We start from the raw sequence: 112,040 nt of genomic DNA, 5'->3' as shown, positions 1-112,040 counted from the left end.
CCTGGAGGACCGCGGCGAGAAGGTCGAGAAGCCGCTCGTCGTCCGCCTCGACGGCAACAACGCCGAACTGGGCCGGAAGATCCTCACCGACGCCAACCACCCGCTGGTGCAGCGCGTCGACACCATGGACGGCGCGGCCGACAAGGCCGCCGAGCTGGCCCACGCCGCCAAGTAAGCACTCAGGACGAGGACACAACACACCATGGCTATCTGGCTCAACAAGGACAGCAAGGTCATCGTCCAGGGCATGACCGGCGCCACGGGCATGAAGCACACCAAGCTCATGCTCGGTGACGGCACCAGCGTCGTGGGCGGCGTCAACCCGCGCAAGGCCGGTCAGAAGGTCGACTTCGACGGCACCGAGGTACCGGTCTTCGGCACCGTCAAGGAGGCCATCGAGGCCACCGGCGCCAACGTCTCCGTCATCTTCGTGCCGGAGAAGTTCACCAAGGACGCGGTCGTCGAGGCCATCGACGCCGAGATCCCGCTGGCCGTCGTGATCACCGAGGGCATCGCCGTGCACGACACGGCGTCCTTCTGGGCGTACGCCGGCAAGAAGGGCAACAAGACCCGCATCATCGGCCCGAACTGCCCCGGCATCATCACCCCGGGTCAGTCGAACGTCGGCATCATCCCGGGCGACATCACCAAGCCGGGCCGTATCGGCCTGGTCTCGAAGTCCGGCACGCTGACGTACCAGATGATGTACGAGCTGCGCGACATCGGTTTCTCCACCGCTGTCGGTATCGGTGGCGACCCGATCATCGGCACCACGCACATCGACGCCCTGGCCGCCTTCCAGGACGACCCCGACACCGACCTGATCGTCATGATCGGTGAGATCGGCGGCGACGCCGAGGAGCGGGCCGCGGCCTTCATCAAGGAGAACGTGACCAAGCCGGTCGTCGGCTACGTCGCGGGCTTCACCGCGCCCGAGGGCAAGACCATGGGTCACGCGGGCGCCATCGTCTCCGGCTCCTCCGGCACCGCACAGGCCAAGAAGGAAGCCCTGGAGGCCGCCGGCGTCAAGGTCGGCAAGACCCCGACCGAGACGGCGAAGCTGGCCCGGGAGATCCTGAGCGCCTGATCGTCCCGACCGGTTTCGGTAGGCCCGTCCCGTTTCACGGGGCGGGCCTACCGACGTTTTCGCTCGCCTAGCCGGGAGCGGCTACGGCTCCCGTCCGGTCGCGGCAATGGTGGTGACGGTGGCGGTCGGCCGAGGGGTCACCGGGTCTCCGGTGCCAGGCGTAGCGGCCCGTCCCGGGTCTCCCGCCGCAGCTTCGCCCGCAGTGCCTGCTGCTCCTGGGACAGCGGACCCAGCGCGGGGGGTGGGGGGACACCGCGTACGGCCTGGGGTGGGGCCAGGGGTGCCTCGTAGTGGGTGGGGGCTGTTCTCAGCGTGAGCGTCGTCGCGCCGACGATCGTCACCGTGAAGGCGATGGCCGCCCGGGTCCAGAAGACGTTCCGGCGTTCGCAGCCGGTGCGTACGGTCGTCGGCCGGGCCGAGACCAGCCGCTCGGCGGAGGCCAGTACGAGCAGGCGGCGGTGCAGCTCGGCGGGGTCGGAGAGTTCCGGCAGCCGTGCGGCCACCACCTCGCGCGCGTGGGTCAGCCGGTTGGCGGCGGCCGGGGTGCTCGCCTCCGTCTCCGCCGCCGTCTCCGGCAGATCGAGGCCCACACCGTCGTACAGGACGAGCGTGCGCCGGTAGGAGGGCGGCAGATCGAGCAGCACGTCCAGCAGTGCCCGGTCGGCGGGGTCGGTGGGCGGGGGTTCGGGGGACCGGTGGCGGCGGCGGAGGCGGTGCCAGGGCGAGAGCGCGCAGTCGTACGCCACCGCCCGCACCCAGCCGCCCGGATCCCGGTCCCGGGCCACCTCGGGCCAGCGCTGCCAGGCCAGCTGGAAGGCCTGCTCCACCGCCTCCCGGGCCAGCTCCCGGCGCCCGGTCAGCAGATAGGTCTGGCGGACGAGGGCGGGGGCACAGAAGGCGTAGAGCGCGTCGAAAGCCTGATCGGGTGTCAGGGGCCGGGGGAGGTCCGTCGCGACGAGCGGGCCGGACGAGCCGGATGCGCCGGACGAGCTGGGCGTGCCCGGCGAGCTGGAGGTGCCGGGCGAGCTGGAGGTGCCGGGCGGGCTGGGCGGGACGGATGTGCCGGGCGAACCGGCCGGCTGCTCCGGATCCCCCTCTTCGGTGCTCGGGCCCACCTTCCCCGTCGCCGTCTGAGCCGACGTCAGCGAGCGGGACCTGCGCGGACGTCGGCGTTCGGGCGGCGAGGGCGGCGGGGCGGCAGGGTTCTTCATCGTCACCATGCACCCTTTCGTACGAAAAAGAACATAAACACATATTGGGCGACACGTCCTGAGTTCGCCTGTTACGCCGTGAAAGCGCGTGTCGTTGGGAGCATGGCGTGCGTGATGCAGATGACCGCTCGCCGTTCGTCGTTGTCGCCTCTGCTCTCCCGGATGCGCGACCGCTCACCGGGACTCGCCGCGAGCCTGCTGGGCGGCGCCGTCGCGGCCGGACTGGGCCTCGGCTCGTCCGCCGTGCTGGTGATGATGCTGTGGGTCAGCTCGCCGTACCCGGACAGCGGACCGGGCGGGGCGCTGCATGTCGCCGCCGACCTGTGGCTGCTGGCGCACGGCGTGGAACTGGCCCGTACCGACACACTTTCCGGCGCGGCCATGCCCGTCGGTGTCACCCCGCTGCTGCTGCTCGCCCTGCCGGTGTGGCTGGTGTACCGGGCGGCGCGGGACGCCACCGACGCCTCCGCCGATCCGGACGGACCGCCGCCGGTCCCGGCGCGTACGGCGTGGACGGGCGTGGTCCTCGGCTATCTGGGGGTCGGTGTCGCCGCGGCGCTGTACTGCTCCGGCGGCGAACTGCGCCCGCAGTGGCCGTGGGTGACGCTGTGTCTGCCGGGTGTCGCGGCGGCCGCGGCCGGTGCCGGGGTGTGGTCGGCGTACGGCTGTCCGCGCGCACCCGTGCTGAGCGCGCTGGCGGTGCTGCCGGGAGCGGTGCGGCGGCTGCTGTTCGGCGTGGACGAGGTGGCCCGGCTGGGCGCGGCCGTACGGGCCGCCGGTGCCGCGACGGCGGTGCTGTTCGGGGGCGGGGCCCTGCTGGTCGGGGTGTCCCTGGTGTGGCACGGCGGGTCGGCGCGGGCGTCCTTCCTGGAGCTGACGGAGGGCTGGACGGGGCGGTTCGCCGTGCTGCTGCTCGGCATCGCGCTGATCCCCAACGCGGCGGTGTGGGCCGCGTCCTACGCACTCGGCCCCGGCTTCGCCCTCGGCGCCGGGCATCTGGTCCACCCGTTCGCGTCCGACCCCGCCCCGCTGCTGCCGCCGTTCCCGCTGCTGGCCGCGGTGCCGGACCCGGGCATCGGTACGGAGCAGAACTGGCTGGTGGGGGTGGTGCCGGCGGTGGCCGGGATGACGGCGGGGTGGTTCGTGGCGCGGGCTGCCGTCCGGCGGCCGGCGACCGGGGAACCGGCGCGCGCCCGCTGGTCGGCGGGCCGTACCGCGGGGGTGGTCCTGCTGACGGCGATGGTCTGCGCGGCGGGCCTCGCCCTGCTCGCCGGGCTTGCGGGCGGCCCCCTCGGGGTGGCCGCGCTGGCCCGTCTCGGCCCGCTGTGGTGGCAGACCGGAGGCGCGGCCGGCGTCTGGACGCTGGTGTTCGCCCTGCCGGTGGCGCTGATCGTCCGCATCTGGCGGCTGCGCGGCCGGCGCTCGCAGCAGGGTGGTATCCCGGCGCAGGGCACGGAGGCGGCGGGTACGGCCACGAAGGGCAGGAAGGGCGCGAAGGGCACGGAGGGGGTGACGGCTGCCAGGGGCGCGGAGGGCGCGAAGAGCGGGCAGGCGGCCGTGGCGCCTGCGGCCGCCGCGAAGTCGGTCGTGGCGAAGACGGTCGTGGCGAAGACGGGGGAGGCGAAGACGGGGGAGGCCGGCGAAGCCGCAAGAGCGCCGGAGGTCGGTGAGGCGGCGCCGGTCGCCGACGGGGCCGGGGCGGGCGAGGCGGGGCCTGTTCGGGACGGGGCCGGGACGGGTGAGGCCGGGCCGGCTCCGGACGGGGCGAAGGCCGCCGAGGATCCGTTCCCGAACCCGTCGACCGAGCCCTTCTCCGGGAACTGGCACGACGACGTCGCCCGGGCCTCCCGCTGGGCGGCGCTGAAGAACGCGACCGCACCCCGGGACGCCTCCGACGCCGCCCCCTCGTCACCACTCGGACCCCGGCCCGAGGCGTCCCCGGAGCCGCACCCCGGGCCTCGGCCGGAACCCCGCTCCGACCTCCGCCCGGACTCCGCCGACTGAGGGGCGAGCGAGGGGCGGCCGAGGGCGAGGGGGGAGCGAGGGCCGGGGTGAAAGGTGAGCGAGGGCAGGGGTGACCGAGGACGAGCCAGGGGTGACGAGGACGAGCCAGGGGTCGACCGAAGGGCGTGCGAGGGGTGACCGAGGACGGGCGAGGGGTCGGCTGAGGGGTGTGCGAGGGGTCGGCCGAAGGGGTGCGAGGGGTCGGCTGGAGGGCGTGCGCGGAGTGGGGGGAAGGGCGGCTGGGAGACGAGGCGTGGAGACCTCAGCTGTTCTCCGTGCCCAGCACACCCCGCAGCTCGCGCGGCAGCAGGGTCTCGCAGGACTGCTTGGCCTCGTGGGTCAGGGCGTCGTTCACACAGGTGTAGTAGTCGCTGTAGACCAGCTGGACGGTGAAGGTCGAGGCCACCAGGACCAGCGCCAGGGATGCCGTGACCAGACCGCTGACGGCCGCCGTCGTCTGGGGCCGGCCGGCCGGGGCCGCCGGGGCGTCCGGAGCCGGGGGGCGCGGCTTGGCACGCAGCGCGCTGGTGCCCCAGTACAGGGCGAGGGCGCCCAGCAGCAGGGCCACGTACGGCCAGCTGAAGAGGACGAAGAAGACCGACCACATGCCGGAGATCAGGGCGTACCGCGCACGCCGCTGGGCCGGATCCGTCGGGTCCCAGCGCATGCCGGGACCGGCCGGCCCGCCGGGGCCCTGGGGGCCGCCGCCCGGCCGCTCGCCGAAGCCGCCGGGGGAACGGCTGGGCTGCCGGTCGCTCCACTGGCCGCCCCAGGGCGAACCGCCACCGGGACCCGGACCGTACCCCTGCCCCGGACCATGGCCCGCGCCGGGGCCGTACCCCGGGCCCTGCCCCTGTCCGGAACCCTGCCCGTGATCCTGACCGGCACCGGAACCCTGACCGTGACCCGAACCCTGCCCCGAACCCTGAGCGGCGCCGTGACCGGAGTCCTGACCGTGACCCGCGCCCGGACCGTGACCCGGCCCCGCCCCGAATCCAGGGCCGTACGGGCCGGGCCCGTATCCCGGACCGGGGCCGTACCCGGGCCCGTATCCCGGACCCGGGCCCGGCCCGTACCCGGGACCCGTCGGGCCTCCGGGGTGGCGAGGCTGCCAGGGGCGGTCCGGCGTTCCCTCCGGCGGTGGCGCGAACGGATTGTCGTCCTGCCGCTCACCACCCTGCCCGGGACCACCCTGCCCCGATCCGCCCTGTCCGGGGCCACCGCGGCCGGAGTCACCCCGCCCGGAACCACCGGACCCGGAACCGCCGTGCCCCGAGCCGCCCTGTCCCGCGCCGCCGTGCTGCGCGCCGGCCGGGCCGCCCCGCAGGGGGTCCGACGGGGGCGAGCTCGGACGCTCCCGCAGCAGGGCGGCGCCACGCTCGCCTCCCTGGACCGGGCGCGGCGGGAACGTGAGGACTCGCAGGCTGCGATCGGGCATCAAAAGAGCGTCTTCCCTTAGGCGACAACGGCAGTCCGACGTGAGCTACCACCCCGTGAACGTGCCGCACGACGACCGCGTTCCCGAGGGTGCTCTTGCGTGATTCCTTGCGAACGCTACCGTCCGGCCGGCGACCCGTCCCGAGGACCCCTGCTGGAGTGCCGGTATCGTTGCTGACGGTCGGCCGCTTCGTAGACTTCCCCGTATCCGGGGATGCGAAGCATTCGTATGAATGAACAAACCGACCGTACATGCATCGCAACGCGAGAAAGGGCCCCACCGTGGCCGCCACCACCCCCGGCCCAGCGGTCAAGCGCCTGGTCGTGCTGGTCTCCGGATCCGGCACCAACCTGCAGGCGCTCCTGGACGAGATCGAGCGGACCGGAGCCGAGTCGTACGGCGCGCGCATCGTCGCCGTCGGGGCGGACCGCACCGGTGTCGAGGGGCTCGCCCGGGCCGAGCGGGCCGGGCTGCCGACGTTCGTGTGCCGGGTCAAGGACTTCACCACCCGTGAGGAGTGGGACGCGGCCCTGGCCGAGGCCGTGGCCGCCCACGAGCCCGACCTCGTGATCTCCGCCGGCTTCATGAAGATCGTCGGCAAGGAGTTCCTCGCCCGGTTCGGCGGGCGGTTCGTGAACACCCACCCGGCCCTGCTGCCCAGTTTCCCGGGGGCCCACGGGGTCCGTGACGCGCTCGCGTACGGCGCCAAGGTCACCGGCTGCACCGTCCACTTCGTCGACGACGGCGTCGACACCGGGCCGATCATCGCTCAGGGCGTGGTCGAGGTCCGGGACGAGGACGACGAGAGCGCGCTGCACGAGCGCATCAAGGACGTCGAGCGAAGGCTGCTCGCCGAGGTCGTGGGGCGGCTCGCCCGCAACGGCTATCGCATTGAGGGACGAAAGGTAGTTATCCAGTGACCGCCGAGAGCAACAAGCGGGCCATCCGTCGCGCGCTCGTCAGCGTCTACGACAAGACCGGCCTGGAGGAGCTGGCCCGCGGGCTGCACGAGGCCGGTGTGGAGCTGGTCTCCACCGGGTCCACGGCCGGCCGGATCGCCGCCGCAGGCGTCCCCGTCACCAAGGTCGAGGAGCTGACCGGCTTCCCCGAGTGCCTGGACGGCCGGGTGAAGACCCTGCACCCCAAGGTGCACGCGGGCATCCTCGCCGACCTGCGTCTGGACAGCCACCGCGAGCAGCTCGCCGAGCTGGGCGTGGAGCCGTTCGACCTGGTGGTCGTCAACCTCTACCCGTTCCGGGAGACCGTCGCCTCCGGCGCCACGCCCGACGAGTGCGTGGAGCAGATCGACATCGGCGGCCCCTCGATGGTGCGCGCCGCCGCCAAGAACCACCCGTCCGTGGCCGTGGTCACCAGCCCCGAGCGGTACGCCGACGTCCTCGCCGCGGTCCAGGACGGCGGCTTCGACCTCGCCGCCCGCAAGCGCCTGGCCGCGGAGGCCTTCCGGCACACGGCGGAGTACGACATCGCCGTCTCCTCCTGGTTCGCCTCGTCCTACGCCCCCGTCGACGAGTCCCGCTTCCCGGACTTCGTGGCCGCCGCCTACGCGCGCAAGAACACCCTGCGCTACGGCGAGAACCCGCACCAGGACGCCGCCCTGTACGTCGACGGCGCCGGCGGTCTCGCCGAGGCGGAGCAGCTGCACGGCAAGGAGATGTCGTACAACAACTACACGGACACGGACGCCGCCCGCCGTGCCGCGTACGACCACGCCGAGCCCTGCGTCGCGATCATCAAGCACGCCAACCCGTGCGGCATCGCGATCGGCGCGGACGTCGCCGAGGCGCACCGCAAGGCGCACGCCTGCGACCCGGTCTCCGCGTACGGCGGTGTGATCGCCGTGAACCGGCCGGTCAGCAAGGAGATGGCCGAGCAGGTCGCCGACATCTTCACCGAGGTCATCGTGGCCCCGGACTACGAGGAGGGCGCGCTGGAGGCCCTCACCAAGAAGAAGAACATCCGCGTGCTGCGCTGCCCCGACGGCCCGGCGAACGAGGTCGAGGTCAAGCCGATCGACGGCGGCGCGCTGCTCCAGGTCGCCGACCGGCTCCAGGCCGAGGGTGACGACCCGGCGAACTGGACGCTGGCCAGCGGTGAGGCGCTCTCCGCCGAGGAGCTGCGGGAGCTGGCCTTCGCCTGGAAGGCGTGCCGCGCCGTGAAGTCCAACGCGATCCTCCTCGCCAAGGACGGCGCCTCGGTCGGCGTCGGCATGGGCCAGGTCAACCGCGTGGACTCCTGCAAGCTGGCCGTCGAGCGGGCCGGTGAGGAGCGGGCCCGGGGCGCCTTCGCGGCCTCGGACGCCTTCTTCCCCTTCCCCGACGGCCCCGGGATCCTCATCGAGGCCGGTGTCCGGGCGATCGTCCAGCCGGGCGGTTCGATCCGGGACGAGCAGGTCGTGGAGGCCGCCAAGGAGGCGGGCGTGACCATGTACTTCACGGGCACGCGCCACTTCTTCCACTGATCTTCCGCCGCCCCCTCGAGCGGCCCGGCCGCTCGCCGTGTGGTCCCGCCCGTCGACCGACGGACGGGACCACACGCGTGTGCACGGCCCCGGTGGCGCCCGCCTCCTCCCGGCTGCCCAACCGGTCCGTGGCGGGCGGAAGTTCCTCGCTCGCCGTGTGCAAGAGGGGAGTTTTCACTACCGATTCCGCCGCCCCCGAGCAGCCACAATGAGGGGCGGGTCGCTTCGGCCCGCGCAGGTACGGCACCGGCGTCGCGCGCGGCGCAGCGGGGCGAGGAGGGGGACGAGTCGGATGGACGACCACAGGGCGGGGTTCGGCGGCACACGCCCGCCGGACGCGATCAGGGGATTCTCGGCGTCGGCCGGACTGACCGGCCTGCGGCGGGCGTTGACGCTGTGCGGGCTGTCGGTGGCGGCCTTCGGCCGTTCACTGGCCGTGTCCGGCGCGCTCGGCCTGGTCGGTCCGGGCCTCGGCCTGGTGCCGCGGGCCATGGAGGGGGTGCGGAGCCTGGCCGCGCGGCAGCGGGAACTCGCCCGGCGCTGGGCGGGTGTGGAGATCCCGGGTCCCCCCGGGCCGCTGCCGCCCGCGCCCGCGGGTGCCTCGGGCGTCGTCGCCCGCTACCGCTGGATCATGAGCGACCCGCAGACCCGGCGGGAGTACGTCTGGGTGCTGACGGACCCGATCGCCGGTGGCTTCCTGGCCTTCCTTCCGCTCGCGCTGGTCCTCAGCGGCGCCTGGGGCGTCTTCCTCGCCTTCTTCGGAGTTCCGCTGTCCGCCGAGTGGGACGGCCTGTGGTACCAGTTCCTGCCGATCGAGGGCCAGGCCACGGCGGTCCTCGCCGGCGTCCTGGGCCTGCTCCAGCTGCCGCTGGCCCTGTGGGCGGCCCCGCGCGCGGTCCGCCGCCACGCGCTGTACTCCAGGGCGATGCTGGCGCCGAGCGAGAGCGAACTGCTGGCCGGCCGGATCCGGCATCTGGCCGCCACCCGCTCCGACGCGGTGGACACGCAGATGGCGGAGATCCGCCGGATCGAACGCGATCTGCACGACGGCGCACAGGCCCGCCTCGTCGCCATGGGCATGACCTTGGACGCGGCCGAGCACCTGCTGGAGACCGACCCCGAGGCCGTGCGGCCCCTGCTCGTCGAGGCCCGCCGGTCGTCCTCGGCGGCGCTGGCGGAACTGCGCGACCTGGTCCGCGGCATCCACCCGCCGGTCCTCGCCGACCGCGGACTCGCCGACGCCGTAAGGGCGTTGGCCATGACCTGTCCGGTGCCCACCGAGGTGCGGGCCGAGCTGCCGGGCCGCCCCGAGATGCCCGTCGAGTCCGCCGCCTACTTCGCCGTCTCCGAGATCCTCGCCAATGTCGCCAAGCACTCGGGAGCCGACAGTGCCCGGATCGACCTCCGCCACGGTCACGGGGCGCTCCGCATCACCGTGACCGACGACGGCCGGGGCGGCGCCGACGCCTCCCGCGGCACCGGCCTGCGGGGCATCCAGCGCCGGCTCGCCACGTTCGACGGTGTGGCGGCCGTGAGCAGCCCGGTGGGCGGCCCGACGATGGTGACGATGGAGATCCCGTGCGCGTTGTCCTCGCCGAAGACCACTTCCTCCTGAGGGACGGGCTGATCCGCCTGCTCGGGGCCTTCGGCCACGACGTGGTGGCCGCGGTGGACAACGGCACCGATCTGCTCGAAGCGCTGGAGCGGGAACGGCCGGACATCGCGATCGCCGACGTCCGGCTCCCGCCGGACTTCACCGACGAGGGTCTGCGTGCCGTCCTGGCCGCGCGCCGGCGGAACCCCGGCCTGCCGGTGCTGCTGCTCTCCCAGTACGTCGAGCCCCTCTACGCCCGCGAGCTGCTCGCCGGCGGCGGCCGGGGCGTCGGCTACCTGCTCAAGGACCGGGTCACCGACGGGGCCCGGTTCCTGGACTCCATCCGGCGGGTGGCCGCGGGCGGCACCGCCATGGACCCCGAGGTCGTCTCCCGGTTGATGGTCCGCAAGGAGCGCGACGCGTCCGTCGGCAGCCTCTCCGGACGCGAACGCGAAGTCCTCGAACTCCTCGCGCAGGGCCGCTCCAACGCGGGCATCGCGCAGGCCCTGTTCGTCACCGAGAAGGCCGTCGCCAAGCACATCGGCAACATCTTCGGCAAGCTCGGCCTCCTCCCGGCGGACGCCGACAACCGCCGGGTACTGGCCGTGCTCGCCTACCTGGACCGGTGAGCCCGGCCGCCCGGACCGCGAAGAATCCGGCCGCCCGGACGCGCAGAAGACGCCGGGCCGCGTCCCGTCCGGGCGGACGGGACGCGGCCCGGGAGTGTCAGGTGCCCTGGTGGCTCAGTACCGCGGGCGGTTGAACCAGGCCGAGGCCGAGCCGGTGACCATCGACGCGAGGATGATGCCGGCCATGGCCAGCGAGATCAGCCCGCCGAAGGTGGCGGAGCCGTTCGCACCGTTCGCGATGTTGGTGATACCGCCGAGGATCATCAGTGCCGCGTAGATGATCGTCGTGATGCGGATCCCGCTGCCGCCGTTCTTGAACTTCACGCCCAGGAAGATCGACAGTGCGCCCAGCGCCAGCAGCAGACCCGCGACGAGGAACCCGAGACCGGCCAGGCCGTCGGTGCTGTCGCCGGAGCCGACCCCGTTGGACACGTCCTGGGCGGCGCCGATGAGGGCTCCCGCGAGCAGGCCGAACAGGAGCTGGAAACCGGCCAGGATGAACAGCAGCACCCGGGCGGTCTTCATCAGGCCCGGCATCTCCATCGGCATGCCGTAGCCGGGCTGCCCGAGCGGGGGCGCGGACGGGTAGCCGTATCCGGCCGGGGCCTGCGGGGCGGCGGGGTAGCCGTAACCGGGCTGACCCTGCGGCTGCTGCGGCGGGTAGCCGGGCTGCTGGCCCTGCGGCGGGCCGTAGGGGTTGTTCGGGTCGCCAAAGCTCATGGCGGTCTTCCTCCGTTGCGTTGCTCAAGTGCGGGGACGACGCGCGGCACGGTTCGGAGGAGAGTTCTACAGATGCGGTCCGTCCCCCCGGCACTGCCCGCGGCACTGTGTGCTCATCGTTCTTTAGACGGCTCTTACTTGTCCAGCCGGAATGCGGAGGTGTTGTGCAAGTGCAACATCACTGATCAAGCCGTGACACCCGGATTGGAACCGGGACCGGGTCATCCGCGAGGATGGGAGCATGACCGCCCAGATTCTCGATGGCAAGGCCACCGCAGCCGCGATCAAGTCCGATCTGACCGCCCGCGTGGCGGCGCTGAAGGAGAAGGGCGTCACGCCCGGACTCGGCACGATCCTGGTCGGGGACGACCCCGGCAGCCAGAAGTACGTCGCGGGGAAGCACCGCGACTGCGCCCAGGTGGGCATCGCCTCCATCCAGCGCGAGCTGCCCGCCACGGCAACCCAGGAGGAGATCGAGGCGGTCGTCCGCGAGCTGAACGAGGACCCGGCCTGCACCGGCTACATCGTCCAGCTGCCGCTGCCCAAGGGCATCGACGAGAACCGCATCCTGGAGCTGATGGACCCGGCCAAGGACGCCGACGGCCTGCACCCGATGAACCTCGGCCGCCTGGTCCTGAACGAGCCGGCCCCCCTGCCCTGCACCCCCAACGGCATCATCAGCCTGCTGCGCGCCCACGGCGTGGAGATCAAGGGCGCCGAGGTCGTGGTCGTCGGCCGCGGCGTGACCATCGGCCGCCCGATGCCGCTGCTGCTCACCCGGCGCAGCGAGAACGCCACCGTCACCCAGTGCCACACCGGCACCCGTGACCTCTCCGCCCACCTCAAGCGGGCCGACATCATCGTCGCGGCGGCCGGCTTCCCGCACCTGATCCGGCCCGAGGACGTCAAGCCGGGCGCGGCCGTCCTGGACGTCGGCGTCTCCCGCAACGCCGAGGGCAAGATCGTCGGCGACGTCCACCCGGGCGTGACCGAGGTGGCCGGCTGGATCTCCCCCAACCCCGGCGGTGTCGGTCCGATGACCCGGGCGCAGCTGCTGGTCAACGTGGTCGAGGCGGCGGAGCGCAGTGCCGGCTGAGGACGCCCGCGAGCACGCGGAACCGACCGTCCGCGACGCGATCAGCGCCCCCGACCCCGAGGGGCGCCCGCGCCGCGTCACCCGCCGCTTCCCGCTCTTCACGAGGGACACCGCCCGCCCCGAGGGCAGCGGCCGGGCCGCGGCCGGTGACGCACCGGCGCCCGCCCGGCAGTGGCCGATCCTCGTCGTCACCGGCCTGGTGGCGATCGGCCTGCTGGTCACCGCACTGGACGCGATCCGCCCGGGAACGCTGATCATCGGCGTCGCGCTGCTGGGCGGCGCGGTGCTGCGCTGGCTGCTGCCGGACGTCGGCATGCTCGCCGTGCGCTCCCGCTTCACGGACATCGCCACCTACGGCGTGCTGGGCCTGGTGATCTGCCTGCTGGCCTTGATGATCCAGCCCGACCCGCTGCTGAAGATGCCGTTCCTCAAGGACATCCTGCACTTCACCCTCGCCAAATAGCGGCCTCCCTACGGCCGGTGGCCCGCGCCTCCCCCGGGGACGCGGGCCACCGCCGTATCCCCCTCCCCGACGCTACGGCCGACCGCCGCGCACCGCCTCCACCTCCGGGCCGAACCGCCCCGCCACCTTGGGCGGTAGCCGCCCTCGCGCTGCAACTTCCGCGGTACCGCGCACGGTTGACTCCGGGACCCGGCCGTGCGGGTTACCCTGCGGCGATGCGACCGAGGACCCCCCGCCCGCTCGTCGTGGACACGTTGATCGCGGTGGCCATGGCCGTGGTGGCCGTCCTCCTCGGCCGGGAGTCCCGGTCGCAGGGGTGGCCGGAACTCGACGCCCGCGCCTACGTCCTCGTCGCCCTCGCCCACCTTCCCGTCGCCCTGCGCGGCCGCCACCCCCTCGCCGTGTTCGCCGTCGTCGTGGCCGCCGCGACCGGCTACGTCACCCTCGGCTACTGGCCGGTGGTGTGCACCTTCGGTGCCATGCTCGCCCTGTACACCGTGGCCTCGGTCCGCTCGCTGCGCACCGCCCTCGTCTGCGCCGGCTGCCTGGGCGCGGTCTGGGTGTACGCCGGAGTGGTCAGCCACAGCCCCTCCATGGCCTCCGTGTGCGGGCAGGCACTGCTGTACTGCTCGGTGCTCGTCCGGTTCGGGCACCTGGCCCGCCGCTCCGCCGAACTCACCCGGCGGCTGCGCGCCGAACAGGCCGAGCGGGCCCGGCGTGCGGTCGCCGAGGAACGCGGCCGGATCGCCCGCGAACTGCACGACGTCGTCGCCCACCACATGTCGGTCGTCTCCGTGCAGGCCGGCCTCGCCCGGTTCGTCTTCGACTCCGACCCCGGCACGGCGCGCGGCGCGCTCGGCACCATCGCCGGCACCAGCCGAGAGGCGCTGGAGGAACTGCGCCGCATGCTCCAGGTGCTGCGCGAGGAGGACCCCGAGGCGTCCGAGGGCGCGCCCATGCCCACCCTGGACCGGCTCGGGGAACTCCTCGACCGGGTCCGGGCCGGCGGCCTGCCCGTGGACCTCGCCGTCGGGGGCACCGCCCGCCCGCTGCCGCCCGGCGTCGAACTGTGCGCCTACCGCGTCGTCCAGGAGGCCCTCACCAACGCCCTCAAGCACGCGGGCCCGGCACACGCGCGCGTGGAACTCCGGTACGGAACCGACGAGCTGACCGTCCGCGTCACCGATGACGGAGAGGGCGCGGAACCGGCCGGAGCGCCGGCCGGCAGCGGGCACGGCCTGATCGGCATGCGCGAGCGGGCCAGGCTCTACGGCGGGACGGTCTCGGCCGGCCCGCGCTCCGAGGGCGGCTACGAGGTCCGGCTGACGCTTCCCACATCGGCCGCCGGGCGCACCCATGGGGGCGTACCGGAGGCGGAACGGTAGCGGCAGGCGCACGGCGGGGGGCGAACGTACGGGATGACCAGAGTGCTCGTCGTGGACGACCAGTTCCTCATCCGTGCCGGACTCGTCGGCCTGCTCGACGCCGCGCCCGGCTTCGAGGTGGTGGGCGAGGCGGGGGACGGCGAGGAGGCCGTACGGCTCGCCGCCGAGACCCGCCCCGACGTCGTCCTCATGGACATCCGGATGCCCGGCGTCAACGGCATCGAGGCCACCGGGCGCATCCTGGCCCAGGCCGCCGAACGCCCGCCCCGCGTCCTGGTGCTGACCACCTTCGACCTGGACGAGTACGTGTACGGGGCGCTGCGCGCCGGTGCCTCCGGGTTCCTGCTGAAGGACTCGGGGCCCGAGCGGCTGCTCGCGGCGGTCACCGCGGTCGACGGCGGCGACGCGCTCTTCGCGCCCAGTGTCACCCGGCGCCTGGTGGAGGCCTACGCCCGGCAGCAGGCCCCCGCCGGCACCCCGCCCCCGCCCGACCTTGGCGTGCTCACCTCCCGTGAGGTCGAGGTCCTCACGCTCACCGCCCGCGGTCTGTCCAACCTGGAGATCGCCGACCGCCTCTACATCAGCGAGGCCACCGTCAAGACCCACCTCAACCGCACGATGAGCAAGCTCGACCTGGGCAGCCGTGCGCAGGCGGTGGTGCTGGCGTACGAGACGGGGCTGGTGACCCCCGGCGGCTGACCCGGCGTCCGGGCACCGGCCCCGCTCGTGTGCACCCCGCCCCGGGAACTGGGATCCTTGGTCAGCGCATCCCCGTGGGTGGCCGGGGTCCTGCGCGCGTTCGACAGCACGACCGGGGGGAAGAGGGGGAACCCATGCCTCGATGGAAAGCCTTGCCGGAGGATCTGGATCCGCAGATCAGGGAGTTCACCGGCCAGTTGCGGCAACTGGTGGACCGCAGCGGCCTGAGTGTCGCGACACTGGCCGACCGCACGGGCTACAGCACGACGTCCTGGGAGCGGTATTTGGGCGGCCGGCTGCTCGCGCCCAAGGGCGCGGTCATCGCGCTGGCCGAGGCCACCGGCACCAGCCCCGTCCATCTGACCACCCTGTGGGAGCTGGCCGAACGGGCCTGGAGCCGGGCGGAGATGCGGCACGACCGCACCATGGAGGCGATCCGCGTCTCCGAGGCGCGCACCGCGCTGGGACACCTCGGCACGGCGACGGAGCCGACGGAAGGGGGCGGGGGCGCGTCCGCGGGCGTGGGCGGCCGGAAGGGCGGCGGAACGGCCGGTACGGCCGACGGGAAGGACGCCGGGAAGGACGGCGGCAAGCGCGCCGGGAAGGACGGCCGGAAGGGCGGCGGGGCCGCCGCCGTGCCCGGGGTCGCCGGCCCCGCCGGGGTCTCGCCGACGATCCCCGCCCCGCCGGCGGCTCCGGCGGACGGCGCCCACGGCCCGGCGGACGACGGGGACACCCCGTCCGGGAACTCCTGGGGGCTGGCCGGCTACCGGGGCCCCTCGCGGCGGAGCGCCCGCCCGGGCCCCCGGCCCCCGGCGGGCATCGCCGGAACCACCGGAACCACCGGAACCACCGGAACCACCGGAACCACCGGAACCACCGGAACCACCGGCACCGCCGGCACGCCGGCGGAGCCCGTCGGCTCGCCCGGCCCCTTCGACCCGCCGGGCGCGCCCGGCGCGTCCGGAGCCGTGGGCGCACCCGGCACCGCGAACGCACCCGGGATCGGGAACGCACCCGGCACCGGGAAGGCATCCGGCACCTCCTCAGGCACCTTCGGCCCGCCCGGCGCCATGAACGCGTCCGGCACTTCCCGCACCTCCGGCGCATCCGACTCAGTTCCCACCCCGGGCACCCCAGGCACCCCAGGCACCCCGGGCACCCCGGGCACCCCGGGCACCCCAGGCACCCCAGGCACCCCGGGCACCCCGGGCACCCCGGGCACCCCGGGCACCCCGGGCACCCGCGGCCGGCAGGCCGGCGGGCAGGCCGCGGCGGCTCCGCGGGGGTCGCGGGTGGCCCAGTGGTCCGTGCGCCGCCAGCAGGTGACGATGTTCTTCGCGGGCCTGGTCGGCGTGCTCGTCCTCATCGCCGGTGTCTTCTTCTTCACCCACCGGGACGGCGACGGACACGAGAACGAGGGCGCCGCCAAGTCGCCCGCCCCCTCGGCCCGTACCCGGACGAGCCCGCCCCCCGGCGTCAAGTGCACCGGCTCCGCCTGCACCGGCAAGGACGCCGAGGCCATGGGGTGCAGCGGCGACCTGGTGACCACCGCCCGGACCGTCGCCCTCGGGACCACCACCCTGGAGGTCCGCTACAGCAGGGCGTGCGGCACGGCCTGGGGGCGGATCACCAGCGGCGCGCCCGGTGACACCGTCCGGCTCACCGCGGGCAGGGTCCGGCAGTCCGGTGACATCACGGTGGCCGGGGACACCATCGCGTACACCCCGATGATCGCGGTGAAGGACCCCGCGGAGGCCCGTGCCTGCGCCACGCTCGCCTCGGGGCGGACGGGCTGCACGACGTAGGCGACCGGACGCCTCGCCGTCGTCACGCACCGATCCGTCCGGACAGGAATGGCCGCCGGGAAAGTGGGCACGCGAGAAGTACCCCCACGGGAGTCCGGCAACGGTGTCCCGAACGGCGGCCGTCTTCGTCCTCCCTCTCCCGGACGACGGACGGCCGCCTTCTCATGCCCCGCCCGCGGGCGATACGTCCGGACCGGTCCTCTTGTGGGGTGGGCCACAAGGCCCCGGACGTCTCGCATGCCGGATGCGCGATAGCCTGACCGCTGGATCTCTCTTGATACCAAGAGATCGATCATCCGCCCGGGGCAGGGACGCCCCACCGCCAGCTGTCATACGGAGAACGCCATGACCCGCACTCCCGTGAACGTCACCGTCACCGGCGCGGCCGGCCAGATCGGTTACGCCCTGCTCTTCCGCATCGCCTCCGGCCAGCTGCTCGGCGCGGACGTGCCGGTCAAGCTGCGCCTCCTGGAGATCACCCCGGCCCTCAAGGCCGCCGAGGGCACCGCCATGGAGCTGGACGACTGCGCCTTCCCGCTGCTCCAGGGCATCGAGATCACCGACGACCCGAACGTCGCCTTCGACGGCGCCAACGTAGCCCTGCTGGTGGGCGCCCGTCCGCGCACCAAGGGCATGGAGCGCGGTGACCTGCTGGAGGCCAACGGCGGCATCTTCAAGCCCCAGGGCAAGGCCATCAACGACCACGCCGCGGACGACATCAAGGTCCTGGTCGTCGGCAACCCGGCCAACACCAACGCGCTCATCGCCCAGGCCGCCGCGCCGGACGTCCCGGCCGAGCGCTTCACCGCGATGACCCGTCTGGACCACAACCGCGCGCTGACCCAGCTCGCGAAGAAGACGGGCTCCACGGTCGCCGACATCAAGCGTCTGACGATCTGGGGCAACCACTCCGCCACCCAGTACCCGGACATCTTCCACGCCACCGTCGGCGGCAAGAACGCCGCCGAGGTCGTGAACGACGAGAAGTGGCTGGCCGAGGACTTCATCCCGACCGTCGCCAAGCGCGGTGCCGCGATCATCGAGGCCCGTGGCGCCTCCTCCGCCGCCTCCGCCGCCAACGCCGCCATCGACCACGTGTACACCTGGGTCAACGGCACCGCCGAGGGCGACTGGACCTCCATGGGCATCCCGTCGGACGGCTCCTACGGCGTCCCGGAGGGCCTGATCTCCTCCTTCCCCGTCACCACCAAGGACGGCAAGTACGAGATCGTCCAGGGCCTGGACATCAACGAGTTCTCCCGCGCCCGCATCGACGCCTCCGTCCAGGAGCTGGCGGAGGAGCGCGACGCGGTCCGCGGTCTCGGCCTCATCTGACCTGACGTGGTGTGAGTCCGGCGGCCGGTGCGCTATAGTTGATCACGCACCGGCCGCCGGAAACCCGGCACCAGGTGATGCGTTGGTGGTCCAAGGAAAGACGCCCCGCTTCCTGCGGGGAGATGCAGGTGCAAGGCCTGCCCGGCGCTCCACGAGAAGTCCCCTCCCGCTGCACGCGGGAGGGGACTTCGGCGTTGTGCCGGACGAACGCCCGCGGCGGACCCACGTCGCTCAGCACACAGGTCGGGATACGCGGCACGGCGGGTCCTCTCGGGTCGGACTTCGCATCCCGCGTCACCGGGCGGGGCCCGCCGGCGCGTTCAGGCCACCGGCTCCCCGACCGGCTCCGGCGCGCGCCGCGCCGTCGGCGGGGCGGAGCGGCCGGAGCCGCGATAGCCCGTCACCACCGCCGCCGTCGCCAGCAGCACCGTCACCCCCACCACCCGCAGCGCCGGCCCCATGCCGCCGGCGAAATCGGCGTGCCCCGCCAGGGTCGTGCCGGCGACGGCCACACCGAGGGCCGCGCCGATCTCCCGGGCCGAGGTGCCGAGGCCGGAGCCGAGGCCCGCCTGGTGCGGAGGCAGGGACGTGACGACACCGAGGGTGAGCGCCGGCATGGCCAGGCCGGCCCCCGCCGAGATCACCAGCAGCCAGCACGCGTACAGCGCGTAGGGCGTGTGCGCGTCCGCCGTGGACGCGGCCAGCAGGCCCAGGCCGATCAGCGCGAGCCCCGTGCCGACGACCGGACGCGGATGCGCCGACCAGCGGGCCGCGAACCTGGGGAACAGGGCCATGCCGACGATCAGCGGCACGATCGCCACCCCCGTCACGGCCGGCGCGAACCCCTTGACCTCCTGCAGATACTGCGAATTGACGAAGAACAGCGCGAACAGGCCGAAGAAGCCGGTCGCCAGGCCCAGCGTGGTGGAGCGCAGCCCGCGGGAGGCGAAGACGCGCGGGTCCAGCAGCGGGGCGCGGGAGCGCAGGGCGTGCACGGTGAAGACCGCCACCAGCAGGGCGCCGGCCCCGAACGAGGTGAGGATGCGCGGCGAGGTCCAGCCGTGGTCCGGGCCCTCGATGATGCCGAACAGCACGGCGACCAGGCCCGCGGTGAGCAGCAGGGTGCCGACCGGGTCCGGGCTGCCCTGCGCGGAGCGGGCCGTGCGCGGGGTGGTCACCGCCACCACGACGGCGAGGACGGCCGCCAGCGGCACCATCGCGGCGAACAGCGCCCGCCAGGACAGGAACTGGCCGACCAGACCGCCGCCCAGATTGCCCGCCATACCGCCCAGCCCGATGGCCAGTGTCCAGGACGCCATCGCCTGGGCGCGGCGCTCGGGGCCGGCCAGCTGCACCAGGATCGACATCGTGGCCGGAGTGATCAGCGCGGCTCCGGCGCCGGACACCCCCCGGCCCGCGATCAGCAGCGCCGGGCCGGGGGCGAGCGCGCTGGTCGCGGCGCCGGCGGCGAACACGGCGAGACCGGTGAGCAGGGCGCCCTTGCGGCCGTACCGGTCGCCGAGCGCGCCGGCCGGGATCAGCAGGCCGGCGAAGGTGATGACGTAGGCGTCGACCGTCCACAGGACCTGGGTGTGCGAGGGGTGCAGAGCGGACGAACCCAGTTGCGGTATCAGCAGGTTGATGGCGGCGACCATGCTCTGCGCGACCAGGACGCAGGCGCACAACGCGAGCAGGGTGGGGCGTTTCAGGGCGTGCGAGGGCACGGCTCCTCCCGGGAGCTGGTGGGTGGTGTGGGATGCCCTCTCACCGTAGGCTCGGCACCGATCTGCCTTCCAGTGCAACCTTTGCAAGGGATACCTGCGCATGACGCAATCCACCGGGCTGGACCTGAACCTGCTGGTCGCGCTGGACGTCCTGCTGGAGGAGCAGAGTGTGCAGGGCGCCGCCCGCCGGCTGCATCTGTCCGAGCCGGCGATGAGCCGCACCCTCGGCCGGATCCGCAAGGCGCTCGGCGACCCGGTGCTGGTCCGGGCGGGCCGCCGGATGGTGCCCACACCCCGTGCGCTGGCCCTGCGCGCCGAGGTGAGCGCGGTGGTGGAGCGCGCCCGGGCACTGTTCGCGCCGGGCCAGGACGCCGACCTGCGCACGGTGACCCGCACCCTCACGATCCTCGGCCACGACGCGATCGCGGCCACCCACGGCGCCACCCTCTTCGCCCGCGCCGCCCGCGAGGCCCCCGGCATCCGCCTGCGCTTCCTGAGCGAGAGCCACGTGGACGCCCCGCTCCTGCGCCAGGGCACCGCCGACCTGGAGATCGGCGTGATCGACTCGGCCGCGCCCGAGGTGCATGTGGAGCCGGTGTACGAGGACCGCTTGCTGGGCGTCGTACGGGCCGGACATCCCCTCCTGCGGGGCGAGCTGACGCCGGAGCGGTTCGCCGGGGAGGCGGGCCACCTCATCGTCTCCCGGCGCGGCAGGCAGTACGGGCCCATCGACGACGCCCTCGCCGAACTCGGCCTGGAGCGACGGGTGGTGGGCACCGTCGGCACCTATCCGGCCTCGCTGTTCGTACTGCGCGAGACCGACCTGGTCGGGCTGGTCGGCAAGTGGGGGCGCCCGCTGGCCGACACGCTCGGCCTGGTCGCCTTCGAGATCCCGCTCCGGCTGCCCACCGTGAAGCTGGGGTTCGCCTGGCACCCGCGCCACGACGCCGACCCGGCACACGCCTGGCTGCGCGGCTGCGTTCGGGAGCTGATGCTCCAGGAGGCGGGCACCGGCTGACCACCGCCGGCCGCGGCGAGCGGGCCCCGAGGACGTGGTCCCGGGCCTCGTGCGGCGGCTCCCGGGCGCTCGGGCCGTGACCGGGAGGGCCCGGGAAAGGGGGGGAGGCGGCGCGGGCCGGAACGCTTGCCGCCGCACAGGCCGCCGATCCCGCGGCCATCGCACTACCTCCCCACCCCCGTCTCCACCCCACTTTTGTCCCTTTTCGACCGCATTTTCAGTGACGCGGCGCACTTTCGGCCATCGATTGCGCATGCGATGCGGGGCCCGGGGCAGGCGATGCCGGTCCCCGAGCGTGACACCCATGTGACACAGGGGAACGGAACAGGAACGGAAGGCAATACCGATCATGGCGGACAGAACGGAACGACAGGCCCGGGCGACCATCCACGCCGGCGGCGAGTGGCTGACGGCGCTCTCCGGCGCGACCCGGGAGATCCTCGACCCCGCGGACGCCCGGCCGTTCGCCGTGGTCGCCGAGGGCGACGAGAAGGACGCCGAGCGCGCGGTGACCGCCGCCCGGCACGCCTTCGACCACGGCCCCTGGCCGCGCACCCCGGTCGCCGAACGCGCCGCCCTGCTGCGCCGCGTCGCCGACCTCCTCCTGCGCGACCGCGAGACGCTCGGCCTGCTGGAGAGCCGGGACGCGGGCAAGACCGTCGAGGAGGGCCGCGTCGACATCGACTGTGTCGCCGACGCCTTCCGCTACTTCGCCGACCTGGTCGCCGCCGAGGCCCCGGGCCGGGTGGTCGACGCGGGCTCGCCCGACATCCACAGCGTGGTCGTCCACGAGCCGGTCGGCGTCTGCGCGCTGATCACCCCCTGGAACTACCCCCTCCTCCAGGCCAGCTGGAAGATCGCCCCGGCGCTCGCCGCCGGCAACACCTTCGTGATCAAACCCAGCGAGATCACCCCGCTGACCACCGTCGCCCTGATCGAGCTGCTGACCGAGGCCGGCCTGCCCGCGGGCGTCGCCAACCTCGTCACCGGCCCCGGCCACACGGTCGGCGCCCGGCTCGCCGAGCACCCCGACGTCGACCTGGTCTCCTTCACCGGCGGCCTGGCCAGCGGCACCAAGGTCGCCCAGGCCGCCGCGCCCACCGTCAAGAAGGTCGCCCTCGAACTCGGCGGCAAGAACCCCAACGTCGTCTTCGCCGACGCCTGCGCCACCGAGGAGGGCTTCGACACCGCCGTGGACCAGGCCCTCAACGCGGCCTTCATCCACAGCGGTCAGGTCTGCTCGGCCGGATCCCGCCTCATCGTCGAGGAATCCGTGCGGGACCGCTTCGTCACCGAACTCGCCCGCCGGGCCCAGCGGATCCGCCTCGGCCGCGGCACCGAGGACGGCGTCGAGTGCGGCCCTCTCGTCTCCGAACAGCAGCGCGCCAAGGTCGAGGCGTACGTCGCGTCCGCGCTGGCGGAGGGCGCGGTGCTGCGCTGCGGCGGCAAGCGGCCCGAGCCCGCCGGGACCCGCCCGGAGTCCGGCTGGTTCTACGAGCCGACCGTGCTCGACGCCTGCCACCGCGAGATGAAGGTCGTCCGGGAGGAGGTCTTCGGCCCGGTCCTCACCGTCGAGACCTTCCGCACCGAGGAGGAGGCCGTCCTCCTCGCCAACGACACCGAGTACGGCCTCGCCGGCGCCGTCTGGAGCGCGGACACCGCGAGGGCCCGCAGGGTCGCGGCCCGGCTGCGCCACGGCACCGTCTGGATCAACGACTTCCACCCCTACCTGCCGCAGGCGGAGTGGGGCGGCTTCGGCAGGAGCGGCACCGGCCGCGAGCTGGGTCCCGCCGGACTGGCCGAGTACCGCGAGACCAAGCACGTCTACGAGAACCTCGCGCCGCGCCCGGTGCGCTGGTTCGCCGGCTGAGCCCCCACAAGCCCCGCCGGCGAACCAGCTGACGCACCCCGTACGTCCTCCCACCCCACAGGAGTAACCACCCGATGCCCGACCACACCCAGGAATTCGACTATGTCGTCATCGGCGGCGGCACCGCGGGCTCCGTCATCGCCTCCCGCCTCACCGAGAACCCCGACGTGACCGTCGCCGTCATCGAGGGCGGCCCGAGCGACGTCGGCCGCGACGACGTCCTCACCCTGCGTCGCTGGATGGGCCTGCTCGGCGGCGAACTCGACTACGACTACCCGACGGTGGAGCAGCCCCGCGGCAACTCCCACATCCGGCACAGCCGCGCCCGCGTCCTCGGCGGCTGCTCCTCCCACAACACCCTCATCTCCTTCAAGCCCCTGCCCTCCGACTGGGACGAGTGGGAGGCCAACGGTGCCAAGGGGTGGGGCGCCGTCCCCATGGAGGCGTACTTCGCCCGCCTGAAGAACAACATCGTCTCCGTCGACGAGAAGGACCGGAACGCCATCGCCCGCGACTTCGTCGACGCGGCCCGGTCGGCGCTCGGCGTGCCCCGGGTCGAGGGCTTCAACAAGAAACCGTTCACCGAGGGCGTCGGCTTCTTCGACCTCGCCTACCACCCCGAGAACAACAAGCGCTCCTCCGCCTCCGTGGCCTACCTGCACCCGGTGATGGACGAGCGGGCCAACCTCCGTGTCTTCCTGGAGACCTGGGCGTACAAGCTGGAGCTGGACGGCACCCGCGCCGACGGCGTCCACGTGCGCACCAAGGACGGCGAGGAACTGCTGATCCGGGCCCGCCGCGAGGTCGTCCTGTGCGCCGGCGCCGTCGACTCCCCGCGCCTGCTGCTCCACTCGGGCATCGGTCCCCGCGAGGACCTCGAAGCCCTCGGCATCCCGGTCGTCCATGATCTGCCGGGCGTCGGCGAGAACCTGCTCGACCACCCCGAGTCGGTCATCGTCTGGGAGACCCACGGCCCGATCCCGGAGAACTCCGCGATGGACTCCGACGCCGGCCTGTTCGTCCGCCGCGACCCCGGACACGCGGGCCCGGACCTGATGTTCCACTTCTACCAGATCCCCTTCACGGACAACCCGGAGCGCCTCGGCTACGAACGCCCGGCGTACGGCGTCTCGATGACCCCCAACATCCCCAAGCCGAAGAGCCGCGGCCGTCTCTACCTGACCAGCGCCGACCCGTCCGTGAAGCCCGCCCTCGACTTCCGCTACTTCACCGACGAGGAGGACTACGACGCGCGCACCCTGGTCGACGGCATCCGCATCGCCCGCGAGATCGCGAAGAGCGAACCGCTGGCCGGCTGGCTCAAGCGCGAGGTGTGCCCGGGTCCGGAGATCCTCGGCGACGCCGAGCTGAGCGAGTACGCCCGCAAGGTCGCGCACACCGTCTACCACCCGGCCGGCACCTGCAAGATGGGCGCCGCCGACGACGAACTCGCCGTGGTCGACCCGGAGCTGCGCGTCCGCGGTCTGTCCGGCATACGTATCGCCGACGCGTCCGTCTTCCCCACCATGACCGCCGTGAACCCGATGATCGGAGTCCTCATGGTCGGGGAGAAGGCCGTCGACCTGATCGGAGGCGATCTGCGATGACTCTCACCGTCCCCACCCGCAAGCCCCCCACCACGACCGAGTCCGTCTTCTCGGTGTCCGGCCTGTGGAAGGTCTTCGGCCCGAAGCCGGAGCGGATCCCCGCCGACCCCGAACTCAGTGCGCTGGATCCCGCCGGCCTCCGCGCCCGCACCGGATGCACGGCGGCCGTCCGGGACGTCTCCTTCGACGTCCGCAAGGGCGAGGTCTTCGTCGTCATGGGCCTCTCCGGTTCCGGCAAGTCCACCCTCGTACGCTGTCTGACCCGTCTCATCGAACCGACGGCGGGCACGATCGCCATCGACGGCGAGGACGTCCGCGCCATGGACCGGTCCCGCCTGCGCGAACTGCGGCGGCACCGGGCCGCCATGGTCTTCCAGCACTTCGGGCTGCTCCCGCACCGCACGGTCCTCGACAACGTCGCCTACGGCCTGGAGATCCAGGGCGTCGGCAGGTCCGAACGACGCGAGCGCGCCGCCGAGTTCGTCGCCAAGGTCGGCCTGGAAGGCATGGAGAAGCGCCGCCCCGGCCAGCTCTCCGGCGGCCAGCGCCAGCGGGTCGGCCTGGCCCGCGCCCTCGCCGTGGACCCCGAGGTCCTCCTCTTCGACGAGCCGTTCAGCGCCCTGGACCCGCTCATCCGCCGGGACATGCAGGACGAGGTGACCCGCCTGCACCGGGAGGAGGGCCGCACGATGGTCTTCATCACCCACGACCTGAGCGAGGCCCTGAAACTCGGCGACCGCATCGCCCTGATGCGCGACGGCCGCGTGGTCCAGCTGGGCACACCGGAGGAGATCGTCGGTTCCCCGGCCGACGACTACGTCCGCGAGTTCGTCCGGGACGTCCCGCGCGAGCAGGTGCTGACCTGCCGTACGGCCATGCGCCCCGCCTCCGCGGAGGAGACGGGCAGCGGACCGGCGGTCCGTCCGGACGCCACGGTCGCGGAGGCGATCGAGGCGGTGGCCCGGGCCGGCGAACCGGCCCGGGTGATGGACGCGGGCCGCTGCCTGGGAGTGGTCGACCAGGAACGCCTGCTGGGCGTCGTCGCGGGCGTGGTCGCCGGCATCGAGGGCGGCGCCGCCACGGCCGAGGCCACCGCCGTACCCGCCGTGACCCCGGACAGCCGCACCGCCGGAATCTCACCCGCCACCGGGAAGGCGGCCCCCGCCTCCGGGAAGGCAGTCCCCGCCTCCGGGAAGGCGGCCCCCGCCTCCGGGAAGGCAGTCCCCGCCTCCGGGAAGGCGGCCTCCGCCTCCGGGAAGGCGGCACCGGACCGGCGCGGACCAGCGACCCCGCCCGGCCCCCGCACGAGCCCGGAGGCCGTCTGATGGCAACCCTCAGTCTCCCGACCTCCGGTACCGCCAAGCCCCGCGTCCTGCGCAGCCGGGCCGCCGGTAAGCTCCTGCTGCTCGCCCTCGTCGCCGCGGTCCTGGCCCCCTGGGCCGCCACCCGCTGGCCCGGCGCCACCTGGCCCCACGCCCTGACCGTGAGCCTCGACAAGCCCCTCACCACGGCCAGCGACTGGGTCATCGACAACCGGGACAGCCACCCCCTGTTCCTCTACTTCCTCGGCCACGTCAGCAACGCGGTCGTGCTCGCCGTACGCGCCGTCTACCTCACCCTGCTCGCCGCGGGCTGGGCCGGCGTCACGGCCTTCGGCGCCCTGCTCGCCTGGCGCGTCGCAGGCCCCCGCCTGGCCGCCGGCACGGCAGTCGCCTTCCTCACCTGCGGCGCCCTCGGCATGTGGATCCCCACCATGCAGACCCTCGCCCTGATGGTCGTGGCGGTCCTCGCCTCCGTGCTCGTCGGCGTGCTCCTCGGTCTCGCCGCCGGACTCTCCGACCGCCTCGACCGCGCCCTGCGCCCGGTCCTGGACACCATGCAGGTGCTCCCGGCCTTCGCCTACCTCCTCCCCGTCGTCCTGGTCTTCGGCATCGGCGTCCCCGCCGCCGTCCTCGCCACCGTCGTGTACGCCGCCCCGCCGATGGCCCGCCTCACCGCGCTCGGCCTGCGTGGTGCCGACCCCGAAGTCCTGGAGGCCGTGGAGTCGCTCGGCGCCACCCGCCGCCAGCGGCTGCTGACCGCCCGTATCCCGCTGGCCCGCAAGGAACTCCTCCTCGGCCTCAACCAGACGATCATGATGGCGCTGTCCATGGCCGTCATCGCCGCGGTCATCGGCGCCGGCGGCCTCGGCGACCGCGTCTACCAGGCCCTCGCCTCGGTCGACGTCGGCGCCGCCCTCGCGGCCGGCATCCCGCTCGTCCTGCTCGCGGTGGTCCTGGACCGCGTCACCGCGGCGGCCGGGAACGGCACCCCGGCCGCCGACCGCCCCGGCACGATCGGCTGGCCGTACGCCCTGGCCGTCACCGTGGCCGCCGCCCTCGCCACCCGCCTCCTCGGCGCCCTCGACTGGCCCGCCGGCTGGGTCCTGGGCATCGCCGAACCGGTCGACCGCGCCGTCGACTGGATGGTCGCCCACCTCTACTCGGGCATCCCGGTCGTCGGCGGCACCGCCGACTGGGCGGGCCACTTCACCACCTGGATCCTGGACCCCCTCCGGGACGGCCTGCAGTGGCTGCCCTGGTGGTCATTGCTGCTCGTCGTCGCCGCCCTGGCCTGGCTGATCGGCACCTGGCGCACCGCACTGACCGCCGTCCTCGCCATGGCCGCGATCGGCGTGCTCGGCGTGTGGGAGCCGTCGCTGGACACCCTCTCCCAGGTGCTGGCCGCCGTCGCCGTCACCCTCGTCCTGGGCTTCGCGACCGGCATCGCCGCGGCCCGCAGCGACCGTGTCGAACGCGCGCTGCGCCCCGTCCTGGACGTCTTCCAGACCATGCCGCAGTTCGTGTACCTGATCCCGGTCGTCGCGCTGTTCGGCGTCGGCCGCGCACCCGCCGTCGCGGCGGCCGTCGTCTACGCGCTCCCGGCCGTCGTCCGGATCACCGCGCAGGGCCTGCGCCAGGTCGACCCGGCCGCGCTGGAGTCCGCGCGCTCGCTCGGCGCGACCGGCCGCCAGCAGCTGTGGCAGGTGCAGCTCCCGCTCGCCCGGCGGTCGTTGCTGCTCGCCGTCAACCAGGGCGTGGTGCTGGTGCTGGCCGTGGTCATCATCGGCGGTCTGGTCGGCGGCGGCGCCCTCGGCTACGACGTCGCCTTCGGCCTCGCCCAGGGCGACCTGGCGACCGGCCTGGTGGCCGGTGCCGCCATCGTCTGCCTGGGACTGATGCTCGACCGGGTGACCCAGCCCACCGAACGCCGCGCGCGGAAGGGAGCGTGACATGCGATTCCGTACGACCCTCACGGTGGCCGCCGGAGCGTCCGCGCTCGCGCTGCTGACCGGCTGCGGCGCCGCCGACATGACCAAGCAGGCCAGCCCGTTCGCCAACGCCCGGGGCGCGAAGACGGTCACCCTGTCCGTGCAGTCCTGGGTGGGCGCGCAGTCGAACGTGGCCGTCGCCCAGTACATCCTGGACCACAAGCTGGGCTACCGCGTCGACACCGTCCAGGTCGACGAGGTGCCCGCCTGGGACGCGCTCAGCCAGGGCCGGGTCGACGCCCTCCTGGAGGACTGGGGCCACCCGGACCAGGAGAAGCGGTACGTCGAGGACAAGAGGACGATCGCGCACGGCGGCGACCTCGGGGTGACCGGTCACATCGGCTGGTTCGTGCCGACCTACCTGGTCAAGCAGCACCCGGACATCACGGACTGGAAGAACCTGAACAAGTACGCCTCGCTCTTCCGCACCGCGGAGAGCGGCGGCAAGGGCCAGCTGATGGACGGGTCGCCGTCCTACGTCACCAACGACAAGGCGCTGGTGAAGAACCTGAAGCTGGACTTCCAGGTCGTCTTCGCCGGTTCCGAGGCGGCGCAGATCACCCAGATCAAGCAGTTCGCCAAGGAGAAGAAGCCCTTCCTGACGTACTGGTACGCGCCCCAGTGGCTGTTCGAGAAGGTGCCCATGACGGAGGTGAAGCTGCCCCCGTACAAGGAGGGCTGCGACGCGGACGCGGCGAAGGTCGCCTGCTCCTATCCGCACACTCCGCTGCAGAAGTACCTCAACGCCGACTTCGCGCACTCCGGCGGCAGGGCCGCGGCCTTCCTGAAGAAGTTCAGGTGGACGACGGAGGACCAGAACGAGGTCTCCCTGATGATCGCCGAGCAGAAGCTCAGCCCGCAGGAGGCGGCGAAGAGGTGGGTGGACAGCCACCCCGACGTGTGGAAGCGGTGGCTGTCCTGAACGGCCTCAGCCCAGCAGGCCGGCGGCGATCTCCCGCAGCGCGGCGGCGGACCGCCGCTGGAGTCCCGGTCCGAACGTGACCCGAGTGGCCCCGAGCCCGCCGAGCACGGCGGGCTCGGGGCCCTCGCCGTCCAGCCGGGACAGGGCGTTCAGCGGGCCCTGGATCCCGGACCGCAGCAGGGGCAGTAGGTCCGCCGGCGCGAGGATCGGGTACACGCAGTCCGCGCCCGCGGCCACGTACAGCGCGGCCCGCTCGATGACCCGTTCGGGATTCCCGTCGCCGTGGACGAAGACGTCGACACGGGCGTTGACGAACAACCGGTCGGCGGCGGCGCCCCGCACCTCGGCGAGGTACTCGGCGTGCTCGCGCGGGTCCTTGAGGGCACCCCCGGCGGAGTCCTCCAGGTTGCAGCCGACGACGCCCGCCTCCAGCAGCCGCTCCACCAGTTCCTTCGGCGCGAGCCCGTACCCGCCCTCGACGTCCGCCGACACCGGCACGTCCACCGCCCGCGCGATCCGGGCGACCGCGGCGAACATCTCGTCGGCCGGGGTCGCGCCGTCCGCGTAGCCGAGGGACGCGGCGACGCCCGCGCTCGGCGTGGCCAGCGCCGGGAAACCGGCGGCCTCGAACACCCGCGCGCTCGCCGCGTCCCAGGGTCCGGGCAGGACCAGCGGGTCGCCCTGGGCGCGCTTTCGGTGCAGGGCGCGGAACTCGTCCACCTTGCTCACGGCTGGTAACCCCCCGGTGCGACGCGACGGCTGACCATCAGGCGGTTCCAGCCGTTGATGACGGTGATCAGGCCGACGAGATGCGCGAGTTCGGCCTCGGTGAAGTGCTCGGCGACCCGTTCGTACACCGCGTCGGGCACGAAGCCCGCCGTGAGGACCGTGACCGCCTCGGTCAGCGCCAGCGCGGCCCGCTCCCGCTCGCTGTAGAGGTCCTCGGTCTCCTCCCAGGCGTCGAGGAGCCGGACCCGGTCCTCCGACTCCCCGTTCCCCCGGGCGACCCGGAGGTGCATGTCGAGGCAGAACGCGCAGTGGTTGATCTGCGAGGCGCGGATCATGACCAGCTCGGCCAGGACCGGATCGCCGAACCCCTTCTTCGCCGCCGCGCTCAGCGCGGACATCGCCCGCCCGACCTGCGGGTCCAGCAGCGGGGTACGCCTCACTTGTGCTGCCCCGGCTGGTAGTGGCCCGGCGTCATCCGGGTCGTCACCCCGAACCGGTTCCAGGCGTTGATCACCGTGATCGCGGCGATCAGCTGGGCCAGCTCGGCCTCCTCGAAGTGCTCGGCGGCCCGCTGGTACACCTCGTCCGGGACGAAGCCCTCCGTCAGCACGGTGATCGCCTCGGTCAGCTCGATCGCCGCCAGCTCCTTGCCGGTGTAGAAGTGCCGGGACTCCTGCCACGCGCTGAGCTGCACGATCCGCTCGACGCTCTCGCCGGCCGCGAGGGCGTCCTTGCTGTGCATGTCGAGGCAGAACGCGCAGTGGTTGATCTGCGAGGCGCGGATCTTCACCAGCTCGTACAGCTTCGGGTCCAGCCCCCGCCGGGCGGCGGTGTCCAGGCGGATCATCGCCTTGTAGACCTCGGGGGCGTGCTCGGCCCAGTGCAGGCGCGGGGCTTCCTCGGCGGCGTATGCGACGGTTTCCTGTGCAGTGCTCATGCCTCGACCCTAGGAGCGAGGCAGCCCAGGAGTATGGTCCATTTCCATGGCGAGTTCCTGGGCCACTTTGGGCGTCGACCTGCACCTCGAACCGAGCGGCTCCAGCGGCCTGCGCCGGGGCCTGACCGACGCCCTGCGCGACGCGGTCCGCTCCGGCCGACTCGCCCCCGGCACCCGGCTGCCGTCCTCGCGCTCCCTCGCCGGCGATCTCGGCATCGCCCGCAACACCGTCGCCGAGGCCTACGCCGACCTGGTGGCGGAGGGCTGGCTCACCGCCCGGCAGGGCTCCGGCACCCGGGTGGCGACCGGCGCGCCCACCGGCACCCCGCCGCCCGCCGGCACCGCCCCGGCACCCCGCCGCACCCCCGCCCGTCCGGCCTACGACCTCGTCCCTGGCACCCCCGACCTCACGGCCTTCCCGCGCACCGAATGGCTCAAGGCCGCCCGCCGCGCCCTGGCCACGGCCCCCTTCGACGCCCTCGGCTACGGCGACCCGCGGGGCCGCCCCGAACTGCGCACCGCCCTCGCCGGCTACCTCGCCCGCGCCCGGGGCGTCCGCGCCGATCCGGACAGGGTCGTGATCACCGCGGGCTTCTCGCACGCCCTGGGCATCCTCGGCCGGGTGCTGCGGGCCCGCGGGGTGCGGACGGTGGCGGTGGAGTCGTACGGGCTGGACGTCCACTGGGCGCTGCTGCGGGCCGCGGGCTGCGCCACGCCCGCCCTGCCCTACGACGGACTCGGCACCGACCCCGGTGCGTTGGGCGAGGCGGGCGCGGTGCTGCTGACGCCCGCCCACCAGTTCCCCATGGGCACCCCCCTGCACCCCGACCGGCGGGCCACCGTCGTCGACTGGGCGCGGCGCACCGGCGGACTGGTCCTGGAGGACGACTACGACGGCGAGTTCCGCTACGACCGCCAGCCGATCGGCGCGCTGCAGGGCCTGGACCCCGACCACGTCGTCTACCTGGGCACCGCCAGCAAGTCCCTCGCCCCCGGGCTGCGGCTGGGCTGGATGGTGCTGCCGCAGCCGCTGGTGGCGGAGGTGGCCGCCGCCAAGGGCCGTATCGACACCGTCGGGGCGCTGGAGCAGCTGACGCTGGCGGAGTTCCTCACCTCCGGGGCGTACGACCGGCATGTCCGCTCCGCCCGGCTGCGCTACCGGCGCCGCCGTGACGCCCTCGCCGCCGCCGTGACCGAACGCGCGCCCGGGGTCCGGGTCACCGGAATCGCCGCCGGACTGCACGCGATGCTGCGGCTGCCGCCCGGCACGGAGCAGTCGGTGGTCCAGGCCGCCGCCTGGCAGGGCCTGGCCCTGCACGGCCTGGCCTACCACCGGCACCCGCAGGCCGTCACCGAACCCCTGGACGCCCTGGTCGTCGGCTACGGCACACCGCCGGACAGCGCCTGGGCGGGAGCGCTCGAGGCGCTGTGCCGGGTGCTGCCCTGACGACGGCTCGGCACGTCTGCCCCGGTGCGCGCCTCGGCACCGGCGCACCGACCTCGGCGCACCGGGCGGGCCGTCACCCCTCCTCGACCACCGGTGCCTCGACCGCCGGCGTCTCGTCGGCCGGCGCCTCCCCGAACCGCGCCAGCGCCAGCGCTCCCGCCACCGCCACCGCGAACCCCAGGGCCGCCAGCCACTCCACGCCCTCGCGTGTCCGGTCGCCCAGCCAGACGACGCCCACGGCCGCCGGGCCCAGGGTCTCGCCGATCACCAGGCCGGCCGTGGCCGTCGTCACCGAGCCCCGCTGGAGGGCCGAGGTGAGCAGCAGGAACGCGGCGCCGCCGCCCAGCAGCAGGGCGTACGTCGCCGGGTTGGCCAGCAGATCCGCCGGCCGCAGCGAGTCGATCAGCCGTACCGCCACCTCCACCACCCCGAACCCCAGGCCGGCGCCGAGCCCCAGCAGCAGCGCCCGGGCCCGGCCGGACAGGCGCCCGCCGACCGCGCCGAGCAGCAGCACGCCCACCGCCGCGGCCACCATCGCGTACCTCAGCCAGTCCGGCCCGCTGCGGTCGCCCTCGGCGCCCGAGGCCAGCCCCAGCATGCCCAGCCCGGCGCACACCACCCCCACGGCGCCCCACTCCAGGCCGCTCAGCCGGACCCGCAGCAGCCGCGCCGCCACCACGGCCGTCACCGCGAGGCTCGCCGCGAGCGCCGCGCCCACCGCGTAGATCGGCACGGACCGCAGCGCCGCGATCTGCAGCAGGAAGCCCAGCCCGTCCAGCGCCAGACCGGCGAGGTAGCGCCACTGCCGCAGCGCGCGCAGCAGCAGCGCCGCGTCCCCGCCGGGCCCCTCCTCGGCACCCGCGGCCCGTGCGGCCACCGCCTGAAGGACCGTCGCCGTACCGAAGCAGACCGCGGCGCCGAGGGCGCACACCATTCCAAAAAGCACGAAGCGACTCTAGGGGAGCGGGAGATCGCGGGGGTCGCCGGGCGGAGATCCACACCGGTCTCTAGGCTGACCGCCGAACATCACATCCGACGGGGGAGACACCACCATGGCGGACACACGCCGACAGCTCCGTTCCGGCACGGTCGTCCTCGGCGGCATGGGCCTGCTGGCCGCCGCGCTCACCGCCTGCTCGTCCGAACCGGACAAGCGCTGCGTCGACCGCGACAGCTACGACCTCACCAAGGGCTACAAGGTCGTCTCCGACAAGGACTGCAAGACCTCCACCGCGTCGGTGCGGACGGGCGTCACGAAGACCGGCAAGAAGAAGACCGTCAAGAAGAAGACCGACGCCGCCTGGTACTACGAGGGCGAGGAGGAGGACGGCTGGGTCGACGGCGGTTCCTTCACCAAGCCCGGCGGCGGCTCGGGCGGCTCCTCCTACGACGACGACAACGGCGGAAGCCACAGCGGGGTCCACCGCGGCGGCTTCGGCGGCGGCAAGGGCAGCTCCGGCGGCTGACCGGAGGACACCCATGGAACGCCGTACCGTCACCCCCCGCCCCGGCTGGCAGCAGACCGTCGAGGAGCAGGGGCTCGTCTACCCGCTCACCCGCCACCCCGACGGCTCCCTGCGCCCCTACTGGGACGAGAGCGCCTGCTACGTCTTCTCCCTGGACGAGGTGGAGGCGCTGGAGGAGACCGTCGAGGAGCTGCACCGCATGTGCCTCGCGGCGGCCGGCCACATCGTGGCCGAGGACCGGTTCGCCGACCTCGGCATCACCGACCCGCGGGTGGCCGCCGCGGTCGCCGAGTCCTGGCGCCGCCGTGCCGAACTCCCCTCCGTGTACGGCCGTTTCGACCTCCGCTACGACGGCACGGGGCCGGCGAAGATGCTGGAGTACAACGCCGACACCCCCACCTCGCTGGTGGAGGCCGCGTCCCCGCAGTGGTTCTGGATGGAGGATCGTTTCCCCGGCGCCGACCAGTGGAACTCCCTGCACGAACGCCTGGTCGAGGCGTGGCGGTCCCAGGCCGCCCTGCTGCCTCCCGGCAGTCCGCTGCACTTCGCGCACTCCGCCGCCGACGAACTCGGCGAGGACCTGATGACGGTGGCCTATCTGAAGGAGACCGCCGAGCAGGCCGGCCTCGCCACCGGCTGGCTCGCCATGGAGGAGATCGGCTGGGACACCCTCTCCGGCCGCTTCGTCGACAACCAGCTCCGTTTCATCCGCGGCATCTTCAAGCTGTACCCCTGGGAGTGGCTCACCACCGACGCCTTCGGCGGGCACGTCCTGGACACCCTGGACAACGGCGGCGGCACCGGCAGCACCCTGTGGATCGAGCCCGCCTGGAAGATGCTGCTCAGCAACAAGGCGCTGCTGGCGGTCCTCTGGGAGCTGTACCCCGGCCACCCCAACCTCCTGCCCGCCTACCTGGACGGCCCGCGCGAGCTCGCGGAGTCGGCCGGCTACGTCGCCAAGCCCCTGCTCGGCCGCGAGGGCGAGGGCGTCACCGTGCACGAGCCGGGCGCGCCGCCCGTCCTGCGCGAGGAGCCCTGCTGCTACCAGCAACTGGCCCCGCTGCCCGCCTTCGACGGCAACCACGTCGTCCTCGGCGCCTGGGTCGTCCGCGACGAACCGGCGGGCCTGGGCATCCGCGAGTCCACGGGCCTGATCACGGACGAGTACGCCCGCTTCCTGCCGCATGTGATCCTCTAGGGCCACCGGGAGTCCGCCGGCCCCGCGCCCGGCCCCGCGCCCGTGCCGAGGGGTACGCCGAGCCGCCGTGGCGCGTGGGCCCGGCTCAGCGCGCCTCGCCACTCCCGAGCAGCACCTCCACCGCCGCCCGTGCCTGTCCCGCCGGGGCCGGGTCGCCGTTGATGCCCGCGGTGACCATGGCGCCTTCGGCGAGCAGGAACACCGGTTCGGCGACCGGTGTGCCGGTGGCCGACACCCACGCGGTGAGCTGGTCGTGGAAGGCCCGCTTGTGGGACCGGACCTCGGCCAGGACCGGCTCGGAGGACGAGCCGAGTTCGCCGTGGGCGTTGATCCAGGCGCAGCCGCGGAAGCCGGGCTCCGCGAACCACCCGGCGAGCCAGTCGAAGACCGCGAGGACCCGCTCGCGCGGGTCGGTGACCCTCTCCACGTGCGCGGTCAGGCTCGCGCGCCAGCGCCGGTCGCGCCGCCGGAGCATGGCGACCACGAGGTCCTCCTTGGTCGCGAAGAACCGGTAGATCCGCTTCAGGGGCAGCCCGGACGCCTCGCGGACCCGGTCCATCCCGACCGCCTGGATGCCGTGCGCGTAGAACAGCGTCTCCGCCGCGTCCAGCAGGGACTCGCGGTCCCGTCGGTTCTGTTCCTCGGTGATCGGGGCGGGCATGGGGGTCTCCTTGACGCTGAGAACGGTCGTTCTCTATCGTAGTCGCAGCAATGGAGAACGCTCGTTCTCAACTTGAGGAGGCCGTCGTGCCCGAAGACCGCCCGCCCCGCCCGCCGTTCACCCTCGAAACCGCCCGCCGGAAGGTGCAGGCGGCCGAGGACGCCTGGAACACCCGCGACCCCCACCGGGTCGCCCTGGCCTACACACCGGACTCCGTCTGGCGCAACCGCGACCGGTTCGTCACCGGCCGCGACGAGATCGTCGCCTTCCTGACCGCGAAGTGGGAGCGCGAACTCGACTACGCGCTGCGCAAGAGCCTCTGGAGCTTCCACGAGAACCGGATCGCCGTCCGCTTCCAGTACGAGTGCCACGACGCCGACGGCCGGTGGTGGCGCTCCTACGGCAATGAACTGTGGGAGTTCGACGAGCACGGCCTGATGCTCCGCCGGGAGGCGAGCATCAACGACGTGCCCATCGACGAGGCCGACCGGCGCATCTTCGGCCCCCGGCCCGTCGACCAGCACGGCACCGACATCCCGCTGCACTGATCAGCCCCCGGACAGCACCTCCCGCAGCTGCTCCACCCCCCACTCCAGTTCCTCGTCGCCGATCACCAGCGGGGGCGCGATCCGGACGGTCGACCCGTGGGTGTCCTTCACCAGGACCCCACGGGCCAGCAGCCGCTCGGAGACCTCCCGGGCGCTGCCCGCCGCCCGCGGGACGTCCACCCCGGCCCACAGCCCGCGCCCCCGCACCGCCGTGACCCGGCCCGCGCCGCGCAGCTCGCCCAGCAGCCCGTGCAGCCGCTCGCCCAGCCGCGCCGCCCGCTCCTGGTGCTCGCCGGTGCGCAGCATCGCGATCACCTCCAGTGCCACCGCGCAGGCCAGCGGATTCCCGCCGAACGTCGACCCGTGCTCGCCCGGCCGGAACACCCCGAGCACCGCCGCGCTCGACACCACCGCCGACACCGGCAGGATCCCGCCGCCCAGCGCCTTGCCCAGCACGTACATGTCCGGCACCACGCCCTCGTGCTCGCAGGCGAAGGTCCGTCCGGTCCGCCCGAGCCCCGACTGGATCTCGTCGGCGACGAAGAGGACGTTCCGCTCGCGCGTCAGCTCCCGCACCCCCGCCAGATAGCCGGCCGGCGGCACGATCACCCCGGACTCGCCCTGGATCGGCTCCAGCAGCACGGCGACCGTGTTCTCCGTGAGCGCCGCCCGCATCGCGGTCAGATCGCCGTACGGCACGATCTCGAAACCGGGCGTGTACGGCCCGAAGTCCGCCCGCGCCTCCGGATCCGTGGAGAAGCTGATCACCGTCGTCGTACGGCCGTGGAAGTTGCCGCCCGCCACGACGACCTTCGCCATCTCCCCGGGGACCCCCTTCACCCGGTACCCCCACTTCCGGGCGGTCTTCAGCGCGCTCTCCACCGCCTCCGCGCCCGTGTTCGTGGGCAGCACCATCTCCATCCCGCACAGCTCCGCCAGCTCGGTGCAGAAGGCCGCGAACAGGTCGTGGTGGAGGGCGCGGGAGGTCAGCGTCACCCGGTCCAGCTGCCGCTTGGCCGCCCCGACCAGCCGCGGGTTGCCGTGCCCGAAGTTCAGTGCCGAGTAGCCGGCCAGCAGATCCAGATACCTGCGCCCCGCCACATCCGTCAGCCACGCCCCCTCACCGGTGGCGATCACCACCGGCAGCGGGTGATAGGTCGGCGCGCAGTGCGCGTCGGCGGCGGCGATGAGGTCTTCTGCAGTGGTCACGGCCTCTCCCGGATACGACGGTGACCCCCTTCCCATCCTCGCGCGCACGCGGGACGAGGATCGCGACCGACATGCGGGCCACCACCGCGTGGGCGCCGTCCGACGCGCCCGGTAGGCTGACGAGCGGGCCGTGACTGGCGCGCTGGGATGGGACGGACCATCAGGGAGCGGCCCGAGCGGGAAGAGTGCCGTGCGCCTGGGCCGAACGTGAACGCTGCACGCACACCGTCCGGAGGTCCCCGATGCCCGAGAATTCCGCCCCCCTCTCCACCGAGTCCACGGCCTTCCGCGCCGCGCTCGACGTGGTCCGCGCCGTCGAGCCGCGCGTCGCCGACGCCATCGGCCAGGAGGTCGCCGACCAGCGCGAGATGCTCAAGCTGATCGCCTCCGAGAACTACGCCTCCCCGGCGACCCTCCTCGCCATGGGCAACTGGTTCAGCGACAAGTACGCCGAGGGCACGATCGGCCGCCGCTTCTACGCCGGCTGCCGCAACGTCGACACCGTCGAGGCCCTCGCCGCCGAGCACGCCCGCGAACTCTTCGGCGCCCGCCACGCCTACGTCCAGCCGCACTCCGGCATCGACGCCAACCTCGTCGCCTTCTGGGCCGTCCTCGCCGACCGCGTCGAGGCGCCCTTCCTGGAGAAGGCCGGCGTCCGCCAGGTCAACGACCTGACCGAGGCCGACTGGGCCGAGCTGCGCCAGGCCTTCGGCAACCAGCGCATGCTCGGCATGTCCCTGGACGCCGGCGGCCACCTCACCCACGGCTTCCGTCCGAACATCTCGGGCAAGATGTTCGACCAGCGCTCCTACGGCACCGACCCGGCCACCGGCCTCATCGACTACGAGGCCCTGCGTGCCCAGGCCCGCGACTTCAAGCCGCTGATCATCGTCGCCGGCTACTCCGCGTACCCCCGCCTGGTGAACTTCCGCATCATGCGCGAGATCGCCGACGAGGTCGGCGCCACCCTCATGGTCGACATGGCGCACTTCGCCGGCCTGGTCGCGGGCAAGGTCCTCACCGGCGACTTCGACCCGGTCCCGCACGCCCAGATCGTCACGACGACCACCCACAAGTCGCTGCGCGGACCGCGCGGCGGCATGGTCCTGTGCGACGACTCCCTCAAGGACCAGGTGGACCGCGGCTGCCCGATGGTCCTCGGCGGCCCGCTCCCGCACGTCATGGCCGCCAAGGCCGTCGCCCTGGCCGAGGCCCGGCAGCCCGCCTTCCAGGACTACGCCCAGCGCGTCGTCGACAACTCCCGCGCGCTGGCCGAGGGTCTGATGCGCCGTGGCGCCACCCTGGTCACCGGCGGCACGGACAACCATCTCAACCTGATCGACGTCGCCGGCTCCTACGGCCTCACCGGCCGCCAGGCCGAGGCGGCCCTGCTGGACTCCGGCATCGTCACCAACCGCAACGCCATCCCGGCGGACCCGAACGGCGCCTGGTACACCTCCGGCATCCGCGTCGGCACCCCGGCCCTGACCACCCGTGGCCTGGGGACCGCCGAGATGGACGAGGTGGCCGGCCTCATCGACCGCGTCCTGACCACCACCGAGGCGGGCACCACCAAGTCGGGCGCCCCCTCCAAGGCGGCCCACGTCCTGGACGAGAAGGTCGCGCAGGAGATCGCCCAGCGGGCGACGGACCTCGTCGCGGGCTTCCCGCTGTACCCGGAAATCGACCTGGGCTGATCGTCCCCCGAGGGGCGGCCGCCCCTCGGGAGCGCGGCGGACCGCGGACCGGCCACGACCGGTCCGCGGTCCCGGCGCGCGCCGCACCGTCCCCCGCATCAGGGGCCGATGCCACCCTCAGCCTCTGCGAGAATGGGGAACATGGCTTCCGCTGACCGACCCCGCGTGCTCTCCGGCATCCAGCCCACCGCCGGCTCGTTCCACCTCGGCAACTACCTCGGCGCCGTCCGCCAGTGGGTGGCCCTGCAGGAGTCCCACGACGCGTTCTACATGGTCGTCGACCTGCACGCGATCACGATCCCGCAGGACCCGAAGGAGCTGCGGGCCAACACCCGGCTCGCCGCCGCGCAGCTGCTGGCCGCCGGCCTCGACCCGGACCGCTGCACCCTCTTCGTGCAGAGCCATGTCCCCGAGCACGCCCAGCTGGCCTGGGTCATGAACTGCCTCACCGGCTTCGGCGAGGCCAGCCGGATGACCCAGTTCAAGGACAAGTCCGCCAAGCAGGGCGCCGACCGGGCCTCCGTCGGCCTGTTCACGTACCCGATCCTGCAGGTCGCCGACATCCTGCTGTACCAGGCCCACGAGGTGCCCGTCGGTGAGGACCAGCGCCAGCACATCGAGCTGACCCGCGACCTCGCCGAGCGGTTCAACGGCCGGTTCGGCCAGACCTTCACGGTCCCGAAGCCGTACATCCTCCGGGAGACCGCGAAGATCTACGACCTCCAGGAGCCGTCGATCAAGATGAGCAAGTCGGCGTCCACGCCGAAGGGGCTCATCAACCTCCTCGACGAGCCGAAGACCACGGCCAAGAAGGTCAAGAGCGCCGTCACCGACACGGACACGGTGATCCGCTACGACGCGGAGAACAAGCCCGGCGTCTCGAACCTCCTCACCATCTACTCCACGCTCACCGGCAGGTCGATCGCCGAGCTGGAGCAGGACTACGAGGGCAAGATGTACGGCGCGCTCAAGACCGACCTCGCCGACGTCATGGTCGAGTTCGTGACGCCGTTCCGCGAGCGCACCCAGCAGTACCTGGACGACGCCGAGACGCTGGACTCGATCCTCGCCAAGGGCGCGGAGAAGGCGCGCGCCGTCGCCGCCGAGACCCTCGCGCAGGCGTACGACCGCGTGGGCTTCCTCCCGGCCAAGCACTGAGGCGTACGACCGCACGGGTGGCCGCGGGCAGAGCGCTGCACATCACTTCCGCTGCGCCTGCCCACAGGACATCCGTGGCCGTACAGTCGATATCCGACGGCCGGGACGAGACGGCCGAGACGACAACAGACGCGACGACAGGAGACCACGTGGGGACCGTAACGATCGGCGTGTCGATCGCGGTCCCGGAGCCCCACGGCAGCCTGCTCCAGGAGCTGCGCGCGGGCTTCGGCGACGCCGCGGCTCACGGTATCCCCACGCACGTCACGCTGCTGCCGCCGACCGAGGTGGACGCGGCCGACCTGCCGGCGATCGAGGCGCACCTCAGCGGGGTCGCCGCGGCCGGCCGGCCGTTCCCGATGCGGCTGTCCGGGACCGGCACCTTCCGGCCCCTGTCGCCGGTGGTGTACGTGCGTGTCGTCCAGGGCGCCGAGGCGTGCGCCCGGTTGCAGCAGCGGATCCGGGACGCCTCCGGGCCGGTGGCGCGCGAGCTGCAGTTCCCCTATCACCCGCACGTCACCGTCGCGCACGGCATCGACGAGGCGGCGATGGACCGCGCCTTCGAGGAACTGGCGGGCTACGACGCCCAATGGCCGTGCACCGGCTTCGCGCTGTACGAGCAGGGTGCCGACGGCGTGTGGCGCAAGCTGCGCGAGTACACCTTCGGGGGCTCCGTCGTACCGCCCCAGCCCGGCCAGCCCGACGTCGAGCGCGGAGCGCTGCGCGGATAGGCGCCGCGGGGCGCAGCCGCCCGCCGGCCGGGCCCCGCGCCCCTTCGGGGGCGGCTAGACCGGCAGCCGCCGAAACAGCGGCCGTGGGGTGTGCCGCAGCGCCGCCATCAGCAGCCGCAGCGCGCCCGGCACCCAGACCGTCTCCGAGCGCCGGCGCAGTCCCAGCTCGATCGCCGTGGCGACCGCCTCCGGCGTGGTGGCGAGCGGCGGCCGATGCCGTCCGGCCGTCCGCCGCGTGCGGACGAATCCGGGGCGTACGACCATGACGTGCACGCCGGTGCCGTACAGGGCGTCGCCGAGGCCCTGCGCGAACGCGTCGAGGCCCGCCTTGCTGGAGCCGTGGATGAAGTCGGCGCGGCGGACGCGCTCGGCGGCGGCGGAGGACAGGACGACGAGGGAGCCGTGGCCCTGGGCCTGGAGGGCGCGGCCGACGACCAGGCCCGCCGAGACGGCCCCCGTGTAGTTGGTCCGGGCGACCCGCACCGCGCGGACCGGGTCGCGCTCGTCGTAGGCCTGGTCGCCGAGGATGCCGAAGGCGAACAGCACCATGTCGATCTCGCCCTCGGCGAAGACCTTGCCGAGGACCGTCTCGTGGGACTCGGCGTCGAGCGCGTCGAAGGCGACGGTCCGGGCGTCCGCGCCGAGCGCGCGCAGGCTCTCGGCGGCCTGTTCCAGGGCGGGGGAGGGGCGGCCCGCCAGCCACACCGTGCGGGTGCGGCGGGCGATCAGCCGGCGCGCGGTGGCCAGCGCGATCTCGGACGTGCCGCCGAGGACGAGCAGGGACCGGGGCAGTCCGGTGGGCAGTGTGGTGGCATCCTTCATGACAGCCGACCGTATAGCCCGTATATGACCGTTTCGGCGAAGAAACGCGGTGTTGGTGTTCTCGCGCAGCGGGCACAGTCGGACCATGGACTGGCTGAAGAAGCTCCCCGTCATCGGGCCGACCGTCACCCGGCTGACCCTCACCCACGCGTGGCGGTCCTACGAGCGGCTGGACCGGGTGAAGTGGACCCGGCTGGCCGCCGCGATGACCTTCGTCAGCTTCGTCGCCCTGTTCCCGCTGCTGACCGTGGCCGCCGCGATCACCGCCGCCACGCTCAGCCCGAACCGGCAGAAGACCGTCGAGCGCAGGATCGCCGACCAGTTCCCCGGCCTCTCCGACCAGCTGGACCTCACCTCCCTGGTGCACAACGCGGGCACGGTCGGGGGCATCGCGGGCGCGGTGCTGCTGCTCACGGGCATCGGCTGGGTCGGCCAGATGAGGGACTGTCTGCGCGCGGTGTGGGAGCTGCCGGACCACGACGAGAACCCGGTCCTCGCCAAGGCCAAGGACGCCGGCATCCTGCTGGGTCTCGGCGGCGCCCTGCTGCTCACGCTCGCCGCGTCCACCCTCGCCTCGGCCGCCGTCGGCTGGCTCTCCGGGCGGATCGGCCTGGACGAGCAGGGCTGGGGCAGTTGGCTGCTGCGGATCGCGGCGTTCGTCGTCGCCGTGCTCGCCGACTTCCTGGTCCTGCTCTACGTCCTGACCCTGCTGCCCGGGGTCGAGCCGCAGCGCCGCCGCCTGCTGGTCGCCGCGCTGCTCGGCGCGATCGGCTTCGAACTGCTCAAGCTGCTGCTCAGCGGCTATATCCAGGGCGTTGCCGCGAAGAGCATGTACGGCGCGTTCGGGGTCCCCGTGGCCCTGCTGCTGTGGATCAACTTCACCGCGAAACTCGTGCTCTTCTGCGCCGCCTGGACGGCGACGCCGAGCAAGGAGGCCGAGGCGGGCGCAGCGGGCGAAGCGGTCGAGGTGGTCGAGGTGGTCGAGGTGAGCGCAGCGGGCGAGATGGGCGCAGCGGGTGAGGTGGGCGCAGCGGGTGAGGTGGGCGACGAGGACGCGGGAACCGGCCTCAGGGACGCGTCCGACGGCGCATCAGATCGGGCAGCGGCCAACGGCGGTTGACCAGGAACGCCCCGCCCCCGAGCAGCACCAGCAGCCCGCCCGCGACGGCCAGGGCGATTCCCATGCCGCTCGCCCCGGACTCGGCACGGGCGCTGGCCGCCGGCTTCGCACCCGCCCCGCCGGACCCGCCGGACGTCTGCCCCGGCTCCTGCCCCGCCTGCCCGGCCGACGCGGCCGCGTCCGGCCCGGCCGTGCTCGACGCGGCGCTCTTCGGCGGCACCAGCTCACCCACCGGATCGACCTTGCCGACCGCCTGGAAGCCCCAGTCGAACAGCTTCGCGCTCTCCTTGTAGACCTCGTTGTGCTCGTTCTTCGCCGGGTTCATCACCGTGACCAGCAGCACCTTGCCGCCCCGCTCGGCGACCCCGGTGAAGGTGGCGCCCGCGTGCGTGGTGTTGCCGTTCTTCACGCCCGCGATGCCCTGGTAGACGGGGACGTCGCTGTCGCCGCTCAGCAGCCGGTTGGTGTTCCGGATCTCGGCGGAGCCGAACTTCGCGCTCACGGTCGAGCAGTAGTCCCGGAAGTCCTTCTTCTGCAGGCCCGAGCGGGCGAACAGCGTCAGGTCGTACGCCGACGACACCTGGCCCGGCGCGTCGTAGCCGTCGGGGGAGACCACGTTCGTGTCCAGCGCCTGGAGTTCCTCGGCGTGGTCCTGCATGTCCTCGACCGTCCGCTTCACCCCGCCGTTCATCGACGACAGCACGTGCACGGCGTCGTTGCCCGAGCGCAGGAAGACCCCGAGCCACAGGTCGTGCACGGAGTAGGTGCCGCCCTCCTTTATCCCGACCACGCTGGAGCCGGCCCCCACGCCCTTGAGGTCCTTGGGCGCCACCTTGTACCGGGTGCCCTGGGGGAAGCGGGGCAGCACGGTGTCCGCGAAGAGCATCTTCAGCGTGCTCGCCGGGGGCAGCCGCCAGTGCGCGTTGTGCGCGGCGAGGACCTGGCCCGACTCGGCGTCGGAGACGATCCAGGAGCGGGCGGTGAGGTCCTTGGGCAGCACCGGGACGCCGGGGGCGAGGTCGACCTGCGTGCCCGGCTGTCCGAGCCGGGCGCCGCCCAGCGTCGACATCCGGGCCGGGGGAGTGGCCGTCGGGCTCGTCGAGGGGGTCGGCGCGGCGAGCGCGGCGGGCGCGGTGACGGACAGGGACAGCAGGGTGGCGGAGGTGACCAGCACGGATCGCCGGCCGGTCCGCTTCGGTGCGGGCACGGTCGAGAACGTACCGGCACCGGACGGTGAAGTCCCGCCCACCGCCCCACCCCCGGCACGGAACCGGACAGGCGACGGCGATACTGATGTCATGAAGCTCAGCCGCCCGGTCTCCTGGTTCCTGCTCGCCTTCGGGGTGTGGAGCTGGGTCATCTGGGTCACTTTCGTCAAGAACCTGGTCAAGGACAGCAGCGGACTCGCCTTCGACGACGGTCACCCGACCGCGTACTTCTGGGTGCATCTGCTGCTGGCGGTCGTTTCCTTCGTATTGGGGACGGTCATCGGGGTCATCGGGTTGCGCGGACTGCGCGCACTGCGCCGGAAGTCATAGCGGGGGAGCGGTCGGGGTGGTCGTCGTACCTCCCAGCCCCCGACCCCACCCCACCTCCCAGCCCCCCCGAGCCGGTCCCCCGTACCCGCTTCGCCTCGCCTCTCAGCCCCCCGAGCCGGGAGCTCGTGGGGTCACCTCTCGGCTCACCGAGCCGGGTCGAACTGGCCGTCACGCGCGCGTGACAGAACCGCTCCCACGGCTGTGAAGGAGCTGCGGAACCCGGCGGGGACGGCGCCCGGGCAAGTTCTTCCACAACTGGTCAGAAAGCCCTTCCCCGCGGTGAAAGCCGTGTGATTAGGTGAGCCGCGCCACTCAGGGGAAGTGGCCGATTCGTGCTGGGCCAGGGGTAGGGCCTTGACGGGCCCGGGGAGGGCACCACCATGCGATCTGTTCGCATGCGGATTCTCGTGACGCTGCTCGTGCTCGCCGTCGTGGGGATCGGCGGCTGGCAGCTGCTGCCGTCGCAGGGGAACAAGAACAGGACCATCACCGTCGGTACGACGGACGGGGTCACCGCACTCGACCCGGCCGGCGCCTACGACGCCGGATCCTGGGCGCTGTTCAGCAACGTGTACCAGTCGCTGCTGACCTTCGAGCCGGGCGGGGTCGAGCCGGTCCCGGACGCGGCGACGGGCTGCGCGTTCGAGGGCGGCGGCCTCAGGACGTACCGGTGCACCCTGCGCGCCGGGATCACCTTCCCGAGCGGACGCGCCATGACGGCCGAGGACGTGAAGTACTCCTTCGACCGGGTCAGGAAGATCGATTCCGATGTCGGCCCGGCCTCCCTGTTCGGCACGCTCGCCTCGGTGACCGCGGACGACGCCCGTACCGTCACCTTCCACCTCTCCTCCTCGGACGCCACCTTCCCGCTGAAGGTGGCCACCGGCGCCGGCTCGATCGTGGACCGGGACAAGTACCCGGCCGACGCCCTGCGCACGGACGCCGCCGTCGACGGCACCGGGCCGTACAGGCTGACGGCGTACACCAGGGACGAGAAGGCCGACCTCGCGCCCAACGAGCGCTACAAGGGGTATCTGAGCGGCACGGGCCGCCCGGTCGAGGTGCGCTACTACGCCGACTCCGCGAAGCTCGCAGGCGCCTGGAAGGCCCACCGGATCGACGTCGCCACCCGGACCCTGCCGCCGGAGGTGCTCTCCGAGCTGAACCCGAGCGACCCCGAGCAGCGGCTCACCGAGTCCGACAGCTCGGAGACCCGCAACCTGTACCTCAACACCCGCTCCGCGTCCCCGCTGCACGACGCGCGGGTGCGCCGGGCGATGGCCTGGCTGATCAACCGCGAGGAGCTGGCGGCGACGGTCTACCAGGGCACGGTCGACCCGCTGTACTCGCTGATCCCGACCGGCATCACCGGCCACACCACGTCGTTCTTCGACAACTACCCGCGGCGCAGCACCCGGAAGGCGCGTGAGCTGCTCACCGAGGCCGGGGCGAGCCTGCCGGTGCGCTTCACCCTCGGCTACGGCATCGGCCGCGGCGCGAGCGCGGAGGAGGCCGCGGAGCTGAAGCGGCAGCTGGAGGCGAGCGGCCTGTTCGAGGTGGACGTCAAGGGGTACGAGTGGACCGAGTTCCAGAAGCGCTGGGCCGCCGGGAAGATGGACGCGTGGTCGGTCGGCTGGGTGGCCGACTATCCCGATCCGGACACCTTCGGCGCCGCGCTCGTCGGCACCGGCTCCACCATGGGCACCGGATACAGCAACAAGCTGGTCGACCACCTCGTCCTGGAGAGCCGGCAGTTCGCCGACCGCAGCCGGGCCGCGAAGGACTTCGAGGGCATCCAGGCGGACGTGACCCGGGACGTCCCGCTGATCCCGCTGTGGCAGCGCAAGGAGTACGTGGTCAGCATCGAGGACGTCGGCGGCGGCCAGTACCTGACCGACGGCACGGGCGTGTTCCGCCTGTGGCGGCTGAACTGGATCTGAGTCACTCGTCCCGCTTGCGCCGCGGATCCGGCAGCGCCTTCGTCATGCCGGGCAGGAAGTCCGTGAACAGCTCGTGGACCTCCAGGACCAGCGGGCGCAGGACCCGGAAGCGGGCCAGGGAGACCCCGCGCGCGGTGAGGCGGGCGCCGCGGCGGGCCAGGCGGTAGCTGCGCTCGCGGTCCTCCGTGCGGTCGAAGATCCAGTACAGCACCAGGCCCATCTGCGAGAGCCACATCAGCTCCGGCAGGACGTCCCGGAGTTCGGGGGCCACCTTGGACTTGGAGCCGGCCAGCACCTCCCGGTGCACGCTGACGGCCTGCTCGCGCGCGTGCTCGCTCTCCGGCGAGAAGGGGCTGAGGGGGCTGTCGGGGTCGGCTGCGTTCTTGAAGAACTGGACCGCGAACTCGTGGTACGGCCGGGCGATGTCCAGCCACGCGGTCAGCACGCCCGCGAGCCGTGCCTCCAGGTCGGTCTCGCGGGCCAGGACCTCCCGGACCGCCGCCTGGTGGTCGGCGGCGATCCGGTCGTAGAAGCCCTGGATCAGGTGTTCCTTGCCGGCGAAGTAGTAGTAGGCGTTGCCGACGGAGACTCCGGCCTCCGTGGCGATCGCCCGCATCGTCGTCTTGTCGTACCCGCGCTCCTGGAACAACCGCATCGCGGTCTCCAGGATCAGCGCGCGGGTCTGCTCGGACTTGCTGCTCTGGGGGCCGGCCGCCTCGGGGCCGTCGTTCTTCGCGGGCACGGTGAAGAGCCTAACGAGTGGCGCAGGCGGGTCCGGAGCAGGACGGCGGGGAGTAGGACCAGCCCGTGTGCGGATGGTACGACCAGCCGTCGGCCCGGTGGTACGCCTGGCCGCCCCACTGCGCGCCCCGCCGCTGTGTCGCCCCCCGCCACTTCGCCGCGGCGAGCACGGCTCCCCGGGCCGTCTTGGCGCCCGCCGGGGTGGCGAGCCGGTGGGCGAGCGGCCGGTGTTCGCGCAGGGCCCACAGGACGACGATCCAGGCGCGCGAGCCCCGGTAGACCTGCCCGGAGTCGCCGACGACGGTGACCTCGTCGAGGGTGCCGGCGTGGTCGAGTCCGGGGAAGCGGGCGCGGGCCTCGGCCGAGCCGGCCGGCACCAGCTCCAGCGGCACCAGCTGCGGCTGCCGCGTCAGCCAGCCGCGCAGGTGCCTGCACAGGGCGCACCCGGCGTCGTACAGGACGGTCAGCCCGCGGACCGGGGTGCCCGCGGCACCCCGGCCCTGGGCGGCGGTCGCGGCGGTCACGCCGGTCACGCCCCGGCCGTCGGCGCGACCCACTCCTGCGGGCCCACCGGGGGAAGCTGCTCGTGCTCCATGAGGCCGCGCCGGCGGATCTTGTTGAGCACGTACACGTTGCCGAGGTGCATCGCCCCGAGCACCAGCAGGACCACGCCCAGCTTGGTCGACAGGGCCTCGAAGACGCCGCGGGTGTCCTCGATCGTCTCGTCCCCGCTCAGGTACAGCGCCACGAAGCCGAGGTTGACCAGGTAGAAGCCGACCACCAGGAGGTGGTTGACGGCGTCCGCGAGCTTCTCGTTGCCGCGCAGGACGTCGGCCAGGAAGATCCGGCCGTTCCGGCTGAGCGTGCGGGCCACCCAGACGGTCAGCGCGATGCTGACGACCAGGTAGATGACGTAGGCGATGACGGTGCGGTCCATGCCCCACCCCTTCTTGAACGCGTTCAAAACGCTGACAGGGGTGACTGTAGACCTGATTTTGAACGCGTTCAACTCCGGGGCGGGGTCAGCTTCTGCGGCCCAGTGCCGGGCGCTTGGTGTAGTCGGTGAAGCCGAGGACGTTCCCCCAGGGGTCGGCGATCTCCACGGTCCAGCCGGTGACCGCCTGGAAGATCTCGTCCAGCGGCCGGACGCCGGCGGCGGCCAGCTCCCGCGCCGCCACCCGGGCGTCCGGCACCTCCAGCCAGAGCCGCGGCGAGGGCCAGTGCGGCGGCCGGGGACGCAGCCCCTCCTCGGCGCGCAGCAGGATGCCGGGCGTCTCCGGACCGACCTTCAGCATCGCGATCCCGGCCTCGTCGAACCGGAACCCCACGGTGAACCCGGCCCGCTCGTAGAAGGCGACCGCCTCGTCGAGGTCGCCGACGGGGAGCAGCACGTTGTCGAAGCCGAGCAGTTCGTACGACTCTTCGTCTGACATGTCGTCACATTAGGATCCCCGGTCCCCGGAAGCGAGGAGCCCCACCGGAGCGGACTCCGGTGGGGCTCCGGCGTGGTCCCGGCGGCGGACTACTGCGGGAAGGCGGGGTCCAGACCGGTCTCCACCGCATGGCTGGTGGTGACGCCCGAGGCGGTGCCGCGCAGCAGCACGCCCGTGCGGTACAGATCGCCCGAGACCAGCAGGTCCGCGTCGCCGTCCCGATCGAAGTCGCGCAGGCGGACGAACAGGCCGAGCGCCTCGCCGTCGGCGGGGCCGCCCGGCACGCCCGCCGTGGCGCGGGTGAACCACTGGGAACCGGTGCCGGTCAGGCCGCTCCTGCCGCCCCGCAGGACGTGCACGCCGCCCGCGTTCTGCACCGAGCCGACCTCCTCCTCGGGCACGCCGACCGCGAGGTCGGGATAGCCGTCGCGGTTGGTGTCGCCGGCGGAGAGGGAGTAGCCGAAGCGGTCGTTCTTCGTGGCCGCCGTCGCCACGCCCGCGGTGGACTGGGAGAGGCGGTAGGAGGTGGTGGGGCCGCTCGCCCCGCCGCGCAGGACCACCACGGAGCCCGCGCCCTTGTTGTACGGCTTGTCGCTGACGGCCAGGTCGCCGTAGCCGTTCTTGTCGAAGTCGGCGATCACTCCGGTGGAGCCGAAGTCGAACTGCGAGGCGTTGTACGTCGTGTACTTGCCGCGCTTGATGGTGGAGCCGCCCTGCACGAACCACGCGGCCTCGGTCATCTTGCCGTTCTTGTAGCCCTGGCCGAGCACGTACAGGTCGGTGGCCCTGTCCTTGTTGACCTTGCCGGCGACGATCTCGGTCGGCTCCAGCACCTCGGCACCGCTGGGGCTGACCTCCAGCCGGGTGACGCTGCCGGTCGTACCGGTCTGGGAGAAGCCGCCCCGGTAGACGAAGAGGGTGCCGGTGACGTCGGTGACGGCCAGGTCCGGCTTGCCGTCGCCGTTGAAGTCACCGGCGGCGAGGGCCGCGCCGAAGGCGACCTTGGACTTGGCCGGGATGCGCGTGGCCTTCGTGCCCAGGCCGGACTTGGCGCCCCACAGGATGGTGACCGCGCCCGCCGCGGTCGTCGTACCGACCTTCTCGCTGGCGTCGCCGACGGCGAGGTCGGCGTACCCGTCGCGGTTGAAGTCGGCGTTCGCCACGTGGTCGCCGAAGGTGTCGGCGTACCCTCCGGCGTCACCGGCCTTGCCCGGGATGTTGGGGCTGTCCTGGGTGAACGTCACCGTCTTCGGACCCGGTCCGGTCGGCGTGCCGTAGGTGACGGTGACCTCGCCGCCCCAGCCGGAGGCGTAGTCCCGGTAGCCGTCGCCGTTGAAGTCGTCGGCGTACTTGGCGGGCGTCGCCGCCGTCGCCGGCCCGGCCGTGAGAGCCAGGAGTCCCCCGGTGAGCGCGAGGGCCGTGGCGGTGGCCACGGCGAGTTGTCTGTGCGTACGCATGTGTCTCCTTGATCGCGTACCCAGGAGACACACGGTCCGGGGAAACAGTTGTACGGCGAGGGCCCCGCCTCCGGTGCGTTACCGGAGACGGGGCCCGAGATGCCGCAGGCGTACGGCGGATCAGTAGCGACGCGTGATCAGCGCGCGCTTGACCTCCTGGATCGCCTTCGTGACCTCGATGCCGCGCGGGCAGGCGTCCGTGCAGTTGAAGGTCGTGCGGCAGCGCCACACGCCGTCGCGGTCGTTCAGGATCTCCAGGCGCTGCTCGCCCGCCTCGTCCCGGCTGTCGAAGATGAAGCGGTGGGCGTTCACGATCGCGGCCGGACCGAAGTACTGGCCGTCGTTCCAGAACACCGGGCAGGAGGAGGTGCAGGCCGCGCAGAGGATGCACTTCGTCGTGTCGTCGAAGCGCTCGCGGTCCTCGGCGGACTGGAGCCGCTCACGGGTCGGCTCGTTCGTCTCCTTGGTGACCAGGAACGGCATGACGTCCCGGTACGCCTGGAAGAACGGCTCCATGTCGACGACCAGGTCCTTCAGGACCGTCAGGCCCTTGATGGGCTCGACCGTGATCGGCTTCTCGGGGTTGATGTCCTTGATCAGCGTCTTGCAGGCAAGACGGTTCTTGCCGTTGATCCGCATCGCGTCCGAGCCGCAGATGCCGTGCGCGCACGAGCGGCGGAAGGTGAGGGTGCCGTCGATGTCCCACTTGATCTTGTGGAGGCCGTCGAGGACACGCTCCTTCGGGTCGATCTCCAGCTGGAAGTCTTCCCAGGTCGCCTCCGCCGAGACCTCCGGGTTGAACCGGCGGACGCGGAAGGTGACCGTGATGTAGGGGGAGTCGGCGAAGCCGGGCTCGGGCTGGCCGGCCGCGTCCGCCTTGTCCAGAACAGGGGTAGCCATCAGTACTTACGCTCCATCGGCTGGTAGCGGGTCTGGACGACCGGCTTGTAGTCGAGACGGACGGTTTCCGAGCCGTCGGCGCCGACCTCGCGGTACGCCATGGTGTGGCGCATGAAGTTGACGTCGTCGCGGTTCGGGTAGTCCTCGCGGTAGTGACCGCCGCGGGACTCCTTGCGGGCGAGGGCCGAGACCGCCATGACCTCGGCCAGATCGAGCAGGTTGCCCAGCTCGATCGCCTCCAGCAGGTCCGTGTTGAACCGCTTGCCCTTGTCCTGGATCGCGACGTTCTTGTAGCGCTCGCGCAGCTCGGCGATCTTCTCGACCGCCGTCTTGATCGTCTGCTCGGTGCGGAAGACCATGACGTTGGCGTCCATGGTCTCCTGCAGCTCGCGACGGAGCTGGGCCACCCGCTCGGTGCCGGTGGAGGTGCGCAGCCGCTCGATCTGCTCGACGACGAGGGACTCCGGGTTCTCCGGCAGCTCGACGAAGTCCGCCTTCTGGGCGTACTCGGCGGCGGCGATGCCCGCGCGGCGGCCGAAGACGTTGATGTCCAGCAGCGAGTTCGTGCCCAGGCGGTTGGCGCCGTGGACCGAGACGCAGGCGACCTCGCCGGCGGCGTACAGGCCGGGGACCACCGTCGTGTTGTCCGCCAGGACCTCACCCTCGACGTTCGTCGGGATGCCGCCCATGGCGTAGTGCGCGGTCGGCTGGATCGGGATCGGGTCCGTGTAGGGCTCGATGCCGAGGTAGGTCCGCGCGAACTCGGTGATGTCCGGGAGCTTGGCGTCCAGCTGCTCCGGCGGCAGGTGGGTCAGGTCCAGGTAGACGTGGTCGCCCTCGGGACCGCAGCCACGGCCCTCGCGGATCTCCGTGTAGATGGAGCGGGACACGACGTCACGGGACGCGAGGTCCTTCATGACCGGCGCGTACTTCTCCATGAAGCGCTCGCCGTCCTTGTTGCGGAGGATGCCGCCCTCACCACGGGCGCCCTCCGTCAGCAGGATGCCCATGCGCCAGATGCCGGTCGGGTGGAACTGGAAGAACTCCATGTCCTCCAGCGGCAGACCGCGGCGGTAGACGGCGGCCTGGCCGTCACCGGTCAGGGTGTGGGCGTTCGACGTCACCTTGAAGAACTTGCCGGTGCCGCCGGAGGCGTAGATGACCGACTTCGCCTGGAAGACGTGGATCTCGCCGGTCGCCAGCTCGTACGCGACGACACCCGCCGACTTCTTGACGCCGTCGACCTCGGTGATCAGCTGGTCCAGGACGTAGAACTCGTTGAAGAACTCCACGCCCTCCTTGACGCAGTTCTGGTACAGCGTCTGGAGGATCATGTGGCCGGTGCGGTCCGCGGCGTAGCAGGACCGGCGGACCGGGGCCTCGCCGTGGTTGCGGGAGTGACCGCCGAAGCGGCGCTGGTCGATCGTCCCGTTGGGCGTCCGGTTGAACGGCAGGCCCATCTTCTCCAGGTCGAGGACGGCGTCGATGGCCTCCTTCGCCAGGATCTCGGCGGCGTCCTGGTCGACCAGGTAGTCACCGCCCTTGACCGTGTCGAAGGTGTGCCACTCCCAGTTGTCCTCCTCCACGTTGGCCAGCGCGGCGGCCATGCCGCCCTGCGCGGCGCCCGTGTGGGAGCGGGTGGGGTAGAGCTTGGTCAGGACCGCGGTGCGGCTGCGCTTCGTCGACTCGATGGCCGCGCGCATGCCCGCGCCGCCGGCGCCGACGATGACGGTGTCGTACTTGTGGATCTTCATGATTCTCGCAGCCCCGTGCCTAGCGGATGTTCGGGTCGAAGGTGAAGATCACCAGCGTGCCCAGCAGGATGGTGAACACCGTGGCCGTGTAGAGCAGAGCCTTCAGCCACAGCCGGGAGTTCGGCCGCTCGGCGTAGTCGTTGATGACCGTGCGCAGGCCGTTGGCGCCGTGCAGCATCGCGAGCCACAGCATCAGCAGGTCCCAGACCTGCCAGAACGGGGACGCCCAGCGGCCGGCCACGAAGGCGAAGCCGATCTTGGAGACACCGCCGTCCAGCACGAGCTGGATGAGCAGGTGGCCGATGACGAGGACGACCAGCACGATGCCGGACAGGCGCATGAACAGCCAGGCGGCCAGTTCGAAGTTGCCCCGGGTCGACTTCGGGGTCTTCTTGGTGCGCTTGCGCGGCGCCTCGATCAGCGGGGCCGGGCTGTCGACGGTGTAGACGGGGGCGCCCTCGACGGGGCCGACTCCGGACGCGGGGGTTTCAGTCGTGGACATCGGCGTCAGCTCCCAAAGAGGACACGGGCGGCGTGACCGAGGACCGGGTAGATCGCCCCGGCCATCAGGACGATCCAGACACCCATCACGGCCCAGAACATCTGCTTCTGGTAGCGCGGGCCCTTCGACCAGAAGTCGACGGCGATGACACGCAGGCCGTTGAGCGCGTGGAAGAGGATGGCGGCCACGAGGCCGTACTCCAGCAGCGCGACGATCGGCGTCTTGTACGTGGCTACGACCTTGTCGTAGTCCTCGGGGGAGACACGCACGAGAGCGGTGTCCAGCACGTGAACGAACAGGAAGAAGAAGATGAGGACGCCGGTGACTCGGTGAGCCACCCAGGACCACATTCCTTCCCGGCCGCGGTACAGCGTTCCAGCCGGCACGGAAGAACCCTCCGGGAGCGGGGACTAGGGCCGCGCCGGCTTCACTGTCGGTCGGGCCCGGCCGGGTACGGTCCACCGGCCCCCAGCATCGTATCCATGCGGCGCGGCGAGGCTTACGGGGGGCCTACCGGTGTGATCAAAGTGGCACCGGACGGGCTAGAAATGCGGCATCCGGGGTGATGTGGGCGCTCATGTGCCGACCGCGGGGGCATTGTGGCTGGTCGCACGGTTCCTCGCGCACCTCAGATGCGCCGCCAGTCTCCCCTTCGCCAGGCGGCGCAGTTCCTCCGCGGCTATGACCCGTTCCTCCTCGGGATCGTTCGCCAATCGTGATCGGATGGCTTCGAGGATGTGGTCGATGACCTCGTCCGGGGGGACGTCGCCGAGATAGACGACGAACGCGTGCCCGAAGCGGGCCTCGTAGGCCGCGTGGGCCGCGCCGAGCGCCATGTGGGCCGCCGAGTAGGTGTCCTCGGGAAGCTCGGGGAGGGACTCGCCCGCCAGGGCCTCCGCGAGGTCGGCCGGGGAGAGGTCGTACGCCGCCTCGTCCGCCGCCGCCAGCAGGGCGTCCAGGTCGGGGTAGGGACGGTGGTCGGCGATCCGGCGGGACCAGCGCGGGCTGTGCAGGCAGTGCAGGAGAAGAGTGCGCGCCTCGTCGGCGGGAACGGTGTTGAAGGCGTCGAGGGGCCGGGGGAGGTGCGGCAGACGGTGGGCGGGCAGCGTGGGTCCTCGCGTCACATGTGGTGTGGCAGGGGATGCTGTGAAAGGTGTGTCGTCAGGTTATCGAGAGTGGTCACGGTGTGTCCGAGGGATGCCTGAAATTCACCCGGACGGGAGAGTTTCGGAGCGCCTGGATGACAGGTGAGCGCTCGTTCGGTCGTACGTTGGCGGAGTGACCCAGCACAGGCTCAGGCGCCGGGGCGTGGCGCGGCAGGTGGTACGGAAGCGGGCGGTGGTGGCCGCCGCGGTCGTCGGGACGATCGCGCTCGGCACCGGTGTCGGCGTGTGGGCGGCGTCGGACGGGGGCGGCGGGGATCCGCCGGGGAGCGCGCGGCAGTCGTCGTCCGGCCGGCTGTCCGGCACCGGAGCCGACTCCGGCGGACCGGGCGCCCCTTCGGCCAGTCCCGGCCCGAGCCGGACGTATCCGCTCTCGCGGGCGCCGCGCACGATCCCCGCGGTGCGCTCCCACACCCCGGCGCGCGGACCCGGCTGGCAGCCGCGGCGGGGTGCGCGGGTGGTGGTGAGCGACGCCGCGCTGGCCGACGAGGGACGGCTGCTGGCCGGGGAGCTGGGGCTGGCGTACGCGGGACGGAAGGCCGGTGTGCGGGCGGGCGACGTACGGCTCGCGCTCGGCGGCGGCGGCAACCCGGAGTCGTACACCCTGACCGTCCGGGACGGGCGGGTCGACATCAGCGGGCCCGGCGAGGCCGGCGTCTTCTACGGCACCCGCACCCTGAAGCAGGAGGTCCACGGCGGCGGTACGGCACCCGAGGGCGTCGTCCGGGACGAGCCGGCCAAGCCGGTGCGCGCCTTCATGCTGGACATCGCGCGCAAGCCGTTCGGCGCGACCTGGATCGAGGACCGGATACGCGAACTGGGGGACCTGAAGTTCAACGAGCTGGGGCTGCACTTCTCCGACGACCAGGCCTTCCGCATCGAGTCCAGCACCCACCCCGAGATCGTCTCCCCGGACCATCTGACCAAGGCGCAGGTCAGGAAGATCGTGGACCTCGCCGCGAGCCGGCACATCACCGTCGTGCCCGAGATCGACTCGCCCGGACACCTGGGCGCGGTCATCGCCGCCCACCCCGACCTCGGGCTGCGCAACGTGAACGGGGTCGCGACGCGGGGCGCGATCGACATCTCCGAGGACGCCTCCGCCAAGATCGTCGACGATCTGCTCGACGAGTACGCCGGCCTGTTCACCGGCCGCCAGTGGCACCTGGGCGGCGACGAGTACCAGGCGCTGACCGTGTCGGACCCGGGGGCCTCCTATCCGCAGCTGGCCGCCGCGGCCCGGCGGAAGTACGGCTCCGGAGCGACCGTCGCCGACCTCGCCACCGGCTGGCTGAACGACCGCGCCGCCACCGTCCGCGCCCACGACCGGACCCTGCGCGTCTGGAACGACGGCTTCTTCCGCGACACCGCGGTGCGGCCCGCCCAGGACCTCCAGGTCGCCTACTGGACCGGCAAGGAGATCGGTGCCCGGCAGCCGGCGGAGTATCTGAGCGCCGGCCGCAAGGTGATCAACTACAACGACGAGTTCCTCTACTACGTGCTCGGCCAGCCGCAGACCTTCGTCTATCCGACCGGACAGCGCATCTACGAGCAGTGGAACCCGCGGGTGCTGCGCGGCACGACCGCCGTGCCGGCGCGCTACGACGGGCAGATCCTCGGCGGCGCGTTCGCGGTCTGGTGCGACCTCGCCGGCGCACAGACGCAGGCCCAGGTCGCCGCGGGCATCCGGATGCCGCTGCGGGCCACCGTGCAGAAACTGTGGGACCCGGGGCGGCCCGCGCTGTCCTGGACCGACTTCCGGAAGCTGGCGGACCGGCTGGGCTGAGGACCGCCGGCGGACCGGCCGGCCCCGAGGACCGCCGCGGCGGACCGGCCGGGCCGAGAACCGAGTGGACGCGACGCGGCGTCCGACCGTATGTTCCGGTGTCCGCGCGCCCGGCCCGGGGAGTGCCGCGCGCCGTCTCAGCTCTCACGTTCCACGGGGGAACCTCGCGATGACCTCACCCATGCCCGCACCGCCGTACGCCGCCCCGCCCGGCCCCTGGCTGCGCTCGCCCGCCGGGCTCGGCCGGGCCACCGTCGCCCTGCTCGGGCTCGTCATCGCCACCGACCTGTTCGCCTGCTTCGCGGACACGCTGGAGATGAACGTCGCCGGGGACATCGCCGACGGCGCCCTCGGCGCCGACGTGATCGACCGGGCCGACCACGCCGACGCGCTCTACAGCGCGTCCGGCATCGCCCAGGGGGTGGCGTTGGTGGCCACGGCCGTCGTCTACCTGTGCTGGCTGTGGCGGGTGCGGGTGAACGCCGAGGTGTTCGACGCCTCCCGGCACAGCATGAAGCGCGGCTGGACGATCGGCGGCTGGTTCTGCCCGATCGTGAACCTCTGGTTCCCGCGCCGGATCGTCGCGGACACCTGGGACGCCAGCGCTCCCTGGGGTGCGCGGGACGGGCACGGCGTGATCAACGCCTGGTGGACGCTGTGGCTCGTCGGCATCGTCGTGGGCCGCTTCGCGTACACCAGCTCGCGCCACGCCGAGACGGCGGACGACATGCGCGAGGCCGCGAAGGCGATGCTCCTCTCCGACGCCCTCGACGTCGCGGCGGCCGCCCTCGCCATCACGGTGGTCGTCCGCCTGACCCGTATGCAGGAGCGGAAGGTCCTCTCCGGCGAGCTGCCCGCGCCCACACTTGGCTGAAAACGGATCACTGTGACACTCCCGCGCCGTCGCACGCAGTAAGGGGAAGTGCGGGCTCCGTACCGGTCGGCGCCCTGGCGAGGGAGACATTCATGAGCCTGGTGGAACTGATCGCACAGGCCGACGAACGCGGACTGGCCGCCGGCGGATTGGCTTGTTTGGATCGGTGTCTGCCGCTGCTCGGCGGCGACGACGAGCTGCTGCGCCCGCTGTGGGCGAGCCTCGCCGACGGCTCCGACTGGTCCGCGGACCTGGACCGGGCCCGCGACGCGCTCGGCTCCGCGGAACCGGCCGGCGACGAGGCCGCCCGGCTGGCCCACCGCATGCTGGAGTCGGCCCCGGCCGAGCGCACCGCCGACGCCGTACGGACCTGGGCGGACGCCTGCTCGGTGGCCTCGCTGCGCATCCACCGGCTGCTCGACCCGGCCGCGGACGCCGGTCCGGCCGCGGACGGCGGCCCGGCGTCCGCGGGCGGCCCGGCTCCGGACGGCCTCGACGGGCGCGCGGGCGACACCGCGGACCTGCCGCCGCTCGTCGCCGCCGAGCTGCGCCGCCAGGCAGCCGTCCTGGAACTCCTCGCGGGCCACGGCGCGCAGGGGCTGCGCCGGGCCCTGGACGTCTCGGTGGAGGGCCGCCGGGTGCTGCGCGCGGTGGTCTCCCGCCGGGCCCGCAGCGCCGCGGAAGCGGGGGCATGAGGACGTCCTGCGACCTTCGTGCGGGGGACGTGGGGCGGTACTGCGGCGGTTGGCGAAACGTCGGAGAAACGTTTCGAAACCCGGTGACGGAACGCGGCCGCCGCTCGCTCTTCCCTATGTGACAGCCGATCTGACAGCTCATGTGACAGCCGATGTGACAGCCGATCCGACAGCCGACCTGGCAGCTCGTGCGACGGCCCGTGTGACGGCCCACGCGACGACGCGGTACGAGACGGCACAGCAGCGGACCAGGCCGCACGCCGCGGCGAAACCCGTGCGGTGGGCGGCGGACGCGGTGGCGACGATGCGCGAGGGCGCCCGGGTGCGGCTCGACTACTCGGCGCAGAGCCTGTGGCGGGTGGACCGGATGATCGAGGAGATACGCCGGGAGGGGCCGCCGTACGCGGCCGTCGAGAGCGTGCTGCGCGGCTTCGGCGCCTACGCCGGCGAGGTGATCGTCCGGCAGACCGGCGCCGAGTGGTGGGCGACCGGCGGCGAGCACTGGCTGCGCACTCCCGACGGCCGGCTGTGGGACCCCGTGGACGAGGCCCGCCGCTGCTACGGCGGTCACGGCTCGCTCCGGCTGCTGTGCCGGGACGCGACCGGCGCCGGCTGACCCGGCCCCGGCCGACCGCCCCTGGCCGACCGCCCCTCGCCACCGCCTCTTGCCGACCGCCCCTCGCCACCGGGCCCGGCCGACCGCCTCTGGCGACCGGACCTCGCCACCGGGTCCGGCTGAGCTCCTCTGGCCGACCGCCCCTGGCCGGCTTGCCCCGGCTGACCGTCTCCGACCGGCGGGCCCAGGCCGACCGGTGCCGGCCGGGGGGCCGCCCGGCTGTGACACTTCCGGCGAACCCGACGCTGATGATCGTGGAGGGCGACAGACACGGCCGGAGCGTGTCGCACCGTGAGGGAAGCGCCACGCAGTGGCCAGGAACTCGGCACGAACGAGGACGGTCTTGGGCCAGGGAGGGGAACCCCGCCGCCCGCAGCCGCGGGACGGGGAGCTGGGTGCGGCCGTCGCGCGGGCCCAGGAGGGTGACGAGACCGCCTTCGCGGTGGCCTACCGGATCGTGCAGCCCGGCCTGCTGGGCTATCTGCGGGGCCTGGTCGGCGACGACGCGGAGGACGTCGCCTCCGACGCCTGGCTGGAGATCGCCCGCGATCTCGGCCGGTTCCGCGGGGACGGCGCCGGGTTCCGCGGCTGGACGGCGACCATCGCCCGGCACCGCGCGCTGGACCACCTGCGCAGGCAGCGGGTACGGCCCCGGGCCGCGCAGCTCGAACAGGACGCCCTGGACCTGCCCGGCCGGCACAGCACCCACGACCAGGCGCTGGAGTCGCTCTCCACCGCACGCGCGCTGGAACTGGTGCGCGCGCTGCCCCGGGACCAGGCCGAGGCCGTGCTGCTACGGGTGGTCGTGGGCCTCGACGGACCGGCAGCGGCCCGTGTCCTGGGCAAGCGCCCCGGCGCCGTCCGCACGGCCGCGTACCGGGGCCTGCGCCGCCTGGCCCGCCAACTCGGCGCCCACGGCGGTGTGACGGATGGCGATCCCCCGACGCTGGGTGAGTCGGGATGAACGCCGGCGGGCGCGGGACGTATGTAACGGCGTACCGCGCCTCCGCCACGGGGGCTGCACGCGCTGCCGTGGAGGCGGTGCACGGCGCCTCGGCGAGCGCGCGTGCCGTCTCGCACGCGAGAGCGGCCGCGAAGGCGTGGCCGGACGAGAACGGGAACGGACATGGGTGAACGGCACAGCGGCGACGCGCCGCCCGATCGCCGACGCGCACACCCTGACGCCACCGTCGCCGCGCCGGAGCGGGCCGACCCGTCCGGCGGGACCTCCGGGCTGGAGTCGCGGTTCGGCGCCGCTCTGCGCGCCGAGGAGGTCGATCCCGAGGCCGAGCGCAGCGCCCTGGCCGCCTTCCGCGCCGCCCGTGCGGCCGGGGCGCACGACGCGCGCACCCGTAAGCGGGACGACTGGCGGCCCGGGCGTCCGGGACGTGCCCGCCGCTCACTGCGGACCACCCTCTCGCTGGCGCTCGCGAGCCTCACCGTGGGCGGTGTCGCCGTCGCGGCGATCGGCTCCGCCGGGTCCGGCGCGGACGACGGCGGCCGGAGGCCCTCACGGCCCGCACGCCCCTCGGCGAGCGCCCCGGCCGCCCCGGCCGACGGCCTGGCGGCCCGGCCCTCGGACACCGGATCCGCCGGGCGCTCCCCGTCTCCCCGGTCTTCCCCGCATCCCGCGCACCCGGCCACCGCCCGGGACACGTCGGCCCATTGCCGTGCCTGGGCGCAGGCCGGCAACCGGGGCGCCGCCCTGGAGGCGACGGCCTGGCAGCGGCTCGTCGAGGCGGCGGGCGGCCGGGAGAAGGTCGCCGCCTACTGCGCCACCCGCACGGCGCCCGAGCGGAAGAAGGACGCCGACGCGGCGGGCGACTCCGGCAGCGCGGGCAAGGGCGCCGACAAGAACACGGACAAGAGCGCGGACAAGAGCGCGGACAAGGGCGGCGGCGACGGGAAGACGGCCGAAGGCAAGACGGCCGACGGGAAGACGGCCGACGGGAAGCCCGCCGGCGGCAAGCGTTAGGCACCGGCCGGTCGCCCCTCCGGCGGCGGCCGATCCCTGCGTCGCCACCGTCCGGGCACCGGCTGTCCCAGGCCGTCGACGTCGGCGACCCCGGCCCCGCCATGACGGCGGGGCGGCTCGGGGCTCGGGCTCGCGGCGGGGGAAGGCGGCTCGCTGGGGAGCGGGGGGCGAAGTCCGCGTGGGGCAGCGGGCGGTGCCCGCGTCGCCGCAGGTCGGATAGGTTCTTCGAAGCAACGGCCGGGGCCGCCACCCCCCACAGGAGAGGCCCCGGCCGTCGCGCGGACGGGCCGCGCACGGCCCGTACTCTCTTCAGCGCCGTGAGTGCGGTTTCTGTCACACCCGACCACGTCTCGTCCTCACCCTGCGCACATCCGAACCCGGTCACGAGTTAGTTGCATCTTCTACGGACATGGACGAGCAGCGGTTTAACGCCGTAACGTGCCTTTCGCGCCGACCGAAGACAGGCGTAAAGGGAGTACGGTGCTGGGGGACGACGCGGAGCTGACCGCCGCGGTGCGTGCGGCACAGGACGGGGACGAGACCGCGTTCCGTACGGTGTACCGCGCCGTGCACCCCCGGCTGCTCGGATACGTACGCACGCTGGTCGGCGACCCGGACGCCGAGGACGTCACCTCCGAGGCGTGGCTGCAGATCGCCCGCGACCTCGACCGCTTCAGCGGGGACGCCGACCGGTTCCGCGGCTGGGCCGCCCGGATCGCCCGCAACCGCGCCCTGGACCACATACGCATGCGCGGCCGTCGTCCCGCCATAGGCGGCGACGAGACGGAACTGACCGGCCGGGCCGCCGAGTCCGACACGGCCGGCGAGGCCATCGAGGCCCTGGCCACCGACAGCACCCTCTCCCTCATCGCCCGGCTCCCGCAGGACCAGGCCGAAGCGGTCGTCCTGCGCGTGGTCGTGGGCCTGGACGCCAAGACCGCCGCCGAGACGCTCGGCAAACGCGCGGGGGCCGTCCGCACCGCCGCACACCGCGGTCTGAAGCGGCTCGCGGAGCTGATCGGCGCGGATCCGGAATCGTCGGATGTGCTCGACGCGCTCCCCCCGCAGAGAGAACCGCGGCGCGACGCGGTGACGTCCGCAACTGTGACGCAAATGCGTACGCGGACGCAGAAGGACATGTGATGGCCGACGAGCAGTACAAGTGGCTGAACCGTGAGACGGCGGAACGTCTCCTACGCGGCGAGTCACTGGAAGCCGTCGACCCTGTCGCTCGTGACCAGGCCGAACGTCTCTCCAAAGCACTCGGTGCGCTGTCCGCGGAGGCGGCTGCCGCCCCCGGTGAACTCCCTGGTGAGCAGGGTGCCCTGGCCGCGTTCCGCAAGGCCCGGGAGGCGGCCGAGGCGGAGCGCACCGCCGCCGCCCATGCCGCCCCCGCCGCCCGTGCACCGGTACCCGGCGTCGACGCCGGCCTGGTCCGGATCGGGGCCCCGCCTCGTTCCGGAATCCAGGCCGGGCGCCCCCGCCGGGGCCGCCCGGTCCGGCTGGCCCTCGCCGCCGCGCTGGCCGCGGGCATGCTCGGCGGGGTCGCCGTGGCCGCGAGCAGCGGGGCGCTGCCCACGCCCTTCCACGACGAACACCCCCGCCCCGGCGCCTCCGTCTCCACCGACACGACCTCCGGGCAGCCGCTCACCCCCGCGTCGCCGTCGGTCACACCGGGCGCCGGGACCGGCACGAGTACGCCGGACGGCGATACCGCGGGGCGCCGCGACACCGGTTCCGACGAGGCCGCCGGCAAGGACGACGGCACCGGCCGGAGCACCGCTCCCGGTTCCGGCTCGCCCTCCACGACGCCCGGCCCGGGCCGGCTCCGCGTCGCCGAGGCCTGCCGCGCTCTGCGGGAGGGCAGGGACCTGGACGCCGGCCGCAAGCGGGCGCTGGAGAACCTGGCCGGCGGCTCCGCGCGGGTGACCAGGTACTGCAAGTTCCTGCTGGCCACCGGCGACTCCGCCTCCGGCACCGCGAACGGCGGCACGGCCGGCGGCGACGGCAAGGGCAGAGGCGGGGACAGGGACAAGGGCGGGCACAAGGGCGGCGACAAAGACGGGGACAAGGGCGGCGGCAAAGACGGGGACAAGGGCGGCGACAAAGGCGGGGACAAGGGCGGCGACAAGGACGGCCGGGGTGAGGACGGCGGCCGGGGCTGGGGCGACGGTGGTTCCGTCCGGCCGGGGCACGGCCATGGCCACGCCCCCCGCGGCCGGCACCGCGGCGGTGCCGCACCCGCTCCCTCCGCCTTCGCCCCGGACCCCGCGCAGGGGGACGCGCACCAGGAGATCCCCTCCCCGAATCCCTCGTACACAGCCCTCTGACCTGCGGTTTTGTCGGCCGGGAAAATTTCTTGGCTCAAGGTGTGACGTTTCTGGACCCCGGGACGCAGTACTGAGTGAGCCGACTGGTCATCGGCCGTCGCACTGAGCCAGGGTTCCCCCCGTACCCGTGGCTCGTGCACCTGGCGCGGGCGGGACACGTTCCCCCGGTCCCGCCCGCGCCCCGCAGCTCACCAGGACACGACGACCTTGTCCCCCACCCGAACCTGGGCGAAGAGCAGGGCGATCGCCGCCTCGTCCCGGACGTTCACACAGCCGTGCGAGCCGCCCGCATAGCCGCGCGCCGCGAAGTCGTACGAGTAGTGCACCGCCTGGCCACCGCTGAAGAACATCGCGTACGGCATCGGCGAGTCATAGAGAGTCGACACATGGTGCCGTGACTTCCAATAGATCGAGAAGACACCCTCGCGGGTCGGGGTGTACTGCGCGCCGAAGCGCACGGCCATCGTGGACAGCGTCCGTCCGTCGATCATCCAGCGCAGCGTCCGGCTGCTCTTGCTGATGCAGAGCACCCGGCCGGTCCGACAGCGCGGGTCCGGCGCGGCGGCCGGCTGACCGCCCATCGGATACAGCTCCCAGGTGCGCGGCGGACGGGTCATCGCTTGCAGCCGCCGCCAGGTCTCGGTGTCCGTCGCGCCGGTCCGCGGCAGCCCCCGCCTGCCCTGGAAGCCCTTCACCGCCACTTCGGTGAGCGGTCCGTACGACCCCGTCGGCCCGGCGGTCAGCCAGGCCACCTGGCGCAGCCGCGCCTGGAGCTCCCGCACGGCCGGCCCGCTGTCCCCGCGCGACCACAGCACCCGCGGCGCCGGCGTGGCGGCGGGTGCGGCGGGCGCGGCGGGTGCGGCCGGCGCGGGGCTGTCCGCGGGCGCGGGGCCGCGGCTGTCGGGCGAGCGCGTCCGCGCCGGCAGGCCGTGCTTCCCCTCGGCGTCCGTCGGCTGCACCGTGCACCCGCAGAGCGCGGCGAGCGCGGCGGCCGAGGCGAGCAGGGCGGCAGGTCTCCCCGGAATCCTCATGCCGGGGATGCTTCCCGCGTGACCCGCGCCGGACTCCGGGGCATGGTGAGGAGTACCGGTCGTCCTGCGGAGGCATCCATGACACGTGACTCGGAGTCGGGCCTGCCGATCGAGCCGGTCTACGGGCCGGCCGACCTGACCGGCTGGGACCCGGACCGGAAACTGGGCGAACCGGGCGCGTACCCGTTCACCCGCGGGGTGTACCCGACCATGTACACCGGTCGCTCCTGGACCATGCGCCAGTACGCGGGCTTCGGCACGGCGGCGGAGTCCAACGCCCGGTACCGGCAGCTCATCGCCCACGGCACCACGGGCCTGTCCGTCGCCTTCGACCTGCCCACCCAGATGGGCCACGACTCCGACGCGCCCCTCGCGCACGGCGAGGTCGGCAAGGTCGGTGTGGCCGTCGACTCGATCGAGGACATGCGGGTGCTGTTCGACGGCATCCCGCTGGGCGAGGTCTCCACGTCCATGACGATCAACGCCCCGGCCGCGCTGCTGCTCCTGCTCTACCAGCTGGTGGCGGAGGAGCAGGGCGTCCCGGCGGACCGCCTGACCGGCACGATCCAGAACGACGTGCTGAAGGAGTACATCGCGCGCGGCACGTACATCTTCCCGCCCAGGCCCTCGCTGCGGCTGACCGCGGACATCTTCCGCTACTGCACCGCGGAGATCCCGAGGTGGAACACCATCTCGATCTCCGGCTACCACATGGCGGAGGCGGGCGCGTCCCCGGCGCAGGAGATCGCCTTCACCCTCGCCGACGGCATCGAGTACGTCCGTACGGCGGTGGCGGCGGGCATGGACGTGGACGCGTTCGCCCCGCGCCTGTCCTTCTTCTTCGTGGCCCGTACGACGCTGCTGGAGGAGGTCGCCAAGTTCCGTGCGGCACGGCGGATCTGGGCGCGCGTCATGCGGGAGGAGTTCGGCGCCCGCGACCCGAAGTCCTGGATGCTGCGGTTCCACACCCAGACGGCGGGGGTCCAGCTGACGGCCCAGCAGCCGGAGGTGAACCTGGTCCGGGTGGCGGTGCAGGCCCTCGGGGCCGTACTGGGCGGCACCCAGTCCCTGCACACCAACTCCTTCGACGAGGCGATCGCGCTGCCGACGGACAAGAGCGCACGGCTGGCCCTGCGGACACAGCAGGTGCTGGCGTACGAGACGGACGTACCGGCGACGGTGGATCCGTTCGCGGGCTCGTACGCCGTGGAGAAGCTGACCGACGAGATGGAGGCGGCCACGCTGGACCTGATGCGCGGGGTCGAGGATCTCGGCGGCGCGGAGGCGGCGATCGAGCGGGGCTTCCAGAAGGGCGAGATCGAGCGGAACGCGTACCGCATCGCGCGGGAGACCGACGCCGGTGAGCGGGTGGTCGTGGGTGTCAACCGCTTCCGGCTGGACGAGGAGGAGCCCTACGAGCCGCTGCGGGTGGATCCCGCCATCGAGGAGCGGCAGCGGGAACGCCTGGCCGCGCTCCGGGCCGGGCGGAACCAGGGCGCGGTGGACGCGGCGCTGGCCGCGCTGAAGAAGGCGGCGGCGGGGGAGGAGAACGTGCTGTACCCGATGAAGGAGGCGCTGCGGGAGCGGGCGACGGTGGGGGAGGTGTGCGGGGCGCTGCGGGAGGTCTGGGGGAGCCACGTGCCGTCGGATTCCTTCTGACCGGATTCTCCTGACTCCGTCCGATTGCACTCCTTCTGATCGAACTCCTTCTGATCGAACTCCTTCTGATCGAACTCCTTCCGATCGAACTCCTTCCGATCGGACGCGTTCCGGGCCGGGCTGTCGCCGCGCACGCCCGAGCGGGCACGCCCCCGGACCGGGTTGTCGTACCCCCGTGCGACACTCCATGCCATGTTCGGCGTCATCGATCTCCCCACCTACCTCGCAGGCCTGATCCTGATCGTCCTGCTGCCCGGTCCCAACTCCCTCTACGTCCTGTCCGTGGCCGCCCGCCGCGGTGTGCGGCCCGGCTACACGGCCGCCGCCGGTGTGTGGTGCGGGGACACGGTCCTCATGACGCTGTCCGCGGCCGGGGTCGCCTCGCTGCTCCAGGGCAACGCGCTGCTGTTCGGGATCGTGAAGTACGCCGGCGCCGGCTATCTGACCTGGCTGGCGATCGGGATGCTGCGGTCGGCGTGGGTGATGTGGCGCACCCGGCGGGAGCTGGCCGCGGAGGAGGCCGTGCCCGCCACGGTCACCGAGGAGCGGCCCTTCCGCCGCGCCTTCGTCGTGAGCCTCTTCAACCCCAAGGCGATCCTGTTCTTCGTCGCCTTCTTCGTGCAGTTCGTGGACCCGGGCTACGCCTACCCGGCCCTGTCCTTCGTCGTCCTCGGCTCCTTCGCCCAGCTGGCCAGCTGCCTCTACCTGAGCGCGCTGATATTCGGCGGCACCCGCCTCGCCGCCGCCTTCCGCCGCCGCAAGCGGCTGTCGGCGACGGCCACCTCGGCGGCGGGCGCGCTGTTCCTCGGGTTCGCGGTGAAGCTGTCGCTCGCCGGCGCGTGACGCTTCGCCGGGTCCGGCCCCGGCCCGCCCGCCTTTCCGCGCGGCGACCTACACGGTGATGCCAGGGGTGCGAGACCTCTTCAGCGCCCTTTTCAGGCGGGGGCCGAACGGCTTCTCCACGAAGCGGTGCGTCAGCCAGGCCAGCGCCAGCATGGTGGTGACCGTCGCTCCGAGTGTCGGCCACGCGGGCAGACCGAGGGCACCGCGCAGGACGTGGATGACGAACCAGCCCAGGTGCTCGTGGACCAGGTAGAACGGGTACGTCAGCGCGCCCGCCGTGGCCAGCCAGGACCAGTCGGCGCGGCGGGTCCAGCCCAGTGCCACGGCGGCGACGGCGGCGAAGGCGAGGGTGACGATCAGCAGGATGACGAGGGGGCTGCGCGCCGGATCGCCATGGGCTCCCTCGTGCCACAGGCCCCGCGTGGCGGTGTACTGGCCGAGCAGCCAGGAAGTGGCCACGATGCCCCACAGCAGCAGGTCGCCGCCGAAGCGGTGGATGAGGTAGAGGGCGAGACCACCGATGAAGAACGGGGCGTAGTCGGGCATGACGACCTGGTCGAGCAGTGGGCTGCCGGCGGTGCGGCACAGGACGGCCGCCAGGGTCCACACGCCGCAGAACAGCACCACGCGGCGGTAGGTGACGCCGCGTACGACGACGAGCAGGGCGAACAGCGCGTAGAAGCGGACCTCGACCCAGAGCGTCCAGCACACCCCCAGCACCCGTGGCGCGCCCATCGGCTGCTGCAGCATGGTCAGGTTGACCAGGAACTCGTCCGGCCGCACGGCGTGGACGACGGCCGGCAGCGCGAGGGACGCGCCGGTGACCAGCACCAGGGCGACCCAGTAGGCGGGGTAGAGGCGGGCGACCCGGGAGCGGAAGAAGTCGCCGAGCGTGCGGCCCCAACTGCTCATACAGATGACGAACCCGCTGATGACGAAGAAGAACTGCACACCCAGACAGCCGTAGACGGCCACCCGGGACAGGGTGGGGAACAGCTGCGACGGTGCCCGGTGCCAGGCTTCGGAGACCGTGCCGCCGCGTCCGGCGTAGTGGTAGAGGCAGACCAGCAGCGCGGCGAGCAGCCGCATGCCGTCGAGGGCGAGCAGCCGGCTCGGGCCTTTGCCGGGGGCGGGCCGGCCGTCGGCGGAGCGGGGCGCGACGCTCGCCGGTGCGGGTGCGGGTGCGGGTGCGGGTGCGGGTGCGGGTGCGGGTGCGGGAGCGGGAGCGGGAGCGGGGGCGGCGGAGGCGATTGCGGGAGACGAAGCAGACATGGTGTCCGGCGCTTACCCGACTATCCGCCGATCATCAAAGAATTCTTGTGAATATCCCCGGCATGAGGGACCGTACCGCCGTCACCTGGGCGAGTCCCGTGAAAGCCGTACCCGTGACGCCGAGCATTTCCCCGGACGTGCCGACCGGTTCACCCGTGCGTCGTCCCGTTTCCCTTTTCTCCACCCGCCCCCACATTTCGGTGAACTCCCGGCAAGCCGCTGTCCACTCATTGTTCGCCCGAAAGAGGCGGGTCCGGTCCCGGACCCGCCCCTGCCCCGGAAAGGAACGCATCAGCGGCGTACGGAACGGCGCAGGCTGCGCGCCTTGCGTGCCACACGGCGGACGGTGGCGTTGCGGGGGATGAACGCCATCTGGGCGGGCAGCCCGCCCGGCAGCGCCAGCGCGGTCAGACGCTTGCGCTTGAAGTAGCGCAGGGTCTTCTCGTCCAGGTTGGCGGCGAGGAACCGCTCGGTCTCCGCGCGCAGTCTCGGCAGGATCTTCGGCTGCATCGCGAAGCCGACGGCACTCACCAGCCGGCCCAGCGCCGTCACGTCCGCGCCCCGGCGCTGCTCGGTGACCGCCGTGCGGTCGTCCAGGTCGGGCAGCAGCGCGTCGACGACGGTGACGGGGACGCGGTTGCTGTTCTCGTACGGCGTCAGCCGCTCCAGCAGCAGTTCGGTGCCGACGCGCGCGACGGGCAGGCCGTACAGCGCGGAGGCGGTCAGCAGGGCGGTGGAGAAGCAGCCGACCACCAGTGCCGGGCGCAACCGCTGGTACAGCACCTCGGCCAGGACGGGAGTGTCGAGGACGGTCAGGTCGACGCCGAGTTGCTCCGCCGCCTGTTCCAGAGTGCGGGTGAAGCGGGCCGGGGCGGAGGGGTGCGGCTTGAACACCACTCTGGTGTGGCCGAGTCGGGCCGCGCCCCTCAGCATCCGCACATGCAGGTCCTCCTCCTCCTCGGCGGTGAGGATGTCCAGCGCGGAGAGGTACTGGCCCAGCAGCAGCGCGGGTTCCTCGATCTCCGGCAGGTCGTCGCCGAGGGGAGCCAGCTCGGTCAGCACCTTGGTGAAGTCGTCCGTCGGCACGATCTCGGACGGCACGCCGAACTCGGTGAGCAGCAGCGGCTTCAGACCCGGCACCAGGTCGAGGTGGAGCACACGGTCCACGCGGGTGCCGACCAGCGGATCGATCTTGTTGCGGGTGGGGCCGTAGCTCATCAAGCCGTCGGCGTAGACGGTGACCGGGACTCCGGTGAAGATCTGCGCGAGCGCGAGCGACGGGTTGACCTGGATCGACTCGACCGCCAACTGCACGTCGTCGTCGCCCAGTCCCCACTCGTGACGCAGGAAGCGCTGCCACAGCGGCAGGTCGTCCCCGCGGGGAGACCAGCCGCCCGGGTGGAAGGGGAAGATGGTCTCGTTGTACGAGATCACGTCGTCGAAGCGGTCACGCAGCCGCTCGAAGCCGGGCATCTCGTCCAGGGCCGGTGCCGTCTCGGGCGTGGCCGCGTTGTTGCAGACCAGCAGGATCCGCCGGTCGGCGGGGGCGAAGCGGCCGGAGTCCAGCGCGGCGGCGAGCGTGGCCGTGCCGTACAGCGTCGACGCCTGGAAGATCTGGGTGGTCACGCGGCGGCTCCCGCGGGGACGGAACGGCGGCGCAGGCGGCGCAGCTTGGCGGAGCGCTGGATGTCCATGGAGTCCAGCGCCTCGTCCAGTACGTCCTGCGGCATGCGGCGCAGCGCCTCGGCGCTCATGGATTTCAGCTTCTTCGCCACCGCGGGCTCGAACCTCTCGATGGATCCCAGGTGATGGGAGATGATGGCGCAGTACGTGCGCACGGCTTTCGGCAGCAGGGTGGCGGCGTCCCGGTCCGCGGCGGTCTCCGCGATCACCTGGTCGAAGGCGCGGATGAAGTCGAGCTGCCGGACATCACCGATCTGGGTGAGCGACGAGGCGACCCCGCGCCGGTAGAACACACCGAGCAGGTTGACCACGGCGAAGGACTCCGCCTCGCGGTGCAGCTTCCAGATCCACGGCCGGTCCTCGGCCGTGCGCAGCCCGTCGGTGAAGTGCAGCAGGCCGCGGTCCAGCAGCCGGCGGTGGTAGATGCCAGCCCAGGCGAACGCGTAGTCGACGGATGTCGAACGGTCGGCGGGCAGGATCGCCTGCCGCGGGTCCAGCACCACGTCGCGCCGTCCCACCGGCACCCGGTGCACGCTGCGCGCCCGCGCCGTGCACTGCACGTGGTCGGTGCGCACGAAGTCGCAGCCCAGGCCCTCGACGGCGGCCAACAGCCGCTCGTAGTAGCCCGGGGCGAGCCAGTCGTCACCGTCCAGGAAGGTCAGGTATTCACCGCGCGCCCGGTCTATGCCGGTGTTACGGGCGGTGGCGAGCCCCCCGTTCTTCTCGTGCCGGACGAGTACCGCTCCGGGCAGTTCGCGTTCCGCGCGCGCGAGAATGTCTGGTGTCCCGTCGCGCGAACAGTCGTCGACGAGAATGAATTCGAAGTCGCCGCGCGTGTTCGCACTGAGGCTCCTCAGTGTGTCCGGCGCGTATTGCTGCACGTTGTAGAACGGCACGATGACGGAGAGCTTGACCACGACATGGACGTTAGGCCGCGGCCCGGCATTCGTCTTGACGGCATTCTTGATACCAGGTGAACGAAGCATGGCGAAGCCGTGAACCAGGCTTGTTCCGCGCCCGATCGCGGCCCGGTTCGCCATTCGGCGGTGTGCTGTTAACCGTTTGTTGCATTCAGGTTGGGCGGATCCTCGGAATGCCTTCCTAGCGTCTTGGACGTGCCAGCAAGTGCTACGAAGTCCCTGCGGGTCGCCGTCCTCGCGGACTCCGACACCCGGTGGAAGTGGGGCGCGCTCACCGCGCAGCGCCTCACTCCCGCGGCTGCCGAGGTCCGGCTCGACGGCTACCTCCTGCGAGGACGCGCCACTCCAACCGCCCGCCAGCTCGGCGAAGTCGGCGTCCAGGCGGACTCCCTGCGCGAGGTCACCGGCGTCGAGTTCCTGCGCGCGATGACCGAAGGCACCGAAGCCCCCTACGACGTCCTCGTCCTCGCCCTGGTCGGCGGCGGCGTCCAGGCGATGCTGCACGGACTGCGCGCCGCCTGGGGCTCCGGGAAGCGCCCCGTGGTCGTCACCGGCTACGTCGGCGTCGTCTACGAGAAGCTCGCCGACGGGCTGCTGCTGCGGCACGGCGCGGACCTCGTCCTCGCCAACTCCCGCCACGACGCGGACCGGTTCCGGGCCGTGTACGAGGGCGTGGGCGCCGACGCCTCCTCGGTCACCGAGGTCGCGCTGCCCTTCCTCGGCGGCGAGCCCTACACCGGCGAACACGACCCGTACACCGTGGTGTTCGCGGCCCAACCGTCGGTCCCGGACAACCGCCGCGACCGCACGTACCTGCTGGGCCGCCTCATGGACCACGCCCGCAAGCACCCCGAGCGCGAGGTGCTGCTCAAGCTGCGCTCCAAGCCCGGCGAGCACACCACCCACATCGAGGAACTGCCGTACCAGAAGCTGGTCCAGGGCGCGGACACACCGGCCAACTTCCGGCTGGTGTACGGGCACATGGGCGAGGTGCTGGACCGCACCGACCTGCTCGTCACGGTCAGCTCCACGGCCGCCCTGGAGGCCCTGCACCGCCGGATCCCCACGGCCGTCCTCACCGACCTCGGGGTCCGCGAAGCGCTCGGCAACCACCACTTCACCGGTTCCGGCTGCCTCGCCTCCTGGGAGCAGCTCGACGCCGGGCACCGGCCGGTGCCGGACGAGGAGTGGGTGGCACGGCAGGGCGTGGCCGCCGGCGGCGGAACGTACGCCACGGCGTTCGACACCGCCCGCGAGCGCATCGCCAAGCTGCTCGACCGCCCCGGCGGCCTCCCGCCCCTGAACCCCTACTACACCACCGAGACAGCGCCCGGCTATCTGCCCGGCATCCTCGCCCGCCACCACCTCGGCCCCGACGGCGTACCGCTGCCCGGCGCGCCCGCCGCCGACAAGGCGCCCGGCCCCGTACGGCAGATCGTGCGCCGGGCCGCGCGCGGCGCCTACCGGCACGGCGTCCAGCGGGTCGCCCCTGTGATCCGACGGATGGGCGAGCTGTGACCTCACTGCAAGGAGTAGACCCCATGTCGAACTCGGAAGCGGGCCCAGGAGCCTCGGTCCGGCGGGTACTCGCGGTGATCCCCGCGCGCGGCGGATCCAAGGGCGTGCCCGCGAAGAACCTCGCCCCCGTGGGCGGTGTCCCGCTGGTGGCCCGCGCGGTGCGCGAGTGCCGGGCGACCCGGCTGGTGACCGACGTCGTCGTCTCCACCGACGACCAGGCCATCGCCGCCGCCGCGCGGGAGGCCGGCGCCGAGGTCGTGCTGCGCCCGGCCGCCATCGCCGGCGACACGGCCACCTCCGAGGCCGCCGTCCGGCACGCCATGGACACCCACGAGGCGCTGCACGGCGCCCCGGTCGACGTGGTCCTGCTCGTGCAGTGCACCAGCCCGTTCATCGTCCGCGAGGACATCGACGCGGTGGCCGCCGCGGTCGCCGAGAACGGCGCCGACACCGCCGTCACCGTGGCCCCCTTCCACGGCTTCGTCTGGCGCCAGGGCGACGAGCAGGCGGAGGGCGGCGTGGGCGTCAACCACGACAAGTCCTACCGCCCGCGCCGCCAGGACCGCCCCCAGGACTTCCTGGAGACCGGCGCCGCCTACGCCATGGACGCGGCCGGCTTCCGCGCGCAGGGCCACCGCTTCTTCGGCCACACCGAACTGGTCCGCACCGACCCGGCCCGGGTGCTGGAGATCGACGACCCGCACGACCTGGCGCGGGCCCGGGCCCTCGCACCCCTCTTCGACGCGGACCGTCCCGGTGCGCTGCCGACCGCCGACGACGTGGACGCGGTCGTACTGGACTTCGACGGCACCCAGACGGACGACCGGGTGCTGATCGACTCCGACGGACGGGAGTTCGTCGCCGTGCACCGCGGCGACGGACTCGGCATCGCGGCCCTCCGCAGGAGCGGCCTGAAGATGCTCATCCTGTCCACGGAACAGAACCCGGTCGTCGCCGCCCGCGCACGGAAGCTGCAGATCCCCGTGCTGCACGGCATCGACCGGAAAGACCTCGCGCTGAAGCAGTGGTGCGAGGAGCAGGGCATCGCGCCGGAGCGCGTGCTCTACGTCGGCAACGACGTCAACGACCTCCCCTGCTTCGCCCTCGTGGGCTGGCCCGTGGCGGTCGCGAGCGCTCATGACGTCGTACGCGGCGCCGCACGCGCGGTCACCACCGTCCCCGGCGGTGACGGCGCGATCCGAGAGATCGCCAGCTGGATCCTCGGCCCCTCTCTCGAATCCCTCCCCAAGTAAGGACACCCCCTGATGAGCACCAACTCCCGTCTGCGCACGTTCGGTTCGCGCGAGGTAGGCCCCGGCAAGCCCGTCTACATCTGCGGCGAGATCGGCATCAACCACAACGGTGAGCTGGAGAACGCCTTCAAGCTGATCGACGTGGCCGCCGAGGCCGGCTGCGACGCCGTCAAGTTCCAGAAGCGCACCCCCGAGATCTGCACCCCCCGCGACCAGTGGGACATCGAGCGTGACACCCCCTGGGGCCGGATGACCTACATCGACTACCGCCACCGCGTGGAGTTCGGTGAGGACGAGTACCGCCAGATCGACGCGTACTGCAAGGAGAAGGGGATCGACTGGTTCGCCTCCCCGTGGGACACCGAGGCCGTCGCCTTCCTGGAGAAGTTCGACGTCCCCGCCCACAAGGTGGCCTCCGCCTCCCTCACGGACGACGAGCTGCTGCGCGCCCTGCGGGCCACCGGCCGCTCGGTCATCCTCTCCACCGGCATGTCCACCCCGAAGCAGATCCGCCACGCGGTCGAGGTCCTGGGCAGCGACAACATCCTCATGTGCCACGCCACCTCCACCTACCCGGCCAAGGCCGAGGAGCTGAACCTCCGCGTGATCAACACGCTGGAGAAGGAGTTCCCGAACGTCCCGATCGGCTACTCCGGCCACGAGACCGGCCTGCAGACCACCCTCGCCGCGGTCGCGCTCGGGGCGACCTTCGTCGAGCGTCACATCACCCTGGACCGCGCCATGTGGGGCTCCGACCAGGCCGCCTCCGTGGAGCCGCAGGGCCTCGTCCGCCTCGTCCGCGACATCCGCACCATCGAGGCCTCCCTCGGTGACGGCGTCAAGAAGGTCTACGACTCCGAGCAGGGCCCGATGAAGAAGCTGCGCCGCGTCGCGGGCGTCGTCGCCGAGGCGGAGATCGCCGCGGCGGCGGGCGAGCCGGTCTCGGTCTGAGCATCCTGACCGCCTTAACTGCCCTACGACGGGACGGTCGTACGCCGATGAGCCCCCGCGCCGGTCAGGCCGGCCACTCTGCCCGCACGCTCGCCTTCGTGGAGAGCCCGGTACAGCTGCTGAACGTACTGGAGTGGGCGCACATACACGGCCTGCGCGACGCCGCCGAGCCGGCCCGGCCCGCCGTGCCCGCGCAGGCCCGGCGGCTGCCGGCCGGCTCGCCTCCGGCCGCCGCGGAGCTCACCGTCGTCGTCCTGTCCCCGACCGACCCCATGACCCGGGGCCAGCTGCGCCGCATGGCGGACCTGGCCCGGGACGAGGGGTACCGGGTGCGCTGGGAGGAGGCGCGGGGCGGTACGACCGCGCCCTTCCACACCATCGGCGGCCTGGCGGGTTCCCTCCGCCGGGCCGACCGCATCGTCATGGGGGACCCGTTCTCCCGCTACGTACAACTGCTGTTGACCATCACCCGGGCCCGCGAGCTGGTCGTGGTCGACGACGGCACCGCGACGATGGAGTTCGTCGCCCAGCTGGCCCGCGGCGAACGCCTGGTCCGCTGGCACCGCAAGGGCGGCCGGCCCGGCGCCCGCGACCTGCTCTTCGCGCCGGTCTCCTCCTCCGCCCGGCGCCGCCTCACCCCGAGCGACAGCCGGCGCGTCGAGGTCTTCTCCTCCATGCCGGTGACGGAGACCCCCGAGGGCGTCACGGTCACCGCCAACGACTTCGCCTGGACCCGCGCCCGCTTCGGCCCGCCGCGCATCACCGGCAGCGCGGACATGGTCGGCACCTCCCTGGTGGAGACCGGGGTCGTGGACGGCGACCGCTACCTGGAGGCCGTCCGGAACCTGGCCAAGGCCCACGGCGCCACCCGCTACTTCGCGCACCGCCGCGAGAGCACCGACAAACTGCACCGCCTGGCCGCCGAGACGGGCCTGGAGATAGTCCGCCCGGACCTCCCCCTCGAACTCATCGCCCGCCGCGGCCCCATAGGGCGGACGATCCTCAGCTTCCCCTCCACGGTCGTCCACACGCTCCCGCTGGCCCTGGCCGGCACCGGCGTACGCGTGGCCGTCTGCGACATCGACCCGACCTGGCTCACGGACACCGCCTCCCCGCGGGCCCAGGGCTTCCTCTCCGGCGTGACCGGCACGGCCCGGGACGTGCACCGGCTGGCGGCGGTGAGCCCGGCGTAGTCGGTCCGGCTGCCACGCGGTTCTTCGCGGGCCCCTGCCGCTCCCGCAGCGGGCCGCATATGAGTAGGGATACTCAGGCACCGTGTGATCACATCGCAGTAAGATTTTTCACCTTGTGCACGGACCATGTGCGAGGCGGCGGAACAGCGCCGGAAACGGGGAAACGGGGAGGACGTCACGCATGGCGTGGGACGAGTGGGAGCAACTGAAGGCGGATGCGGCAGCGCGCGGTTCCGCTCACATGCAGCTGAATCACGTCCCGGACCCCGTGGGGGTGGGCTACGACCGTCTGAAGTCGGACAAGAAGGCCTGGTCGACCGCCGGTGAAGGCGTCTCGGGCCTGAAGGGCGACATCGGCAAGGCGCTGGGGAAGCTGGACGAAGGGCAGTCGGGGCTGGGCGACACCGCCGGGTGCGAGTCGGCGGCGGCGCAGGCGGAGTTGTTCGCCTCCTGGAAGAAGTACGTCTCCGATGTCAGCGGCCGCTGCGGTGACCTGGGCGGACTGCTGGAGCGCACGGGCCTCGACCTGGCGGTGTCCGACGCGGACGTGAAGTCGGAGCTGGACAAGATCAGCGCCAAGTACAAGGACACCGACGCGGTCGGCGGCCAGGCGAAGGGCCGGTGACCGAGGCTCATGGATCTTGCGACGCTGAAGGCGTTCAAACCGTCCGAGTACGAGCAGGCGGCGGACGGCTACCGGGCCGTGGGCGAGATGGCCGACTCGGCCAGGGAGACGATCGACAACAAGGTCGCGGCGGGCATCCGCAACAAGCTCGAGGGCCAGGCGGCGAAAGCCGCCCTGGGAGAGCTGGCGGAACTCTCGAAGAACTTCCACTACACCCAGACCGAGTGCGGACTGGTCAGCACCGCGCTGAACGCCTTCGCCTCCGACATGGCCGCGGCCAAGCGCAAGCTGGACGCGGCGATCGAGGACGCGAAGGCGGCCGGCTGCACGGTCGGTGCCGACGGTTCGGTGTCCTTCCCGGCGGGCGGCAAGGAGGTCGACGGCAAGGTGCCGGAGGGCGGCACGGTCTCGCCCAGCACGAGCATGACCGACCCGACGTCGGCGGCGATCGAGCGCCAGGCCATCAACATGCACCCGAACCCGAACTTCGGCAAGGCCGTGGGCTTCGCGGACCGTATCGGTGACGCCCTGAAGGAGGCCACGGACGCGGACACGAAGTGGGCCCCGAAGCTGCGGGCGCTGAAGGCCGACGACGACCTGAAGGTCTCGGACCGGGACTGGACCGACGTCAAGAGCGACACGTCCGAGGTGGTGAAGGGTGCCGACGCCTACGCCCGGTCCCTGCCGAAGCCGCCCAAGGACGGCGACCCGGAGCTGGTCGCCCACTGGTGGGCGGACCTCACGGACGAGCAGAAGTCGGCCTACATCTCCATGCACCCCGACTCCCTCGGCGCCATGGACGGGCTGCCCGCCACCGTGCGGGACGAGGCCAACCGTGTCGTGCTGGCCGAGAGCAGGGCGGAGTACCAGGACAAGCTGGACGCCTGGCTGAAGAAGGAACCCGACCGGTACGCGCCCTACATCAGCCCGGTCACCGGGCGCGAGGTGAAGGGCGCCCAGATCGAGACGGAAGAGTGGAAGGAGTGGAACAAGAAGAAGAGCGACCTGGAGGGCCGTATCGGCGGTATGGACGCCATCCAGTCACGCTTCGACAGAACCGGGATCGACGGCCTGCCCGAGGCCTACCTGCTCGGCTTCGACCCCGACGGCAAGGGCCATGACGGCAAGGTCATCATCGCCAACGGCAACCCGGACACCGCCGACCACACCGGTATCTACGTCCCCGGCACGGGAACCCTGCTGAAGGACATCGACAAGGACATGGGCCGCGGCGAGATCCTGTGGCACGAGACCAACCGGTACGCGCAGGGGCAGAAGGTCTCCACCATCACCTGGTTCGACTACGACGCGCCGCTGCAGGCGAAGCCCTTCGAGAAGGGCGGCGGCCTGTTCCCGGAGGCGATGTCGGACGAGTGGGCGGCGAAGGGCGGTCCGGGTCTCTCGCACTTCCTCGACGGCAGCCTCGAAGCGCACCGGATGGCCTCCGGCAACACCCACCTGGGTCACACCACGCTGATGGGACACAGCTACGGCACCACGCTCATCGGCGACGCGGCGAAGTCGCGCGTCTGGCCCGAGGGGGCGCTGCCGGTGGACGACGTCATCGCGGTGGGCAGTCCGGGCATGCAGGCCAAGCGAGCCGCGGACCTCGGCATCCCGCAGGGGCACATGTGGGCGGAGCAGGGCGGCGGCAACGACGCGGCGGTGCGGATCGGCGGGAAGTACCTCGCCGGCCTCGGCGACGACTGGACCATCCCGACCGACCCGGAGTTCGGTGCCAACATCATGGAGTCGGACGCCGACGACCACGGTGCCTTCTGGGACGAGGGCTCGACGAGCCTGCGCAACCAGGCCCTCGTCATGGCGGGCCAGTACGACAAGGTGACCCTTGAATAAGAAGAGCGCGACCGCTGTAAGCGCGGCACTGACCGCCATCCTCTTGGGAGGCTGCTCTCAGGTGAGCGACGAGACGGACGAGAAGAAAGCCGGCATCCGCGACGAGCTGGCCGTCAAACAGAGCGTCGAGCACGCGTCCAGCGAGATCCTCGACATCCTCGCGGTGAAGGGCAAGGTCACCCAGTCGGGCGCGGTGGCCGCCCCCTGCACGTCGTACCCGGAGGAGGACGAGGTACACCGTATGCGCCACCCGTGGAGCGTCTACGGGGTGCCGGGCGACGACCTCGAAAGGGCCATGGACCGGCTGCGCTCCCAGCTGCCCGCCAAGGGCTGGAAGATCGTCAAGGACGGACCCGACAAGAGCCGGGCGAAGCTTCCGCAGATCGTGGCCAACTCGCCCGACGGCCAGCTGTCCGCCGACCTCCGCCTGTGGCTGGAGCCCGCCGACAGCAAGCGCTCGTCCATGATCGAGGTCACGGTGGTGTCCGACTGCTTCCGCAGCAAGGCCGCCGGCACGGCCGGCACAGGCTGACCGCCCCAGGGAGAGGGAGACCTGACGTGAAGATCAAGCCGGGCGTCGTGGCGGCCGCCGTGCCCCTGGTGCTCACGGCCCTCACCGGCTGCGGCACGACCGACGACGACTCCGGCCTCCCGTCCGCCGGCACGAGCACGTCGAGCGACGCCGCGGACGAGGTGGAAGGCTCTTCCCGCGGTATTCAGGACCTGATCGGTGTCAGAGGGAAGACCTCCGACAGCCGCGCGACGGTGACCGAGTGCTCCGGCAGGGACCCGGACACGTACTTCCGGATCCTCCACCCGTGGAGCTTCACCCCGGCGTCCTCCGGTGACCTCGAGACAGCCATGCAACGGCTCAAGGCGGCCCTGCCGAAGCACGGCTGGAAGATCGTCGAGTACGGGCCGGACACCAGCAAGAACAAGAACCTGCGGCTCACGGCCGACAACGACGCGAAGAAGGCCAGTGTGCACATCATCCAGATGGCGAAGGACAACCCTCCGATGCTGAGCCTGGATGTCGTCTCCGGCTGCTACCAGGTCCCCGACGGCCAGCAGGTCGAGCACTTCTAGTGTCGACCGGAGGCTTCCCGACATGAGGTTCGAGCTGCGCGTCCTCGCGGTCGTGGTGCCCCTTGCACTCACCGTCCTGACCGGATGCGGCATGACGGACGAAGAGTCCGACGACGCCCCCTACGCCGGCACCAGCACCTCGAGTGACGCCGCCGACGCGTTGGAGGCGGTGTCCAGCGGTGTCTACGACCTGATCGGCGTCAAGGGCGAGGCGTCCCACGGCCGCGCCGGCGTCGAGGAGTGCCCCGACAAGGACAGGGACACGTACTTCAAGGTCTTCCACCCGTGGAGCTTCTACCCCGCGTCGGCGAGTGATCTCGACAAGGCGATGCGGAATCTCAAGGAAGAGCTTCCGAAGCACGGCTGGAAGATCGTCGAGTACGGGCCGGACACCAGCAAGAACAGGAACATCGTCCTGATCGCCGACCACGATCAGGAGAAGGCCGGAGTGCGCATCGCCAAGATGCCGAAGAGGGAGCGGCCCAAGCTCAGCCTGACCCTCGTCTCCGGTTGCTACAAAGTGCCCGAGGGCCAGAAGGTCGAGTACTTCTAGCGCCCCGGCCCCCCGCGCATCGCCCGGATGGCGAAGCACAGCCCTCCGATGCCGAGCGCGGACGTCGTCTCCGGCTGCCACCAGGTCCCGGAACACCGGCAGGCCGGGCGTCTCCAGCCGGCCGGCGGCCCGGCGGTGAGGGGGCGGGGTCACCCGTTCGGGCGCCGGGTCCGCCCCCGTCCGGAGTACCGCCACGGCCGGCCCACTTCCTGGACATCGCGCGCGTGACCCCCGTGATGCGTGGTATGCGTGGAAGGAGGAAACAGAGGTTTTACCCACCACCGTCCGCCGCCATGCGTACGCCGGTCAGATTTTCTTCCCCTAACGGGCTGAACTTTTGTTGATCGAGGGGTAGTTGATCAGTCGGGCGTCCTACCCTTCAGAGGGTGAAGCAATTGATGTCCCTAGAGTCCGAGGCCGGCCTTTCGGGGGATGTGCTCCCCGGCGTGCTGAGCGAGTCCCTGCACGCCGAACTCGTGGCCTTCCGCCGCGACTTGCACATGCACCCGGAGCTGGGCAACCAGGAGTTCCGTACGACTGCCGCGATCAAGGCGCGGCTGGAGCAGGCCGGGCTCAGGCCCCGGGTCCTCAGCACCGGAACCGGACTCGTCTGTGACATCGGCCTCACGGAGGGTAAGCGGCCGTCCGTACCGCTGCTCGCTCTCCGCGCCGACATCGACGCGCTGCCCATCCCGGACACCAAGGCCGACTGTCCGTACCGGTCGACCGTGCCGGACCGGGCGCACGCGTGCGGCCACGACGTGCACACCACCGTCGTCCTCGGCGCCGGCCTCGTCCTCGCCGACCTGCACGCCAAGGGCCTGCTGCCCCGCCCGGTACGGCTGATCTTCCAGCCCGCCGAGGAGGTGCTGCCCGGCGGCGCCCTGGACGTCATCGAGAACGGCGCGCTCAACGGGGTGGGCCGGATCCTCGCCGTGCACTGCGACCCCAGGGTCGACGCGGGCCGGATCGGCCTGCGGCACGGGCCGATCACCAGCGCCTGCGACCGCCTGGAGATCGCGCTCGACGGTCCCGGCGGCCACACCGCCCGCCCCCACCTCACCACCGACCTGGTCACGGCCGCCGCCCGGGTCGCCGTCGACGTCCCCGCCCTGATCGCCCGCCGGGTCGACACCCGCGTCGGTCTCGCCGTCACCTGGGGCCGGATCGAGTCCGGCCACGCCCCCAACGTGATCCCGCAGCACGCGGAGCTGTCCGGGACCGTGCGCTGCCTGGATCTGGAGGCCTGGCGGCAGGCCCCCGACATCCTGCACGCGGCCATCGACGAGATCGCCACCCTGCACCGTGCCAAGTCCGAGATCAACTACATGCGCGGGGTCCCGCCCGTCGTCAACGACCGTGAGTCCACCGAGCTGCTGCGCCGCGCCATGGTCGCCCGGCGCGGTATGCGATCCGTCGAGAGCACCGAGCAGAGCCTCGGCGGCGAGGACTTCTCCTGGTACCTGGAGCACGTGCCGGGCGCGCTGGCCCGACTCGGGGTGCGCCGCCCCGGCGAGCGCACGGTACGCGATCTCCACCAGGGCGATTTCGACGCCGACGAGCACGCGATCACGGTCGGTGTGGAGATGTTCACCGCGGCCGCCTTCCTGGACGCGAACGCGACGGAGAGCTGAGCGGACGGCCCCTTCGGGGGCCGTTCCCCTGGCCGGCGCAATACACACGCAAGCCATGTGTGCACTGTCCGCAACAAGGCCGGAACATGCCCCGGAGCCAGAGTTCAGGCACTGTTTGCCTCGAATCGATAACGGCTCCCTGAGGGGGTTTTTTGCGACATCTACGCGCGTTACGATGCCGCGAAGCCGACGCCGAAGGGGCGTCCCGGCTGGAGCGCTGACATGGTGCTCACATCAAGCGCCGACATGGCGCTCAGGTCAGGTGAAGGAGCCTTCCCGTGCGCCGGGTAGCCAAGCTTTCCGCTGCGTGTATCGCGTCCGCAGCACTCGCACTGACTGCCACTGCTTGTGGCAGCACTTCCTCCGACAACAACGACGGTTCGTCCCCCTCGGGCGACGGCAAGGGTGTCAAGGTCGGTCTCGCCTTCGACGTCGGCGGCCGTGGCGACCGCTCCTTCAACGACTCCGCCGCGCGCGGTGTCGACAAGGCGAAGAAGGAGTTCGGCGGCGACGTCAAGGAGCTGACCGCCAAGACCTCGGACACCGAGGCCGACCGCGAGCAGCGCCTGTCGGACCTGGCGGACGCGGGCTACAACCCGATCATCGGTGTCGGCTACGCCTACGCCGCCTCCATGACCAAGGTCGCCGCGAAGTACCCGAAGACCAGCTTCGGCATCGTCGACTCGGTCGTGAACGGCAAGAACGTCGACAGCATCAACTTCACCGAGGAGCAGGGCTCCTACCTGGCGGGTGTCTCCGCCGCGCTGAAGACCAAGACCAAGCACGTCGGCTTCATCGGCGGTGTCGACGTCCCGCTGATCAAGAAGTTCGAGGCGGGTTACGTCCAGGGCGTCAAGGACACCAACCCGAAGATCAAGGTCGACACGCAGTACCTGTCGCACGGCTCGGACACCTCCGGCTTCGCCAGCCCCGACAAGGGCAAGGAAGCCGCGCAGGGCATGCTCGACAACGGCGCCGACGTCGTCTACACCGCGGCCGGCTCCTCCGGCAACGGCGCGATCGAGGCCGTCGCGGGCAAGAAGGGCGCCTGGGCCATCGGTGTGGACTCGGACCAGTACAACATCCCGGGTCTGACCAAGTACAAGAACGCGATCCTGACCTCGATGGTCAAGAACGTCGACGTCGGTGTCTACGACTTCGTGAAGTCGGTCCACGACGGCAAGCCGCTGAGCGGCACCAACACCTACTCGCTGGCCAAGGACGGCGTCTCGCTGGCCACCAGCGGCGGCTTCATCGACGACATCCAGGCCAAGCTGGACGCGGCGAAGAAGAAGATCGTCGACGGCTCGATCAAGGTCAAGACCACCCCGTGACCTGACGGGTCCCGCCGGACCTGAGGCTCGGCGCGGGGGCGCCTGACGGAGCCCCCCGCCGAGCCATAACAATGTGTCAACTCTACGCGTGTAGCGCGGAGTTGCCGCGCTAGCGTCGCCGACGCCTGCCACCTCCCCTACGCAGCCCCTTTCCCCGAGGAGAGTGCGCCATCAACGCGTCCAGCCCTCCCGCTGCCGTCGAACTGCGCGGCATCACCAAGCGTTTCCCCGGCGTCGTCGCCAACCGCGACATCGACATCACGGTCCGCACGGGCACCGTCCACGCCCTGTGCGGTGAGAACGGCGCCGGCAAGTCCACCCTGATGAAGATCCTCTACGGCATGCAGCAGCCGGACGAGGGCACCATCACGGTCAACGGCGAGCAGGTCGTCCTGCACAACCCCGGCGACGCCATCAGCCGCGGCATCGGCATGGTGCACCAGCACTTCATGCTCGCCGACAACCTCACCGTCCTGGAGAACGTCGTTCTCGGCGCGGAGAAGCTGTACGGCATCGGCGGCAAGGCCCGCGCCAAGATCAAGGAGATCTCGGACGCGTACAGCCTGAACGTCCGGCCCGACGCCGTCGTGGAGGAGCTGGGTGTCGCCGACCGCCAGCGCGTGGAGATCCTCAAGGTTCTCTACCGCGGCGCCAAGACCCTCATCCTGGACGAGCCGACCGCCGTGCTCGTGCCCCAGGAGGTCGACGCCCTCTTCGACAACCTGCGCGAGCTGAAGGCCGAGGGCCTCACCGTCATCTTCATCTCCCACAAGCTGGGCGAGGTGCTGTCGGTCGCCGACGAGATCACCGTGATCCGGCGCGGCACCACCGTCGGCACGGTCGAGCCGAAGGGCACCACGCCCAAGCAGCTCGCCGAGCTGATGGTCGGCAGCGAGCTGCCCACCCCGGAGACCGAGGAGTCCACCGTCACGGACGTCCCGATGCTGAAGCTGGACGGTGTGCACCTGTCGCAGACCGACCTCGACGGCGTCGAGCGGATCATCCTGGACGAGATCTCCTTCACCATCCACAAGGGCGAGGTCCTCGGCATCGCCGGTGTGGAGGGCAACGGCCAGTCCGAGCTGGTCGAGGCGATCATGGGCATGCGGCACCCCGACGCCGGTGTCGTCACCCTCGACGGCGCCGACCTCTCCCGCGCCGCCACCCGCGACCGCCGCGAGGCCGGCATCGGCTACATCCCCGAGGACCGCCACCGCCACGGCCTGCTCCTGGAAGCACCGCTGTGGGAGAACCGCATCCTCGGCCACGTCACCGAGAAGCCCAACTCCCGCGGCGGACTGCTCGACCTCAAGGCCGCCCGCGCCGACACCCAGCGCATCGTCGAGGCCTACGACGTCCGCACCCCCGGCATCGATGTGACCGCCGCCTCGCTGTCCGGCGGCAACCAGCAGAAGCTGATCGTCGGCCGCGAGATGAGCCACAACCCCAAGCTGCTCATCGCCGCCCACCCCACCCGCGGTGTGGACGTCGGCGCCCAGGCGGCCATCTGGGACTACATCCGCGAGGCCCGCCGCGAGGGCCTGGCCGTGCTGCTGATCTCCGCCGACCTCGACGAGCTGATCGGCCTCTCCGACACCCTGCGGGTGATGTACCGCGGCCGCCTGGTCGCCGACGCCGACCCCGCCACCATCACCCCCGAAGAGCTGGGCTCCGCCATGACGGGTGCGGCCACCGGCCACCTGGAGCACACAGAGGACGACGAGCGATGAACAAGCTGACCTCCCGGATCGACAAGGAGCGGCTGCTCCTCGGCATCGCCGCGCCGGTGCTGGCCGTCGTCGCCGCGCTCGTCGTCACCGCCCTGGTGATCCTCGCGACCGGCAAGAACCCCGGCCCCGCCTTCAACGACATGGTGACCTACGGCTTCGCCAGCGACAGCCAGGTCTTCATCCTGAACAAGGCGACGACGTACTACCTCGCGGGTGTCGCGGTGGCCATCGGCTTCCGCATGAACCTGTTCAACATCGGTGTCGACGGCCAGTACCGGCTCGCCGCGTTCGTCGCCGCCGTCCTCGGCGGGGCGCTGACCGTGCCCGGCTGGCTCGCCATCCCGCTGATCATCATCTGCGCCATGGCGACCGGTGCCCTGTGGGCGGCCATCGCCGGCATCCTCAAGGTGACCCGGGGTGTCAGCGAGGTCATCGCGACCATCATGCTGAACTCGATCGCCACCGCGATCATCGGTTACCTGCTCCAGCCCGGAAAGCTCGGCCAGCTCGACGAGGCGGGCACGCTCGTCTCCACCAAGCCGCTGCCGTCGTCCTCGCACTTCTTCAACATCGACACCGGCCCGGCCGGCGTCCTGGACGGCTTCGTCATCGTCGCCGTGGTCGTCGGCATCGCGTACTGGTTCGTGCTCGGCCGCACCCGGTTCGGCTTCGACCTGCGCACGGTCGGCCAGTCCGAGAGCGCCGCCGCCGCGAGCGGTGTGTCGGTGAAGAAGATGATCGCCACCAGCATGATCATCTCGGGTGCGGTGGCCGGTCTGATCGGCATGCCCACGCTGCTGAACGAGAGCTACCAGTACGACAACAGCTTCCCCGCCGGGATCGGCTTCACCGGCATCGCCATCGCGCTGCTCGGCCGCAACAACCCGATCGGCATCGCGCTCGGCGCCCTGCTCTGGGGCTTCCTGGAGCGCACCACCAACCACCTGGAGTTCCAGGGCTACGACAAGGAGATCCTCGGCGTCATCCAGGGCGTCATCGTCCTCTGCGTCGTGATCGCCTACGAGGTCGTGCGTCGCTACGGCCTCAAGCGCCAGCAGCAGAAGGTCGGCGCCGAACTCGCCGCGCAGGCCGCCGCTCCGACGAAGAAGCAGGAGGTGGCGTGATGACTGCCACGATGACCGACGCGCCGCCGCCCGCGGCGCCCAAGGCGCCGGACGCGCCCCGGCGCTCGGGCCGCTCCCTCGGCCAGATCCTCATGATCGTCGCCGGCGCCCTGCTGCTCCTGGCCGCGGTGCGCATGATCACCGGCTCCAACCAGCTCGACTCCGCCGGTCAGGTCGCCGCCGCGCTGGGTCTCGCCGTACCGATCGGCCTCGCCGGACTCGCCGGCCTGTGGTCCGAGCGGGCCGGCGTGGTCAACATCGGCCTCGAAGGCATGATGATCCTCGGCACCTTCGGCGCCGGCTGGATCGGCTGGCAGACCAGCCCCTGGCTCGGCCTGCTGTGCGGCATCGGCTTCGGTGTCCTCGGCGGCCTCGTGCACGCCGTCGCCACCGTCACCTTCGGCGTCGACCACATCGTCTCCGGTGTCGCCGTCAACCTGCTGGCGCTCGGCGCCACCCAGTACCTCGCCAAGCTGTTCTTCGCCGGCGGCAAGGCGTCGGAGGCGGGCGGCAACCCCAAGCAGTCCCCGCCCGCGGACTCGCTGCCCGACATCACCGTCCCCGGTCTCTCCGACGGTCTCGCGTCGATCGAGAAGCACCACTGGTTCCTGGTCTCCGACCTCGCCGGCATCGCCGGCGGTCTGGTCACCAACCTGTCCGTGATCACGATCCTGGCCGTGCTGCTGTTCGTCGGCAGCTGGTGGCTGCTGTGGCGCACCCCGTTCGGGCTGCGGCTGCGTTCCTGCGGTGAGAACCCGATCGCCGCGGAGTCGCTCGGCGTCAACGTCTACCAGTACAAGTACGCGGCCGTGGCCGTCTCCGGCGGCCTCGCGGGCCTCGGCGGCGCGTTCCTCGCGCTGGTCACCTCGCACACCTACCTGGAGGGCCAGACCGGAGGCCGCGGCTACATCGGCCTCGCCGCCATGATCTTCGGCAACTGGCGCCCGGGCGGTCTGGCGATGGGCGCGGGCCTGTTCGGCTACTCCGACGCGCTCCAGCTCCGCAACGGCGGCGTGACGGTCCACGCCCTGCTCCTTCTGCTGGTCGTCCTGCTCGCGCTGCTGGCAGGCTGGAAGATGTACAAGAAGGCCCACTGGCAGGGCGGGGTCAGCCTCATCACGGCCGCGCTGGTCCTGCTCTGGTACCTGTTCACCGACGAGGTCCCGAGCGACTTCGTGGGCGCCACCCCGTACGTCGTCACCCTGCTCGTGCTGTCGCTGTCCGCGCAGCGCCTGCGGATGCCGAAGGCGGACGGCATGCGCTACCGGAAGGGTCAGGGCAAGTGACGACGCCGGCCGCCGGGTTCGACTGGGAGGCGCTGCGCGCCGAGGCGCGCGAGGCCATGGCCCACGCGTACGCCCCCTACTCCGGCTATCCGGTCGGTGTGGCGGCCCTGGTGGACGACGGCCGCACCGTCACCGGCTGCAACGTGGAGAACGCCTCCTACGGCCTCGGCCTGTGCGCCGAGTGCGGCCTGGTCTCGCAGCTGCAGCGCACCGGCGGCGGCCGGCTGACGCACTTCACCTGCGTCGACGGCGCCGGCGCCCTGCTGGTCCCGTGCGGCCGCTGCCGCCAGCTCCTCTACGAGTTCGGCGGCCCGGACCTGCTCCTGGACACCCCCGAAGGCGTCCTGCCGCTCTCCGAGATGCTGCCCCAGGCCTTCGGCCCGGGCCATCTCACCAAGTAACTCCCGTACGGCCCCCCTGATCCGCTCAGGGGGGCCGTGCACTTCGCACCTCCCGGAAGGAAGTCATCAGCCATGGCCATGGACGCCATCTCCGTCATCCGCACCAAGCGGGACCGCGGTGAGCTGACCGACGAGCAGATCGACTGGGTCATCGACGCGTACACCCGGGGCGAGGTCGCCGACTACCAGATGGCCGCGCTCAACATGGCGGTCCTGCTGAACGGCATGAACCGCCGCGAGATCGCCCGCTGGACCGCGGCCATGATCGCCTCCGGCGAGCGCATGGACTTCTCCTCGCTGTCCCGCCCGACGGCCGACAAGCACTCCACGGGCGGTGTCGGCGACAAGATCACCCTTCCGCTGGCCCCCCTGGTCGCGGCCTGCGGCGCGGCCGTCCCCCAGCTCTCCGGCCGGGGCCTCGGCCACACCGGCGGCACCCTGGACAAGCTGGAGTCGATCCCCGGCTGGCGCGCCCTGCTCTCCAACGAGGAGATGCTGCACGTCCTCGACACCACCGGCGCGGTGATCTGCGCGGCGGGCGACGGCCTGGCGCCCGCGGACAAGAAGCTGTACGCCCTGCGCGACGTCACCGGCACCGTCGAGGCGATCCCGCTGATCGCCTCCTCGATCATGTCGAAGAAGATCGCCGAGGGCACCGGCTCCCTGGTCCTGGACGTGAAGGTGGGCACGGGCGCCTTCATGAAGACGATCGAGGACGCCCGCGAGCTGGCGTCCACGATGGTCGGTCTCGGCACGGACCACGGCGTGAAGACGGTCGCGCTCCTCACCGACATGTCCACCCCCCTCGGCCTCACGGCGGGCAACGCCCTGGAGGTCCGCGAGTCGGTGGAGGTCCTGGCGGGCGGCGGCCCCGCGGACGTCGTGGAGCTGACGGTCGCCCTGGCCCGCGAGATGCTCGACGCGGCCGGCGTGAAGGACGCGGACCCCGCGAAGGCCCTGGCCGACGGCTCGGCGATGGACGTCTGGCGCCGGATGATCGCGGCCCAGGGCGGCGACCCGGACGCCGTGCTGCCCACGTCGAAGGAGCAGCACGTGATCAAGGCTCCGTCGTCCGGGGTGCTCACCCGCCTGGACGCCTACGACATCGGCATCGCCGCCTGGCGCCTGGGCGCCGGCCGCGCCCGCAAGGAGGACCCGGTGCAGGCGGCGGCGGGCGTGGAGATGCACGCCAAGCCGGGCGACACGGTGACCGAGGGCCAGCCGCTGCTGACCCTGCACACCGACACCCCCGAGCGCTTCGAGTACGCCCTGGAGGCGGTGACCGGCTCCTACGACATCGCGGCCCCGGGCACGGACTTCACGCCGTCGCCGGTGGTGCTGGAACGCATCGCCTGACCTGCGCCCGCGGCCGGGGAGACCCCGACGGCACAGCGCTTCCGGGTGAACGGGACCGGTGGACCTCCGCCGGTCCCGTTCGGCATGCGGGGATCGGTGGGGCACCGAGGGGAGACCGCCGTGAGCGTACTCACCGTCAGCCGGGACCCCGGCCGGAACGGGGACGACCTCGTCCGGTACGGATGTCCGCCGGGTCCTCGGCGCGGTGAGGCCCGGGGATCCCGTCAAGCTGCCGGAGCCGTTCGGCCCGACCCTCGGCACCGGCGAGTTCCCCGTCGACCGTCACCGCCTCACCCCAGCACCGCCGCCACCCCCACCAGCACCGGCACCGACACCACCGTCGACAGCAGGACCGACTCGCGGGCCAGGGCCTCGGCCACCCGGTAGCGGCTGGCGTAGGTGAAGAGGTTCTGGGCGCCCGGGAGGGCCGCCGTCACCACCACGTCCAGCAGCGGGGCGCCGTGGAGGCCGAAGACGCCCCGCGCCAGCACCCACGCCACCAGCGGCTGGCCCAGGGACTTCAGCGCGACGGACAGCAGGACCGGCTCCCGGTCCCGTCCGCGCCACGGTGCCGGGTTGCCGTGCAGGGACATGCCGAAGGCCAGCAGGGCAGCGGGTACGGACATGTCCCCGATCAGGGCGACGGGGTCCATGACCGGCCCGGGAAGCTGCCGGCCCGCCGCCGACACCACGACCCCGCACAAGGAACCCACCGCGATCGGGTTCCGCAGCGGGGTCAGCAGCCGCCGCCACACCGTGCCCTTCTCACCCGTGCCCTTCTCACCCGTGCCCTTCTCGCCCGTGCCCGACAGGTCCAGGACCGTGAGGGCGGCCGGGGCCACCAGCACGACCTGGAACAGCAGCACCGGCGCCACCAGAGACGCGTCACCCAGCACATACGCGGCGATCGGGATGCCGAGGTTGCCCGAGTTGACGTAGCCGGAGCACAGGGCGCCGATCGTCGTACGGCCCACCCCCCAGCGCCGCAGCACGCCCACCGTCACGAAGATCCCGGAGACCACCGCCGTGCTCAGGGCGGTCACCAGCAGCCGCCCGGAGAACAGGACCGACAGGTCGGCCCGTGCCAGTGTCGTGAACAGCAGCGCGGGGCCGGCCACATGGAAGGCCAGCCGGGTCAGCACCTCACCACCCTGCGGCCCGAGCGTCCCCCGCCGCCCGAGCACATAGCCCACCCCGATCACGACCGCGATCACCGCGAACCCGCTCAGCACCCCCGTCACAGGGCCCACCCTCCGCGGGCGGAGGCGGGCCGGTCAATGTGATCTCCGCCGGCCCCGCCGGCCGTCCCGGCCGCGCAGCCACCCGGCAGGAGAGGGGCCGGTGCGGGGACCGGGGAGGCGCGGTGCTCGTCTCATCGGCGGCATCGGCAGGATCGGCAGCATCCCGCGACGGCGGCACCGGGGCCCGGCACGAGCGCACGTACTCAACGGCGGTACTGGGACGCGGGGGCGGCAGCCTCCGATGAGTTCCGGCCGCCCCGCCGGTCTACCCGCACGTGGATGCCAAGACCCCCGCCGTCCTCGTGCTGCCCGGACCCGTCCGCCGTGACGAGGTGCCCGGGCTCTGCGCCGACGTGCGGGCACTGCTGAAGAGCAGCGGAGCCGGGGTGGTCGTCTGTGACGTGGGCGGACTCGGGCCGCCGGGGCTGGCGGCCGTCGATCTGCTGGCCCGGCTGGAGCTGGCCGCCCGCCGGGCCGGCGGGCGGATACGCCTGCGGGACGCCGACCCCGCCCTACACGCCCTGCTCGACCTCGTCGGCCTCCGCTTCCAGGTGGAGGGGCAGGTCGAAGAGCGGGAACCAGCGCTGGGTGTCGAGGAAGCAGTGGAATCCGGTGATCCGGCCGTCTGAGACCTCCAGCACCTGCACCGCCCACGGGCTGAACCCGCCGTTCTCCGGGTCCGGCTTGTAGTGCGCGAAGCCCGGCAGGCCGTTGGCCCGGACCGGCAGCAGGCGGGAGCCGGCGCAGGAGGCGCCGATGGTGGTCATGAAGCCGGTGATGTCGGCGGTGCCGCGCAGCCACAGGTCGAACGGCGGCATCGTCATGATGGCGTCCTCGTGCAGCAGCGCCGTCAGCGCCGCCATGTCATAGCCCTCGAACGCCTTGACGTACCGCTCCAGCAGCTTCTGCTGCTCCTCGTCCAGCGGATCCGACACCATCCCCTCGGCGCCCGCGTCCGCGCGCTCCGCGAGCGTGGCCCGGGCCCGCTGCAGCGCGCTGTTCACCGAGGCGACCGTGGTGTCCAGCAGCTCGGCCACCTCGCTCGCCTTCCAGGCCAGCACCTCGCGCAGGATCAGCACCGCACGCTGCTTGGGCGGCAGTTGCTGGAGAGCCGCCATGAAGGCGAGCCGGATCGACTCCTTGGCGACCGCCGCCTCCGCCGGGTCCGCCACGGCCGGCAGCACACGCGCGTCGGGCACCGGCTCCAGCCAGGTGTTGTCCGGGCGCGGGGAGAGCGCGGCCTGCGCCAGCGGGGTCGACTCGGTCAGGTCCATGGGCCGCGCCCGCTTGTTGCCCGCCGTCAGCATGTCCAGGCACACGTTCGTCGCGATCCGGTACAGCCAGGAGCGCACCGAGGAACGGCCCTCGAACTTGTCGTAGCTCCGCCAGGCCCGCACCAGGGTGTCCTGCACCGCGTCCTCGGCCTCGAAGGAGGAGCCGAGCATGCGGTAGCAGTAACCGGTCAGCTCGGTCCGGTGCTTCTCCAGTACGACGTCGAGATCCGCCGTCGCCGTGCCGTTGCCCATCGTCCACCCACCCCTGTGGCCGTCCCGTTCGCGCGCCGTCGCGCCCCAGCACTTGGGAAGCTACCGCAGCCCACTGACAATGGCCCCCGGAGTACGAAAACGCCCGGCGCGGAACGGTTGCTTCGCGGAGATGAGCGGTGTGCCGCCGGCCCGGTGCGCGCCCACCGGCTCACTGGGCGCCCACCGGCTCACTGCGCGCCCACCGGCTCACTGGGCGCCCACCGGCTCACTGCGCGCCCGCCGGCTCACTGCACGCCAGCCGGCTCACTGCACGCCAGCCGGCTCAGTGCGCGGCCACCGGCTCCCGACGGGCCGCGACCCGGGCCGCCCGGGAGCCGAGCACCGTGATCGTGACGACGCCGAGGATCGCGAGGAGTCCGACGCCGACCGTGCCGGTCCAGCCGTCCGCGTGGAAGGCCAGCGCGCCGACCGTGCTGCCGACGCTGGAGCCGACGTAGTACGCGGACTGGTACAGCGCCGAGGCCTGGGCCCGGCCGTGGGTGGCCGTCCTGCTGACCGCGGAGGAGGCGACCGCGTGCCCGGCGAAGAAGCCCGCCGTGATCAGCACCAGGCCCAGCAGGACCAGGAGGAGGGACGCGGTCAGGGACAGCAGGAGACCCGCCGCCGTCGTACCGCCCGCCAGGTAGAGCGCGCCGCGGCGGCCGAACCGGCCCACCAGTCGGCCCGCGGTGGACGCGGAGACCGTACCCACCAGGTAGACCAGGAAGATCGAGCCCACGATGCCCTGCGGCAGCCCGAACGGCGCCGCCGTCAGCCGGTAGCCGATCACCGTGTAGACCCCGCCGAACACCGTCATGAACAGCGCGCCGATCGCGTACAGGCGGCGCAGCAGCGGGTCGGAGAGGTGGCTGCGGACGGTGCCGAGCAGGACCCGGGGGCGCAGCGAACCCGCCGTGAAGTGCCTCGGCGCCGGCAGCAGCAGCCGGAAGGCCACCGCGCAGGCGACGGCGAGCGCGCCGATCACCCCGACCGAGACCCGCCAGCCCCACTCCTGCGCGACCCAGCCGGTGATCACCCGGCCGCTCATGCCGCCGACGCTGTTGCCCGCCACGAACAGGCCGATCGCCGTGACCAGTGCCTTCGGCCGCACCTCCTCGGCCAGGTAGGCCTGCGCCGAGGCCGGGAGGCCGGCCAGCGCCGCGCCCTGCAGGCCCCGCAGCACCACCAGCGCGCCGATCGACGGAGCGAAGGGCACCAGCATGCCGATCGTGACGGCGACGGCCAGCGAGCCCGTCATCACCGCGCGGCGGCCGAAGCGCTCCGACAGGGCGCTCATGGGCAGGACGAACAGCGCCAGCCCGCCGGTCGCGGCCGCCACGGTCCAGCTCGCCTCGCTCGCCGCGACCCCGAACTCGCCGGAGATCAGCGGCAGCAGGGCCTGGGTGGAGTAGAGGAGGGCGAAGGTGGCGACTCCGGCGAGGAAGAGGGCGAGGCTCATCCGGCGGTAGCCGGGGCCGCCCGGGGTCAGCCGGGAGTCGGAGTGGTCGGAGTCGGGGGCGGAGACGGAAACAACGGCGTCCACGCTGGTGGACGCCCCGGTACTGGCGGGAGACATGCTTCGACCGTAGGGACGGCACCTCTCATCCGTCCAATGCATGGAATCGCCATAATCGATCCCATGGTGCATCAGCAGAGGTCACAGGCGCGGCTGTCACCGTTCGGTGACACAGAAGACAGGGGCGGGATGTCGCGGGTGCTCGCGCCCCGCCTCGCCCACTTCGCCGGTGTGGCCCGTACGGAACACGTCACCCGGGCCGCGCTGGAGATGAACGTCCCCCAGTCCACCCTGTCGCGCGCGATGGCCCGGCTGGAGCAGGACCTGGGCGTCGAGCTGTTCGCCCGGCACGGCCGCACGGTCTCCCTGACCCCCGCGGGCCGTACGTTCCTCGCCTCCGTCGAGCGGGCCCTCGCCGAGATCGAGCGTGCCGCCGAGGAGGTCCGCGCGGACGCCGATCCCGCCACCGGCAAGGTGGCCTTCGGTTTCCTGCACACCATGGGTGCCGAGACCGTACCCGGTCTGCTGCACGCCTTCCGCGCCGACCACCCGCGCGTCCGCTTCAGCCTGGTCCAGAACCACGGCGAGGCGATGCTGGAGGGGCTCCGGGCCGGCGAGCTGGACCTCTGCCTCACCTCGCCGGTCCCCGACGCCCCCGATCTGGTCGCGCGCCGCCTGGACGAGCAGAAACTCCGTCTGGTCGTCCCCGCGGACCACCGTCTGGCCGCCCGCCGCCGCGTCCGGCTGGCCGAGGCGGCGGAGGAAGCCTTCGTCACCCTGGAGCCCGGCTACGGCCTGCGCCGGATCACCGACGCCCTGTGCCGCGAGGCCGGCTTCAAGCCCCGTGTCGCGTTCGAGGGCGAGGAGGCGGAGACGCTGCGGGGCCTGGTGGCGGCCGGGCTGGGAGTGGCTCTCCTGCCCCCGCCGACCGTCCCCCGCCCGGGGGTGCGGGAGCTGACGGTCACGGCTCCCCGGGCGGCCCGCGAGATCGGCGTGGCCTGGCTGGCCGACCGCCCGGACACACCCCCGGTGGCCGCGTTCAAGAAGTTCCTGCTCTCCAGGAGGGGCGGCCTGCTGCCCACCTGAGGGCAGCCCGCCGCGGGCTCGCGGACCCGAAGGGCGCGGGGCCGCGGCGCCGTGCGGCTCCGCGGGGTGGGCGCGAGGGGCCACGGACCGCCCGCGCCCCGAGCACGGCAGCCCGCGCGCCTACCGCTTCAACGACTTACCGAACCCGGCGGCCAGGGGCATCCTCAGACCGATCGGCGGGGGCGCGGCGAGCGCGTCCTCCACCGGCCGCGAGACCGCTCGCCCGAACAGCGCCCCCAGCACGAAGTCCGCTGCCAGGCAGAGCACTTCCTCCCGGTGCCCGTGCAGCCCGTGCCCGTCCGAGTGCACCTCGAACCGGCACACCTCCCGGTTCGCCTTCTTCGCCCGCGCCGCGAAGCGGAACGACAGCTCGGGGTCGGTCCGTTCGTCGTTCGTGCCGTGCGCGATCAGCACCCGGCGGCCGACCAGCTGCTTCACCGGCTCGGCGGGCGCGGCGACATCGTCCTCCGGGAGCCAGGGGGCGAGCGCCACGACCGAGTTGACGGCCTCGTGGCCGCCGGCCCGCAGCGCCGCGCGCCCGCCCATGTCCACGCCGGCCAGGCACACGGGCACGTCCCCGTACCGCCGTACGACCTCGTCGGCGGCCCATTCGGCGTCCGCCGCCAGATGTGCCTCGCTGCCGTTCCAGCCGCGGTAGCGGTAGTGGACGGGGTGGACGGCGAGTCCTTCGGTCCGGCCCGCACGGGCGAGGGCGCGGCCCAGGGAGCGGATGAGGGTCGTCGCCCAGACAGGGGACGGCCGGCGGGCGGAGACCTCCGCCCCGCCGGGAAGCAGCAGCACCGCTCCGCTCACCGAGGTCGGCTCCGGGCCGACTGCCTTCCCCAGCCTGGCCGTTCGGACCGGCGTCGCTTGCTGTCCCATGGCAGAACAGTGTCAGAAGGCGTGGTGTACGAAACCCGTACGTGCGGTCACCGTTGCGTATCGACGGAAAAGCGCCGGAAAACAGCCGACGCGCACCCCGAGCGCTCTACGCGCGTAGGAGTTAGAGTGCGGAAATGACGAGCCAGACTGCACCGACGGGGGCCGTCCCGGGAACCGTGCCGGCCCACGTTCCGACGCCGGACCAGATCCGCCGCGCGCCCAAGGTACTGCTGCACGATCATCTCGACGGCGGGCTCCGTCCGGGGACCGTCGTCGAACTCGCCCGGGAGTCCGGGTACGCCGAGCTTCCCGAGGCCGACCCGGACAAGCTGGGGATCTGGTTCCAGGAGGCCGCCGACTCCGGCTCGCTGGAACGGTATCTGGAGACCTTCCGGCACACCGTCGGCGTGATGCAGACCCGGGAGGCCCTCGTCCGGGTCGCCCGGGAGTGCGCCGAGGACCTCGCCGAGGACGGGGTGGTCTACGCCGAGGTGCGGTACGCGCCCGAGCAGCACCTCGAGCGGGGGCTGACCCTGGAGGAGGTGGTGGAGGCCGTCGACGAGGGGTTCCGGCAGGGCGAGCGGCTCGCCCGGGAGCACGGCCGGCGCATCAGGGTGGGCGCCCTGCTGACCGCCATGCGGCACGCGGCCCGCTCCCTGGAGATCGCCGAACTCGCCAACCGCCACCGGGACTCCGGTGTGGTCGGCTTCGACATCGCCGGAGCCGAGGCCGGCTACCCGCCCACCCGGCACCTCGACGCCTTCGAGTACCTGAAGCGGGAGAACAACCACTTCACCATCCACGCCGGCGAGGCCTTCGGACTGCCGTCCATCTGGCAGGCGCTGCAATGGTGCGGCGCCGACCGGCTCGGCCACGGGGTGCGGATCATCGACGACATCGAGGTCCGCGAGGACGGCTCGGTCCGGCTCGGCCGGCTCGCCTCCTATGTGCGGGACAAGCGGATCCCGCTGGAGCTGTGCCCCAGCTCCAACCTGCAGACCGGGGCCGCGACCTCCTACGCCGAGCACCCGATCGGGCTGCTGCGCCGGCTGCACTTCCGGGCCACCGTGAACACCGACAACCGGCTGATGTCGCACACCAGCATGAGCCGGGAATTCGAGCATCTTGTCGACGCATTCGGTTACACGCTCGACGACCTCCAGTGGTTCTCCGTCAATGCGATGAAATCAGCGTTCATTCCTTTCGATGAACGACTGGCTATGATCAATGACGTCGTCAAGCCCGGATACGCGGAACTGAAATCCGAGTGGCTGTTCCAGCAGACCGCGTCCACCAGCGGTTCTGTCGGTCCGGAGGCGTAGTCGCGGGATGCTTCCGGGGCGCCCCGCGGACGCGCTTTCACAAGGCGTCCGCATTTCGGTGTTTGCGGGGGGCGGTCCGGCGTGTTTACGGTCGGGCACCGCTCGATTCCTTGCGTAGACCCGTCTCCCCATTCAAGGACGCATTCACCATGAAGCAGTCTGCTGCCAAGACCCTGGGCGTCAGCGCCCTCGGTGCCGCCATCGCCGCCGTCGGCGCGGGCGCGGCCCACGCCGCCCCGGTCGTCCCGGACGCCTCGCAGGCCCTGGGCGTCGTCGCCAAGACGCTGCCCGCCGAGAACGTCGGCAAGGCGATGCCGGGTGCCACCGGGGCCCTCGCCCACGGGAAGGGCGCCGTGGGGGCCGGTCTGGCCGCCACGCAGCCCGCCGTGCGGAAGGCTCTCGCGCAGGGGCCGACGGCACCGGCCGCCGGACTCCTCGGCGGACTGCCGGTGCAGAAGACGGGTCTGCCCACGCACGGGGTGCCGGTCAACGGGATCCCGCTCGGCTGACACCGCCCGCCGTACCGCTGGGGCGCCCCGGGACCTTCCGGGGCGCCCCGGCGGCGTACGTGCGCGTCGGTGCGCCCGGTCACCAGGCGGTACGGGCCTTGTCCTCGGACGGCAGCAGCAGCCACAGCGCTATGTAGAGCAGGAACTGCGGGCCCGGCAGCAGGCAGGAGACCAGGAAGATCACCCGCATCGTCGTGGCCGAGGTGCCGAAGCGCCGGGCCAGTCCGGCGCAGACTCCGCCGATCATGCGGCCGTGGGTGGGGCGGGCAAGGGCGCTCATGTCGGCTCCTCCGTGGTCGTCGGCTCGCTCCCGAGCCGCGGTCGGGCCCCCGGTGGGACCCCTCAACTGTTCTCCACGGTACGAAGACGAAGGGGGACGAAGCATCGCTCTACGGGGCGATACCGACCCTGGGAATCGTCGGGGTACGGCCCTGAGACAGCTCCTCCTGAACGGTGACCGCCGGGCCGGCCGCCCCGGGCTCCCGTGCGTCCCGCCGTCGCAGCCAGGCCCGGCCCGCCGGTACGACGGCCAGGTGGGCCAGGACGACCCCGGCCGTGTTCAGCAGCAGCGAGTCGACGTCCACGACCCGCCCCGGCACGCCTGTCTGCAACAGGGCGATGCCGAGCGAGACCAGGGCGCCGGCCGCCGCCGTGCGGACCAGCGAGGCGAGCGGGGAGACGGTGAGCCTGCCGTGCGCCGCCGGCAGCAGCACACCCAGCGGCGCGAGCAGCGCGAGCCCCTCGCCGAGGGGTCTGGCCGCCGCCGGCCAGCCCAGCGCCAGATCGCCCCGGATCCCCGCCAGTGGGCGCAGGTTCGGGGGCATCACCCAGGGGACGTCCAGGGGACGCAGCATCAGCCAGGCGACGAGGGTGAGATGCGCGACGAGGAGGACACCCCCCGTCACACGGATGCGGATCGCGGCGCTGCCGCCGATGGAGCCTTGACGCTGCACGACCCCCTAGACGCGGGGACCGGGGCGATTGGTTCCGCGGTGGAAACGTTTCGGCGCGAGTGTGCCGGGTGTGCGCCCCGACGACGGGCTAGGCGCCCGCCACCTCGCCGGAGGGCGGCTGGGTCGTGCCCGGCCGGTCGCGGACGTCGTCCGTGCACTCGTAGCGCCGCAGCGGGGCCGGCCCCGGACCGCCCAGGATGACCGCCCCGTCGCCCTCCGTCGCCGCCGAGTCGGACAGCGTGCACACCAGCTGACCCAGGGCGTAGGAGGTGAGACGCGACGGTGCCGTGCTCAGCCGGAGCGCGTCCTCGGGGTCCTTCGGGCCGGGCCCGCTGACCTTGAGGGCGCCCGGCACGTACGTCGTGTAGCCCGCGGAGCGTTCCGCCGTGGACGGCGACGCGGCGAGCTGGTCCAGCAGCCCCTGCGCCACGATCACCCGGCGCCGGGCGTCCGGGGTGCCCTCCGGGACCCGCACGGCGCGGTCGACGGCCACCAGGGACGCTCCGCACAGCAGGAAGACCTGCACCGGCACCCCGCGCGAGGACTGCGCGGACTGATCGGGCCCGGCCAGCGAGCACGGCACCCGGGACGGCGCCGCCCCGAAGTCGGTCGGCACCTCCGTGGCCCGGATGCCGCAGCCGGTGAGCAGCGCGCCGAGGAGGGGCAGCGCCAGCAGGCGTCGTACGGTCATGACCCCTCCTTTCCTGAACTGTTCTGCTCGGTCCTGCCGTCCTCGGTGCCTCCGCCGTCCTCCTCGGTCAGCCGTGAGGCGTCCCGCGGGAGCCGGAGCGTGAACACCGCTCCGCCCTCCGGTGAGTTGGCGGCGGTGATCTCACCGCCGTGGATGTGGGCGTTCTCCAGGGCGATGGAGAGGCCGAGCCCGCTGCCCTCGGAGCGCGGCCGGGAGGCGCTCGCCTTGTAGAAGCGGTCGAAGACGTGCGGGAGGACGTCCTCGGGGATGCCGGGTCCGTGGTCGCGGACCTGGATCACCATCTCCTCCTCCGCCTCGCGCACCGACACCCGCACCGGCGAGCCGCCGTGCTTGAGCGCGTTGCCGATCAGGTTGGCGAGGATGACGTCCAGGCGGCGCGGGTCCAGGCGGGCGTGGAGGCCGCGCTCGACGTCCAGCTCCACCGCGTCCAGCCAGGCCCGGGCGTCGATGCAGGCGGTGATCAGGTCGGCGACGTCGACGTCGTCCAGGACGAGCCGGGCGGTGCCCGCGTCGAAGCGGGTGACCTCCATCAGGTTCTCGACCAGGTCGTTCAGCCGCCGGGTCTCGCTGACCACCAGCCGGACGGCGGGCTCGATCATCGGGTCCATGCTGCCGGTCTCCGCCTCCAGCTCCTCCTCCAGCACCTCCGTGACGGCGGTGATGGCGGTGAGCGGGGTGCGCAGCTCGTGCGACATGTCGGCGACGAACCTGCGGGACGCCTCGTCCCGCGCGGCCATCTCCGCGACCCGCTGCTCCAGCGCCTCGGCCGCGTTGTTGAAGGTCCGCGACAGGTCGGCGAGTTCGTCGGTGCCGGACACCCGCAGCCGGGTGTCCAGCTTGCCCTCGCCCAGCCGGCGGGCGGCCACACCGAGCCGGTGCACCGGCTTGAGCACCGTGGTGGCGGCGGCCTGCGCGAGCAGCGCGGCGCCGATCAGCGCCAGCCCGGTGGCGATGCCCAGCGACCAGGCCAGCGAGTTGAGGTCCTTCGCCTCCGGCTCCAGGGACTTCGCCATGTAGCCCGTCGGGCCACCGCCGATCACCCGGGTGCCGGCCACCAGATACGGCGTGCCGTGGTCCGTGACCCGCTGCCAGTACAGGTGGTACGGCTCCTTGTTGGTGTCGCTCACCTTCTGCCGCTTGGTCACGGCCGCGCGCAGCGACTTCGGCACGTCCTCCAGCGCGAAGCCGTTGATGCCGCCCGAGTTGCCGTACACCGTCTTGCCGTCGGCGTCCGTGGCGACCAGCAGCACACTGAACCGCTGGCTGCTGGCGGCCATCTGGCCCGCCGCGCGTTGCAGTTGGTCCTGTGTCGGGTGCTCGGGCAGCGCGCCGGCGCGGTTCTGCATCTCCTGCCGGAAGTCGCGCAGCACGGCGTCCTGGGCGCGGGTCAGCACCGCCTCCCGGTTGAGCCAGTAGGCGATGCCCGACGCCGACACCGCGGCGGTGAGCGCGACCAGACCGAAGACCAGTACCAGTCGCAGCCGGAGGCTGGTGAACCGCAGCCGCGACAGACTTCCCTTGCGCCCCGCGGTCCAGCCGCGCAGCCCCCCTCGCGTATCGGTCACTGAGGCGTGTCCAGGCGGTAGCCGACACCACGGACGGTACGGATCAGCGTCGGGGAGGACGGCACGTCCTCCACCTTGGCGCGCAGCCGCTGCACGCACGCGTCGACCAGGCGCGAGTCGCCGAGGTAGTCGTGCTCCCACACCAGCCGCAGCAGCTGCTGCCGGGACAGCGCCTGACCGGGCCGCCGGCTCAGCTCCAGCAGCAGGCGCAGCTCGGTCGGGGTCAGCTGGAGATCCTCGCCGTTCTTCGTGACGGTCATCGCCGACCGGTCGATGACGAGGTTGCCGAAGGTCGCCGAGTCGCTGGACTCGCGTTCGCCGCGCCGCAGCACGGCCCGGATCCGGGCGTCGAGCACCCGGCCCTGCACCGGCTTGACGACATAGTCGTCGGCCCCCGACTCCAGGCCGACCACGACGTCGATGTCGTCGCTGCGCGCGGTCAGCAGGATGATCGGCAGCTGGTCCGTGCGCCGGATGCGCCGGCACACCTCGAACCCGTCGATGCCGGGCAGCATCACGTCCAGCACGATCAGGTCCGGCCGCTGCTCGCGCAGCAGCTTCAGACCGTCCTCGCCGCTGGCAGCGGTGGCCACCCGGTGTCCCTGGCGCGTCAGGGAGAGCTCCAGGGCCGTGCGGATGGCGTCGTCGTCCTCGATCAGCAACAGGGAAGGCACGGGCTCATTCTGGCCCATGGAGGGCCCGGCGGACGACCTGCGCGACCGATCCCCGCGCACGGCCACCAGCTGTGTGCCGTCCGTGACAGCGGTGCGCCGCGCCCCTGTGACAGGTCTGTGACAGTCGGCGGACACGGCCATGAAGTGGCCACGGCAATCTTTTCGTCACGGGCCGGACGGGGAGTGAAACCGGCCCGGCAAGGCCGAATCACCGGAAGTCCACGACGGGGAGCGCGAGATGAACACGCTGCACAGCATCAGCACCAGCGCAGTGGTCACGCGTCTGCACGACGTGCACCGGGGATCCGAGAAGTCCGGTGCCGTGAGCGGGCGGGGGTGCGCTCGCGGCACCGGGCGTCAGCACACCGCCTACATGACGGTGGTTGACACCCGCGGGGAGGCTCACGGGGGAGCCGCGTACAGGGAGGACTCGGGGGAGCAGCGCCGTTCGCTGACGGAGGCGGAGTTCACCGCCTACGTCCAGGAGCGCCGCGCCTCCCTGTACGCCACCGCCTACCACCTGACCGGCGACCGCTTCGAGGCCGAGGACCTGCTGCAGAGCGCGCTGTTCTCGACGTACAAGGCGTGGGACCGCATCAGCGACAAGGCGGCGGTCGGCGGCTATCTGCGCCGCACGATGACCAACCTGCACATCAGCGCCTGGCGGCGCCGCAAGCTCAACGAGTACCCGACCGAGGAACTGCCGGAGACGCCCGGCGAGACGGACGCGATGCGCGGCACCGAGCTGCGCGCGGTCCTGTGGCAGGCGCTGGTCCGGCTGCCCGAACTCCAGCGCACCATGCTGGTCCTGCGCTACTACGAGGGCCGCACGGACCCGGAGATCGCGGAGATCCTCGGCATCAGCGTCGGCACGGTGAAGTCCAGCATCTGGCGCTCGCTGCGCCGGCTGCGCGACGACGAGGCGCTCAGCTTCGGCCGTGACGAGGAGAACGCCTTCGGCGAGCTGGTCGCCTGAGGGTCCGAGGGGACACGGGGGACACGGGGGGACATGACGGAGGCCACCGGGGGGTGGGCCTTCCGGGGGGAAGCACGGGGGAAGAACGGGGGGAATACGGGGGAACCGGGGACCACTGGGGGGTGGGTCCACGGGGGAAGCACGGGGGAGCAAGAAGCGGGACTGGTGGGCCGGGGGGCCCGGCCGGTCCCGCTTTCCGCGTGCCCGCGGGTGTACGGGCCCTACGCCGCCGTCTGCTGCCGCACCTGCCGGCCCGCCGCCGCTGCCGCCAGCCGGCCCAGCGCCTCGTCCCGGTCGCAGGGGTGCGCGCCCAGGGACACCTGGCGGGCGACGATCGACCGCTCCGTGCGCATCAGCCGCCAGCCGCGGCGCAGCAGGAACGCCACCGACTTGCGGCCCTCCTTCAGGTCGCGCAGGAAGCGCCGCCGGAACGTGGTGACCGGGCCGCGCCTCAGGCACAGCGCGTCGGCGAGCACCCCCAGCTCCCGGCAGCGCTCCACTATCTCCGCGGCGAAGATGCCCTCCGCGATGAACAGCGGGGTACGGCCGATGTGCAGCGTCTCCTCACCGGTGCGGGCGCTCAGCGAGAGGTCGTACACCGGCACCGGCGTCGCCCCCGTGGCGCACAGCCGGGTGATGGCCTCGACCGCGACGTCCGCGTCCCACGACTCGGGGTGGTCCCAGTCGATGTCCGAACTCCCCTGCACCAGCGGCAGAGTCGGGTCGTCACGCTCCTTGTAGAAGTCGTCCAGGCGCAGGACGGGGAGCCCGGAGCGGGCGGCGACGAGTGACTTGCCCGAGCCCGAGGGGCCGCACAGCAGCACGACACGGGCGGGAGACGGGGGATGAATGCTCACGGAACACCAGTTTGACGCATGGGGGGCGCCTTGCCGACCCCGCGGGTCGGCTTTTGAGCGTGAGCCTCACCTCAACTACCCTACGTGTCGACATCATCACCCTGCGCACCAGAAGGCGGCATCAGCGATGGCCCGACACTCCTCCCCCCGGCACCCCGCCGCGCAGCGCACCCTGATCGCCCTCGCCACCGTCGGCGCGGCTCTGGGCACGGGCGCGGCCACGGCTCACGCGGACGCCGGCCCGCAGCTCGTGCGCGTGCCTTCGGGGCCCGCCTCGTTGGGCGAGGTCGCCCCGGAGGCGGGGCTGGCCGCCGTGACCGGCACGGTCGGCCATGTCACCGGACCGGTCGCCGGCCTCAGGCCCAACCCGCTCGCGGGCACGGGAGTCGACCCGCTGGACAACGGGGTGGGCACGCAGGTGGCCGACTTCAAGCCGGTCGGTTCGCGGATGCTGACGGCCCCGGTCGCCGAGGCCGAGTCGCTGGGCGCGTTGCCGGTGGCGGGCCGGGTCCTGGGGGCCCTGGGCCGCTGAGGCGCCCCCAAAAGAGGCGCGGGGAACCGCGGCCGGCCACCGGTTCGCCGGTGGCCGGCCGCGGTTCCCCGTCGGGGTTCCCTGCCGGGACGCGCGTCAGTAGGAGGAACCGGACGCGCCCAGCGAGCCCGTGGGGTGCCACACCGTCTTCGTCTCCAGGAACGCCGTCAGCCGGTCGGTCCCGGGCGTCTCGGACCAGTCCACAGCCTGTGGACGAAGGACGCGCTTCAGGTTGTCGGCCGCCGCGATCTCCAGTTCCTTCGCCAGCTCCTCGTCCGCGCCCGCGAGGTCGATCGCGTTGACGTCCTGGTGCGCGGCCAGCGGCGCCGCGATCTCCGCCGTACGGCCGGACAGGATGTTGACCACACCGCCCGGGACGTCGGAGGTGGCCAGCACCTCGCCCAGGGACAGGGCCGGCAGCGGGGCCTTCTCGGAGGCGATCACGATCGCCGTGTTGCCGGTGGCGATCACCGGGGCCACCACCGACACCAGGCCGAGGAAGGACGACTCCTGGGGGGCCAGGACGGCGACCACGCCGGTCGGCTCGGGGGAGGAGAGGTTGAAGTACGGGCCGGCGACCGGGTTGGCGCCGCCGATCACCTGGGCGATCTTGTCGGTCCAGCCCGCGTACCAGACCCAGCGGTCGACCGTGGCGTCCACGACCGCCGCCGCCTTGGACCTGGACAGGCCCTCCGCGTCCGCGACCTCCCGTACGAACTGCTCCCTGCGGCCCTCCAGCATCTCCGCGACGCGGTAGAGGACCTGGCCGCGGTTGTACGCGGTCGCACCGGACCAGCCGCCGAACGCCTTGCGCGCGGCGACCACCGCGTCACGGGCGTCCTTGCGGGAGGACTGCGGAGCGTTGGCCAGCCAAGCGCCCTTACCCGCCGCGTCAGCGGCTGATGTCTTCGCCGTCACCTCGTACACCCGGCCGCTCTCGGAACGCGGGAACTTCCCGCCGACGTACAGCTTGTAGGTCTTGAAGACGGAGAGTCGCTCAGTCTTTTCGGTCTTCTCAGACATCGAGGTAAGCCTCCAGGCCGTGGCGACCGCCCTCGCGGCCGAAGCCCGACTCCTTGTAACCGCCGAACGGCGAGGTCGGGTCGAACTTGTTGAACGTGTTGGACCAGACGACACCGGCGCGCAGCTTGTTCGCGACGGCCAGGATGCGCGAGCCCTTCTCGGTCCAGATACCCGCGGACAGGCCGTACTGCGTGTTGTTCGCCTTGGCGACCGCCTCGTCCGGCGTGCGGAAGGTGAGGACGGACAGCACCGGGCCGAAGATCTCGTCGCGGGCGACGGTGTGCGCCTGGGTGACGTTCGTGAACAGCGTCGGCGCGAACCAGTAGCCGGAGGAGGGCAGCTCGCAGGCCGGGGACCAGCGCTCGGCGCCCTCCGCCTCGCCCTGCTCGGCCAGCGCGGTGATCCGGGCCAGCTGCTCGGCGGAGTTGATCGCCCCGATGTCGGTGTTCTTGTCCAGCGGGTCGCCGAGGCGCAGCGTGGACAGGCGGCGCTTGAGGGAGTCCAGCAGCTCGTCCTGGATCGACTCCTGGACCAGCAGGCGGGAGCCCGCGCAGCAGACCTGGCCCTGGTTGAAGAAGATGCCGTTCACGATGCCCTCGACGGCCTGGTCGATCGGCGCGTCGTCGAAGACGATGTTGGCGCCCTTGCCGCCCAGTTCGAGGGTGAGCTTCTTCCGCGTGCCCGCGACCGTGCGGGCGATCTCCTTGCCGACGGCGGTGGAGCCGGTGAAGGCGACCTTGTTCACGTCGGGGTGCGCGACCAGCGCGGCACCCGCGTCGCCGTAGCCCGGGAGGATGTTGACGACACCCTTGGGCAGGCCGGCCTGGCGGCAGATGTCCGCGAAGAACAGGGCGGAGAGCGGGGTGGTCTCGGCCGGCTTCAGGACGACCGTGTTGCCGGTCGCGAGCGCCGGGGCGATCTTCCACGCCAGCATCAGCAGCGGGAAGTTCCACGGGATGACCTGGCCCGCCACGCCCAGCGGCTTCGGGTTCGCGCCGAAGCCGGCGTGGTCCAGCTTGTCCGCCCAGCCCGCGTAGTAGAAGAAGTGGGCGGCGACCAGCGGGAGGTCCGCGTCGCGGGTCTCCTTGATCGGCTTGCCGTTGTCCAGCGTCTCCAGGACGGCCAGCTCGCGGCTGCGCTCCTGGACGATACGGGCGATGCGGAACAGGTACTTGGCGCGCTCGGAGCCGGGCAGCGCCGACCACTTGCCGAACGCCTTGCGGGCGGCCCTCACCGCGCGTTCGACGTCCTCGGCCCCGGCCCGGGCGACCTCGGAGAGGACCTCCTCGGTCGACGGCGAGACCGTCTTGAAGACCTTGCCGTCGGCGGCCTCGGTGAACTCGCCGTCGATGAACAGGCCGTACGAGGGCGCGATGTCGACGACCGCGCGGGACTCGGGGGCGGGTGCGTACTCGAATGCCATGGGGGATCAGTCCACCGTCACGTAGTCGGGACCGGAGTAGCGGCCGGTGGCCAGCTTCTGGCGCTGCATCAGCAGGTCGTTGAGGAGCGAGGAGGCGCCGAAACGGAACCAGTGGTTGTCCAGCCAGTCCTCGCCCGCGGTCTCGTTGACCAGGACCAGGAACTTGATCGCGTCCTTGGTGGTGCGGATGCCGCCGGCCGGCTTCACGCCGATCTGGACGCCGGTCTGGGCCCGGAAGTCGCGGACCGCCTCCAGCATGAGCAGGGTGTTCGCGGGGGTCGCGTTGACGGCGACCTTGCCGGTGGAGGTCTTGATGAAGTCGGCGCCGGCCAGCATGCCGAGCCAGGAGGCACGGCGGATGTTGTCGTACGTCGACAGCTCGCCGGTCTCGAAGATGACCTTCAGCCGGGCGCTCGTCCCGCAGGCCTCCTTCACGGCGACGATCTCGTCGTACACCTTCAGGTACTTGCCGGCCAGGAACGCACCCCGGTCGATGACCATGTCGATCTCGTCGGCACCGGCGGCGACGGCGTCGCGGACGTCGGCCAGCTTCACGTCGAGAGCGGCCCGGCCGGCCGGGAAGGCGGTGGCCACCGAGGCGACCTTGACGCCGGAGCCGGCGACGGCCTCCTTGGCGACGGCCACCATGTCCGGGTAGACGCAGACCGCGGCCGTGGTGGGGGTCGTCCGGTCCGTGGGGTCGGGGTGGACCGCCTTGGCGCCGAGCGCCCGGACCTTGCCCGGGGTGTCCGCGCCTTCCAGCGTCGTCAGGTCGACCATCGAGATGGCGAGGTCGATGGCGTACGCCTTCGCGGTGGTCTTGATGGAACGGGTGCCGAGAGACGCCGCGCGCGCCTCCAGGCCGACCGCGTCGACGCCGGGCAGCCCGTGGAGGAAGCGGCGCAGCGTGCTGTCGGACGCGGTGACGTCCGAGAGAGCGTGTGCTGTGGGTGCGGTAGTGGGCATGGTCACCAGACGAGCATATCTACGCGCGTAGCGGCTGTACACCCCCGCTGCTCATCCCCGGGTCTGGAGATCACGGATGAGCGCCGGTTCCCGGGGGCCTGGTCGCGCCGTGGGCGGTGTCGGGCAGAATCGGGCCATGACCACCCCCGACCACCCGTCACCCGCGTCACAGCCTCCGGCGCCCCCCGCCAGGGACCGGATCTACCGCTCGCCCCTGGGCATGACGGGCGGTGTGCTGCTGCTCGTGCTCGTCCTCTGGCTGGGCTTCGACGCGCTGTTCAAGGGCCACGGCCGGACGCCGTGGCTGGCGCTGGCCGGGCTGATCCTGGTCGTGCCGCTGATCCTCGCCTTCACGCTCCGCCCGGCGGTCTTCGCGAACGAGGACCGGCTGCGCGTCCGCAACCCGTTCCGGGTGATCACCGTGCCCTGGGGCGAGGTCGCCTCCCTGCGCTCCGGCTACACCAACGAGGTCGTGACCGAGTCCGGCACCAAGTACCAGCTGTGGGCCGTCCCCGTCTCGCTGCGGGCCCGCAAGAAGGCGAACCGCCGGCGGGAGCGGGCGGCGGCGGAGGCGGCCCGCGGGGGTGTGCCGGGCGGCCGGGGCGGTGGGTTCGGCGCGGGCGGCCTCGGCGGGTTCGGCCGGGGCGCGGACGCCGGGCCGGCCCGGGCCGAGACCGACAAGGTGATCGACGACCTGCGGGAACTCCTGGAGCGCCGCAGGACGGCGGAGTCGGCGCAGGGCGAGGTCACCGTGCGCTGGGCCTACGAGGTGGCCGCGCCCGCGGTCGCCGGAGCGGTGCTGCTGGCGATTCTGCTGGCCGTGGGCTGACACGGCCGGGAAACCCCCTGGCCCTACGGCAAGGCGCCCCGCCGGGGAAGGCCGACGGGGCGCCAGGGGGTCGGACGCCTCCCGGGGGGCCTCCCGGGGGTGGGAGGCCCTCCGTGACGTCGTGCCGGGGCGGGACGGGCGCGAGGGCACGGGCGACCGGGGAGCGTGCGACAGCCCGGCGCCCGGTGAACGGGTTCAGATGCCCGCGGCCGCCGACAGGTCCCGCTTCACGGCCGCCAGCAGCTCGGCCGCGCGGGCACGGGCGGCCGGCAGCTCGGCGTGCGCGGAGACCGGCACGACGACCTCCAGGTAGCACTTCAGCTTCGGCTCCGTGCCGCTCGGGCGGACGATGACCCGGGCGCCGTCGAGGGTGTAGCGCAGGCCGTCGGTGGGCGGCAGCGTGTCCGTCCCCCGAGTGAGGTCCTCGGCCCGGGTGATGCGCAGGCCGGCCAGCTCGGCCGGCGGCCGCTCGCGCAGCCGGCCCATCGCGTCCGCGATCAGCGACAGGTCCTGGACGCGCACCGACAGCTGGTCGGTGGCGTGCAGACCGTGCTCCACGGCGAGGTCGTCGAGCAGGTCGAGGAGGGTACGGCCCTCCTCCTTCAGCACGGACGCCAGCTCGGTGATCAGCAGCGCGGCGGTGATGCCGTCCTTGTCCCGCACGCCCTGCGGGTCCACGCAGTAGCCGAGGGCCTCTTCGTAGCCGTAGCGCAGGCCGTCCACGCGGGCGATCCACTTGAAGCCGGTGAGGGTCTCCTCGTACGGCAGGCCCGCCTTCTCGGCGATCCGGCCGAGCAGGGAGGAGGAGACGATCGACTCCGCGAAGGTGCCGGTCGCGCCGCGCCGGACCAGGTGGGCGGCGAGCAGGGCGCCGACCTCGTCGCCGCGCAGCATCCTCCAGTCACCGCCGTCCTTGACGGCCACCGCGCAGCGGTCGGCGTCGGGGTCGTTGGCGACGATCAGGTCCGGGTCGGTGGCGCGGGCCCGCGCGAACGCCAGGTCCATCGCACCCGGCTCCTCCGGGTTCGGGAAGGCGACCGTCGGGAAGTCGGGGTCCGGCTCGGCCTGTTCGGCGACCAGCACCGGCGCGGGGAACCCGGCACGGGCGAACGCGGCCAGCAGGACGTCCTTGCCGACGCCGTGCATGGCCGTGTAGACCGTGCGGGCGGTACGCGGGGAGCCGGCGCCCAGGACGGCGTCCGTACGGGCCAGATAGGCGTCCAGGACCGCGTCGTCCAGGGTCTCCCAGCCGGCGTCCGGACGGGGCACGTCGTGCAGGGAGGCGATCGCGTCGATCTCGGCGGCGATCCCGGCGTCCGCGGGCGGCACGATCTGGGAGCCGTCGCCGAGGTACACCTTGTAGCCGTTGTCCCGGGGCGGGTTGTGGCTGGCGGTGACCTCCACACCCGCGACCGCGCCCAGGTGCCGTATGGCGAAGGCCAGGACGGGCGTGGGCAGCGGGCGCGGGAGCACGGCCGCGCGCAGACCGGCGCCGGTCATCACGGCGGCGGTGTCCCGGGCGAAGTCGGCGGACTTGTGGCGGGCGTCGTAGCCGATCACGACGAGCCCGGCGGTGCCGTCCCCGTGCGGGGTGCCGGTCTTCTTCAGGTAGGCGGCGAGGCCCGCGGCGGCGCGGATCACGACGCTGCGGTTCATGCGCATCGGGCCGGCACCGAGTTCGCCCCGCAGGCCGGCGGTGCCGAACTGGAGGGTGCCGCTGAAGCGGGCCGACAGCTCGCTCACGTCACCGGCCTCGATCAGCTTGGCCAGTTCGTCGCGGGTCTCCTGGTCCGGGTCCTCGGCGAGCCAGGCCTCGGCCCGGGCGATGAGATCGTCGTGCACCTTGGGATCAACCTCTCCTGTGTCTACCGTCTTGCCCGCCGGCCCACCCGACTCGGTCGGCCGGAAAGCGGAGGAGCGGGGTCGCACCACCACCGGTGGTGTCCGCGCCCCGCTCGCCGTCCGCGCGGTTGCCGCTCAGATACGGCCCAGCACCTGCGCCAGCAGCTGGCCCATCCGGGCCGCCGAGTCACGGCCGGCCTGGAGGACCTCCTCGTGGTTGAGGGGCTCGCCGGTCATGCCCGCGGCCAGGTTCGTGACCAGGGAGATGCCCAGCACCTCGGCACCGGCCTCGCGCGCGGCGATCGCTTCCAGGACCGTGGACATGCCGACCAGGTCCGCGCCGATCACCCGGGCCATGCGGATCTCGGCCGGGGTCTCGTAGTGCGGGCCGGGGAACTGGGCGTAGACGCCCTCCTCCAGCGTGGAGTCGATCTCCTTGCACAGGGCGCGCAGGCGCGGCGAGTACAGGTCCGTCAGGTCGACGAAGTTGGCGCCGACGATGGGGGAGGTCGCCGTGAGGTTGATGTGGTCGCTGATCAGGACCGGCTGACCGGGACGCATGCCCTCGCGCAGGCCGCCGCAGCCGTTGGTGAGGACCACGGTCTTGCAGCCGGCGGCGACGGCCGTGCGCACGCCGTGCGCCACGGCGGCGACACCGCGGCCCTCGTAGTAGTGGGTGCGGCCCAGGAAGACCAGGGCGCGCTTGTCACCGAAGGAGTACGAGCGGACCTTGCCGCCGTGCCCCTCGACGGCCGGCGGCGGGAAGCCGGGCAGCTCGGTGACCTGGAACTCGGCGTCGGGTGCGCCCAGGGCGTCGACGGCCGGAGCCCAGCCGGAGCCCATCACGAGCGCGACGTCGTGGGTCTCGGCGCCGGTGAGTGCGCGCAGGCGCGCGGCGGCGGCGTCGGCGGCGGCGTAGGGATCGCCCTGGATGTCGTCCGGAAGAAGAGATGCGTTCACGCCGACGAGGGTAGCCGGTCTTCGCCTACGCGCGTAGATGACAGACCTCACGGGATTGGAATCGTTGTCTTGTCGTTTTCCACAGGGGTACCGGGGCGGCCGCCGCGGTCAGCAGGGCCGTTTCCGCAGCTCCATCACGTAGTCGTGCGGCGCCCCCGCCGACTCCGCCGCGTCCGCGATCTCGCCCAGGTACCGCGCCGACGGCAGCCCGCCCTCGTAGCCGTTGAGGACGTACACCCAGGCCGGCTCCTCGCCGTCCAGCGTGTGCACGCGCACGCGCATCCGCCGGTAGATCTCCAGCCCCACACCCTCCCACCGGTCGAGCGACTCCTCGTCCTTGGGCGCGATGTCGTACAGGCCGACGAAGACCTGGGCCAGCGGGTCCTCGACGAGCGTCGCCAGCGCGCCCTCCCAGCCCAGCTGCTCGCCGCCGAAGGTCAGCCGCCAGCCGTTCAGCCAACCGGTGGCGCGCAGCGGGGAGTGCGGGGCGCGGCGGGACATCAGGCGCGCGTCGAGGTTGCCGGCGTACGCGGCATAGAGCGACATGCACAGAGGGTACGGCAGCCGCCCCGCACGCCCCGGGCGTCCCTGTGGTCCCCCCTGTGGTGCCCCCGGGCAGTAGCACGTTGAAGCGTGCGGGACAATGGAGTACGTGACTCGGATCGTGATCATCGGTGGCGGACCCGGCGGATACGAAGCGGCCCTGGTGGCCGCTCAGCTCGGCGCGGAGGTGACCGTCGCCGACTGCGACGGTCTGGGCGGAGCGTCGGTGCTGACCGACTGCGTGCCGTCGAAGACCCTTATCGCTACGGCCGAGGTGATGACCACCTTCGACTCCTCCTACGAGGAGCTGGGGATTATCGTCGCCGACGACACCCCGCCGCTGGAGCAGGCGGCCCGGGTGGTGGGCGTGGACCTCGGCAAGGTCAACCGCCGGGTGAAGCGCCTCGCGCTCGCCCAGTCCCACGACATCACCGCCTCCGTGACGCGCGCCGGCGCCCGGGTCATGCGCGGCCGTGGCCGGCTCGACGGCATGCAGGCCCTGGACGGGTCCCGCAGGGTCGTCGTCACCGCCGCCGACGGCACCGAGGAGACCCTCACCGCCGACGCCGTCCTCATCGCCACCGGCGGTCACCCGCGCGAGCTGCCCGACGCCCAGCCCGACGGCGAGCGCATCCTCAACTGGACGCAGGTCTACGACCTCACCGAGCTGCCCGAAGAGCTGATCGTGGTCGGCTCCGGTGTGACCGGTGCCGAGTTCGCCGGCGCCTACCAGGCGCTGGGCTCCAAGGTCACCCTGGTCTCCTCCCGGGACCGGGTGCTGCCCGGCGAGGACCCGGACGCCGCCGCCGTCCTGGAGGACGTCTTCCGGCGCCGCGGCATGAACGTCATGGCCCGCTCCCGCGCGCAGTCCGCCAAGCGCGTCGGCGACCGGGTCGAGGTGACCCTCGCCGACGGCCGGGTCATCACCGGCAGCCACTGCCTGATGGCCGTCGGCGCCATCCCGAACAGCGCGGGCCTCGGCCTGGAGGAGGCCGGCGTCAAGCTGCGCGACTCCGGGCACATCTGGACCGACAAGGTCTCCCGGACGACCGCTCCCGGTGTCTACGCGGCCGGTGACGTGACCGGAGTCTTCGCCCTCGCGTCCGTCGCCGCCATGCAGGGACGTATCGCCATGTACCACTTCCTCGGCGACGCGGTGGCCCCGCTGAACCTGAAGACGGTCTCCTCGAACGTCTTCACCGACCCCGAGATCGCGACGGTCGGCTACAGCCAGTCCGACGTGGACGCGGGCAAGATCGACGCCCGGGTCGTCAAGCTGCCCCTGCTGCGCAACCCGCGCGCCAAGATGCAGGGCATCCGGGACGGCTTCGTGAAGATCTTCTGCCGGCCGGGCACCGGGATCGTCGTCGGCGGTGTGGTGGTGGCCCCCCGCGCCTCGGAACTGATCCACCCCATCTCGATCGCCGTCGACAACAATCTGACGGTCGAACAGATCGCGAACGCGTTCACGGTGTACCCCTCCCTTTCGGGGTCGATCGCGGAGGTCGCCCGGCAGCTGCACACCCGAAAGGCGAGCGCGGAGGCCTGACGGCCCCGGCCGACTTCCCGCTGGTCACGGGGAGTTGTGGCGTGTGCGGGCGGCATAGTCGGGGCGGGCGGGTCCTATATCACTTCCCGCCCCACCATGCGAACAACTTCTGTTATTCGGCGCAAACTGCTGAAAGCAGACGGTCGCTGGGGTTACTGTCAGTTTCGTGTTCGCTGCTGAACGTCGCCAATTGATCCTCGAAATGGTGCGAGCGAACGGTGCCGTGTCGCTCCGTGAACTCGCCCGCGTCGTCCAGACCTCCGAAGTGACCGTACGGCGGGACGTGCGCGCACTGGAGGCCGAAGGACTCCTCGACCGCCGGCACGGCGGTGCGGTACTGCCGGGCGGGTTCACGCGAGAGTCCGGCTTCCCGCAGAAGTCGCATCTCGCGACCGCCGAGAAGACGGCCATCGCCGACCTCGCCGCGGGCCTCGTCGAAGAAGGCGAGGCCATCGTGGTCGGCGCCGGTACGACCACGCAGGAGCTGGCCCGCCGGCTCGCGCGCGTGCCGGGCCTGACGGTGGTCACCAACTCCCTCCTGGTCGCGCAGGCCCTGGCCCACGCCAACCGGGTGGAGGTCGTGATGACGGGAGGCACCCTGCGCGGCTCCAACTACGCCCTCGTCGGCTCCGGCGCCGAACAGTCCCTCCAGGGCCTGCGCGTGTCGAAGGCATTCCTCTCCGGAAGCGGTCTGACGGCCGAACGCGGCCTGTCCACCTCCAACATGCTCTCGGCGTCCGTCGACCGGGCCCTCGTCCAGGCCGCCGCGGAGGTCGTGGTCCTCGCCGACCACACCAAGCTCGGCACGGACACGATGTTCCAGACCGTGCCGACGGACCTCATCACCCGGCTGGTCACCGACGAGCCGCCCGCCCACGACGACCGTGCCGCCACGGAGTTGCAGGCGCTCGCCGACCAGGGGGTGCAGATCGCCGTCACCGGGGCGAGCGGGAGCCCGGGGGGTGACCAGGTCCCGGCGGGCCGCCGCGCTCCCCTGCCGGGGCCACGCAGGGGTCATGTGGCGCTCCGCTCGGGTGCGGGGCTGGGGGAGCCTGCGGGGGCGGAGCGGGGGCGCGTCGCCGATCTGCGGCGGCGGTAGCCGGCGTGCGCTCCACCGCCGCACGCGTCCCGCACCCCGTGCCGGGCCCTGGGACGCGCCCCACGGGGTGAGCCGGGGCCGGCGTGCGAGGTCGGGCGGGCGGCCGGGGACGACGGCCGACGACGCCGGACGGTGAAACGCCACGCCCGGCGGACGGTGGAAACGCCACGCCCGGCGGACCGGGAAGGCCGGTGCGCCGGGCGTGGGCGGATGACTGACGCCTGCTCAGTCCTTGATCTCGCAGATGGCCGCGCCCGACGTGAGGGACGCGCCGACCTCGGCGGTCAGGCCCTTGATGGTGCCCGCCTTGTGGGCGTTGA

The 112,040-nt window shown here is 72.4% G+C and carries 106 protein-coding genes and 1 riboswitch (1 of these 107 running past the window's edge); of the genes, 64 read left to right on the top strand and 42 right to left on the bottom strand.

The genetic code is table 11. The features are described from left to right. Together sucC and sucD are read left to right on the top strand one after the other, a co-directional pair. Positions 1-175, top strand: partial view of an ADP-forming succinate--CoA ligase subunit beta gene (sucC, locus tag ACZ7KF_RS25420; protein ID WP_225825081.1) — the 3' end only. It extends 1,007 nt beyond the left edge of the window; the window shows 175 of its 1,182 coding nt (coding positions 1,008-1,182); its start codon lies off the left edge, out of view; its stop codon occupies positions 173-175. A 27-nt stretch (positions 176-202) separates the two neighbouring features. After that, on the top strand, positions 203-1,087 hold the full coding sequence (gene sucD, locus ACZ7KF_RS25415; RefSeq protein ID WP_225825082.1) for a succinate--CoA ligase subunit alpha: 885 nt from the start codon (positions 203-205) through the stop codon (positions 1,085-1,087). 137 nt (positions 1,088-1,224) lie between these two features. Here the strand turns inward: sucD and ACZ7KF_RS25410 are convergent, their stop codons facing one another. Further along, on the bottom strand, positions 1,225-2,307 hold the full coding sequence (locus tag ACZ7KF_RS25410; protein ID WP_471079317.1) for an RNA polymerase sigma factor: 1,083 nt from the start codon (positions 2,305-2,307) through the stop codon (positions 1,225-1,227). A gap of 93 nt (positions 2,308-2,400) precedes the next feature. Here ACZ7KF_RS25410 and ACZ7KF_RS25405 point away from each other — a divergent pair, with 93 nt between their 5' ends. Next, positions 2,401-4,302 carry a cell division protein PerM gene (locus tag ACZ7KF_RS25405; protein ID WP_471079314.1) on the top strand — a complete coding sequence of 634 codons (1,902 nt, stop codon included), beginning with the start codon at positions 2,401-2,403 and terminating at the stop codon, positions 4,300-4,302. A 262-nt stretch (positions 4,303-4,564) separates the two neighbouring features. On the opposite strand, the gene ACZ7KF_RS25400 is transcribed toward ACZ7KF_RS25405, so the two are convergent. Further along, positions 4,565-5,740, bottom strand: a complete 1,176-nt coding sequence (locus tag ACZ7KF_RS25400) for a hypothetical protein (protein ID WP_471079311.1) — start codon at positions 5,738-5,740, stop codon at positions 4,565-4,567. A gap of 251 nt (positions 5,741-5,991) precedes the next feature. Between ACZ7KF_RS25400 and purN the strand changes: the two genes are divergently transcribed. The 4 genes from purN to ACZ7KF_RS25380 all read left to right on the top strand — a co-directional run bounded on the left by purN (position 5,992) and on the right by ACZ7KF_RS25380 (position 10,442). After that, entirely contained in the window at positions 5,992-6,660 is a 669-nt protein-coding gene (gene purN / locus ACZ7KF_RS25395; protein WP_471079308.1) for a phosphoribosylglycinamide formyltransferase, read from the top strand. Beyond that, a complete protein-coding gene (gene purH, locus ACZ7KF_RS25390) occupies positions 6,657-8,219 on the top strand; it encodes a bifunctional phosphoribosylaminoimidazolecarboxamide formyltransferase/IMP cyclohydrolase (RefSeq protein WP_471079306.1) in 1,563 nt (520 codons plus the stop codon). Before purN ends, purH begins: the two co-directional genes overlap by 4 nt. Before the next feature lie 292 nt (positions 8,220-8,511). Beyond that, the gene (locus ACZ7KF_RS25385; protein WP_471079303.1) at positions 8,512-9,834 is read left to right on the top strand and encodes a sensor histidine kinase; all 1,323 of its coding nucleotides are present in this window, start codon (positions 8,512-8,514) and stop codon (positions 9,832-9,834) included. Then, positions 9,798-10,442, top strand: coding sequence for a LuxR C-terminal-related transcriptional regulator (locus tag ACZ7KF_RS25380; RefSeq protein WP_471079300.1), 645 nt, complete (start codon positions 9,798-9,800; stop codon positions 10,440-10,442). Before ACZ7KF_RS25385 ends, ACZ7KF_RS25380 begins: the two co-directional genes overlap by 37 nt. 114 nt (positions 10,443-10,556) lie before the next feature. Here the strand turns inward: ACZ7KF_RS25380 and ACZ7KF_RS25375 are convergent, their stop codons facing one another. Next, positions 10,557-11,162: a hypothetical protein gene (locus tag ACZ7KF_RS25375; RefSeq protein WP_471079297.1), complete on the bottom strand. Its 606-nt coding sequence runs from the start codon at positions 11,160-11,162 to the stop codon at positions 10,557-10,559. A 241-nt stretch (positions 11,163-11,403) separates the two neighbouring features. On the opposite strand from ACZ7KF_RS25375, the gene ACZ7KF_RS25370 reads away from it, so the two are divergent. The 6 genes from ACZ7KF_RS25370 (at position 11,404) to ACZ7KF_RS25345 (ending at position 17,948) form a co-directional block, all read left to right on the top strand. Beyond that, entirely contained in the window at positions 11,404-12,258 is an 855-nt protein-coding gene (locus ACZ7KF_RS25370) for a bifunctional methylenetetrahydrofolate dehydrogenase/methenyltetrahydrofolate cyclohydrolase (protein WP_225825090.1), read from the top strand. Beyond that, the gene (locus tag ACZ7KF_RS25365) at positions 12,248-12,721 is read left to right on the top strand and encodes a DUF3017 domain-containing protein (protein WP_471079295.1); all 474 of its coding nucleotides are present in this window, start codon (positions 12,248-12,250) and stop codon (positions 12,719-12,721) included. Before ACZ7KF_RS25370 ends, ACZ7KF_RS25365 begins: the two co-directional genes overlap by 11 nt. Positions 12,722-12,936: 215 nt before the next feature. Next, positions 12,937-14,106 carry a sensor histidine kinase gene (locus tag ACZ7KF_RS25360; protein WP_471079292.1) on the top strand — a complete coding sequence of 390 codons (1,170 nt, stop codon included), beginning with the start codon at positions 12,937-12,939 and terminating at the stop codon, positions 14,104-14,106. A gap of 33 nt (positions 14,107-14,139) precedes the next feature. Continuing rightward, a complete protein-coding gene (locus tag ACZ7KF_RS25355; protein WP_471079289.1) occupies positions 14,140-14,805 on the top strand; it encodes a response regulator in 666 nt (221 codons plus the stop codon). 134 nt (positions 14,806-14,939) lie between these two features. Continuing rightward, on the top strand, positions 14,940-16,613 hold the full coding sequence (locus ACZ7KF_RS25350) for a helix-turn-helix domain-containing protein (protein WP_471079286.1): 1,674 nt from the start codon (positions 14,940-14,942) through the stop codon (positions 16,611-16,613). A 345-nt stretch (positions 16,614-16,958) separates the two neighbouring features. Further along, positions 16,959-17,948 (top strand): malate dehydrogenase, encoded by a 990-nt coding sequence (locus ACZ7KF_RS25345; protein WP_471079283.1) that lies wholly within the window; start codon positions 16,959-16,961, stop codon positions 17,946-17,948. A 320-nt stretch (positions 17,949-18,268) separates the two neighbouring features. On the opposite strand, the gene ACZ7KF_RS25340 is transcribed toward ACZ7KF_RS25345, so the two are convergent. Beyond that, on the bottom strand, positions 18,269-19,672 hold the full coding sequence (locus tag ACZ7KF_RS25340; protein ID WP_471079281.1) for an MFS transporter: 1,404 nt from the start codon (positions 19,670-19,672) through the stop codon (positions 18,269-18,271). 100 nt (positions 19,673-19,772) lie between these two features. Between ACZ7KF_RS25340 and ACZ7KF_RS25335 the strand changes: the two genes are divergently transcribed. The 6 genes from ACZ7KF_RS25335 (at position 19,773) to ACZ7KF_RS25310 (ending at position 28,399) form a co-directional block, all read left to right on the top strand. Then, positions 19,773-20,690, top strand: coding sequence for a LysR family transcriptional regulator (locus ACZ7KF_RS25335; RefSeq protein ID WP_471079278.1), 918 nt, complete (start codon positions 19,773-19,775; stop codon positions 20,688-20,690). 349 nt (positions 20,691-21,039) lie between these two features. Then, positions 21,040-22,560: an aldehyde dehydrogenase family protein gene (locus ACZ7KF_RS25330; protein WP_471079275.1), complete on the top strand. Its 1,521-nt coding sequence runs from the start codon at positions 21,040-21,042 to the stop codon at positions 22,558-22,560. 74 nt (positions 22,561-22,634) lie between these two features. After that, positions 22,635-24,167: a GMC family oxidoreductase gene (locus ACZ7KF_RS25325; protein WP_471079272.1), complete on the top strand. Its 1,533-nt coding sequence runs from the start codon at positions 22,635-22,637 to the stop codon at positions 24,165-24,167. After that, positions 24,164-25,492 carry a quaternary amine ABC transporter ATP-binding protein gene (locus ACZ7KF_RS25320; protein ID WP_471079269.1) on the top strand — a complete coding sequence of 443 codons (1,329 nt, stop codon included), beginning with the start codon at positions 24,164-24,166 and terminating at the stop codon, positions 25,490-25,492. The genes ACZ7KF_RS25325 and ACZ7KF_RS25320 overlap by 4 nt, the downstream gene beginning before the upstream one ends. Beyond that, positions 25,492-27,438, top strand: coding sequence for an ABC transporter permease (locus ACZ7KF_RS25315; protein ID WP_471079265.1), 1,947 nt, complete (start codon positions 25,492-25,494; stop codon positions 27,436-27,438). The genes ACZ7KF_RS25320 and ACZ7KF_RS25315 overlap by 1 nt, the downstream gene beginning before the upstream one ends. Position 27,439: 1 nt before the next feature. Further along, positions 27,440-28,399 carry an ABC transporter substrate-binding protein gene (locus tag ACZ7KF_RS25310; RefSeq protein ID WP_471079262.1) on the top strand — a complete coding sequence of 320 codons (960 nt, stop codon included), beginning with the start codon at positions 27,440-27,442 and terminating at the stop codon, positions 28,397-28,399. 6 nt (positions 28,400-28,405) lie between these two features. Here ACZ7KF_RS25310 and ACZ7KF_RS25305 read toward each other — a convergent pair whose 3' ends face one another. From ACZ7KF_RS25305 to ACZ7KF_RS25295, 3 genes are read right to left on the bottom strand one after another with little or no spacing between them, the layout of a single operon-like run. Then, positions 28,406-29,128, bottom strand: coding sequence for an isocitrate lyase/PEP mutase family protein (locus ACZ7KF_RS25305; protein ID WP_471079259.1), 723 nt, complete (start codon positions 29,126-29,128; stop codon positions 28,406-28,408). Beyond that, positions 29,125-29,568 (bottom strand): carboxymuconolactone decarboxylase family protein, encoded by a 444-nt coding sequence (locus ACZ7KF_RS25300; protein ID WP_471079256.1) that lies wholly within the window; start codon positions 29,566-29,568, stop codon positions 29,125-29,127. Before ACZ7KF_RS25300 ends, ACZ7KF_RS25305 begins: the two co-directional genes overlap by 4 nt. Continuing rightward, entirely contained in the window at positions 29,565-30,065 is a 501-nt protein-coding gene (locus ACZ7KF_RS25295) for a carboxymuconolactone decarboxylase family protein (protein WP_471079253.1), read from the bottom strand. The genes ACZ7KF_RS25300 and ACZ7KF_RS25295 overlap by 4 nt, the downstream gene beginning before the upstream one ends. A gap of 46 nt (positions 30,066-30,111) precedes the next feature. Between ACZ7KF_RS25295 and pdxR the strand changes: the two genes are divergently transcribed. Further along, positions 30,112-31,512 (top strand): MocR-like pyridoxine biosynthesis transcription factor PdxR, encoded by a 1,401-nt coding sequence (gene pdxR / locus ACZ7KF_RS25290; protein ID WP_471079250.1) that lies wholly within the window; start codon positions 30,112-30,114, stop codon positions 31,510-31,512. Between the two features lie 73 nt (positions 31,513-31,585). On the opposite strand, the gene ACZ7KF_RS25285 is transcribed toward pdxR, so the two are convergent. After that, positions 31,586-32,446 (bottom strand): DMT family protein, encoded by an 861-nt coding sequence (locus ACZ7KF_RS25285; protein WP_471079636.1) that lies wholly within the window; start codon positions 32,444-32,446, stop codon positions 31,586-31,588. Positions 32,447-32,564: 118 nt separating this feature from the next. Here ACZ7KF_RS25285 and ACZ7KF_RS25280 point away from each other — a divergent pair, with 118 nt between their 5' ends. Together ACZ7KF_RS25280 and ACZ7KF_RS25275 are read left to right on the top strand one after the other, a co-directional pair. Further along, positions 32,565-32,978: a hypothetical protein gene (locus ACZ7KF_RS25280; protein ID WP_471079247.1), complete on the top strand. Its 414-nt coding sequence runs from the start codon at positions 32,565-32,567 to the stop codon at positions 32,976-32,978. 13 nt (positions 32,979-32,991) lie between these two features. After that, positions 32,992-34,176 carry a glutathionylspermidine synthase family protein gene (locus ACZ7KF_RS25275; RefSeq protein ID WP_471079245.1) on the top strand — a complete coding sequence of 395 codons (1,185 nt, stop codon included), beginning with the start codon at positions 32,992-32,994 and terminating at the stop codon, positions 34,174-34,176. Positions 34,177-34,261: 85 nt separating this feature from the next. Here ACZ7KF_RS25275 and ACZ7KF_RS25270 read toward each other — a convergent pair whose 3' ends face one another. Next, positions 34,262-34,837, bottom strand: coding sequence for a TetR/AcrR family transcriptional regulator (locus ACZ7KF_RS25270; RefSeq protein ID WP_471079242.1), 576 nt, complete (start codon positions 34,835-34,837; stop codon positions 34,262-34,264). A gap of 86 nt (positions 34,838-34,923) precedes the next feature. Here ACZ7KF_RS25270 and ACZ7KF_RS25265 point away from each other — a divergent pair, with 86 nt between their 5' ends. Further along, a complete protein-coding gene (locus tag ACZ7KF_RS25265; protein WP_471079239.1) occupies positions 34,924-35,385 on the top strand; it encodes a nuclear transport factor 2 family protein in 462 nt (153 codons plus the stop codon). Here ACZ7KF_RS25265 and rocD read toward each other — a convergent pair whose 3' ends face one another. Then, on the bottom strand, positions 35,386-36,630 hold the full coding sequence (rocD, locus tag ACZ7KF_RS25260; RefSeq protein ID WP_471079633.1) for an ornithine--oxo-acid transaminase: 1,245 nt from the start codon (positions 36,628-36,630) through the stop codon (positions 35,386-35,388). Between the two features lie 84 nt (positions 36,631-36,714). Further along, positions 36,715-36,803, top strand: a riboswitch (ZMP/ZTP riboswitch). 33 nt (positions 36,804-36,836) lie between these two features. Between rocD and ACZ7KF_RS25255 the strand changes: the two genes are divergently transcribed. From ACZ7KF_RS25255 to ACZ7KF_RS25245, 3 genes are all read left to right on the top strand, one after another. Then, positions 36,837-38,291, top strand: a complete 1,455-nt coding sequence (locus ACZ7KF_RS25255) for a glycine hydroxymethyltransferase (protein ID WP_471079237.1) — start codon at positions 36,837-36,839, stop codon at positions 38,289-38,291. 132 nt (positions 38,292-38,423) lie between these two features. Then, positions 38,424-39,449 carry a tryptophan--tRNA ligase gene (trpS, locus tag ACZ7KF_RS25250; RefSeq protein WP_471079234.1) on the top strand — a complete coding sequence of 342 codons (1,026 nt, stop codon included), beginning with the start codon at positions 38,424-38,426 and terminating at the stop codon, positions 39,447-39,449. A 149-nt stretch (positions 39,450-39,598) separates the two neighbouring features. Further along, a complete protein-coding gene (locus ACZ7KF_RS25245) occupies positions 39,599-40,180 on the top strand; it encodes a 2'-5' RNA ligase family protein (RefSeq protein WP_471079231.1) in 582 nt (193 codons plus the stop codon). Between the two features lie 54 nt (positions 40,181-40,234). Here the strand turns inward: ACZ7KF_RS25245 and ACZ7KF_RS25240 are convergent, their stop codons facing one another. After that, positions 40,235-41,002, bottom strand: a complete 768-nt coding sequence (locus tag ACZ7KF_RS25240) for a decaprenylphospho-beta-D-erythro-pentofuranosid-2-ulose 2-reductase (RefSeq protein WP_471079228.1) — start codon at positions 41,000-41,002, stop codon at positions 40,235-40,237. 85 nt (positions 41,003-41,087) lie between these two features. Between ACZ7KF_RS25240 and ACZ7KF_RS25235 the strand changes: the two genes are divergently transcribed. Next, on the top strand, positions 41,088-42,122 hold the full coding sequence (locus ACZ7KF_RS25235) for a YihY/virulence factor BrkB family protein (RefSeq protein ID WP_471079223.1): 1,035 nt from the start codon (positions 41,088-41,090) through the stop codon (positions 42,120-42,122). Here the strand turns inward: ACZ7KF_RS25235 and ACZ7KF_RS25230 are convergent. Further along, on the bottom strand, positions 42,070-43,329 hold the full coding sequence (locus tag ACZ7KF_RS25230; protein WP_471079220.1) for a D-alanyl-D-alanine carboxypeptidase family protein: 1,260 nt from the start codon (positions 43,327-43,329) through the stop codon (positions 42,070-42,072). The two genes, ACZ7KF_RS25235 and ACZ7KF_RS25230, sit on opposite strands and share 53 nt — an antisense overlap. Positions 43,330-43,420: 91 nt before the next feature. On the opposite strand from ACZ7KF_RS25230, the gene ACZ7KF_RS25225 reads away from it, so the two are divergent. Then, the gene (locus ACZ7KF_RS25225; protein ID WP_471079217.1) at positions 43,421-43,660 is read left to right on the top strand and encodes an SCO4848 family membrane protein; all 240 of its coding nucleotides are present in this window, start codon (positions 43,421-43,423) and stop codon (positions 43,658-43,660) included. A gap of 395 nt (positions 43,661-44,055) precedes the next feature. Further along, a complete protein-coding gene (locus ACZ7KF_RS25220) occupies positions 44,056-45,600 on the top strand; it encodes an ABC transporter substrate-binding protein (RefSeq protein ID WP_471079215.1) in 1,545 nt (514 codons plus the stop codon). Between the two features lies 1 nt (position 45,601). On the opposite strand, the gene ACZ7KF_RS25215 is transcribed toward ACZ7KF_RS25220, so the two are convergent. The 10 genes from ACZ7KF_RS25215 to ACZ7KF_RS25170 form a co-directional block, all read right to left on the bottom strand. Continuing rightward, the gene (locus ACZ7KF_RS25215; protein WP_471079212.1) at positions 45,602-46,342 is read right to left on the bottom strand and encodes a TetR/AcrR family transcriptional regulator; all 741 of its coding nucleotides are present in this window, start codon (positions 46,340-46,342) and stop codon (positions 45,602-45,604) included. A 10-nt stretch (positions 46,343-46,352) separates the two neighbouring features. Then, on the bottom strand, positions 46,353-46,874 hold the full coding sequence (locus tag ACZ7KF_RS25210; RefSeq protein WP_471079209.1) for a thiol-disulfide oxidoreductase DCC family protein: 522 nt from the start codon (positions 46,872-46,874) through the stop codon (positions 46,353-46,355). Further along, entirely contained in the window at positions 46,871-47,278 is a 408-nt protein-coding gene (locus ACZ7KF_RS25205) for a hypothetical protein (RefSeq protein WP_471079206.1), read from the bottom strand. Before ACZ7KF_RS25205 ends, ACZ7KF_RS25210 begins: the two co-directional genes overlap by 4 nt. 85 nt (positions 47,279-47,363) lie before the next feature. Further along, on the bottom strand, positions 47,364-47,774 hold the full coding sequence (locus ACZ7KF_RS25200; RefSeq protein ID WP_471079203.1) for a VOC family protein: 411 nt from the start codon (positions 47,772-47,774) through the stop codon (positions 47,364-47,366). A gap of 89 nt (positions 47,775-47,863) precedes the next feature. Further along, positions 47,864-49,231 carry an FG-GAP and VCBS repeat-containing protein gene (locus ACZ7KF_RS25195; RefSeq protein ID WP_471079200.1) on the bottom strand — a complete coding sequence of 456 codons (1,368 nt, stop codon included), beginning with the start codon at positions 49,229-49,231 and terminating at the stop codon, positions 47,864-47,866. A 120-nt stretch (positions 49,232-49,351) separates the two neighbouring features. Beyond that, positions 49,352-50,131 (bottom strand): succinate dehydrogenase iron-sulfur subunit, encoded by a 780-nt coding sequence (locus ACZ7KF_RS25190; RefSeq protein WP_471079198.1) that lies wholly within the window; start codon positions 50,129-50,131, stop codon positions 49,352-49,354. Next, entirely contained in the window at positions 50,131-51,885 is a 1,755-nt protein-coding gene (gene sdhA / locus ACZ7KF_RS25185; RefSeq protein ID WP_471079195.1) for a succinate dehydrogenase flavoprotein subunit, read from the bottom strand. The genes ACZ7KF_RS25190 and sdhA overlap by 1 nt, the downstream gene beginning before the upstream one ends. 19 nt (positions 51,886-51,904) lie before the next feature. After that, positions 51,905-52,387 (bottom strand): succinate dehydrogenase hydrophobic membrane anchor subunit, encoded by a 483-nt coding sequence (locus ACZ7KF_RS25180; RefSeq protein WP_225825126.1) that lies wholly within the window; start codon positions 52,385-52,387, stop codon positions 51,905-51,907. Positions 52,388-52,392: 5 nt separating this feature from the next. After that, positions 52,393-52,773: a succinate dehydrogenase, cytochrome b556 subunit gene (gene sdhC / locus ACZ7KF_RS25175; protein ID WP_225825127.1), complete on the bottom strand. Its 381-nt coding sequence runs from the start codon at positions 52,771-52,773 to the stop codon at positions 52,393-52,395. Positions 52,774-52,962: 189 nt separating this feature from the next. After that, a complete protein-coding gene (locus ACZ7KF_RS25170; protein WP_471079191.1) occupies positions 52,963-53,511 on the bottom strand; it encodes a 2-oxo-4-hydroxy-4-carboxy-5-ureidoimidazoline decarboxylase in 549 nt (182 codons plus the stop codon). Between the two features lie 196 nt (positions 53,512-53,707). Here ACZ7KF_RS25170 and ACZ7KF_RS25165 point away from each other — a divergent pair, with 196 nt between their 5' ends. From ACZ7KF_RS25165 to ACZ7KF_RS25130, 8 genes are all read left to right on the top strand, one after another. Further along, positions 53,708-55,336, top strand: coding sequence for a beta-N-acetylhexosaminidase (locus ACZ7KF_RS25165; protein ID WP_471079630.1), 1,629 nt, complete (start codon positions 53,708-53,710; stop codon positions 55,334-55,336). 169 nt (positions 55,337-55,505) lie between these two features. Beyond that, entirely contained in the window at positions 55,506-56,210 is a 705-nt protein-coding gene (locus ACZ7KF_RS25160; protein ID WP_471079188.1) for a DUF4328 domain-containing protein, read from the top strand. A gap of 92 nt (positions 56,211-56,302) precedes the next feature. After that, positions 56,303-56,905, top strand: a complete 603-nt coding sequence (locus ACZ7KF_RS25155) for a hypothetical protein (protein ID WP_471079186.1) — start codon at positions 56,303-56,305, stop codon at positions 56,903-56,905. Between the two features lie 202 nt (positions 56,906-57,107). Further along, on the top strand, positions 57,108-57,521 hold the full coding sequence (locus tag ACZ7KF_RS25150; RefSeq protein ID WP_471079183.1) for a hypothetical protein: 414 nt from the start codon (positions 57,108-57,110) through the stop codon (positions 57,519-57,521). Positions 57,522-57,864: 343 nt separating this feature from the next. After that, entirely contained in the window at positions 57,865-58,485 is a 621-nt protein-coding gene (locus ACZ7KF_RS25145; protein ID WP_471079181.1) for an RNA polymerase sigma factor, read from the top strand. Positions 58,486-58,647: 162 nt separating this feature from the next. Further along, a complete protein-coding gene (locus ACZ7KF_RS25140; protein WP_471079178.1) occupies positions 58,648-59,496 on the top strand; it encodes a hypothetical protein in 849 nt (282 codons plus the stop codon). 480 nt (positions 59,497-59,976) lie between these two features. Further along, positions 59,977-60,639 (top strand): RNA polymerase sigma factor, encoded by a 663-nt coding sequence (locus ACZ7KF_RS25135; protein WP_471079175.1) that lies wholly within the window; start codon positions 59,977-59,979, stop codon positions 60,637-60,639. Beyond that, the gene (locus ACZ7KF_RS25130; RefSeq protein ID WP_471079172.1) at positions 60,639-61,826 is read left to right on the top strand and encodes a hypothetical protein; all 1,188 of its coding nucleotides are present in this window, start codon (positions 60,639-60,641) and stop codon (positions 61,824-61,826) included. Before ACZ7KF_RS25135 ends, ACZ7KF_RS25130 begins: the two co-directional genes overlap by 1 nt. 188 nt (positions 61,827-62,014) lie before the next feature. Here ACZ7KF_RS25130 and ACZ7KF_RS25125 read toward each other — a convergent pair whose 3' ends face one another. Then, positions 62,015-62,857, bottom strand: a complete 843-nt coding sequence (locus ACZ7KF_RS25125) for a L,D-transpeptidase family protein (RefSeq protein ID WP_471079169.1) — start codon at positions 62,855-62,857, stop codon at positions 62,015-62,017. 78 nt (positions 62,858-62,935) lie between these two features. Between ACZ7KF_RS25125 and ACZ7KF_RS25120 the strand changes: the two genes are divergently transcribed. Both ACZ7KF_RS25120 and leuE read left to right on the top strand, forming a co-directional pair. Continuing rightward, positions 62,936-64,516 carry an acyl-CoA mutase large subunit family protein gene (locus ACZ7KF_RS25120; RefSeq protein WP_471079166.1) on the top strand — a complete coding sequence of 527 codons (1,581 nt, stop codon included), beginning with the start codon at positions 62,936-62,938 and terminating at the stop codon, positions 64,514-64,516. 192 nt (positions 64,517-64,708) lie between these two features. Then, positions 64,709-65,359, top strand: a complete 651-nt coding sequence (leuE, locus tag ACZ7KF_RS25115; RefSeq protein WP_471079163.1) for a leucine efflux protein LeuE — start codon at positions 64,709-64,711, stop codon at positions 65,357-65,359. Between the two features lie 48 nt (positions 65,360-65,407). Here leuE and ACZ7KF_RS25110 read toward each other — a convergent pair whose 3' ends face one another. The 3 genes from ACZ7KF_RS25110 to ACZ7KF_RS25100 form a co-directional block, all read right to left on the bottom strand. Further along, entirely contained in the window at positions 65,408-66,631 is a 1,224-nt protein-coding gene (locus ACZ7KF_RS25110; protein ID WP_471079160.1) for an acyltransferase family protein, read from the bottom strand. 291 nt (positions 66,632-66,922) lie between these two features. Beyond that, positions 66,923-68,257, bottom strand: a complete 1,335-nt coding sequence (locus ACZ7KF_RS25105) for a polysialyltransferase family glycosyltransferase (RefSeq protein WP_471079157.1) — start codon at positions 68,255-68,257, stop codon at positions 66,923-66,925. Then, complete coding sequence (locus ACZ7KF_RS25100; RefSeq protein ID WP_471079154.1) at positions 68,254-69,231, bottom strand: glycosyltransferase family 2 protein; 978 nt, start codon at positions 69,229-69,231, stop codon at positions 68,254-68,256. The genes ACZ7KF_RS25105 and ACZ7KF_RS25100 overlap by 4 nt, the downstream gene beginning before the upstream one ends. Before the next feature lie 198 nt (positions 69,232-69,429). Here ACZ7KF_RS25100 and ACZ7KF_RS25095 point away from each other — a divergent pair, with 198 nt between their 5' ends. The 16 genes from ACZ7KF_RS25095 (at position 69,430) to ACZ7KF_RS25020 (ending at position 87,135) form a co-directional block, all read left to right on the top strand. Beyond that, entirely contained in the window at positions 69,430-70,752 is a 1,323-nt protein-coding gene (locus ACZ7KF_RS25095) for a DUF6716 putative glycosyltransferase (protein WP_471079151.1), read from the top strand. 23 nt (positions 70,753-70,775) lie between these two features. After that, positions 70,776-72,005: a cytidylyltransferase domain-containing protein gene (locus ACZ7KF_RS25090; protein ID WP_471079148.1), complete on the top strand. Its 1,230-nt coding sequence runs from the start codon at positions 70,776-70,778 to the stop codon at positions 72,003-72,005. A gap of 12 nt (positions 72,006-72,017) precedes the next feature. Continuing rightward, positions 72,018-72,956 (top strand): N-acetylneuraminate synthase family protein, encoded by a 939-nt coding sequence (locus tag ACZ7KF_RS25085; RefSeq protein ID WP_471079145.1) that lies wholly within the window; start codon positions 72,018-72,020, stop codon positions 72,954-72,956. A 47-nt stretch (positions 72,957-73,003) separates the two neighbouring features. Next, positions 73,004-74,149: a hypothetical protein gene (locus ACZ7KF_RS25080; protein WP_471079142.1), complete on the top strand. Its 1,146-nt coding sequence runs from the start codon at positions 73,004-73,006 to the stop codon at positions 74,147-74,149. Positions 74,150-74,390: 241 nt separating this feature from the next. Beyond that, on the top strand, positions 74,391-74,774 hold the full coding sequence (locus tag ACZ7KF_RS25075) for a hypothetical protein (protein WP_471079139.1): 384 nt from the start codon (positions 74,391-74,393) through the stop codon (positions 74,772-74,774). A 9-nt stretch (positions 74,775-74,783) separates the two neighbouring features. Next, complete coding sequence (locus tag ACZ7KF_RS25070; protein WP_471079136.1) at positions 74,784-76,631, top strand: alpha/beta hydrolase; 1,848 nt, start codon at positions 74,784-74,786, stop codon at positions 76,629-76,631. Positions 76,632-76,692: 61 nt separating this feature from the next. Beyond that, positions 76,693-77,163 (top strand): hypothetical protein, encoded by a 471-nt coding sequence (locus tag ACZ7KF_RS25065; protein ID WP_471079133.1) that lies wholly within the window; start codon positions 76,693-76,695, stop codon positions 77,161-77,163. Between the two features lie 26 nt (positions 77,164-77,189). After that, positions 77,190-77,717: a hypothetical protein gene (locus tag ACZ7KF_RS25060; RefSeq protein ID WP_471079131.1), complete on the top strand. Its 528-nt coding sequence runs from the start codon at positions 77,190-77,192 to the stop codon at positions 77,715-77,717. Between the two features lie 22 nt (positions 77,718-77,739). Next, positions 77,740-78,270, top strand: coding sequence for a hypothetical protein (locus ACZ7KF_RS25055; RefSeq protein ID WP_471079128.1), 531 nt, complete (start codon positions 77,740-77,742; stop codon positions 78,268-78,270). 398 nt (positions 78,271-78,668) lie between these two features. Continuing rightward, a complete protein-coding gene (locus ACZ7KF_RS25050) occupies positions 78,669-79,904 on the top strand; it encodes an amidohydrolase (RefSeq protein ID WP_471079125.1) in 1,236 nt (411 codons plus the stop codon). A 278-nt stretch (positions 79,905-80,182) separates the two neighbouring features. Further along, on the top strand, positions 80,183-81,238 hold the full coding sequence (locus ACZ7KF_RS25045) for a BMP family lipoprotein (RefSeq protein WP_471079122.1): 1,056 nt from the start codon (positions 80,183-80,185) through the stop codon (positions 81,236-81,238). A gap of 203 nt (positions 81,239-81,441) precedes the next feature. Further along, positions 81,442-82,968, top strand: coding sequence for an ABC transporter ATP-binding protein (locus tag ACZ7KF_RS25040; protein ID WP_471079627.1), 1,527 nt, complete (start codon positions 81,442-81,444; stop codon positions 82,966-82,968). Continuing rightward, on the top strand, positions 82,965-84,092 hold the full coding sequence (locus ACZ7KF_RS25035; protein WP_471079119.1) for an ABC transporter permease: 1,128 nt from the start codon (positions 82,965-82,967) through the stop codon (positions 84,090-84,092). Before ACZ7KF_RS25040 ends, ACZ7KF_RS25035 begins: the two co-directional genes overlap by 4 nt. Next, positions 84,092-85,378, top strand: a complete 1,287-nt coding sequence (locus ACZ7KF_RS25030) for an ABC transporter permease (RefSeq protein WP_471079116.1) — start codon at positions 84,092-84,094, stop codon at positions 85,376-85,378. The genes ACZ7KF_RS25035 and ACZ7KF_RS25030 overlap by 1 nt, the downstream gene beginning before the upstream one ends. Next, the gene (locus tag ACZ7KF_RS25025) at positions 85,375-85,779 is read left to right on the top strand and encodes a cytidine deaminase (protein WP_471079113.1); all 405 of its coding nucleotides are present in this window, start codon (positions 85,375-85,377) and stop codon (positions 85,777-85,779) included. Before ACZ7KF_RS25030 ends, ACZ7KF_RS25025 begins: the two co-directional genes overlap by 4 nt. Before the next feature lie 72 nt (positions 85,780-85,851). After that, a complete protein-coding gene (locus ACZ7KF_RS25020) occupies positions 85,852-87,135 on the top strand; it encodes a thymidine phosphorylase (RefSeq protein ID WP_471079110.1) in 1,284 nt (427 codons plus the stop codon). A 290-nt stretch (positions 87,136-87,425) separates the two neighbouring features. Here ACZ7KF_RS25020 and ACZ7KF_RS25015 read toward each other — a convergent pair whose 3' ends face one another. After that, positions 87,426-88,376, bottom strand: coding sequence for an AEC family transporter (locus ACZ7KF_RS25015; RefSeq protein WP_471079107.1), 951 nt, complete (start codon positions 88,374-88,376; stop codon positions 87,426-87,428). A 275-nt stretch (positions 88,377-88,651) separates the two neighbouring features. On the opposite strand from ACZ7KF_RS25015, the gene ACZ7KF_RS25010 reads away from it, so the two are divergent. After that, positions 88,652-89,005 carry an STAS domain-containing protein gene (locus ACZ7KF_RS25010; protein WP_471079104.1) on the top strand — a complete coding sequence of 118 codons (354 nt, stop codon included), beginning with the start codon at positions 88,652-88,654 and terminating at the stop codon, positions 89,003-89,005. Here ACZ7KF_RS25010 and ACZ7KF_RS25005 read toward each other — a convergent pair. Together ACZ7KF_RS25005 and ACZ7KF_RS25000 are read right to left on the bottom strand one after the other, a co-directional pair. Next, positions 88,889-89,902: a sigma-70 family RNA polymerase sigma factor gene (locus ACZ7KF_RS25005; protein WP_471079102.1), complete on the bottom strand. Its 1,014-nt coding sequence runs from the start codon at positions 89,900-89,902 to the stop codon at positions 88,889-88,891. The genes ACZ7KF_RS25010 and ACZ7KF_RS25005 overlap by 117 nt on opposite strands. A 283-nt stretch (positions 89,903-90,185) precedes the next feature. Beyond that, the gene (locus ACZ7KF_RS25000; RefSeq protein ID WP_471079099.1) at positions 90,186-91,478 is read right to left on the bottom strand and encodes an MFS transporter; all 1,293 of its coding nucleotides are present in this window, start codon (positions 91,476-91,478) and stop codon (positions 90,186-90,188) included. Positions 91,479-91,541: 63 nt separating this feature from the next. On the opposite strand from ACZ7KF_RS25000, the gene ACZ7KF_RS24995 reads away from it, so the two are divergent. Beyond that, entirely contained in the window at positions 91,542-92,504 is a 963-nt protein-coding gene (locus tag ACZ7KF_RS24995) for a LysR family transcriptional regulator (protein WP_471079096.1), read from the top strand. A gap of 120 nt (positions 92,505-92,624) precedes the next feature. Here ACZ7KF_RS24995 and ACZ7KF_RS24990 read toward each other — a convergent pair whose 3' ends face one another. Beyond that, positions 92,625-93,386, bottom strand: a complete 762-nt coding sequence (locus tag ACZ7KF_RS24990; protein ID WP_471079093.1) for an alpha/beta hydrolase — start codon at positions 93,384-93,386, stop codon at positions 92,625-92,627. A gap of 134 nt (positions 93,387-93,520) precedes the next feature. Between ACZ7KF_RS24990 and ACZ7KF_RS24985 the strand changes: the two genes are divergently transcribed. Together ACZ7KF_RS24985 and ACZ7KF_RS24980 are read left to right on the top strand one after the other, a co-directional pair. Then, on the top strand, positions 93,521-94,708 hold the full coding sequence (locus tag ACZ7KF_RS24985) for an adenosine deaminase (protein WP_471079090.1): 1,188 nt from the start codon (positions 93,521-93,523) through the stop codon (positions 94,706-94,708). A gap of 149 nt (positions 94,709-94,857) precedes the next feature. Then, positions 94,858-95,217 carry an ATP-binding protein gene (locus tag ACZ7KF_RS24980; RefSeq protein ID WP_471079089.1) on the top strand — a complete coding sequence of 120 codons (360 nt, stop codon included), beginning with the start codon at positions 94,858-94,860 and terminating at the stop codon, positions 95,215-95,217. 79 nt (positions 95,218-95,296) lie between these two features. On the opposite strand, the gene ACZ7KF_RS24975 is transcribed toward ACZ7KF_RS24980, so the two are convergent. The 5 genes from ACZ7KF_RS24975 to afsQ1 form a co-directional block, all read right to left on the bottom strand. Further along, positions 95,297-95,497, bottom strand: coding sequence for a PspC domain-containing protein (locus ACZ7KF_RS24975; protein WP_471079086.1), 201 nt, complete (start codon positions 95,495-95,497; stop codon positions 95,297-95,299). Between the two features lie 109 nt (positions 95,498-95,606). Further along, complete coding sequence (locus ACZ7KF_RS24970) at positions 95,607-96,170, bottom strand: VanZ family protein (protein ID WP_471079083.1); 564 nt, start codon at positions 96,168-96,170, stop codon at positions 95,607-95,609. An 88-nt stretch (positions 96,171-96,258) separates the two neighbouring features. Then, positions 96,259-96,861, bottom strand: a complete 603-nt coding sequence (locus tag ACZ7KF_RS24965) for a hypothetical protein (RefSeq protein ID WP_471079080.1) — start codon at positions 96,859-96,861, stop codon at positions 96,259-96,261. After that, positions 96,858-98,447, bottom strand: a complete 1,590-nt coding sequence (locus ACZ7KF_RS24960) for an ATP-binding protein (RefSeq protein WP_471079077.1) — start codon at positions 98,445-98,447, stop codon at positions 96,858-96,860. The genes ACZ7KF_RS24965 and ACZ7KF_RS24960 overlap by 4 nt, the downstream gene beginning before the upstream one ends. Continuing rightward, entirely contained in the window at positions 98,444-99,121 is a 678-nt protein-coding gene (gene afsQ1, locus ACZ7KF_RS24955; RefSeq protein WP_067041772.1) for a two-component system response regulator AfsQ1, read from the bottom strand. Before afsQ1 ends, ACZ7KF_RS24960 begins: the two co-directional genes overlap by 4 nt. A 238-nt stretch (positions 99,122-99,359) precedes the next feature. Here afsQ1 and ACZ7KF_RS24950 point away from each other — a divergent pair, with 238 nt between their 5' ends. Further along, entirely contained in the window at positions 99,360-100,097 is a 738-nt protein-coding gene (locus tag ACZ7KF_RS24950; RefSeq protein ID WP_471079073.1) for a SigE family RNA polymerase sigma factor, read from the top strand. A 221-nt stretch (positions 100,098-100,318) separates the two neighbouring features. Here ACZ7KF_RS24950 and ACZ7KF_RS24945 read toward each other — a convergent pair whose 3' ends face one another. Further along, on the bottom strand, positions 100,319-100,954 hold the full coding sequence (locus ACZ7KF_RS24945) for a uridine kinase family protein (protein ID WP_471079070.1): 636 nt from the start codon (positions 100,952-100,954) through the stop codon (positions 100,319-100,321). Between the two features lie 127 nt (positions 100,955-101,081). Between ACZ7KF_RS24945 and ACZ7KF_RS24940 the strand changes: the two genes are divergently transcribed. Further along, positions 101,082-101,486, top strand: coding sequence for a hypothetical protein (locus ACZ7KF_RS24940; protein WP_471079067.1), 405 nt, complete (start codon positions 101,082-101,084; stop codon positions 101,484-101,486). A gap of 96 nt (positions 101,487-101,582) precedes the next feature. On the opposite strand, the gene ACZ7KF_RS24935 is transcribed toward ACZ7KF_RS24940, so the two are convergent. The 3 genes from ACZ7KF_RS24935 to deoC are packed head-to-tail and all read right to left on the bottom strand — an operon-like array spanning position 101,583 to position 104,898. Then, entirely contained in the window at positions 101,583-102,509 is a 927-nt protein-coding gene (locus ACZ7KF_RS24935) for an aldehyde dehydrogenase family protein (protein WP_471079064.1), read from the bottom strand. Further along, positions 102,502-103,932, bottom strand: coding sequence for an aldehyde dehydrogenase family protein (locus ACZ7KF_RS24930; RefSeq protein ID WP_471079061.1), 1,431 nt, complete (start codon positions 103,930-103,932; stop codon positions 102,502-102,504). Before ACZ7KF_RS24930 ends, ACZ7KF_RS24935 begins: the two co-directional genes overlap by 8 nt. A 6-nt stretch (positions 103,933-103,938) precedes the next feature. Continuing rightward, on the bottom strand, positions 103,939-104,898 hold the full coding sequence (gene deoC, locus ACZ7KF_RS24925; RefSeq protein WP_471079624.1) for a deoxyribose-phosphate aldolase: 960 nt from the start codon (positions 104,896-104,898) through the stop codon (positions 103,939-103,941). A gap of 136 nt (positions 104,899-105,034) precedes the next feature. On the opposite strand from deoC, the gene ACZ7KF_RS24920 reads away from it, so the two are divergent. Next, on the top strand, positions 105,035-105,727 hold the full coding sequence (locus ACZ7KF_RS24920) for a PH domain-containing protein (protein WP_471079058.1): 693 nt from the start codon (positions 105,035-105,037) through the stop codon (positions 105,725-105,727). Between the two features lie 195 nt (positions 105,728-105,922). Here the strand turns inward: ACZ7KF_RS24920 and ACZ7KF_RS24915 are convergent, their stop codons facing one another. From ACZ7KF_RS24915 to ACZ7KF_RS24905, 3 genes are all read right to left on the bottom strand, one after another. Next, entirely contained in the window at positions 105,923-107,569 is a 1,647-nt protein-coding gene (locus tag ACZ7KF_RS24915; RefSeq protein ID WP_471079055.1) for a phospho-sugar mutase, read from the bottom strand. Between the two features lie 135 nt (positions 107,570-107,704). Next, entirely contained in the window at positions 107,705-108,529 is an 825-nt protein-coding gene (locus tag ACZ7KF_RS24910) for a purine-nucleoside phosphorylase (protein ID WP_471079053.1), read from the bottom strand. A 108-nt stretch (positions 108,530-108,637) separates the two neighbouring features. Then, positions 108,638-109,075, bottom strand: a complete 438-nt coding sequence (locus tag ACZ7KF_RS24905) for a gamma-glutamylcyclotransferase family protein (RefSeq protein WP_471079050.1) — start codon at positions 109,073-109,075, stop codon at positions 108,638-108,640. Positions 109,076-109,172: 97 nt separating this feature from the next. Between ACZ7KF_RS24905 and ACZ7KF_RS24900 the strand changes: the two genes are divergently transcribed. Next, complete coding sequence (locus ACZ7KF_RS24900; RefSeq protein WP_471079047.1) at positions 109,173-110,621, top strand: NAD(P)H-quinone dehydrogenase; 1,449 nt, start codon at positions 109,173-109,175, stop codon at positions 110,619-110,621. A gap of 166 nt (positions 110,622-110,787) precedes the next feature. After that, positions 110,788-111,720 carry a DeoR/GlpR family DNA-binding transcription regulator gene (locus tag ACZ7KF_RS24895; RefSeq protein ID WP_471079044.1) on the top strand — a complete coding sequence of 311 codons (933 nt, stop codon included), beginning with the start codon at positions 110,788-110,790 and terminating at the stop codon, positions 111,718-111,720. Positions 111,721-112,040 lie beyond the last annotated feature (320 nt).

This window comes from Streptomyces sp. NPDC038200 (assembly GCF_055600785.1).
The sequence above is the reverse complement of the archived record's forward strand: the minus strand, read 5'-3'. Positions and strand labels throughout refer to the sequence as shown.

What these genes read in the sequence shown, in the direction of transcription:
- ACZ7KF_RS25225 (WP_471079217.1), top strand. Translation starts at nt 43,421, where the DNA reads ATGAAGCTCAGCCGCCCGGTCTCCTGGTTCCTGCTCGCCTTCGGGGTG.
- ACZ7KF_RS25320 (WP_471079269.1), top strand. Translation starts at nt 24,164, where the DNA reads ATGACTCTCACCGTCCCCACCCGCAAGCCCCCCACCACGACCGAGTCC.
- ACZ7KF_RS25275 (WP_471079245.1), top strand. Translation starts at nt 32,992, where the DNA reads ATGGAACGCCGTACCGTCACCCCCCGCCCCGGCTGGCAGCAGACCGTC.
- trpS (WP_471079234.1), top strand. Translation starts at nt 38,424, where the DNA reads ATGGGGAACATGGCTTCCGCTGACCGACCCCGCGTGCTCTCCGGCATC.
- ACZ7KF_RS25195 (WP_471079200.1), bottom strand. Translation starts at nt 49,231, where the DNA reads ATGCGTACGCACAGACAACTCGCCGTGGCCACCGCCACGGCCCTCGCG.
- ACZ7KF_RS25350 (WP_471079286.1), top strand. Translation starts at nt 14,940, where the DNA reads ATGCCTCGATGGAAAGCCTTGCCGGAGGATCTGGATCCGCAGATCAGG.
- ACZ7KF_RS25330 (WP_471079275.1), top strand. Translation starts at nt 21,040, where the DNA reads ATGGCGGACAGAACGGAACGACAGGCCCGGGCGACCATCCACGCCGGC.
- ACZ7KF_RS25055 (WP_471079128.1), top strand. Translation starts at nt 77,740, where the DNA reads ATGAGGTTCGAGCTGCGCGTCCTCGCGGTCGTGGTGCCCCTTGCACTC.
- ACZ7KF_RS24965 (WP_471079080.1), bottom strand. Translation starts at nt 96,861, where the DNA reads ATGACCGTACGACGCCTGCTGGCGCTGCCCCTCCTCGGCGCGCTGCTC.
- rocD (WP_471079633.1), bottom strand. Translation starts at nt 36,630, where the DNA reads ATGGGAAGGGGGTCACCGTCGTATCCGGGAGAGGCCGTGACCACTGCA.
- ACZ7KF_RS25410 (WP_471079317.1), bottom strand. Translation starts at nt 2,307, where the DNA reads ATGGTGACGATGAAGAACCCTGCCGCCCCGCCGCCCTCGCCGCCCGAA.
- ACZ7KF_RS25220 (WP_471079215.1), top strand. Translation starts at nt 44,056, where the DNA reads ATGCGGATTCTCGTGACGCTGCTCGTGCTCGCCGTCGTGGGGATCGGC.
- leuE (WP_471079163.1), top strand. Translation starts at nt 64,709, where the DNA reads ATGTTCGGCGTCATCGATCTCCCCACCTACCTCGCAGGCCTGATCCTG.
- ACZ7KF_RS25160 (WP_471079188.1), top strand. Translation starts at nt 55,506, where the DNA reads ATGACCTCACCCATGCCCGCACCGCCGTACGCCGCCCCGCCCGGCCCC.
- ACZ7KF_RS25370 (WP_225825090.1), top strand. Translation starts at nt 11,404, where the DNA reads ATGACCGCCCAGATTCTCGATGGCAAGGCCACCGCAGCCGCGATCAAG.
- ACZ7KF_RS25155 (WP_471079186.1), top strand. Translation starts at nt 56,303, where the DNA reads ATGAGCCTGGTGGAACTGATCGCACAGGCCGACGAACGCGGACTGGCC.
- ACZ7KF_RS25190 (WP_471079198.1), bottom strand. Translation starts at nt 50,131, where the DNA reads ATGGCTACCCCTGTTCTGGACAAGGCGGACGCGGCCGGCCAGCCCGAG.
- ACZ7KF_RS25385 (WP_471079303.1), top strand. Translation starts at nt 8,512, where the DNA reads ATGGACGACCACAGGGCGGGGTTCGGCGGCACACGCCCGCCGGACGCG.
- ACZ7KF_RS25325 (WP_471079272.1), top strand. Translation starts at nt 22,635, where the DNA reads ATGCCCGACCACACCCAGGAATTCGACTATGTCGTCATCGGCGGCGGC.
- ACZ7KF_RS25240 (WP_471079228.1), bottom strand. Translation starts at nt 41,002, where the DNA reads ATGAAGGATGCCACCACACTGCCCACCGGACTGCCCCGGTCCCTGCTC.
- ACZ7KF_RS24990 (WP_471079093.1), bottom strand. Translation starts at nt 93,386, where the DNA reads ATGGGACAGCAAGCGACGCCGGTCCGAACGGCCAGGCTGGGGAAGGCA.
- ACZ7KF_RS25080 (WP_471079142.1), top strand. Translation starts at nt 73,004, where the DNA reads ATGAGCCCCCGCGCCGGTCAGGCCGGCCACTCTGCCCGCACGCTCGCC.
- ACZ7KF_RS25000 (WP_471079099.1), bottom strand. Translation starts at nt 91,478, where the DNA reads ATGTCTCCCGCCAGTACCGGGGCGTCCACCAGCGTGGACGCCGTTGTT.
- ACZ7KF_RS24930 (WP_471079061.1), bottom strand. Translation starts at nt 103,932, where the DNA reads ATGGCATTCGAGTACGCACCCGCCCCCGAGTCCCGCGCGGTCGTCGAC.
- ACZ7KF_RS25110 (WP_471079160.1), bottom strand. Translation starts at nt 66,631, where the DNA reads ATGTCTGCTTCGTCTCCCGCAATCGCCTCCGCCGCCCCCGCTCCCGCT.
- ACZ7KF_RS24985 (WP_471079090.1), top strand. Translation starts at nt 93,521, where the DNA reads ATGACGAGCCAGACTGCACCGACGGGGGCCGTCCCGGGAACCGTGCCG.
- ACZ7KF_RS24900 (WP_471079047.1), top strand. Translation starts at nt 109,173, where the DNA reads ATGGAGTACGTGACTCGGATCGTGATCATCGGTGGCGGACCCGGCGGA.
- sucD (WP_225825082.1), top strand. Translation starts at nt 203, where the DNA reads ATGGCTATCTGGCTCAACAAGGACAGCAAGGTCATCGTCCAGGGCATG.
- pdxR (WP_471079250.1), top strand. Translation starts at nt 30,112, where the DNA reads ATGGCGAGTTCCTGGGCCACTTTGGGCGTCGACCTGCACCTCGAACCG.
- ACZ7KF_RS25400 (WP_471079311.1), bottom strand. Translation starts at nt 5,740, where the DNA reads ATGCCCGATCGCAGCCTGCGAGTCCTCACGTTCCCGCCGCGCCCGGTC.
- ACZ7KF_RS25295 (WP_471079253.1), bottom strand. Translation starts at nt 30,065, where the DNA reads ATGAGCACTGCACAGGAAACCGTCGCATACGCCGCCGAGGAAGCCCCG.
- ACZ7KF_RS24995 (WP_471079096.1), top strand. Translation starts at nt 91,542, where the DNA reads ATGGTGCATCAGCAGAGGTCACAGGCGCGGCTGTCACCGTTCGGTGAC.
- ACZ7KF_RS24950 (WP_471079073.1), top strand. Translation starts at nt 99,360, where the DNA reads ATGAACACGCTGCACAGCATCAGCACCAGCGCAGTGGTCACGCGTCTG.
- ACZ7KF_RS25285 (WP_471079636.1), bottom strand. Translation starts at nt 32,446, where the DNA reads ATGGTGTGCGCCCTCGGCGCCGCGGTCTGCTTCGGTACGGCGACGGTC.
- ACZ7KF_RS25090 (WP_471079148.1), top strand. Translation starts at nt 70,776, where the DNA reads ATGTCGAACTCGGAAGCGGGCCCAGGAGCCTCGGTCCGGCGGGTACTC.
- ACZ7KF_RS25205 (WP_471079206.1), bottom strand. Translation starts at nt 47,278, where the DNA reads ATGGACCGCACCGTCATCGCCTACGTCATCTACCTGGTCGTCAGCATC.
- ACZ7KF_RS24935 (WP_471079064.1), bottom strand. Translation starts at nt 102,509, where the DNA reads ATGTCTGAGAAGACCGAAAAGACTGAGCGACTCTCCGTCTTCAAGACC.
- ACZ7KF_RS25375 (WP_471079297.1), bottom strand. Translation starts at nt 11,162, where the DNA reads ATGAGCTTTGGCGACCCGAACAACCCCTACGGCCCGCCGCAGGGCCAG.
- ACZ7KF_RS25140 (WP_471079178.1), top strand. Translation starts at nt 58,648, where the DNA reads ATGGGTGAACGGCACAGCGGCGACGCGCCGCCCGATCGCCGACGCGCA.
- ACZ7KF_RS24920 (WP_471079058.1), top strand. Translation starts at nt 105,035, where the DNA reads ATGACCACCCCCGACCACCCGTCACCCGCGTCACAGCCTCCGGCGCCC.
- ACZ7KF_RS25345 (WP_471079283.1), top strand. Translation starts at nt 16,959, where the DNA reads ATGACCCGCACTCCCGTGAACGTCACCGTCACCGGCGCGGCCGGCCAG.
- ACZ7KF_RS25200 (WP_471079203.1), bottom strand. Translation starts at nt 47,774, where the DNA reads ATGTCAGACGAAGAGTCGTACGAACTGCTCGGCTTCGACAACGTGCTG.
- ACZ7KF_RS25005 (WP_471079102.1), bottom strand. Translation starts at nt 89,902, where the DNA reads ATGGGCAACGGCACGGCGACGGCGGATCTCGACGTCGTACTGGAGAAG.
- ACZ7KF_RS25235 (WP_471079223.1), top strand. Translation starts at nt 41,088, where the DNA reads ATGGACTGGCTGAAGAAGCTCCCCGTCATCGGGCCGACCGTCACCCGG.
- ACZ7KF_RS24980 (WP_471079089.1), top strand. Translation starts at nt 94,858, where the DNA reads ATGAAGCAGTCTGCTGCCAAGACCCTGGGCGTCAGCGCCCTCGGTGCC.
- ACZ7KF_RS25255 (WP_471079237.1), top strand. Translation starts at nt 36,837, where the DNA reads ATGCCCGAGAATTCCGCCCCCCTCTCCACCGAGTCCACGGCCTTCCGC.
- ACZ7KF_RS25020 (WP_471079110.1), top strand. Translation starts at nt 85,852, where the DNA reads ATGGCCATGGACGCCATCTCCGTCATCCGCACCAAGCGGGACCGCGGT.
- ACZ7KF_RS24975 (WP_471079086.1), bottom strand. Translation starts at nt 95,497, where the DNA reads ATGAGCGCCCTTGCCCGCCCCACCCACGGCCGCATGATCGGCGGAGTC.
- ACZ7KF_RS25085 (WP_471079145.1), top strand. Translation starts at nt 72,018, where the DNA reads ATGAGCACCAACTCCCGTCTGCGCACGTTCGGTTCGCGCGAGGTAGGC.
- ACZ7KF_RS25310 (WP_471079262.1), top strand. Translation starts at nt 27,440, where the DNA reads ATGCGATTCCGTACGACCCTCACGGTGGCCGCCGGAGCGTCCGCGCTC.
- ACZ7KF_RS25270 (WP_471079242.1), bottom strand. Translation starts at nt 34,837, where the DNA reads ATGCCCGCCCCGATCACCGAGGAACAGAACCGACGGGACCGCGAGTCC.
- ACZ7KF_RS25070 (WP_471079136.1), top strand. Translation starts at nt 74,784, where the DNA reads ATGGATCTTGCGACGCTGAAGGCGTTCAAACCGTCCGAGTACGAGCAG.
- ACZ7KF_RS24905 (WP_471079050.1), bottom strand. Translation starts at nt 109,075, where the DNA reads ATGTCGCTCTATGCCGCGTACGCCGGCAACCTCGACGCGCGCCTGATG.
- ACZ7KF_RS25405 (WP_471079314.1), top strand. Translation starts at nt 2,401, where the DNA reads ATGGCGTGCGTGATGCAGATGACCGCTCGCCGTTCGTCGTTGTCGCCT.
- ACZ7KF_RS24940 (WP_471079067.1), top strand. Translation starts at nt 101,082, where the DNA reads ATGGCCCGACACTCCTCCCCCCGGCACCCCGCCGCGCAGCGCACCCTG.
- ACZ7KF_RS25280 (WP_471079247.1), top strand. Translation starts at nt 32,565, where the DNA reads ATGGCGGACACACGCCGACAGCTCCGTTCCGGCACGGTCGTCCTCGGC.
- sdhA (WP_471079195.1), bottom strand. Translation starts at nt 51,885, where the DNA reads ATGAAGATCCACAAGTACGACACCGTCATCGTCGGCGCCGGCGGCGCG.
- ACZ7KF_RS25180 (WP_225825126.1), bottom strand. Translation starts at nt 52,387, where the DNA reads ATGTCCACGACTGAAACCCCCGCGTCCGGAGTCGGCCCCGTCGAGGGC.
- purN (WP_471079308.1), top strand. Translation starts at nt 5,992, where the DNA reads ATGCATCGCAACGCGAGAAAGGGCCCCACCGTGGCCGCCACCACCCCC.
- ACZ7KF_RS25075 (WP_471079139.1), top strand. Translation starts at nt 74,391, where the DNA reads ATGCAGCTGAATCACGTCCCGGACCCCGTGGGGGTGGGCTACGACCGT.
- ACZ7KF_RS25125 (WP_471079169.1), bottom strand. Translation starts at nt 62,857, where the DNA reads ATGAGGATTCCGGGGAGACCTGCCGCCCTGCTCGCCTCGGCCGCCGCG.
- ACZ7KF_RS25120 (WP_471079166.1), top strand. Translation starts at nt 62,936, where the DNA reads ATGACACGTGACTCGGAGTCGGGCCTGCCGATCGAGCCGGTCTACGGG.
- deoC (WP_471079624.1), bottom strand. Translation starts at nt 104,898, where the DNA reads ATGCCCACTACCGCACCCACAGCACACGCTCTCTCGGACGTCACCGCG.
- ACZ7KF_RS25335 (WP_471079278.1), top strand. Translation starts at nt 19,773, where the DNA reads ATGACGCAATCCACCGGGCTGGACCTGAACCTGCTGGTCGCGCTGGAC.
- ACZ7KF_RS25030 (WP_471079116.1), top strand. Translation starts at nt 84,092, where the DNA reads ATGACTGCCACGATGACCGACGCGCCGCCGCCCGCGGCGCCCAAGGCG.
- ACZ7KF_RS25355 (WP_471079289.1), top strand. Translation starts at nt 14,140, where the DNA reads ATGACCAGAGTGCTCGTCGTGGACGACCAGTTCCTCATCCGTGCCGGA.
- ACZ7KF_RS25050 (WP_471079125.1), top strand. Translation starts at nt 78,669, where the DNA reads ATGTCCCTAGAGTCCGAGGCCGGCCTTTCGGGGGATGTGCTCCCCGGC.
- ACZ7KF_RS25035 (WP_471079119.1), top strand. Translation starts at nt 82,965, where the DNA reads ATGAACAAGCTGACCTCCCGGATCGACAAGGAGCGGCTGCTCCTCGGC.
- ACZ7KF_RS25360 (WP_471079292.1), top strand. Translation starts at nt 12,937, where the DNA reads ATGCGACCGAGGACCCCCCGCCCGCTCGTCGTGGACACGTTGATCGCG.
- ACZ7KF_RS25315 (WP_471079265.1), top strand. Translation starts at nt 25,492, where the DNA reads ATGGCAACCCTCAGTCTCCCGACCTCCGGTACCGCCAAGCCCCGCGTC.
- ACZ7KF_RS25130 (WP_471079172.1), top strand. Translation starts at nt 60,639, where the DNA reads ATGGCCGACGAGCAGTACAAGTGGCTGAACCGTGAGACGGCGGAACGT.